Origin of the sequence: Micromonospora sp. R77 (assembly GCF_022747945.1) — a bacterium.
In the GTDB taxonomy this organism is placed as follows: domain Bacteria; phylum Actinomycetota; class Actinomycetes; order Mycobacteriales; family Micromonosporaceae; genus Micromonospora.
Map to the genome: position 1 here is coordinate 3,422,045 of NZ_JALDST010000001.1, position 111,596 is coordinate 3,533,640.

General features: G+C 72.1%; 112 protein-coding genes, 1 tRNA gene and 1 pseudogene (2 of these 114 running past the window's edge). 52 read left to right on the top strand and 62 right to left on the bottom strand.

Annotated features, from left to right (window positions below):
* The 10 genes from MRQ36_RS16040 to MRQ36_RS16085 all read left to right on the top strand — a co-directional run.
* Window positions 1-671, top strand: partial view of a hypothetical protein gene (locus tag MRQ36_RS16040; protein ID WP_242801150.1) — the 3' portion only. Its footprint begins 64 nt before the window's first position; only the last 671 of its 735 coding nucleotides appear in the window; its start codon lies off the left edge, out of view; the stop codon is at window positions 669-671.
* Complete coding sequence (locus tag MRQ36_RS16045) at window positions 668-1,978, top strand: CpaF family protein (RefSeq protein WP_242796411.1); 1,311 nt, start codon at window positions 668-670, stop codon at window positions 1,976-1,978. Before MRQ36_RS16040 ends, MRQ36_RS16045 begins: the two co-directional genes overlap by 4 nt.
* 2 nt (window positions 1,979-1,980) lie before the next feature.
* Window positions 1,981-2,829 (top strand): type II secretion system F family protein, encoded by an 849-nt coding sequence (locus MRQ36_RS16050; protein WP_013289172.1) that lies wholly within the window; start codon window positions 1,981-1,983, stop codon window positions 2,827-2,829.
* Window positions 2,829-3,701 carry a type II secretion system F family protein gene (locus tag MRQ36_RS16055; RefSeq protein WP_242796414.1) on the top strand — a complete coding sequence of 291 codons (873 nt, stop codon included), beginning with the start codon at window positions 2,829-2,831 and terminating at the stop codon, window positions 3,699-3,701. Before MRQ36_RS16050 ends, MRQ36_RS16055 begins: the two co-directional genes overlap by 1 nt.
* A 27-nt stretch (window positions 3,702-3,728) precedes the next feature.
* A complete protein-coding gene (locus tag MRQ36_RS16060; RefSeq protein ID WP_013289174.1) occupies window positions 3,729-3,935 on the top strand; it encodes a hypothetical protein in 207 nt (68 codons plus the stop codon).
* A gap of 2 nt (window positions 3,936-3,937) precedes the next feature.
* On the top strand, window positions 3,938-4,390 hold the full coding sequence (locus MRQ36_RS16065) for a TadE/TadG family type IV pilus assembly protein (protein WP_242796416.1): 453 nt from the start codon (window positions 3,938-3,940) through the stop codon (window positions 4,388-4,390).
* A gap of 80 nt (window positions 4,391-4,470) precedes the next feature.
* On the top strand, window positions 4,471-4,854 hold the full coding sequence (locus MRQ36_RS16070) for a TadE family protein (protein ID WP_374251137.1): 384 nt from the start codon (window positions 4,471-4,473) through the stop codon (window positions 4,852-4,854).
* Complete coding sequence (locus tag MRQ36_RS16075; protein ID WP_242796420.1) at window positions 4,851-5,297, top strand: pilus assembly protein TadG-related protein; 447 nt, start codon at window positions 4,851-4,853, stop codon at window positions 5,295-5,297. The genes MRQ36_RS16070 and MRQ36_RS16075 overlap by 4 nt, the downstream gene beginning before the upstream one ends.
* A 32-nt stretch (window positions 5,298-5,329) precedes the next feature.
* Window positions 5,330-8,710 (top strand): BTAD domain-containing putative transcriptional regulator, encoded by a 3,381-nt coding sequence (locus MRQ36_RS16080; protein ID WP_242796422.1) that lies wholly within the window; start codon window positions 5,330-5,332, stop codon window positions 8,708-8,710.
* Entirely contained in the window at window positions 8,707-9,900 is a 1,194-nt protein-coding gene (locus tag MRQ36_RS16085; protein WP_242796424.1) for a DUF2637 domain-containing protein, read from the top strand. The genes MRQ36_RS16080 and MRQ36_RS16085 overlap by 4 nt, the downstream gene beginning before the upstream one ends.
* 119 nt (window positions 9,901-10,019) lie before the next feature.
* Here MRQ36_RS16085 and MRQ36_RS16090 read toward each other — a convergent pair whose 3' ends face one another.
* The 28 genes from MRQ36_RS16090 to MRQ36_RS16225 all read right to left on the bottom strand — a co-directional run bounded on the left by MRQ36_RS16090 (window position 10,020) and on the right by MRQ36_RS16225 (window position 39,215).
* Window positions 10,020-10,757: a hypothetical protein gene (locus MRQ36_RS16090; protein WP_242796426.1), complete on the bottom strand. Its 738-nt coding sequence runs from the start codon at window positions 10,755-10,757 to the stop codon at window positions 10,020-10,022.
* 922 nt (window positions 10,758-11,679) lie between these two features.
* Window positions 11,680-12,141 (bottom strand): DUF4262 domain-containing protein, encoded by a 462-nt coding sequence (locus tag MRQ36_RS16095; RefSeq protein ID WP_242796428.1) that lies wholly within the window; start codon window positions 12,139-12,141, stop codon window positions 11,680-11,682.
* The gene (locus MRQ36_RS16100; RefSeq protein WP_242796430.1) at window positions 12,134-12,514 is read right to left on the bottom strand and encodes a hypothetical protein; all 381 of its coding nucleotides are present in this window, start codon (window positions 12,512-12,514) and stop codon (window positions 12,134-12,136) included. Before MRQ36_RS16100 ends, MRQ36_RS16095 begins: the two co-directional genes overlap by 8 nt.
* Window positions 12,515-12,611: 97 nt before the next feature.
* Window positions 12,612-13,154: a hypothetical protein gene (locus tag MRQ36_RS16105; RefSeq protein WP_242796432.1), complete on the bottom strand. Its 543-nt coding sequence runs from the start codon at window positions 13,152-13,154 to the stop codon at window positions 12,612-12,614.
* A complete protein-coding gene (locus tag MRQ36_RS16110; protein WP_242796434.1) occupies window positions 13,151-13,762 on the bottom strand; it encodes a hypothetical protein in 612 nt (203 codons plus the stop codon). Before MRQ36_RS16110 ends, MRQ36_RS16105 begins: the two co-directional genes overlap by 4 nt.
* 281 nt (window positions 13,763-14,043) lie before the next feature.
* The gene (locus MRQ36_RS16115) at window positions 14,044-15,681 is read right to left on the bottom strand and encodes a VWA domain-containing protein (protein WP_242796437.1); all 1,638 of its coding nucleotides are present in this window, start codon (window positions 15,679-15,681) and stop codon (window positions 14,044-14,046) included.
* Window positions 15,682-15,718: 37 nt separating this feature from the next.
* A complete protein-coding gene (locus tag MRQ36_RS16120) occupies window positions 15,719-16,882 on the bottom strand; it encodes an AAA family ATPase (RefSeq protein WP_242796439.1) in 1,164 nt (387 codons plus the stop codon).
* Between the two features lie 348 nt (window positions 16,883-17,230).
* Complete coding sequence (locus MRQ36_RS16125) at window positions 17,231-17,704, bottom strand: hypothetical protein (RefSeq protein ID WP_242796441.1); 474 nt, start codon at window positions 17,702-17,704, stop codon at window positions 17,231-17,233.
* Between the two features lie 111 nt (window positions 17,705-17,815).
* Window positions 17,816-18,907, bottom strand: coding sequence for a DUF4314 domain-containing protein (locus MRQ36_RS16130; RefSeq protein ID WP_242796442.1), 1,092 nt, complete (start codon window positions 18,905-18,907; stop codon window positions 17,816-17,818).
* A 74-nt stretch (window positions 18,908-18,981) separates the two neighbouring features.
* A complete protein-coding gene (locus MRQ36_RS16135; protein WP_242796444.1) occupies window positions 18,982-19,650 on the bottom strand; it encodes a hypothetical protein in 669 nt (222 codons plus the stop codon).
* 114 nt (window positions 19,651-19,764) lie between these two features.
* Complete coding sequence (locus MRQ36_RS16140) at window positions 19,765-20,841, bottom strand: M23 family metallopeptidase (RefSeq protein ID WP_242796446.1); 1,077 nt, start codon at window positions 20,839-20,841, stop codon at window positions 19,765-19,767.
* 106 nt (window positions 20,842-20,947) lie between these two features.
* Window positions 20,948-21,985, bottom strand: a complete 1,038-nt coding sequence (locus MRQ36_RS16145; protein WP_242796448.1) for a hypothetical protein — start codon at window positions 21,983-21,985, stop codon at window positions 20,948-20,950.
* 21 nt (window positions 21,986-22,006) lie between these two features.
* Entirely contained in the window at window positions 22,007-22,450 is a 444-nt protein-coding gene (locus tag MRQ36_RS16150; protein WP_242796450.1) for a hypothetical protein, read from the bottom strand.
* Between the two features lie 196 nt (window positions 22,451-22,646).
* A complete protein-coding gene (locus MRQ36_RS16155; protein WP_242796452.1) occupies window positions 22,647-23,129 on the bottom strand; it encodes a hypothetical protein in 483 nt (160 codons plus the stop codon).
* Window positions 23,130-23,268: 139 nt separating this feature from the next.
* Window positions 23,269-23,916, bottom strand: coding sequence for a GGDEF domain-containing protein (locus MRQ36_RS16160; RefSeq protein ID WP_242796454.1), 648 nt, complete (start codon window positions 23,914-23,916; stop codon window positions 23,269-23,271).
* 94 nt (window positions 23,917-24,010) lie between these two features.
* Window positions 24,011-24,997: a MarR family winged helix-turn-helix transcriptional regulator gene (locus MRQ36_RS16165; RefSeq protein WP_242796456.1), complete on the bottom strand. Its 987-nt coding sequence runs from the start codon at window positions 24,995-24,997 to the stop codon at window positions 24,011-24,013.
* A 177-nt stretch (window positions 24,998-25,174) separates the two neighbouring features.
* On the bottom strand, window positions 25,175-25,525 hold the full coding sequence (locus tag MRQ36_RS16170; RefSeq protein WP_242796458.1) for an Lsr2 family protein: 351 nt from the start codon (window positions 25,523-25,525) through the stop codon (window positions 25,175-25,177).
* 31 nt (window positions 25,526-25,556) lie between these two features.
* Window positions 25,557-26,693 (bottom strand): FAD-dependent monooxygenase, encoded by a 1,137-nt coding sequence (locus MRQ36_RS16175; RefSeq protein WP_242796460.1) that lies wholly within the window; start codon window positions 26,691-26,693, stop codon window positions 25,557-25,559.
* Window positions 26,694-26,950: 257 nt separating this feature from the next.
* Window positions 26,951-27,268, bottom strand: a complete 318-nt coding sequence (locus tag MRQ36_RS16180; protein WP_242796462.1) for a hypothetical protein — start codon at window positions 27,266-27,268, stop codon at window positions 26,951-26,953.
* Window positions 27,265-28,110 carry a hypothetical protein gene (locus tag MRQ36_RS16185; protein WP_242796463.1) on the bottom strand — a complete coding sequence of 282 codons (846 nt, stop codon included), beginning with the start codon at window positions 28,108-28,110 and terminating at the stop codon, window positions 27,265-27,267. Before MRQ36_RS16185 ends, MRQ36_RS16180 begins: the two co-directional genes overlap by 4 nt.
* Window positions 28,111-28,541: 431 nt before the next feature.
* Window positions 28,542-29,354, bottom strand: a complete 813-nt coding sequence (locus MRQ36_RS16190) for a hypothetical protein (protein ID WP_242796464.1) — start codon at window positions 29,352-29,354, stop codon at window positions 28,542-28,544.
* Window positions 29,355-29,832: 478 nt separating this feature from the next.
* Entirely contained in the window at window positions 29,833-30,699 is an 867-nt protein-coding gene (locus tag MRQ36_RS16195; protein ID WP_242796465.1) for a replication-relaxation family protein, read from the bottom strand.
* Between the two features lie 351 nt (window positions 30,700-31,050).
* Window positions 31,051-33,537 (bottom strand): helicase HerA domain-containing protein, encoded by a 2,487-nt coding sequence (locus MRQ36_RS16200; RefSeq protein WP_242801152.1) that lies wholly within the window; start codon window positions 33,535-33,537, stop codon window positions 31,051-31,053.
* A 23-nt stretch (window positions 33,538-33,560) separates the two neighbouring features.
* The gene (locus MRQ36_RS16205; protein ID WP_242796466.1) at window positions 33,561-35,393 is read right to left on the bottom strand and encodes a VirB4 family type IV secretion system protein; all 1,833 of its coding nucleotides are present in this window, start codon (window positions 35,391-35,393) and stop codon (window positions 33,561-33,563) included.
* Window positions 35,390-36,352, bottom strand: coding sequence for a PrgI family protein (locus tag MRQ36_RS16210; RefSeq protein ID WP_091434106.1), 963 nt, complete (start codon window positions 36,350-36,352; stop codon window positions 35,390-35,392). The genes MRQ36_RS16205 and MRQ36_RS16210 overlap by 4 nt, the downstream gene beginning before the upstream one ends.
* A complete protein-coding gene (locus tag MRQ36_RS16215) occupies window positions 36,349-37,263 on the bottom strand; it encodes a conjugal transfer protein TrbL family protein (RefSeq protein ID WP_242796467.1) in 915 nt (304 codons plus the stop codon). Before MRQ36_RS16215 ends, MRQ36_RS16210 begins: the two co-directional genes overlap by 4 nt.
* 2 nt (window positions 37,264-37,265) lie before the next feature.
* The gene (locus MRQ36_RS16220; protein WP_242796468.1) at window positions 37,266-37,682 is read right to left on the bottom strand and encodes a pilin; all 417 of its coding nucleotides are present in this window, start codon (window positions 37,680-37,682) and stop codon (window positions 37,266-37,268) included.
* Window positions 37,683-38,330: 648 nt separating this feature from the next.
* Window positions 38,331-39,215, bottom strand: a complete 885-nt coding sequence (locus tag MRQ36_RS16225) for a hypothetical protein (protein ID WP_242796469.1) — start codon at window positions 39,213-39,215, stop codon at window positions 38,331-38,333.
* 862 nt (window positions 39,216-40,077) lie between these two features.
* On the opposite strand from MRQ36_RS16225, the gene MRQ36_RS16230 reads away from it, so the two are divergent.
* From MRQ36_RS16230 to MRQ36_RS16250, 5 genes are all read left to right on the top strand, one after another.
* On the top strand, window positions 40,078-41,001 hold the full coding sequence (locus MRQ36_RS16230) for a hypothetical protein (protein ID WP_242796471.1): 924 nt from the start codon (window positions 40,078-40,080) through the stop codon (window positions 40,999-41,001).
* Window positions 40,985-41,989 carry a TRM11 family methyltransferase gene (locus tag MRQ36_RS16235; RefSeq protein WP_242796473.1) on the top strand — a complete coding sequence of 335 codons (1,005 nt, stop codon included), beginning with the start codon at window positions 40,985-40,987 and terminating at the stop codon, window positions 41,987-41,989. The genes MRQ36_RS16230 and MRQ36_RS16235 overlap by 17 nt, the downstream gene beginning before the upstream one ends.
* Window positions 41,990-42,097: 108 nt before the next feature.
* Window positions 42,098-42,646, top strand: coding sequence for a DNA cytosine methyltransferase (locus MRQ36_RS16240; RefSeq protein WP_242796475.1), 549 nt, complete (start codon window positions 42,098-42,100; stop codon window positions 42,644-42,646).
* Between the two features lie 352 nt (window positions 42,647-42,998).
* Complete coding sequence (locus MRQ36_RS16245) at window positions 42,999-43,355, top strand: hypothetical protein (protein ID WP_242796477.1); 357 nt, start codon at window positions 42,999-43,001, stop codon at window positions 43,353-43,355.
* Between the two features lie 237 nt (window positions 43,356-43,592).
* Window positions 43,593-43,961: a DNA-binding protein gene (locus MRQ36_RS16250; protein ID WP_242796479.1), complete on the top strand. Its 369-nt coding sequence runs from the start codon at window positions 43,593-43,595 to the stop codon at window positions 43,959-43,961.
* A 63-nt stretch (window positions 43,962-44,024) separates the two neighbouring features.
* Here MRQ36_RS16250 and MRQ36_RS16255 read toward each other — a convergent pair whose 3' ends face one another.
* Complete coding sequence (locus tag MRQ36_RS16255) at window positions 44,025-45,353, bottom strand: hypothetical protein (protein WP_242796481.1); 1,329 nt, start codon at window positions 45,351-45,353, stop codon at window positions 44,025-44,027.
* 274 nt (window positions 45,354-45,627) lie between these two features.
* Between MRQ36_RS16255 and MRQ36_RS16260 the strand changes: the two genes are divergently transcribed.
* Window positions 45,628-47,097, top strand: a complete 1,470-nt coding sequence (locus MRQ36_RS16260; protein WP_242796483.1) for a site-specific integrase — start codon at window positions 45,628-45,630, stop codon at window positions 47,095-47,097.
* A 416-nt stretch (window positions 47,098-47,513) separates the two neighbouring features.
* On the opposite strand, the gene MRQ36_RS16265 is transcribed toward MRQ36_RS16260, so the two are convergent.
* The 6 genes from MRQ36_RS16265 to MRQ36_RS16290 all read right to left on the bottom strand — a co-directional run bounded on the left by MRQ36_RS16265 (window position 47,514) and on the right by MRQ36_RS16290 (window position 53,703).
* Complete coding sequence (locus tag MRQ36_RS16265; RefSeq protein ID WP_242796485.1) at window positions 47,514-48,266, bottom strand: hypothetical protein; 753 nt, start codon at window positions 48,264-48,266, stop codon at window positions 47,514-47,516.
* A 212-nt stretch (window positions 48,267-48,478) separates the two neighbouring features.
* Complete coding sequence (locus MRQ36_RS16270; RefSeq protein WP_242796486.1) at window positions 48,479-49,594, bottom strand: tetratricopeptide repeat protein; 1,116 nt, start codon at window positions 49,592-49,594, stop codon at window positions 48,479-48,481.
* A 288-nt stretch (window positions 49,595-49,882) separates the two neighbouring features.
* Window positions 49,883-50,551, bottom strand: a complete 669-nt coding sequence (locus tag MRQ36_RS16275; RefSeq protein WP_242796487.1) for an N-acetyltransferase — start codon at window positions 50,549-50,551, stop codon at window positions 49,883-49,885.
* 37 nt (window positions 50,552-50,588) lie between these two features.
* The gene (locus MRQ36_RS16280; RefSeq protein WP_091434082.1) at window positions 50,589-51,272 is read right to left on the bottom strand and encodes a GPP34 family phosphoprotein; all 684 of its coding nucleotides are present in this window, start codon (window positions 51,270-51,272) and stop codon (window positions 50,589-50,591) included.
* A 14-nt stretch (window positions 51,273-51,286) separates the two neighbouring features.
* The gene (locus MRQ36_RS16285) at window positions 51,287-52,300 is read right to left on the bottom strand and encodes an acetamidase/formamidase family protein (protein WP_242796488.1); all 1,014 of its coding nucleotides are present in this window, start codon (window positions 52,298-52,300) and stop codon (window positions 51,287-51,289) included.
* Window positions 52,297-53,703 (bottom strand): APC family permease, encoded by a 1,407-nt coding sequence (locus MRQ36_RS16290; RefSeq protein WP_242796489.1) that lies wholly within the window; start codon window positions 53,701-53,703, stop codon window positions 52,297-52,299. The genes MRQ36_RS16285 and MRQ36_RS16290 overlap by 4 nt, the downstream gene beginning before the upstream one ends.
* Window positions 53,704-53,990: 287 nt before the next feature.
* On the opposite strand from MRQ36_RS16290, the gene MRQ36_RS16295 reads away from it, so the two are divergent.
* From MRQ36_RS16295 to MRQ36_RS16320, 6 genes are read left to right on the top strand one after another with little or no spacing between them, the layout of a single operon-like run.
* Window positions 53,991-54,908: a radical SAM protein gene (locus MRQ36_RS16295; protein WP_242796490.1), complete on the top strand. Its 918-nt coding sequence runs from the start codon at window positions 53,991-53,993 to the stop codon at window positions 54,906-54,908.
* A 17-nt stretch (window positions 54,909-54,925) separates the two neighbouring features.
* A complete protein-coding gene (locus MRQ36_RS16300; RefSeq protein WP_242796491.1) occupies window positions 54,926-56,152 on the top strand; it encodes a methionine adenosyltransferase in 1,227 nt (408 codons plus the stop codon).
* On the top strand, window positions 56,152-56,805 hold the full coding sequence (locus tag MRQ36_RS16305) for a class I SAM-dependent methyltransferase (protein WP_242801154.1): 654 nt from the start codon (window positions 56,152-56,154) through the stop codon (window positions 56,803-56,805). The genes MRQ36_RS16300 and MRQ36_RS16305 overlap by 1 nt, the downstream gene beginning before the upstream one ends.
* Entirely contained in the window at window positions 56,802-57,530 is a 729-nt protein-coding gene (locus tag MRQ36_RS16310; RefSeq protein ID WP_242796493.1) for a phytanoyl-CoA dioxygenase family protein, read from the top strand. The genes MRQ36_RS16305 and MRQ36_RS16310 overlap by 4 nt, the downstream gene beginning before the upstream one ends.
* Window positions 57,527-58,231, top strand: coding sequence for an FkbM family methyltransferase (locus tag MRQ36_RS16315; RefSeq protein WP_242796495.1), 705 nt, complete (start codon window positions 57,527-57,529; stop codon window positions 58,229-58,231). The genes MRQ36_RS16310 and MRQ36_RS16315 overlap by 4 nt, the downstream gene beginning before the upstream one ends.
* Window positions 58,221-59,603: a hypothetical protein gene (locus MRQ36_RS16320; protein WP_242796497.1), complete on the top strand. Its 1,383-nt coding sequence runs from the start codon at window positions 58,221-58,223 to the stop codon at window positions 59,601-59,603. Before MRQ36_RS16315 ends, MRQ36_RS16320 begins: the two co-directional genes overlap by 11 nt.
* Window positions 59,604-59,606: 3 nt before the next feature.
* On the opposite strand, the gene gltX is transcribed toward MRQ36_RS16320, so the two are convergent.
* The 3 genes from gltX to MRQ36_RS16335 all read right to left on the bottom strand — a co-directional run bounded on the left by gltX (window position 59,607) and on the right by MRQ36_RS16335 (window position 63,381).
* The gene (gene gltX / locus MRQ36_RS16325; protein WP_242796499.1) at window positions 59,607-61,016 is read right to left on the bottom strand and encodes a glutamate--tRNA ligase; all 1,410 of its coding nucleotides are present in this window, start codon (window positions 61,014-61,016) and stop codon (window positions 59,607-59,609) included.
* A gap of 99 nt (window positions 61,017-61,115) precedes the next feature.
* Window positions 61,116-62,003, bottom strand: coding sequence for a phosphotransferase (locus MRQ36_RS16330; RefSeq protein ID WP_242796501.1), 888 nt, complete (start codon window positions 62,001-62,003; stop codon window positions 61,116-61,118).
* Window positions 62,004-62,010: 7 nt separating this feature from the next.
* Window positions 62,011-63,381, bottom strand: coding sequence for a hypothetical protein (locus MRQ36_RS16335; protein WP_374251139.1), 1,371 nt, complete (start codon window positions 63,379-63,381; stop codon window positions 62,011-62,013).
* Window positions 63,382-63,781: 400 nt separating this feature from the next.
* Between MRQ36_RS16335 and MRQ36_RS16340 the strand changes: the two genes are divergently transcribed.
* A tRNA-Arg gene (locus tag MRQ36_RS16340) sits at window positions 63,782-63,857 on the top strand.
* Window positions 63,858-63,890: 33 nt separating this feature from the next.
* Here MRQ36_RS16340 and MRQ36_RS16345 read toward each other — a convergent pair.
* Window positions 63,891-64,202: an NIPSNAP family protein gene (locus MRQ36_RS16345; RefSeq protein WP_242796505.1), complete on the bottom strand. Its 312-nt coding sequence runs from the start codon at window positions 64,200-64,202 to the stop codon at window positions 63,891-63,893.
* A gap of 232 nt (window positions 64,203-64,434) precedes the next feature.
* Here MRQ36_RS16345 and MRQ36_RS16350 point away from each other — a divergent pair, with 232 nt between their 5' ends.
* Window positions 64,435-65,211, top strand: a complete 777-nt coding sequence (locus MRQ36_RS16350) for an HAD-IIB family hydrolase (protein WP_242796506.1) — start codon at window positions 64,435-64,437, stop codon at window positions 65,209-65,211.
* A 50-nt stretch (window positions 65,212-65,261) separates the two neighbouring features.
* Here the strand turns inward: MRQ36_RS16350 and MRQ36_RS16355 are convergent, their stop codons facing one another.
* Window positions 65,262-66,110, bottom strand: a complete 849-nt coding sequence (locus MRQ36_RS16355) for an SDR family oxidoreductase (protein WP_242796508.1) — start codon at window positions 66,108-66,110, stop codon at window positions 65,262-65,264.
* 123 nt (window positions 66,111-66,233) lie between these two features.
* Here MRQ36_RS16355 and MRQ36_RS16360 point away from each other — a divergent pair, with 123 nt between their 5' ends.
* Entirely contained in the window at window positions 66,234-66,587 is a 354-nt protein-coding gene (locus MRQ36_RS16360) for a helix-turn-helix domain-containing protein (RefSeq protein WP_242796510.1), read from the top strand.
* 124 nt (window positions 66,588-66,711) lie between these two features.
* Window positions 66,712-68,499 (top strand): adenylyl cyclase, encoded by a 1,788-nt coding sequence (locus MRQ36_RS16365; protein WP_242796512.1) that lies wholly within the window; start codon window positions 66,712-66,714, stop codon window positions 68,497-68,499.
* Window positions 68,500-68,775: 276 nt separating this feature from the next.
* Here the strand turns inward: MRQ36_RS16365 and MRQ36_RS16370 are convergent, their stop codons facing one another.
* Together MRQ36_RS16370 and MRQ36_RS16375 are read right to left on the bottom strand one after the other, a co-directional pair.
* A complete protein-coding gene (locus MRQ36_RS16370) occupies window positions 68,776-69,372 on the bottom strand; it encodes an ATP-dependent Clp protease proteolytic subunit (protein ID WP_242796514.1) in 597 nt (198 codons plus the stop codon).
* Window positions 69,373-69,505: 133 nt separating this feature from the next.
* Window positions 69,506-70,174: a helix-turn-helix domain-containing protein gene (locus MRQ36_RS16375; RefSeq protein WP_242796516.1), complete on the bottom strand. Its 669-nt coding sequence runs from the start codon at window positions 70,172-70,174 to the stop codon at window positions 69,506-69,508.
* Between the two features lie 155 nt (window positions 70,175-70,329).
* Here MRQ36_RS16375 and MRQ36_RS16380 point away from each other — a divergent pair, with 155 nt between their 5' ends.
* A complete protein-coding gene (locus MRQ36_RS16380; RefSeq protein ID WP_242796519.1) occupies window positions 70,330-71,346 on the top strand; it encodes a TrkA family potassium uptake protein in 1,017 nt (338 codons plus the stop codon).
* A gap of 231 nt (window positions 71,347-71,577) precedes the next feature.
* Here MRQ36_RS16380 and MRQ36_RS16385 read toward each other — a convergent pair whose 3' ends face one another.
* The 3 genes from MRQ36_RS16385 to MRQ36_RS16395 all read right to left on the bottom strand — a co-directional run bounded on the left by MRQ36_RS16385 (window position 71,578) and on the right by MRQ36_RS16395 (window position 75,913).
* Window positions 71,578-72,612 (bottom strand): 2-oxoacid:ferredoxin oxidoreductase subunit beta, encoded by a 1,035-nt coding sequence (locus MRQ36_RS16385; protein ID WP_242796521.1) that lies wholly within the window; start codon window positions 72,610-72,612, stop codon window positions 71,578-71,580.
* Window positions 72,605-74,449: a 2-oxoacid:acceptor oxidoreductase subunit alpha gene (locus tag MRQ36_RS16390; protein ID WP_242796523.1), complete on the bottom strand. Its 1,845-nt coding sequence runs from the start codon at window positions 74,447-74,449 to the stop codon at window positions 72,605-72,607. The genes MRQ36_RS16385 and MRQ36_RS16390 overlap by 8 nt, the downstream gene beginning before the upstream one ends.
* Before the next feature lie 402 nt (window positions 74,450-74,851).
* Window positions 74,852-75,913: a hypothetical protein gene (locus MRQ36_RS16395; protein WP_242796525.1), complete on the bottom strand. Its 1,062-nt coding sequence runs from the start codon at window positions 75,911-75,913 to the stop codon at window positions 74,852-74,854.
* Window positions 75,914-76,440: 527 nt separating this feature from the next.
* Here MRQ36_RS16395 and ndhC point away from each other — a divergent pair.
* A complete protein-coding gene (gene ndhC, locus MRQ36_RS16400) occupies window positions 76,441-76,818 on the top strand; it encodes an NADH-quinone oxidoreductase subunit A (RefSeq protein WP_242796527.1) in 378 nt (125 codons plus the stop codon).
* Window positions 76,819-76,884: 66 nt separating this feature from the next.
* On the opposite strand, the gene folP is transcribed toward ndhC, so the two are convergent.
* Window positions 76,885-77,754, bottom strand: a complete 870-nt coding sequence (folP, locus tag MRQ36_RS16405; RefSeq protein ID WP_242796529.1) for a dihydropteroate synthase — start codon at window positions 77,752-77,754, stop codon at window positions 76,885-76,887.
* Window positions 77,755-77,915: 161 nt separating this feature from the next.
* Between folP and MRQ36_RS16410 the strand changes: the two genes are divergently transcribed.
* The 5 genes from MRQ36_RS16410 (at window position 77,916) to MRQ36_RS16430 (ending at window position 81,352) form a co-directional block, all read left to right on the top strand.
* Window positions 77,916-78,671 (top strand): DivIVA domain-containing protein, encoded by a 756-nt coding sequence (locus MRQ36_RS16410; RefSeq protein ID WP_242796531.1) that lies wholly within the window; start codon window positions 77,916-77,918, stop codon window positions 78,669-78,671.
* The gene (locus MRQ36_RS16415) at window positions 78,668-79,165 is read left to right on the top strand and encodes an SRPBCC family protein (RefSeq protein ID WP_242796533.1); all 498 of its coding nucleotides are present in this window, start codon (window positions 78,668-78,670) and stop codon (window positions 79,163-79,165) included. The genes MRQ36_RS16410 and MRQ36_RS16415 overlap by 4 nt, the downstream gene beginning before the upstream one ends.
* Window positions 79,166-79,262: 97 nt before the next feature.
* On the top strand, window positions 79,263-79,847 hold the full coding sequence (locus MRQ36_RS16420) for a DNA-3-methyladenine glycosylase I (protein ID WP_308194874.1): 585 nt from the start codon (window positions 79,263-79,265) through the stop codon (window positions 79,845-79,847).
* A gap of 63 nt (window positions 79,848-79,910) precedes the next feature.
* Window positions 79,911-80,534, top strand: a complete 624-nt coding sequence (locus MRQ36_RS16425; RefSeq protein WP_242796535.1) for a hypothetical protein — start codon at window positions 79,911-79,913, stop codon at window positions 80,532-80,534.
* A 65-nt stretch (window positions 80,535-80,599) separates the two neighbouring features.
* Window positions 80,600-81,352, top strand: a complete 753-nt coding sequence (locus MRQ36_RS16430; protein ID WP_242796537.1) for an SDR family NAD(P)-dependent oxidoreductase — start codon at window positions 80,600-80,602, stop codon at window positions 81,350-81,352.
* 304 nt (window positions 81,353-81,656) lie between these two features.
* On the opposite strand, the gene MRQ36_RS16435 is transcribed toward MRQ36_RS16430, so the two are convergent.
* The gene (locus MRQ36_RS16435) at window positions 81,657-82,448 is read right to left on the bottom strand and encodes an enoyl-CoA hydratase-related protein (RefSeq protein ID WP_242796539.1); all 792 of its coding nucleotides are present in this window, start codon (window positions 82,446-82,448) and stop codon (window positions 81,657-81,659) included.
* A gap of 4 nt (window positions 82,449-82,452) precedes the next feature.
* Window positions 82,453-83,271 (bottom strand): PaaX family transcriptional regulator C-terminal domain-containing protein, encoded by an 819-nt coding sequence (locus tag MRQ36_RS16440; RefSeq protein ID WP_242796541.1) that lies wholly within the window; start codon window positions 83,269-83,271, stop codon window positions 82,453-82,455.
* Between the two features lie 190 nt (window positions 83,272-83,461).
* Between MRQ36_RS16440 and MRQ36_RS16445 the strand changes: the two genes are divergently transcribed.
* On the top strand, window positions 83,462-83,629 hold the full coding sequence (locus MRQ36_RS16445) for a DUF3117 domain-containing protein (RefSeq protein WP_007455245.1): 168 nt from the start codon (window positions 83,462-83,464) through the stop codon (window positions 83,627-83,629).
* Between the two features lie 142 nt (window positions 83,630-83,771).
* A complete protein-coding gene (locus MRQ36_RS16450) occupies window positions 83,772-85,232 on the top strand; it encodes a M17 family metallopeptidase (RefSeq protein ID WP_242796543.1) in 1,461 nt (486 codons plus the stop codon).
* Window positions 85,233-85,275: 43 nt separating this feature from the next.
* Here the strand turns inward: MRQ36_RS16450 and MRQ36_RS16455 are convergent, their stop codons facing one another.
* The gene (locus MRQ36_RS16455; RefSeq protein WP_242796545.1) at window positions 85,276-85,896 is read right to left on the bottom strand and encodes an O-methyltransferase; all 621 of its coding nucleotides are present in this window, start codon (window positions 85,894-85,896) and stop codon (window positions 85,276-85,278) included.
* 295 nt (window positions 85,897-86,191) lie between these two features.
* On the opposite strand from MRQ36_RS16455, the pseudogene MRQ36_RS16460 reads away from it, so the two are divergent.
* Window positions 86,192-87,500, top strand: a pseudogene (locus MRQ36_RS16460) (S1C family serine protease).
* 72 nt (window positions 87,501-87,572) lie between these two features.
* Window positions 87,573-87,998 (top strand): preprotein translocase subunit TatB, encoded by a 426-nt coding sequence (locus MRQ36_RS16465; RefSeq protein WP_242796547.1) that lies wholly within the window; start codon window positions 87,573-87,575, stop codon window positions 87,996-87,998.
* 166 nt (window positions 87,999-88,164) lie between these two features.
* On the opposite strand, the gene MRQ36_RS16470 is transcribed toward MRQ36_RS16465, so the two are convergent.
* The 3 genes from MRQ36_RS16470 to MRQ36_RS16480 form a co-directional block, all read right to left on the bottom strand.
* On the bottom strand, window positions 88,165-89,313 hold the full coding sequence (locus MRQ36_RS16470) for an Mrp/NBP35 family ATP-binding protein (protein WP_242796549.1): 1,149 nt from the start codon (window positions 89,311-89,313) through the stop codon (window positions 88,165-88,167).
* Between the two features lie 104 nt (window positions 89,314-89,417).
* Entirely contained in the window at window positions 89,418-90,020 is a 603-nt protein-coding gene (locus MRQ36_RS16475; protein WP_242796551.1) for a DUF1003 domain-containing protein, read from the bottom strand.
* A complete protein-coding gene (locus MRQ36_RS16480) occupies window positions 90,013-91,299 on the bottom strand; it encodes a magnesium transporter MgtE N-terminal domain-containing protein (RefSeq protein WP_242796554.1) in 1,287 nt (428 codons plus the stop codon). Before MRQ36_RS16480 ends, MRQ36_RS16475 begins: the two co-directional genes overlap by 8 nt.
* 33 nt (window positions 91,300-91,332) lie before the next feature.
* On the opposite strand from MRQ36_RS16480, the gene MRQ36_RS16485 reads away from it, so the two are divergent.
* Both MRQ36_RS16485 and MRQ36_RS16490 read left to right on the top strand, forming a co-directional pair.
* Window positions 91,333-92,202, top strand: a complete 870-nt coding sequence (locus tag MRQ36_RS16485) for a PhzF family phenazine biosynthesis protein (protein WP_242796556.1) — start codon at window positions 91,333-91,335, stop codon at window positions 92,200-92,202.
* Window positions 92,203-92,288: 86 nt separating this feature from the next.
* Window positions 92,289-92,822, top strand: coding sequence for a hypothetical protein (locus MRQ36_RS16490; RefSeq protein ID WP_242796558.1), 534 nt, complete (start codon window positions 92,289-92,291; stop codon window positions 92,820-92,822).
* A 14-nt stretch (window positions 92,823-92,836) separates the two neighbouring features.
* Here MRQ36_RS16490 and MRQ36_RS16495 read toward each other — a convergent pair whose 3' ends face one another.
* Window positions 92,837-93,571, bottom strand: a complete 735-nt coding sequence (locus MRQ36_RS16495) for an HAD family hydrolase (protein ID WP_242796559.1) — start codon at window positions 93,569-93,571, stop codon at window positions 92,837-92,839.
* Between the two features lie 100 nt (window positions 93,572-93,671).
* Between MRQ36_RS16495 and MRQ36_RS16500 the strand changes: the two genes are divergently transcribed.
* Window positions 93,672-94,610 carry a DMT family transporter gene (locus tag MRQ36_RS16500; protein ID WP_242796560.1) on the top strand — a complete coding sequence of 313 codons (939 nt, stop codon included), beginning with the start codon at window positions 93,672-93,674 and terminating at the stop codon, window positions 94,608-94,610.
* 109 nt (window positions 94,611-94,719) lie between these two features.
* Window positions 94,720-96,885 carry an APC family permease gene (locus MRQ36_RS16505; RefSeq protein WP_242796561.1) on the top strand — a complete coding sequence of 722 codons (2,166 nt, stop codon included), beginning with the start codon at window positions 94,720-94,722 and terminating at the stop codon, window positions 96,883-96,885.
* A 3-nt stretch (window positions 96,886-96,888) separates the two neighbouring features.
* Here MRQ36_RS16505 and MRQ36_RS16510 read toward each other — a convergent pair whose 3' ends face one another.
* The 4 genes from MRQ36_RS16510 to MRQ36_RS16525 all read right to left on the bottom strand — a co-directional run bounded on the left by MRQ36_RS16510 (window position 96,889) and on the right by MRQ36_RS16525 (window position 99,209).
* Complete coding sequence (locus tag MRQ36_RS16510) at window positions 96,889-97,293, bottom strand: hypothetical protein (RefSeq protein ID WP_242796562.1); 405 nt, start codon at window positions 97,291-97,293, stop codon at window positions 96,889-96,891.
* Complete coding sequence (locus MRQ36_RS16515) at window positions 97,233-97,532, bottom strand: hypothetical protein (protein ID WP_242796563.1); 300 nt, start codon at window positions 97,530-97,532, stop codon at window positions 97,233-97,235. Before MRQ36_RS16515 ends, MRQ36_RS16510 begins: the two co-directional genes overlap by 61 nt.
* An 80-nt stretch (window positions 97,533-97,612) precedes the next feature.
* The gene (locus tag MRQ36_RS16520) at window positions 97,613-98,335 is read right to left on the bottom strand and encodes a GNAT family N-acetyltransferase (protein ID WP_242796564.1); all 723 of its coding nucleotides are present in this window, start codon (window positions 98,333-98,335) and stop codon (window positions 97,613-97,615) included.
* Window positions 98,336-98,384: 49 nt separating this feature from the next.
* Window positions 98,385-99,209, bottom strand: a complete 825-nt coding sequence (locus MRQ36_RS16525; protein WP_242796565.1) for an SDR family NAD(P)-dependent oxidoreductase — start codon at window positions 99,207-99,209, stop codon at window positions 98,385-98,387.
* Window positions 99,210-99,336: 127 nt separating this feature from the next.
* Here MRQ36_RS16525 and MRQ36_RS16530 point away from each other — a divergent pair, with 127 nt between their 5' ends.
* On the top strand, window positions 99,337-100,293 hold the full coding sequence (locus MRQ36_RS16530) for a CoA ester lyase (protein WP_242796567.1): 957 nt from the start codon (window positions 99,337-99,339) through the stop codon (window positions 100,291-100,293).
* A gap of 58 nt (window positions 100,294-100,351) precedes the next feature.
* On the opposite strand, the gene MRQ36_RS16535 is transcribed toward MRQ36_RS16530, so the two are convergent.
* Window positions 100,352-100,867: a DUF4190 domain-containing protein gene (locus MRQ36_RS16535; RefSeq protein ID WP_242796569.1), complete on the bottom strand. Its 516-nt coding sequence runs from the start codon at window positions 100,865-100,867 to the stop codon at window positions 100,352-100,354.
* A 119-nt stretch (window positions 100,868-100,986) separates the two neighbouring features.
* On the opposite strand from MRQ36_RS16535, the gene MRQ36_RS16540 reads away from it, so the two are divergent.
* A complete protein-coding gene (locus MRQ36_RS16540) occupies window positions 100,987-101,877 on the top strand; it encodes an SDR family NAD(P)-dependent oxidoreductase (protein ID WP_242796571.1) in 891 nt (296 codons plus the stop codon).
* 3 nt (window positions 101,878-101,880) lie between these two features.
* On the opposite strand, the gene MRQ36_RS16545 is transcribed toward MRQ36_RS16540, so the two are convergent.
* Window positions 101,881-102,327, bottom strand: a complete 447-nt coding sequence (locus MRQ36_RS16545) for a DUF4190 domain-containing protein (protein ID WP_242796573.1) — start codon at window positions 102,325-102,327, stop codon at window positions 101,881-101,883.
* A gap of 180 nt (window positions 102,328-102,507) precedes the next feature.
* Here MRQ36_RS16545 and MRQ36_RS16550 point away from each other — a divergent pair, with 180 nt between their 5' ends.
* The gene (locus MRQ36_RS16550) at window positions 102,508-103,704 is read left to right on the top strand and encodes an acyl-CoA dehydrogenase family protein (protein WP_242796575.1); all 1,197 of its coding nucleotides are present in this window, start codon (window positions 102,508-102,510) and stop codon (window positions 103,702-103,704) included.
* Window positions 103,705-103,776: 72 nt separating this feature from the next.
* On the opposite strand, the gene MRQ36_RS16555 is transcribed toward MRQ36_RS16550, so the two are convergent.
* Window positions 103,777-104,193 (bottom strand): CoA-binding protein, encoded by a 417-nt coding sequence (locus tag MRQ36_RS16555; RefSeq protein ID WP_242796577.1) that lies wholly within the window; start codon window positions 104,191-104,193, stop codon window positions 103,777-103,779.
* Between the two features lie 140 nt (window positions 104,194-104,333).
* Window positions 104,334-105,380: an Rv2578c family radical SAM protein gene (locus tag MRQ36_RS16560; RefSeq protein ID WP_242796579.1), complete on the bottom strand. Its 1,047-nt coding sequence runs from the start codon at window positions 105,378-105,380 to the stop codon at window positions 104,334-104,336.
* A gap of 63 nt (window positions 105,381-105,443) precedes the next feature.
* On the opposite strand from MRQ36_RS16560, the gene MRQ36_RS16565 reads away from it, so the two are divergent.
* Window positions 105,444-105,902 (top strand): thiol-disulfide oxidoreductase DCC family protein, encoded by a 459-nt coding sequence (locus MRQ36_RS16565; RefSeq protein WP_242796581.1) that lies wholly within the window; start codon window positions 105,444-105,446, stop codon window positions 105,900-105,902.
* 72 nt (window positions 105,903-105,974) lie between these two features.
* Here MRQ36_RS16565 and trxA read toward each other — a convergent pair whose 3' ends face one another.
* Window positions 105,975-106,343 carry a thioredoxin gene (trxA, locus tag MRQ36_RS16570; protein WP_242796583.1) on the bottom strand — a complete coding sequence of 123 codons (369 nt, stop codon included), beginning with the start codon at window positions 106,341-106,343 and terminating at the stop codon, window positions 105,975-105,977.
* Between the two features lie 545 nt (window positions 106,344-106,888).
* Here trxA and MRQ36_RS16575 point away from each other — a divergent pair.
* The 7 genes from MRQ36_RS16575 to MRQ36_RS16605 all read left to right on the top strand — a co-directional run.
* Window positions 106,889-107,404, top strand: a complete 516-nt coding sequence (locus MRQ36_RS16575; protein ID WP_242796585.1) for a MaoC family dehydratase — start codon at window positions 106,889-106,891, stop codon at window positions 107,402-107,404.
* Between the two features lie 99 nt (window positions 107,405-107,503).
* Window positions 107,504-107,995 (top strand): hypothetical protein, encoded by a 492-nt coding sequence (locus MRQ36_RS16580; protein ID WP_242796588.1) that lies wholly within the window; start codon window positions 107,504-107,506, stop codon window positions 107,993-107,995.
* A gap of 52 nt (window positions 107,996-108,047) precedes the next feature.
* Window positions 108,048-108,671 (top strand): RNA methyltransferase, encoded by a 624-nt coding sequence (locus MRQ36_RS16585; RefSeq protein ID WP_242796589.1) that lies wholly within the window; start codon window positions 108,048-108,050, stop codon window positions 108,669-108,671.
* A gap of 205 nt (window positions 108,672-108,876) precedes the next feature.
* A complete protein-coding gene (locus tag MRQ36_RS16590; protein WP_308194875.1) occupies window positions 108,877-109,563 on the top strand; it encodes a DUF6758 family protein in 687 nt (228 codons plus the stop codon).
* A 118-nt stretch (window positions 109,564-109,681) separates the two neighbouring features.
* A complete protein-coding gene (locus MRQ36_RS16595; RefSeq protein WP_242796591.1) occupies window positions 109,682-109,840 on the top strand; it encodes a hypothetical protein in 159 nt (52 codons plus the stop codon).
* 6 nt (window positions 109,841-109,846) lie between these two features.
* A complete protein-coding gene (locus MRQ36_RS16600; protein WP_242796593.1) occupies window positions 109,847-110,716 on the top strand; it encodes a PH domain-containing protein in 870 nt (289 codons plus the stop codon).
* Window positions 110,717-110,819: 103 nt separating this feature from the next.
* Window positions 110,820-111,596, top strand: partial view of a SigE family RNA polymerase sigma factor gene (locus MRQ36_RS16605; RefSeq protein WP_242796595.1) — the 5' portion only. 321 nt of this gene lie beyond the right edge of the window; 777 of the gene's 1,098 nt are visible here — the first part of the coding sequence; its start codon is at window positions 110,820-110,822; its stop codon lies off the right edge, out of view.

Below are 111,596 nucleotides of genomic sequence, written 5' to 3' on the forward strand. Positions count from 1 at the left end.
CGGCGTTGTGGCCGGAGCGCCCGGCGTTGCTGGTGGAGGTCGATCCCGGTGGCGGGGTGGTCGCGGCGCGGTTCGGGCTGGCGCAGGAGCCGGGCCTGGCGTCCCTGGCGGCGGCGGCCCGGCACGGCGGGCACGCCGGTGGGGCGGCGCCCTACGTGCAGCAGGTGCCGCTGGGTTTGCACGTCCTCGTCGGGCCGGGTGCGGCCGAGACCGCCGCGGGGGCGGTGTCGGTCCTCGCCGGCCAGGCCGAGGCGGTCGCGCGGTTGGCGCCGGTAGTGGTCGCCGACGCGGGTCGCCTCTACGCCAACAGCCCGGCGTGGGGCCTGCTGCGCTCCGCCGACGCGGTCGTGCTGGTCACCTCGGGGTCGACGGAGTATCTGGACCACCTGGACACCCGCCTGCCGGCGCTGCATGCCGCGGCGCGGCCGGGTGTTGTCGGGCTGGCGGTCTGCGGCAGGTCCGCCTTCACCCCGGCGGAAATCAGCGGTCGCCTCGGTGTTCCGGTGTGGGCGCAGCTGCCCGCCGACCGGTGGGGCGCGGGCGTCCTCGCCGGGCGGATGACGGGGCGGGCGTGGACACGTACCCGCCTCGCCCAAGCTTTGCGCGCCCTCGCCGCGTCCGTCGCGGCCGGCGGGCAGCCCGCCGGTGCGGCGCTGGAGGTCGTGCGGTGACCGCCCCGACCCTGAACGGCGGCACGACGGTGGCGCCGCCGGAGGTGGTGGCGCGGCTGCGGGCCCGGGTCAGCGACCGCCTTTCCGCGCACGGCGCGCAGCTTCCCGACGCCGAGCGGCACGCGGTGATCGCGGGATACATCGCCGAGGAACTCGTCGTCCACGCCCGCGAGGACATCTCCGCCGGCCGTGTCCCGCTCACTCCGCAGGCCGAGGCGGCCTTGGCGCGGGCGTTGCGGGACAGCTTCACCGGCCTGGGCGGCTTGCAGAGGTTGATTGACGACCCGCGGGTGGAGGACATCTTCGCCAACGGCTGCGACAACGTGTGGATCCGCACCACCGACGGGCGGGTGCAGCGAATGCCGCCGGTCGCCGCCTCCGACGACGACCTGGTCGACCTGGTGCGGGTCGCGGCGGCGCGCAGCGGGCAGGAGGAGCGCCGCTTCGACCGCGGTTCCCCTGGCCTGTCGCTGCGGCTGCCCGGCGGGCAACGCCTGTTCGCCGTGATGGCGGTAGCGAAACGCCCCTCGCTGTCGATCCGCCGCAACACCCTGCACCGGGTGACCCTGGACGACCTGCTGCACCGCGGGGAGATCACGGTGGGGTTGCGGGAACTCATCCGGGCGCTGGTGCGGGCGCGCAAGAACATCGTGATCTGCGGAGGCGTCGGCGTCGGCAAGACCACCATGCTGCGCGCCGCCGCCGGCGCGATCAGCCCTCACGAGCGGATCGTCACCGTCGAGGACGCCTACGAACTCGGCCTCGACGAGGACACCGAGGCGCACCCGAACACCACCGCCCTTCAGCAGCGGGAACCGAACCTCGAAGGCGTCGGCGGCATCGACATGTCCACGATGGTGCGCTGGGGCCTGCGGATGCGCCCGGACCGGGTCATCGTCGGCGAGACCCGAGGCGCGGAGGCCGTACCCATGCTCCTGGCCATGTCACAGGGCAACGACGGCAGCATGTGCACCCTGCACGCCTCCTCCAGTAAGCAGGCGCTGACCCGGCTGGCCATGTACGTCATGCAGGCGCCGGAGAAGCTGACCTTCGACGCGGCGAACGTGCTCATCGGTCAGGCCGTCGACTTCGTCGTCCACCTGGACGTCGCCACCGACAGCACCCGCGTGGTGTCCTCCATCCGCCAGGTCCTGGAGGCCGACGGCACCCAGGTCCCCTCCAACGAGATCTTCCGCCCCGGCCCCGACCGGCGCGCCATCCCCGCCGCGCCGATCCGCGCCGACACCCTCGACGAGCTCACCGCCGCCGGCCTCAACCCGAACCTCCTCGTCCGGGACCGGTGGTGAGCATGGACCTGCTGCCGATCCTGCTCGGCCTGGGCTGCGCCGCCGGCCTGATCCTCGTCGCCGACGGGCTACGCCGCCGCCCACCCGGCACCCCGACCACCCGGACACGGCAACGCTGGACGTCGGCCGACCGCACCCGGCTCCTCGCGGCCATCGTCGCCGGATTCGCCGCCGCGGCGGCGACCCGTTGGCCGGTCGCGGCGCTGCTGACCGCCGCCGCGGTGTGGGCGCTGCCCCGCGTCCTCGGCCCAGACAGGGAACACACCCGCGCGATCGCCCGGATCGAGGCGATCGCCACCTGGGCCGAGCTGCTGCGCGACACCCTGTCCTCGGCCGCCGGCCTGGAGCAGGCCATCACCGCCACTGCCCCTGTCACCCCCCAGCCCATCCGCCCCCAGGTGCAGGCCCTCGCCGGGGCGGTGCGCGGCGGAGCACGGCTGCCCGACGCGCTGCGCGCGTTCGCCGCCGACCTCGCCGACCCCACCGCCGACCTCGTCGTGCGCGCCCTGACTCAGGCCGCCGGCTACCACGGCGGGCAACTGTCCCAGTGCCTGACCAGCCTCGCCGCCACCGCCCGCGAGCTCGCCGGCATCCGCATGCGGGTGGCCACCAAACGGGCCGCGACCCGAACCGCCGCCCGGGTCATCACCGGCACGTCGGTCGCGATGGTCGCCGGGCTGATCCTGCTCAACCGCGGGTTCCTCGCCCCCTACCGCAGCGTCACCGGACAGCTCGTGCTCCTCGTCGTCGGAGCGGTGTTCGCCGGCGGATTCTGGTGGCTGGCCCGCGCCTCCCGCGTCCCGCAACCACCACGGGTGCTCTCGGCCGACCAGCCCGGGCAGGTGGCGTGATGGCCGCCTTCGTGGTGGCGTGCGGCGTCGTCGCCGGCCTCGGCCTGGTCCTGGCCGGCACCGGCCTGCATCCCGCCCGCCCCAGCCTCGCCCAGGCCCTCGACGCCCTGCGCCGCACCCCGGCTGCCCCGGAAGAACCAGTGGGGGCCAGGATCCGGCTGCTCGCCGCGCCCCTGCGCGCCCTCGGCCTGCCCCGGCAGCGGATGCGCGCCGACCTCGCCGTACTCGGACGGCCGACCGCCACCCACCTGGCCGACCAGGCCCTCGCGGTCCTCGCCGGCCTGCTGCTGCCCCCGGTCGCGATGGCCGTCCTCGCCTCCGGCGGGGTCAGCTTCGCCGCCGGCATGCCGCTGTGGGCGTCGCTTGCTGGCGCGGCCGGCGGCTGGTGGCTGGCCGAGACCACCGTGCACGCCGAGGCGCAGCGGCGCCGCGACGAGCTGCGCTACGCCCTGTCCGCCGTGCTCGACCTCGTCGTCATCTCCCTCGCCGGCGGCGCCGGACTCGAACAAGCCCTCGACGACGCCTGCGCCGACACCCATGGCTGGGCCGCCGGACGCCTGAACCGTGCCGTGGCCACCGCCCGGCTGCTGCGCATCCCGCCCTGGCAGGCCCTCGGCCAACTCGGCGAGGACACCGGCGTCGTCGAACTGCAGGAACTCGCCGCGACGATGAGCCTCGCCGGCACCGAAGGTGCCCGCATCCGCGACTCCCTCACCATCCGCGCCGCCACCCTGCGCGCCCACCAGGCCGCCGCCCTGGAGGCCAGAGCCAACTCCGCCACCGAACGCATGTCCATGCCGGTCATGCTCCTCGCCGCCGCCTACATGCTGTTCCTCCTCTACCCGGCTGTCACCGCCGTGGACAGCTTCTGACCCCGACACACCAGAAGGAGAAACGCCATGCACCCCAGCAAGCTGATGGCCCTGCTGACCCTGGCACACCTCACCCTCACCGACCGGGCCCGCCGGCTGCGCGACTCCGGCGACCGGGGCAGCGAGACCACCGAGAAGGTCATGTGGATCGCCCTGCTCGTCACCCTCGTCCTGGCCGTCTACGCCATCTTCCAGGGCAAGATCATCACCAAGATCACCGGAATCAATCTCTAGCCATGCACCGCACGCGACGAGGCAGGCGACGCCGGCTCGGTGGTGACCGCGGATCAGTCACCACCGAGGTGGTCCTCTACGCGCCTCTGCTGTTCCTGCTCGTCCTCGTCGGCGTGCAGTTCGCCCTGTGGGCCCTGGCCCAACTCGGCGTCCAGCACGCCGCGAACCACGCCCTGCAAACCACCAGGGTGTCCGGCGGTACCGCCGCCGCCGGCCGCGCCGACGCCACCGAGGTGCTCCGCCAAGTCGCCGGGCAGGTCGTCGTCGAGCCGCGCGTGTCGGTCACCCGCACCGCCGACACCGCCACGGTGGCCGTGGCAGGGCGGGTTCCCGCCGTCGTGCCGTTCCTGCGCCTGCAGGTCAGCACCCAGGCCAGCGCCCCGGTCGAGCGTTTTCGCCCCTCGACCCTGTCGCTGGCCTCCTCGCCGCCTGGAGTGGAAGGAGACTCGACGTGACCCGCGAGCAGCGACGCAGCCGACATCCACGCCGCCGGGCGCCGCGGCTGCGGGGAGACCGGGGTTCGGTCAGCGTCGAGATGGCGCTGAGCTACGTACCCCTGATGGTCCTGGCCGCCCTCGCGGTGGTGGCGTGCCTGCGCCTAGCCTCGGCCGCCATCGACGTCAACTCCGCCGCTGCCGCCGCGGCCCGCCAGGCGTCCCTCGCCCGCACCCCCGGCGAGGCCCGCGCCGCAGGCGCCGATGGCGCCTCCGCCACCCTGGCCGGGCGGGACTTCACCTGCCAGCCGTCCACCGTCACCGTCGACCCCGGCGCGTTCGTCCCCGGCGGGCAGGTCAGCGCCACCGTGGCGTGCACCGTCCGCCTCGAAGACCTCTACGGCCTCGGCCTGCCCGGCACGATCACCATCCGCGGCACCTCAAACCAGCCCCTCGACACCTACCGCGGGACAACGGCGCCATGAACCGGCTGCGTACCCGCCTGCGGCAGGCCCGCCACGACGACCGCGGCCAGATCACCCCGTGGACGATCTTCGGCGTCGTCCTCGTCCTCGTTCTCGCCGGCCTGGTCCTCGACCTGGGCCTGGGCATGTCGGACAAGGTGCGGCTGCTCGACGTCGCGCAGGGCGCCGCCCGGGCCGGCGCCCGCGAGATCGACCTCGCCACCTATAGGGCCACCGGCACTGTCCAGCTCCAGCCGGCCCAGGCCGCCGCAGCCGCGCGGAGCTTCGCCCAACAGGCCGGTGTCGACGGGCAGGTCACCGCGTCCGCCACCCCCACCGCCGTCACCGTCACCATCAGCGGCACCCGACAGACGCAGCTGCTGCACCTCGTCGGGATCAGCGCCCTGCCGGTGTCCGCGACCGCGACCGCCAGCCCTCTGACCGGCGTTACCGCACCGAATTGACCAGGACCGCCACGCCACGACCGGGAGCCCCAGTGTTCGCATTCCTCGCCGCCACCGCCCGCCGGCTGGCCGGACTCGGGATCCTGGTGCTGCTCACCGCCGGCGTGCCGTATGCGCTCATCCGATACGTCGGCTGGCCGCTACCCCGCGAGGTCCCCACCTGGCAGGACGTCGGCACCGCCCTCACCTCACCGCTGACCGACGCCATGCTCGGCAACGCCGTCGTGTGCCTGCTCTGGGCGGTGTGGGCGGCGTTCATCTGGTCGCTGATCGCCGAGGTCGCCGAAACCGCCACGGGCATCCGCCTGCCGCAACCCCGAGCCATCGCGCCGGCCCGCGGGCTCGCCGCCATCCTGGTGGCCGCCATCAGCGGCGGCGTCCTCGCCACCGCCGCCCAGGCCGCACCGGCCCTCACCCAGCCAGCACAAGCGACAACCGCCCACACCAGCGCCACCGCGACGGCCCCGGCAACCACCGTGCCCAGCAGCACCGTGCGGCTGGTGAGCACGGATGGGCACCACACGCAGCCCTGGCAGACAGCCGCGTCGACGTCCGCCCTGGCGGACATGGGGGAACCGGTGCCGACCCGGCTGGTAGCGGGCCACGTGACGCTCGTGTCATCCGGGCAGACCTACACCTGCGAGGTGCGGCGCGGGGACACCCTGTCGAAGATCGCCCAGCAGTGGCTCGGCGACGCCAACCGGTGGCCGGAGATCTTTGCCCTCAACCGGGGCACCCACTTCCGCGACATCGGCGGCACCCTCACCAACCCGAACCTGATCTACCCCGGCTGGACCCTGGAACTGCCCGACGACGCCACACCACCCGCCGGCACACCCCGGACCCCACCACCCGCCGACCCCCCGGCGACAGGCCCCGAACAGCCGACACACGGCACCGCAACGCCCGCGCCGACACCACCGAGCCAAACCAATCCGCAGCCACCCGACGCGTCATCCGTGAGCCCGTCGCCAGGCTCCACCACCCGGGCACCGCACGACGGTGACGACGGCGTAGTCCACGTCCCCTCGCCGTCGGTCTTCACCGCGCCCGCTGACCCGCCGTCGGCCTCCGGAGCCTCGACGACGCCCCGCCCCTCGGTGGACGGGCAGCAGACACCCGGGCCGCGAACGGAGGCGTCACCCGGTGTCTCACTCGGCACCGGCAGCTGGCTCGACGCCGGGCTCGTCGCCGCGATCCTCGCGGCCGTCGCCCTCGTCTGGGCCCACCGCCGCCGCCGCTACATCCGCCGGCCCGTGTCGGCCGACCTGCGACTGGACGACCCCGACGTGGCGCCCATGCCGCCCGTGGTGAACCAGATCCGCCGCCGCCTGCGCCACGCCACCACGACCTCCACCGACCCGGCCAGCCACGAAGGTCCGGACGACGACCTCGGCCTGTTCACCGACCCGGACGACACCGAAGCGAACGACAAGACCGACGACGGCACCTCCGCACCGGACAGCCCTGCTGCCTCCGATCAGGACGCCGACCTGCTCGACGACGACCGTCCAGGGATCGCCGGGCGGTACGACGAGAACGACGCCCTCGACGATGCTGGTCTCGACGACGAGGACGATCCTGAGAAGCCGGCGCCTGCCGCGGACCCGAGCCTGGGCGATGACGCTGCGCTTCGCCCGGTGGTGCCGTCGCTGGCGCACCCGATCGCCGCGGTCTGGCCGCCCGCCGGCCTGGGGCTCACCGGTCCCGGCGCGGAGGCCGCCGCCCGCGGGTTCATGGCCGCCGCCCTGGCCGCCGGAGGCCTCGACGCACCAGAAGACCGCACCTGGCTGGTCATGCCATCAGCGACCGCGGCGACGCTGCTCGGCGCCGGTGCCGTCGCACTGCCCCGCACCCCGCGGCTGACCGTCACCGGTGGCCTGGACGAGGCACTCGACCTGCTCGAGGCGCAGACCCTGCACCGCAGCCGCATCGCCTACGCCCACGAGGTCGACACCGTTGCCGAGGCCCGCGCGGCGGACCCGACCGGGGAGCCGATGCCGCCGGTCCTGCTGCTGGCCGACGCCGACACCCGCCACCAGCGCACCCGCATCGCCGCGCTCCTCGCCCAAGGCCAGCGCCTGGACATCCACGGCGTGCTGCTGGGCGCCTGGCCCGACGGCGACACCATGGTGGTTGCCACGGACGGCGTCACCAGCCGCGCCGACGGCGAGGGCTCCCGCCACGGCGGTCACCCGGCCGACATCGGCCGGCTGGCCGTCCTCACCCCGTCCGAGACCAGCGACCTGCTCGTTACCCTCGCCGAGTCCCACACCGGCCAGCCGCAGGCTCCCGCCCCGGCCGAACCCGTCACCACCGCCCAGGCCACGACCGCCGCACCCGATGCGCAACCTTCTCCCGACACCGAGCCGGCGCCACCCGACGTCCCCTTCTGCGAGGGTGAACACCTGCCGGCATCCGGCCCGGAGCCCGTGCCCGCCGCCCCGGCAACAACACCAGACAGCGCCGACAGTCAGACCACCCCGGGCACCCAGGCAGCGGCGACAACTCCGCCCACCGGCGCCCATGCCCGCGGCACGGAGACTCCCCGCGACGGTGCGCCCCCGCCCGCCGTGGAGGAACCGGACACCGACGGCGCGGCCGAGAACAGCCAGGAGACCAGCCACGGGAGGGTACAGGTCACCGTCCTGGGCACCGCCGCGATCGTCGACGTGCCGCCCGGGCCGACGCTGCGCAAGAAATCCCTCGAAGTGCTCGTCTACCTGGCCGTGCACGACGGCGACGCCTCCGCCGAGGCGATCCTCGACGACCTGCTCCCCGACGCCCCCGCCAACAAGGCACCCGGCCGGCTCTACACCTACGTGTCCGACCTGCGCACCATCATGCGCCGCACCGCAGGACGTGGCACCTACCTCACCCACCCCCACCAGCGGTACGTCCTCAACCGCTACGCCGTCGACGTGGACCTGTGGCGCATGCGCGCCGCGATCCGCGACGCCAACCAGGCCACCGACCCGGCCGAGCGCCTCGCCGCTCTGCGCCGCGCGGTCGACACCTACCGAGGGCACCTGGCCGACGGCGCCGACTACGAATGGATCGAGCCCTACCGCGAAGCCGTCCGGCAGCAGGCACTCGACGCCTACCTCGCCCTCGCCGACGCCCTCGCCGACAGCCCCGCCGAGCAGCTCACCGTCCTCGACGCCGCGATCGGCCACAACCCGTACGCCGAAGAGCTGTACCAGCAAGCGATGCGGGCCCGCGCCGCGCTCGGGCACCTCGACGCGATCCGCAGCCTGCGCCGCGCCCTGATCCGCGCCCTCGGCGAGATCGACGCCGAACCCAGCGACGACACCATTGCCCTGGCCGACGAGTTGGTCGCCCAGGTGCAGCGCCCCGCTCGACGACCCGACCTGCGGCCTGCACCCCGGCCCGGTGACGGAGCCGCCGCATGACTGCCACGCCGCTACCCCGGCACACCTCCGCACGTACCCCGGAGGTGGCAGAGGCCGACCTCCGGCATCTGACCCGTCTGCGGTGGGCCGTGCGGGCGGTGCTCGCACTCGGCGTCGCCGCGTCCATCGCGGCGAACGTCCTACACGCCCGGCCGAACCTCATCAGCCAGGTCATCGCCGCGTGGCCACCCCTGGCGCTGCTGCTGACCGTCGAACTCATCTCCCGCGTACCCGCGAACCGCCGCGGCCTGGCCGCCGCGCGGCTGATCGCCGCCGCCGTCATCGCCGGCATCGCCGCCTGGGTGAGTTACTGGCACATGGTCGGCGTTGCCGCCCGATACGGCGAAACTGGCGCCGCCGCCTCCTACCTCCTGCCCATCTCCGTCGACGGGCTGGTCGTCGTAGCCAGCATTAGCCTGGTCGAGATCGCGGGGCGGATCCGCACCCCCTCCGTCACTCCGGTTGACCGCCTGCAGTCCGCCACCACGCCAACGGAGACGCCGTCCCCGACGGCCGAATCCCTGAGCCTGAGGGCACCGGCCCTCGTATCAGGGCCGCCCCGTGCAGCGCAGACGTTCCGAGGCTTCGACGTATCGCCGACGGAAAGGCCGGAGGCTGCGATCCGCGGCGACGAGGGCGAGCATTCGAATGCGGACGCCACCGCGCACGCGCCGACCGATGCGCGCGACACCGAGGAAGTTGCACCTGAGCCGCCGCAGGACGATACACGCGACCACGAGGACGCTCACCTCGTCCAGACCGGTAACGACGCCTCACCGTCCCCGCACACGCCGCCGATGCGGGGCGCGGACCCCTCTCACCACGCCACGGACCGATCTGGAATCAGCAGGTCCGGCACCACTGGCTCTCCAGGCACGCCGGTCGAGAATTCCGACGAGCAGGACAGGGCCAACCCTCCGGGCGCTGCCCAAGAGATTGAGTTGGACCCTGTCGAAGGCCAGGGTCATAACCCCCACCCGGACGACGGCACAAGCAGCGCAAAGGTGCCGCCCGACACCGCCGGGGCCGTGGCCTACTGGTACCGCCAGGACCCGTCCCTGCACCCAGCCGAGATCGCCACCAGAATCGGTCGGTCCGAGCGCACCGTCCGCCGGTACTGGCCACCCGTGCCGCAAACCGCGAACGGACACGACACCAGCCGTGTCGCCGAGCAAATTGGCGCCTCGTGACCACCCTCGTGCCTCGGGGCGGCGCCACGGCAACCTGTGGGCCCGCCAGCGCAAGCACCGACAGGGTGCGGCTCGAGGTGCGGAGCGGTGCTGCCAGATCCTTAGGATTCTTTCCGGTTTCACTCCTCGCCGTCGGTCAGACGAAGCGCGTCCTTGATCTTGTCGTTGCGCAGGGGCAGGTATTCGCCCTCGACGAAACGGCCGCCTTCGAAGATCTTCATGAGCGCGGCCGTGGTCTCGTCGCTGAGCAGGGAGGAGTTCGCCTCCAGCATCCGGTTGAGGGTGTCCGTGAGGTCTAGGGCGGAGAGTCTCTCCAGCGCGCTCTTCAGTTCCGGCGGAGCGTCGGCGTCTTCGACGCGAGCACGGGATAGGGTCCGGATCTGATCGGCGATGAACGCCGCGGCGATCATGATCATCGCGAGTCGCCGTTGCGCTTCTTCGCTGCTCATATCGGTCCGGAGGTCGTCCAGCGAGGCCTCTACCTGTTGCGAGAAGTTCGTCGCGGCGGTGCCGTCCAAGGCGGGTTGACTCTCGCCCTCGCTCATCTCGGAGTTCCCACTCGACTTCGACTTCAGATCGTTGAACCAGCCCTTGACGTATGGCGCCGACTTGACTGCTGCGATGATCCCGCCGGTGGCGACTGCGATGATTCCGCCAGTGGCGACAGCCCCGATGATCACGCCTTTCAGCTTGCTTTGTGCAAGCAGCTTCGCTATTTCGGCATCCGCCGATAGCAAGTCGACGCGGCCGAGGCTGCGAGCAGCATTGAATGTATTCGAGCTTAAAGCGCCGAGGTTCCTTGCTGACGCTGCAAGTTCGTGACCGGCATCGACGATGATCGTGTAGTATTCGGACATTTCTCACATTCGCTTACGGCGCTGTTGCGATTTGGTTTTTCAGCTCGGCGACCCCTCGCAGCCACGCGCCGAACTGTGCTGGCGGCGATTAGCGGTTCGGCGGCTCGATGCCCGCTTGCTGAAGGCGCCAGCGTGCGGCTGCTCGGTGCTGCTCGCTGAATAACGGATCCCACCTTGGGTTAAGGATCTCCCATTCGATAGTTAGCTCGGGGCGACCAGCTTGAACAAGCCGACCGAAGCCTGTCTGGATGTCCCCGCTAACGACCAAGCGTCGCGCAGCTTCCGCTGCACCCAGGGTGGAAATCATCCCTTTCCATGCCGTTGGCCGGTAGGGCGGAGAGAGGCGGAGGCATGTCTCGATCGCGATCTCGCATACCGCCCGAAATTCGGACTCAAGAGTCGCAAACGCCTGGAGATCGTCGTCGTGGTGATTAAGCACGATAGGCCTCCGCAGATGCTAGGTCTCGCCGCGCTCTGCGGTCGAACCGCAGTATCGCTGTGAACGGAGAGTAGAGCAAGAGGCCCCGAGCAGCGACGAACAGACTTGCTGCCGCTCGAGCGTGCGGGCGTTCAGTGCCCCCATCGCTACGGGTAGCCGGTTCTTGCCGCGTCGGCGAGGATCCGGGCGGCTGTGGGTGACAACGGCAGTGAGCTGGCCGAGACTACGCGGACTATCCGAACGCACGGCACGGCGGACGACGAAAGACCCCGCCTTTTCACTCCATGCCTGCCCAACCACCGGGAAGGGCCGGGCACTCGCTAATGCTCAGTGACTGGCTACCGGTGTTGACCCCAGTGACGGCGTTGACATCGATGGCGACACAGCCCGAGCCGACATAGGCGAGCGCATCCGGTCGTGGCCGGAATCCGAGCGCCGATAGGGGGCGCCCGGATCCCGGCGGGCCGCAGTTGGCGTGCTCTGTTACAGCTGGGCGATGAGCGGCTGTGCCTGCGGGGCGAAGTCGTACCCGTTGTCCCAGGGGAACCGGCCCTCCTGGTCAGGCCACACCAGCTGCTGGAGGCGGATCTGGTCGCGGCCGTAGCGGTTGATCGCCATCGCGGGTAGCAGTTCGTCGGTGGGTGGTCCGTCGATGATGATGGCGTCGTAGCCGGCGATGAGGTCGGTGATGCGCTGGCCCTGGGTGAACCGTTCGGCCTTGTCGTAGACCCGGCGGGCTAGGTCGTTGAGGAGGCTGTGCGCGACCTCGGGTGGCAGTCCGGCGGTGATCAGTTCGGGGTAGGCGTGGGCGGTGAGTCCGACGGTGTAGGCGAATGGGGCGGTGGTGTCGGGGCCGTCGTCAGTGGGCAGGACGTGGGTGACGGCCCAGCCGGTGGTGTCGATGATCTGATTCTGGCGTCGGAGAAAGTCGTCGATGTCACGCATGGTGGGTGTCTCCTGGGCATTCGGGGGTGCGGGCGGGGTTCGGGTCGGGTGGCTCGACGTCGACGAAGCCCCAGATTCGTTCCATGACCTGGAGTTGCCAGGTGCGGTAGCGGTCGGCGAAGCCACGGCAGAGCGCGGGCGGGACCGGACTGCCGGCGTAGGGCAGCGTCGAGTGGCAGATGATGTAGCCGGCGTCGCCGCGCGCTTCGGACACCATCTGCTTGAGCCGGCCGGGATCGAGGTGCATCGGGTTGCCGGGCTTGAAGATGCAGGTGTCGCACTCGCGGGCGAGCCGTCGGGTCTTGCTTAGTTCCGGGTCGCCGACGCTAAGTCGGGGTGACCGGTCGGCGTCCGGTTCGAACATGCTGTCCATAGTCAGCTCCATCTCGTTGCGGCGCGGGGCCCGCATGCGTGGATGCAGGCCCCGCGAATCCGGGTGAACGGAGTTCCTCGGTGCCGGTATGACCTGGTCAGAGCTGACCCAGCCAGGTCAGCACTGTGTCGACGTCGGCACGGCGCAGCCCGTGGTACGGGTCGACCGGGTGGAGCAGGGTGGGTGCGCCGCCGACGGTGCGCTGGTCGGCGGTGGTGGGGTCCTTGCCGCCGAACTCGTCGTCGAGGACGGCGAGTGGCCGCCGCGTGGCCCAGGCGTACAGCGGGCTGAGTTTGTTCTGGTGGCCGAAGCGGACCCCGCCAGCGTGGACGGGGACGTGGGGCCAGGCGGTCGGTAGGCCGAGCCGTGGCGCGATCCATGCGGCGGCCAGCTGGTTCCAGCTGGTGCACCACACCGGTTGGGCGCGCTCGGCCAGTTCCCGCAGCCACGGCCCGTGGTCGGGGTTCAGCCAGACGGTGCCGGTGACGCGCCGACCGTCCGGGCCGGGCCCGTCGTAGCGGTGTGGCCGGTAGCCGAGTGTTTCGGCGTGGGCTGGGTTGGCGGGGTTGAGGACGCCGTCGACGTCGATGGCCACGATCGGTGAGGAGCTGGGGTGTGCCAGCGGTGGGGTGGTGGTCACGGGTGGGCCTGCTCGATGGTGATCGGGTGTAGGGGCACGGTGAGCCGGTCGGCGGTGCGGCCGGGTCCGTCGGCGGGTTGCCACGTGTCGGCGGCGGCGCGGTTGGGGAACGGGCCGATGGCGGCGAGCCAGCCTTCGGTGCGGTCGAGCAGCACGAGGACGGCGGTGCGGGCGTCGTCGAGGGCCGGGCGCAGGACGTGGGCGAGGTCGGGTGGTAGGTCGACCCAACTGGTGGCGGGTAGATCCGTGACGGCGGGGTCGTGCAGCGGTACGGGCCTGGTCACGGCGAGGGTGGTGCTGTCCAGCGCGAGCGTGGCGGCGTGGGAGTGGGCTGCTTCGGCGCCGCTGGTGGGGCCGTGGGCGCCGAGTTCGCCGTTGGTGTGGACCGCGAGCAGCGCGTGCGGGTCGCGGATCTCCAGGGAGTCGAGGACGGCGAGGGTGACTGTGTCTCCGGTGCGCATGTCGCGCAGGGTGAGCAGGACCGGCCGTCCGTCCGGGTCCCGGTTCCAGGTGATGGCGTCGAAGTGTTCGCTGGTGACGTCGCTGAGGCGCCGCCAGGCGCGGTTGTCGGTGTCGAAGGGATGTTCGTCGTCTGTGCCGTAACGCATGAGGAACTCCTTGGTGGGCAGCGTCGTACCGCGTCCGGACCCGGGGTCGGTCAGGACGCGATGCATGCACGCTTCGATGGCGCGGGATGGTCAAGTCGCGGGGGCAGCAGCGAGGCCGCCCGACGTCGGCCCTCCGCGAGATGCGGGTGGGGCTGCCTGTGGCAGCCCCGCATTCCAGGCCGGGTTTGTCATGGATCGCGGCGCGCGGCGCTGCGCTGGCCGCAGCCGGCGCAGCGGCGCGGCGCCGAGTGGAAGCCGGATCTGACCTGCTCGGTCGGGATTCAGGCCTGGGTGAGTGCGATGACGGCGGCGTCGGCGATCGCCGCGATGGCCTCGGTCGGGTCGGTGACGGTCAGGGTGGTGGCGTGGGTGAAGGTGTGTCCCCAGATCTGGTCGGGGTCGGTCAGTTCGCCGTCGGTGGGCGGGTCGGCGGGGTGGAGCCACAGCACGGCGCAGCCGGCGCGGTGCAGGGTGGTGACGAGTTGTTGGCCGGCGGGGATGTCGTCGAGGTAGCCGTCGGAGACGACGGCGAGCATCCGCAGTGTGCGGCCGTGGCGCAGGTCGAGGAGTTGGTCGGCGACCTTGACCGCTTCCGGGAAGGTGGCGGTGGCGAGGCCGGTGCGCATGGTCAGCACCTGCGTGGGGCGGGTGCGTGGGGGTACCAGGACGGTGGTGCGGTCGCCGAACCCGATGGTGGTGGTCGTCGCGTCAGCGCGGCGGGCCGCGTTGGCGAAGATCCACGCGGCGGAGGACATCGCCTCGGTGTAGCGGTCCATCGACCCGGACAGGTCGACCAGGACAGCCAGGTGCAGACGGGGTTTCTCCGGTCGCAGCTGGGCACGTTGCTGCCACGGGGCGGCGGTCGGCATTTGCCCGGCGGCGATTTGCGCTTCGGCGGTGACGGCCTGCCGGGTGCGCAGCCGACCGGGTGGTATCGCCGAGGGGCGCCGGCCGGGTTCGGGGTGTTGGGTGCGGGCCTGCCGCAGCCGGTGGGCGAGGTCGCGGGCCGCGCGGTGTTCCTGCTCGGTCGGGTCCCGGCGGTCCCACTCCGACGGTGGGCTGTGCCGGTGGGCCAGCAGCGCCGCGGCGTACTCGGCCGGGGTGACGCCGGCGGCGACGGCGAGGTAGTCGACGAGGGCCGCGGCGAGGCGGCCGGCGAATTGCCCGGCGTCCGGTACGGGGGTGTCGTACTGCTGGTCGGCGTCGATGCCGAGGACTTGGCACCACCGGCGGGCCAGGCAGATCATGGTGTCGGCGTCGGTGTCGTCGCAGGTGTGGGCCTCGCGCCAGATGTCCCGCAGTTGCCGCAGGCGTTTGCGTCCGAGGACGCCGCTGACGGCGGCCCGGACGGGGCGGACGTCTTTGCTGGTGACGATGCGGGCGTCGACGCGGGCCAAGAGCAGGGCGGCGAGTTGCCCGGCGTGCCACGCGTCGTCAACGGCCGCGTCCTCGGGGTCGAGGAGGGTCGTCACGACGTGGCGCAGCCAACGGCGGTCGCCTCGACGGCGGGCGCGTTGGCGTCCTTCGGCCCGGGATTCCTCCAGCATGTCGGCGACAGCCGCGAGGATCGGCCGGGTGCCGGGCGGGGTGGTCCAGCGGCTGTGCGCGGCGTGCGCGGCGCCGTGCACGAGCAGCCCGTATCCGGTGGGCACGCGCCGCTTGTGGCGGGCCTTCGTCGGGTCGGTGACGTCGGGGCTGTCGGCGATGTAGGTGGCGTCGACCTCGATCCGGTTCAGGGCGGGGTAGAAGCACTCGGGTGCGTCCCCGGCGGCGCCGGGAGCGACGAGGACAGTGAGGTCGGTACGGCCGGTCAGCAGCGGCACGTGCTGGGTCCACGCCGCGGACCAGGCATGCCAGTCGCTGGCGCCGACCGGCGTCGGCGGTGCGCCCTGCTGGAGGTGGGTGCTGGGGTGTGACACGGATGGGCTCCTTCCAGAAACCTGAGGTGGGCGGCGGTTAGCGCTTGCCGAGGGCGAGCGCGGTGATGGGCGTGCCGGTGTGACGGGACAGGGCGGCGGTGACGTCGTCGCGGGCATCCTCGGGGGCGATACCGGCCAGGTTCGCCAGGGCGGCGGGCATACCCAGGTGGTCGCGGACCTTCACGAAGCCGAGCAGTTCGCGCAGCTGCGGCGCCCACACGGTTGTGCCGGCGGCGAGGTCGGCATTGAGGTCGATCGCTGCGGCCACGACCGGTTTGGGGACGCCGAGTTGGCGGGCGAGGTCCCAGTCGGTGGTGACGTGCAGGTGGACGGTGAACCGGGAGGCCAGGGCCTCGGTGAGCACCGCGCCGTGCACGCCCGGGTTGTGGCCGGCGACGATGTAGAACCCGTCGACGGCCTGCACGGTCTCGTTGCCGTTTGCGGGGATGGTGATCACTCCGCGGCCGTCCATGGCCGGGTACAGCACTGCCAGGACGCGGGGCGGGATGAGGGTGGCGTCGTCGACCAGCAGCACCCGCCCCTCCCGCATCGCGGTCACGAGGGGGCCGTGGACGAACTCGTAGCCGCCGCCGGGGACCGGGTTGTACGAGCCGAGGAAGTCGTCGACGACGGTGTCGCCGGTACCGGCGACGGTCAGCAGGTCGGGAAACGCCGCCTCGACCATGGCCGTCTTGCCGGTCCCGGGTGGCCCGTACAGCAGCACGGGCACCTGCTGGGTGCGCAGTCGCCGTAGTTCCTCGACGTCCCAGCCCCGGCCGAGCCGCCGCGGGTGGTACAGCGTCCCGTTCGGTCGCGGTACCGGCGCAGGCCGTCCCTGCCTGCCACCACCGCTGCTGCTGGAGCGGGTGCGGGGCGCGGCGGGTGGGAGGGTGCCGGCGGCGTCGATGCCAGCCGGGGTGATCTGGAAGCGGTGGTGCGGGTCGCGGTGGTGGGTGGCGTGCCCGGCGGTGGCCATCTTCTTCAACGCCTCGAACACCGCCCCGGACGACGGGGCGCCGATCGCCCGGGTGATCTCGCCAACCTTGAGAATCTGGTCGGGGTGATCGGCCAGGTGCAGGGCCACCTTCCGGTACAGGTAGCCGGACCGGCCAGAGGCGGCCTCAGCGGTGGGCGTGTCGGTCGCGGCCGGGTTGTTCTGCGGCGCGCCGGCCTGGGGAGCCGGTGGGGTTGGTGTGGTCATGGCGATGCCTCGATTCCAAGGTCGAGCCCGCGCACCCGTCTCCGGGTGCGCGGGCGGTGGATACCGCACAGCGGAGACGGGTGGGGCCAACCCCGTGCCGGCCTGGTCGGGCCGGGCGGGTGGGCGACCACACCCCGGTGGTGCTGAAGGGTTACGGCGACACGTGGGTCGCCGCCGGTGCGTGCTGGTCGGTGTCGACGCCGCGCGGGCGGTGTCTGCGCCGACGATGGAACGCCCCACCGCCCAATCGATCAAGTCGAATTGGTGCGGGGCGCGGGATCGCTGACGTGCCGGCTGTCTACTCGGGCACGTCGAGGGCCGGGAGCTGGGCCGGTGGCCAGGTTCTGGTCAGTCGGCGCAGCCCCGTTCGCAGCCCTGCGGGTCGCACTGCTGACCGTCAGCCATCCGGGCCAGGGCCAGCCCGTCGTCGCCGTCGAGGAACGGCCAGCCGAACCCGTCGGCGAACGCCCGAACCTTGGGCGCCCCGTACATCGGGTAGCCGGCGTGGTCCATCCCGGCCACGATGTCGTCGCGGCCGAGGAGCCAGGCGAGTTCGCTGAGCTTGTCCACCGACCGGCTCGCCGAGTTGCCCCGGTGGTCGAGGATCTTCCCGATGGCGAAATCGAGGTAGTCCCGGGCGTAGGTCTCGTGGTCGACCCGCTGGGTCCACTCAACCGGGTGGCGGGGGGTGATGACCTGGCGGGCGTGGTCGAGGTCGAGTGCCTCCACGAGCACGTCCTCCCGGAAGCCGAGGATGTCCTGTCGGTTGGCCCGCAGAGCCCAGACCCGGGTGACGATCTCCTCTTGAGTACGGATGGTCACGTGGTTTTCCTTCCTGTTGGTCCTACCTGTCGTGGTGGTGTGTCAGGTGCCGCTGCCGGAGACGGCTCGGTTCCGGGTGACGCGGCGCGACCTGGCCGGGGGTCGCCGGGCCTATGCCTGGTCGGGGTCGGGCAGGTCGCCGACCATCCGGTCGCAGGCGTACGGGTCGACGGCCTCCCAGCACCAGCTGCGGCCCATCACCACGTACCGGCCGTCACCGTCCGGGGCGACGCGTTCGATGGCTTCCGGATCGTCTGATAGGGCGCGCTGGTCGACCACGAGGACGTCTTCGTCGAAGGACAGGTCGGCCAGATCCGCGTCGACCCGGCGAGCCAGGTCGTCCTCCGGTACGCCCTGCTCGCGCAGGCTGCGGCGGTGCTGGTCGCGGAGCCGGTGCTGGTCGGCGACGATCGCCTCCGCCACCGGGCGGGTGCAGGAGAACACCGCCCACCCGTTCCAATGGTCGATGAGGACGCCGACGAACCCGATCTCGAAGCGGTCATCGCCGTCCGGGCCGACGGTCATCGCCCACTCGCCGGAGAACACGCCGACGTCGCCGAGATGTACCCGGTCGGGGTGCAGGTGGGACACGTCGCGGCCGGTGGGGCTGGCCGCGAGGTGACACAGGTCGGCGACACGCTCTTCGGCTGCGGTGGCGAAGGCGTCGCGGTAGACGGTCATCGCCTCGTCGCGCTGCTGGATGCGCAGCCCGAACCAGCCGGAGACATCGCCGGTGGCGTCGGCGAACAGCTCCCACCCGGCGGCATCGACCGAGTCTCCAGCCGAGGAGAAGTGGGGCAACGTGTCGAGGACGGCGGGATCACCGTCGTGGATGCCGGCCAGGATCCGGCGGGCGGCCAGGCGGGTGTCGCCGCTGACTCGGGCGCCGATGGTGTCCTGCGCCCACCATGCGGCGGCGGTGTGGCCGGCCTCGGTGCCGGCGGCCCGCATGCGCCGCAGCGCGGCGGCCCATTCGGTGGCCTCGCCGACCGGATCGCCGGTGGGCGGCGGGGTGGTGGCTGGTGCGATGCGGTCGCCGTCGTCGAGGCTCATCGACAGCGTGGAGCCGCTGTCCCAGGCGACCTCGACGATGTTCTGCCGCTGGTCGTGGTGGCGGACGGTGCCGGTGTCGCCGGCACGCAGCCGGGTATGTGGGTCGCTGGTGTGGACCAGCGCGACGCGCTGGCCAGGCTGGTAGCTCATGGTGGTCTCCGATCGGTGAGTGGACGGGCCATCGCTGCCGCTGGTGGGCGGCGACGGGGTGGGGTCGGGTGTGTTCATCGGGCGCTGCCCGTCGCGTCACCCGTCGTGGGGTTGTGCGGCGGCCAGGGCTTGCGGGTGACGTGGTCGCCGAACATCGGGTCGGTGGCGACCGAGGAGCCGCAGCGGGTGCAGCTGGTGGCGGTGTCGTAGCCGTAGCCGGCCATGGACGGCACCTCGACGTGGTCGATCTCGTCAACCGCGCCGCAGACGGGGCACACCGTCATCTCCGGGCCGCCGCCGTCGTCGTCGGCGGGTTCGGTGATGAACAGTTCGTCGGCGGGGTCGAGGTGGTGGGCGCTGTGCCGCAGCCAGCGGCCGTGGACCGTCGCCTCGTACACCACCAGCCGCCGCTGGTCGAGGTGCAGCAGGTACAGCCACTCGAGGGCCCCACCGACGTCCTCGCGCAGCGCCCCGCGCCGGATGGTGTCGTTGTCGGCGGGGTGGCCCAGGCCCGGTACGGGCGGCTGCTGGTCCCAGCGGCGGGGCTTGGGGTTGACGGCGAGGGACCACCAGTCGTGGGCCAGCAGCGCGGCGGCCATGGCGTCGGTGTCACGGCCGAATGTGTCGGTCCAGATCCGGCGCAGCAGCGGCACCAGAACCTGCGGATCCTCGCCGAACTGGATCAAGCGGGCGGTGTACCTGCCGCGGAACGCGGCGACACCGACGAGCGTGGGTGTGCTCACGGGCTTTTCCTCCTCAGGGTTGTGTGGATGGGGGTTGCGGTGGTCGTCCCGGGGTGGGCCGACCTCCGAGCTGGGGGTGGATCACGCAGCCGCCGCCGGCGTTCGCGATGGCGACTACTGGTTGAGGGGCGCGCCGACGGAGGCCATGAAGGCGACCGGGTCGACGGCCGTGCCGGAGGTGTGGTCACCGAGGTGCACCTCGAAGTGCAGGTGAGGTCCGGACGAGTGGCCGGAGCTGCCGGAGACGCCGATGACGTCACCCGCCGCGACCTGTTGGCCCTCGGTGACGGAGGGGTGGGCGAGCATGTGGCAGTAGCGGGTGATCACCCCACCGGGGTGGGTGATGTCGACGTACCAGCCGCAGCCGCGGGTGAGAGCGGGGTCGCCGTCGCGGTCGCAGTCCCAGCCCGCGCCGGTGCGCACGTCGACGGCGTTGCAGCGCACGACGGTGACGGTGCCGGCAGACGCGGCGTGGATCGGGGCGCCCTTGCCCACGATCAGGTCGACGCCGTCGTGCCCGGGACGGCCAGGGGTGCGGAAACCGGAGCCGACGTCTGCGTGCACCGGTTGGGTCCAGCCCTGCGCGCTGACGGTCACGCCGCAGGCGGCCAGGCCGGCGGTGACCCCGGTCAGGGCGGCGACGATGCGGGTGGCGTCGGGTTCCCACCTGGCGTAGGCGTCCGGGTAGGCCGACCGCTGCACCGCCTGGGCGGCCTCGGTTAGGGGCATCGCCTGCCAGCCGTCGACGGCCTGCAACTTCTGGTAGAACTTCGTCGCCGCGTACTGCGGGTCCCGTAGCTGCTCGGGGGTGCCCCAGCCCTGGGAGGGCCGCTGTTGGAACAGGCCGACCGAGTCGCGGTCCCCACCCGGGGTGTTGATCAGCGAGGATTCCTGCATCGCGGTGGCCACGGCGATGACCCAGCCGCGGGGCGGGACGCCGAGACGCATGCCGACGGCGGTGATGGTGGCGGCGTTGCCGACCTGCTCGGTGCTCCAGTCACCGATCGGACCGATCCCGCCCGGGGCGGGGCTGCGCGTCGCCGACGGTGCGGTGGGCGTGACGCTGGCGATCGCGGCACACGCGGCGGCGCCGGTGCCGCCGCTGAAGATCAGGGTGGTGGCCAGTCCGGAGCACAGCAGCAGGACGCCGACGACCGCGACGGTGATCCCGGACAGCACGCGGGTGGTCATGACTGGTCACTCCTTCAAAGCGGCGGCCGGGTGGTGGGCGGGGACGGCGAAGGCCGCGCGGGCCCGTGGAGGGGGCGTCGCGCGGCCTTCGGCGGGGTGCAGGGAATCAGCGGGCGAGAACGGCGACTTTCTCGCCGTGCAGCAGGGGTGCCCCGTCGGGGCCTTTGATGTGGGCGTTGATCCAGATGCGGTAGGGGTGGCCGTCGCGGTCGATGAGGCGTCGCCAGTGGCCGCGGACAACGAACCGCACCCGGTAGTGCCACTTGGGCTCGCCGTCGGTGGGTTCGGCGAGAGGGCTGGTGCGGCGCAGCATGACCACGCGGGTGTCGTGGCGGATGCTGGCGCGCACTGCGCGGCGGCGGGCGGCGCGGTCCAACGGGGCGGCGGCGACGGTGGCCAGAGGTTGGGCCTGAATTCGCCAGAAGGCGTAGGCGATAGCGGCGCAGGCCCACATCGGGGTGGTGGTCTCGTCGATGCAGAACCGACCGTCGGGTGCCGGTTCCCAGTCATGGTCGTCTCCGTCGAGGACGGGCAGGTCTGGGCGGGGGTCGACGGGTTGGCCGATGGGGATCTCGGTGAAGTCGGTCAGCACGTAGGGGCCGAACTGGCGGGCGAGGTCGGGCCGGTCGGTGAGCTGCTGCCGGCGGCGCACGGCCGCCGGGTCGTGCGCGTCGTGGTGGTCGGCCCAGCCGGCGATAGCCCAGAACGACCGGCCGCTGCCGGTGTTGGTGGTGCGGGCCCAGGTGATCGCACCGATGGAGGACACCTCGCCGCGGAGGTTGCGGTGGTAGATCGGTTCGGGGAAGAACAGCACCCCGCCGTCGTCGGGGGCGATGTCGGCGGGGAGCACCTCGCCGGTCAGGTCGAGGGCCGCCGCAGCGGCGGCGATGATCGCGGTCATCGCGGGGGCGATGACGTACGGCTCGCCGAGTCGCCACGGGTTGGCGGTGATGGCGCGGACCGCGTCGAGGACCTTCGCCATGCCCGCTGGGCTGGGACTGGGGTGGTTGGCGAGGCGGCTGTCGAAGAACGCCTGCAGGTACTGCGCCGCGAGCGGGCTGCGGTGGTAGTCGACCATGCGGGTGCGCAGGTCGACGGCGGTGCGGGCGTAGCCGGCGAGTGTGTCGTTCGGTAGGAAGTTCACGGTGCACCTCCAGGTGCGTGCTCAGGCGGCCAGCGCCGCCGCGGGTGGACGCCGGTAGACGCGGGATTCAGGCGGCACCGCGTCCGGTACGGGCGCGGACCGCGTCAGGGGTGCCGGCGGGCGGGCGGGGGTGAACCAGCCGGTGAAGCGGCGCGGCGGGGCGGGCACGGGGCGCGTCCCCGTACGACCCCGACCGGCGCGGCGACGGCGGCGGGGCGCCGGGGCGAGGGTGGTGGTGGCGCGGCGGGCGTGTTGTTCGGCGCGGCGGGCGGTGCGCAGCGCCCAGCAGGGGCCCTGCTGCCCGCGGCACTGCAGGTTCGTGCAGGCGCCGTCGGGTCCGAGTTGGTGGGCGGCGGCGACGTCGACCGCGAGGGCCCACAGGAGCCGGTCAGTGACGTCGTCCGGTACGGCGGTGCGCTCGCTGGGGCGCCGGCTGCGGCCCTTGGGATGTGCGGGGTGTGCCATGGCGGGTGGCCCTTCGGTCGGCGGATCGCGTGGTGTGCGCGGTCGCCGCCCGACTCGCGTCGGGGCCCTCGGGAATGCTGGTGTCCGGACGACGGACGACGACCAGCGGTGATCGACGCTCATCTCTCAATGAAGGTCAAGTCGTACGGGGCGAGCAGGACCTTGCCCGCCCCATACGACGGCGAGGGTCCGTGGTTCAGGTGGTCTGTTCGGGGTCGAGGCGTACGCGGGTGGGGTCGACGGTGGTGAGCAGGTGGCGGGAGACGCCGCGCCAGTAGCGGCCGTTGTTGCCGCCGAGCGGGACGAGGGAGACACGGCCGTTGCCGGTGTCGCGCAGCACCACGTACAGCTCGCCGGGAGGCTGCTTCCAGCCCGCTCCGGCGACGGTGACGAGGGTGCCCGGATGCAGCGGCGCCTCGTGGATCATGGTCCACTCGCCGCTGTGGGTGCCGCCGCCGGTGCTGCTGCTGTCGGTTGTGGTGGTGCTGTCCGCCGTGGGGGCGGGCCGCAGGTAGGTGGGGTTGACCTTCGCCGGTCGGCCGCCGTTGACGGGTTCGACGATGACGTTGACCGGCAGCAGCCGGGTGACGCGGTAGGTGACGCCCCGGGTGCTGGCGCGGGCCACGGTCGGGTCGATGGTCACCCGGTCGCCGACGGTGTACGTGTGGGGGCTGCTCATGGCGGACGCGCTCCTTAACGGGGTCTCGGCGACCGACGCCGAGGAGAGGGAAAGCAGGGCTGGGCAGATAAGAGCGGGCACGGTGAGGACCTCGCGCACGTCGACGGGCGCGAGGTCCTCTTGGTGTGACCGTGAGCGGTCAGCGGCGGCGCAGGTCCCGCAGGCGGGTACCCGGCGGCGGTGGGGTGTGGCCGGTGGTGGCGGTGGCGCCGTGGACCCCGGCCCCGGTTTGTTTGGCCTGGTACATGGCGATGTCGGCCTGGTGCAGCAGGGTGCGCGGGCTGACGCCGAGGGCGGCGCTGGTGTGCCCGACGCTGGCGCGCAAGGCCACCGCGTGCGTGCCGAGGTCGACGGGGTGGCGGCCGACCGCCCGCCAGGCGGCGCGGGCGGTGGCCGCCACGTCGTCGGGGCCGCCGGTGACCAGCAGGGCGAACTCGTCGCCCGACAGCCGCGCGGCGAGCCGCACCGGTCCTCGCAGGGCGGCCAGCCGCCGGCCCACCTCCGTGAGGACGTCGTTGCCGGCCTCGTGGCCGAGGGTGTCGTTGACGGCTTTGAAGCCGTCGAGGTCGAGCAGGACGAGCCCGAACGGGCCATCTGTGTGGGTGGCGCGGGTGAGGGCGGCGAGCAGGGCCCGCCGGTTGGGCAGGCCGGTGGTGTCGTCGTGGTCGGCGGCGTAGCGGGCGCGGGTCAGCGCCTGCTGCTGGCGCCAGAGCAGCGCCGCGGCGAGGGCGAGACCGGCGAGGATTCCACCGGCTGCGGTGACGATCGAGGTCAGGATGGGAGACACTTCGGGAGCTCCTTGTCTGTGAAGGAGCACCGGGGGCGGGCGTGGTTCCGGGAAGTTCGACGCCCGCCTCCGGGCTACCGGCTGGCGGGGTCGTTCAGGCGGTGGTGTCGGCGAGGGCGAAGGTGGCGGGTTTCTCGGCGGCCAGGACCGCCCGCCCGGTCCCGACGAGTTTCACGGCGGCGTTGTGGACCGCGCCCGCGCTGGCCTTCTTCGCGCCGGTTCCCTCGTTGGCCCGGTCGACCAGCTTGCACAGCTCGCTGACCTTGTACTGCTGGCCGGGGTTGGCTTCGAGGATGTCGAGGACCGCGCCGCGCAGGGAGCCCGATGCCCGCCGGGTAGAGGGCTGTGCCGAATCGCCCGCCGCCTCCGTGGCCGGCGTAGCGGCGGGTGCTTCCGGGGCGGGGTCGCCCGTGGTGCTGTCGGTGGCCCCGCCGGCAGGGCCACCATCCGGTGTGGCCGGTCTGACGTCCGTGTCGTTCGCTGCGGGCATCGTTCCGGTGGCCGGGTCGGTGTCGTCGGTCGCGCCCGGCACGTCGGGGTCGGCAGTCGAGCGGTCGTCATCGTCGCCGTGGTCGGTTTCGGTGTCCTCGGCTTCAGCGGCCTCGTCGGGTGCGGCCTCGACGTCACCAGCAGCCGGCGATGCTTGCTCCTGGGCGGCGTCCGGCTGCCCATCGGCGGGAATCTCGGCGGCTGGATGCTCGTCGTGGTCCTGCCCGGCGGCATCTCCGGCTACCTGCGTGTCGTCGCCGCGTGGCTCGAGATCTGCAGCGGTGGTGACTGTGTCCACGTCTGAAGTGGAGGATTCCGGTGCGGGCTCGTCGTGCTCGCCCTGCTCGACGTGCGCGCGGCCGGTGTCGGTCAGCCGCCACAGGCTGCGTCCGGTGTCGTTTCGGCTGGGCTCGGCCAGTCCCGCGGTTTCCAGGGTGCGCAGTTTCGGGGTGGTGGTGGAGTAGCCGAGGCCGGCTTCGGTGGCGATGGCGGCGGCGGTGGCTTCGCCGAGGCGGTGCAGCGCGGCGAGGACCTTCGCGACGCTGGGTACCAGTGGTGCTGGTGCGGCCGTGTTGGTGGGGGTGCTGATCATGGGCGCGGGCCCCTTTCTCCTGCCGTCGGCAGGGGTCGGTGAGTGAGGCGCGTGCACTGATGCACGCTTCGGATCGGGCATTGATCAAGTCGTTTGCCCGGAGTGCGGGACTCCGGCGACGCGCACAGGTGTGCCGCCCGGCGAACGCTCGCCGGGCGGCCTGCTGGTGACAGGGGGTCAGTGCGCGGCGTGGTAGGCGTCGCGGACCGCGGCGGGGATGACGCCCCCGGTTCGTGGCCGGGGCAGGTTCAGCTCCTGCCAGTTCGCGGTCCACCACCAGGTGCGGATCTCCTGGCTCTGGGTGCGGCCGGTCGCGGTGCCGTGCTGCCGCCGCGGTGCGCGGGTCTGTTTCGGCAGGCGGCGTCCGGCCGTGATGAACGGGCCGAACGCCGCGGCCATCCGGTCGAAGTTGCCGGCGGACAGGTCGATCTCGTAGGTGATGCCGTTGAAGGCGAACTGGTAGGTGCCGACGTCGTCGGTGGAGCCGTCGAGGTCGTCGACGACGATCGCGGTGGTCTTGGTGGCCACGAGGGCCACCTCCTTTCCTTCGAGGGGTGGGTTACTGGGCGGTTTGGTGGGTGCCGAGGCCGAGCTGGTGGCCGATGGCGGGCCCGCGGTGTACGGCGGCGACGGCGGCAGGCAGGTGTCGGCGTTGCCAGCCGTGCAGGGCGGCGGTGAGGTCGGCGCCGTACTTGCGGTGCTGGGTGAGAGCGGCAGCGAGGCCGGCGGCTTGTTCGATGCCGTTGTTGGCGCCGCGGGCGGTGTGCGGGCGGACGGGGGCGAGGGCGTCGCCGAGCAGGACGGCGTGGCCGCCGCCGACGGGCCAGACCATGCGGTCCGGTGGGGTGATGTCGAGGACTGGCACCGCCATGCGGGTGGTGGTGGCGTGGACGACGGCGGCGTGGTCGGCCGGGAGGAGCTGGTCGGCGTGGGTGTCGACGTGGGTGCGGGCGGCGGGGCTGACGTGTCGGGGTAGGGCGAAGACTCGGCGGGTGGGGTCGGCGCCGAACCGCTGCGCGTACTCGGTGCTGGTGCAGTTGAGGTAGAAGGTCCAGTCGCAGCCGCCGGGTACCGGGGCGAGGTTGAACTGCGCACCGGGGCAGGGCTGAAGCCGCAGAAAGTCCCGCAGGCCGGGCTGGGGGGTGATGTCGGCGATGCCACGGTGGGCGACGTAGCCGGCGTACCGCAGGGTCCGATCAGGGTCGAGGAGGCGGCGGCCGGTGGAGGACCGGCCGTCGGCGAACACGACCAGGTCGGCGGGTGCGGTGTGGCCGTCGCGGAACCGCAGCACCGGCTGGCCGGCCTGCTCGGCCAGGGCGGTGACCCTCATGCCGGAGTGCAGGACACCGGCAGGTAGGCGGCGTGTCAGTGCGTGGTGCAGCAGGGTCCAGGTGGTGTTCCGCCCCGGGTAGGTACGCCGGATCGTCTCGGCGGGGTGGCGTTCGCGGATGGTCATCTGGACGATGGCCTCGGAGTCATGGGCGACGAACTCGTGCTGGCCGATGTCGAGGCGGTCGAGCACGTCGAGGGCGGGGTGTTCCAGACCGATGAGGCCGCCGCCCAGGGGCGCGGACGCCGGTGCGGCTTCGTACACGGTTACATCGTCGAACCCGGCGTGCAGCAACAGCAGCGCGGTGACGGGGCCGGTGAGGCTGCCGCCGATGACCGCGATGCGGGGCCTGTTGGTGGATGTCATGGGGGGTTCCCTTCTGGAGGGTGGGAACCCGGGCACGGCCGTGCCCGGGTCTGCGCGAGTGCGCGGGTGGCCGGGCATCGGCCAGGTAGTGCAGTGAGAAAGCGCGTCAGCGGCGGTGGGCCGTGGACGCGCTGATCAGCCCGCCGTGATGCGGCGGGCGGATGAGGTTCGGAGGATCCGGCGCTGGGCTGGGTCCGCTGGTGCGTGAGGTGCGACCGGGCGGGCAGTGCGGCGCGGAAGGGCGTGGCCTTGGCGGGTTACCGGCCGGGCGTGGTGAACGGCGGCGGCACGGGAAGGATCCACCGCGCCCGCTGCAGCACCTCGTCGGCGACCGGGATCAGCGGCGTCGCGTCCGGTGAGGTGGTCGGGGTGGTGCGGTGCCAGCCGCTACCGGGGCTGCTGGCGATGATCGTCCAGGTGAGCAGAGGGGTGAGGACCTCGGCGACCGCTGTGCTCTGCTTTGCGTAGCTGTCGCGGTAGACCCGGACCCGCAGGACGTACCCGTCGGTGTGGTGCACGCGGGTCAGCTCGTAGCTGCCGGGGCCGCCCTGCTGGAACGCCTCGTCGACGATCACCGCGACCTGTCCGTCGGGTCGGCGGCGCGGGAGGTCGCCTCGGACGCGACGAGGGTCCATGGCCACTGGTAGGCGCCGATGGCGTAGCAGCGGTTGGCGTCCGGGGTGACCCGGTCGTCCTCGATCCAGCGACTGTCCAGGCCGTCGTCGTTCTCCCACTCGACGGCGACCTCGTCGCCGTCGAACCGCAGCCTAGGGTGCTCCCCAGGCATGTCACCGGGGTAGAGGGCGTCGAGGTGAGCGGCCATGCGCTGCACCGCGAACCGGGGGAAGCGGCACAGCAGCCCGGTGCGGGTGAGGGTGGTGTAGCCGGGGGCGGCCATGGCGCGGTAGGTGCCGCCGCCGACCACGTCGCAGGTGACGGCCGCCGGGGTCCAGGTGGACAGCGGTGGGGTGATGTCGCCGCGGTGGCGGGAGATGCGGTAGCGGTCGCCGGTGGCCTCGCTCGCCGGGTCGGGGTGTAGCCCGAACCAGTGCATCCCGTGGCGGCGGGCGTAGCGGAGCAGGTCGAGCAGGTCCCGCCGCCCGTCGAGGTGGTTGGCGTGCAGGGGCAGGAATCCGTGCCCGTCGTCGGCGGGGACCGGGTTGCCGGTGGCGCCAGTGGCGGTGTGGGTCCAGGTTTCGGCGAGGGCCCGGTGGTCGGCGCCGTCGGCGTCGTACCAGCGGGGGACGCCGTTGGAGGACAACCAGTCACCGTCGGCGTCGTGGGACCAGATGAGCGCGGCCTGGTCCGGGACACCGGCCCGGTACTGCTGTCGGGTCTTCAGGTGCGCGCGGGTGGCGGCGGCGTGTTCGGCGAGGGGTAGGACGTCGTCGACGCGGAACCACAGTCGGTCGGACATGGCGAAGGAACCTCCTGATGGGGGAAGAGGGAAAGGTCGGCCGTTCGCCGGCCGGGCTTGCGGGGCGCCCCAGCCCGGGGCGCCGGGCCGCGCGCGGGCGGCAGAGTGCTCACACCCGCTGCGGCGACGTACGGCGTCGGAGCGGAAATCCGGATCGAGCGTGAGTGCCAGGTGGAGCTGAGGTTCGGGTGGCGGTGTCGGCGAGTACCCCGACAGGCGGTGACCTGCCATGGCGGTCTCGCCGCGCTGGTCGGGTTAGGGGTGTGCGTCGCAGGCCGGCGGGGCTCATGGGTGCGGTTGGTAGAGCTCGCTGTCTGCTGCCAGGGCCGGCGCGGCGCGGTTGGGAAGGGGGTGGAGCCGGTCGGGCCGCCGCCGATCCCCAGGGAAGAGGGAGATGGGTGCGGTGCCCGACCGGTTCCGGTGCGGTGGTGTTACAGGGCGACGGCGAGCAGCCGCTGGTCGGTCTCGACGCTGTCGAGATACCGGGTCGCCTGCTCGAGGTAGGTCACCCGGTGGGTGAGGGCGTCGCTCGCGGGTGCGAGCTTGTGCCCGTCCGGCGTGAGCAGGACGTCGCCGCAGACGGCGGTGGTGGCGCTGTAGTGCTGGTAGGCCATCGGGCCCGCCTGGAACATCTCCAGCTCCCCCACGGCGAGGTGGGCGGCGCCGTAGCTGGCCGCGTTGTGCATCCGCATCGCGTTGACGCGGGCCTGGTTGTGGAAGTCCGCCTCGGCCCGCTCGCGCGGGTATTTGGCGGGGTCCGCCAGGTGGCGGGCCAGCAGGGTCGGCCATGGGGTGGCCGGCCGGGTGCCGTGCACGACCTGCTGCCACAGTTGGTGGCGGATGCCGGCGCCGACGCCGGCGGCGTGACGCATGGCGGCGAGGTCGAGCAGCTTGACCGGTCCGCCGGCGCAGTACACCGGACGTCCCTTGCGAGGCGCGACCAGGTCGCGCCGCTGCCACAGCCACATGTCCGGGATGGCCCAGAAACGGGGCTGCAGGGTGCCGGACACACCGAAGTGCCGGTCGAGCTGGGTGGCGGTCAGGGCCTGCGACGGCAGGCCGTCGGGCAGGCAGACGATCATGGTGTTGATCGTCGCGGTCGGCGTGACCACCGGGCTGGTGGGCGCCGTAGTGCTGGCGGTGGTGGCCGCGGGGGTGGGCTTGCGGCCCGGGCGGGGCGTCACCGTCGGCACGCGGGTGCCGTAGCGGCTCAGCGGGGTCGCGGCACCGTTGGTTGCGGTCATCTGGGGTTCCTCCTTCGGTAGGGCGCGTTGTTGGGCGCGCGGAAGCGGCCGGCCCACCGGGTACATGGGTCGACTCACGGGACGAACAGGGATGGGTGCAGCAGAGGGCTGCTGGTGGAGCGGGATGATGCGGGTTGGTGCTGGTGGTGCGGTACGACCTGGGGGTCGCCGCTTGGCGCGGGCGCCGACCGGCCGACAAGGGCGGGTGGGCGGAGCGCACCGTGAGGTGCGGCGGTGGTTCCCGAGGTGGGACCGGACCGGGTGGAGCGATATATGGGTGAAGGTGGTGCCGATGAAGGTAGCGGCCGGATCTGTCAGCGCCGGCCGCCGTCATGATCGTCAGTAGTGCCGGTGACCTGCACTGTCAGACGACCGCTCGATTCCGCGGGCGAGGGACGGCGGGACTGTGAGATCCGGTCGGTCTCACAGCCGCCCAAGGCAGTGGACGGCTCCCCTCCGCGTGTGTTGAAGGTGAATGTCAGGGCTCCGGGTCGGCGGGGCCGCTGGGGTCGGTGTCGGGGAAGCGGTGCGGGTTGGTGGCCGGGTTGTCCGGGCCGTGGTCGGCGGGCAGTTCGTGCAGCCAGCGGCGCGGCCCGGGGTCGGTGGTCAGCGTCCAGGCAGGCCCGGCGGGATGCTCGCCGTGGAGGCCGGTGGCCACGGGCATGGCGGTGGGCACCCCAGCGAGGGCGTCGAGGAGGTGCTGCTCGCGGCGGCGGCCGGGGACGCGCAGCAGCACCGGGTAGCGGGGCCCGTAGCGGGCAAGCTGCTCGTACCCGCGCAGCTTGCGCAGCACGATGCCGAGGGGTTCGGTGCCGTTGTCGTGTTCGAGGAAGAACCCGACTGTGCGCCCTCGGGCGTGCCAGATGCCGTGCCCGTCGGGCTGGACACCGGTGCCGCTGCCGGCGGCGTAGGAAGCGGCGGCGAAGGCTGCGGTGGTGTGCTGTTCGGACCACCACCGCGCCAGACGAGCGTGTTCGTCGGTGCGGGCGTAGCCGAGCAGGTCGACGAACAGCTGGTTGGTGCCGAGCAGGTGGGCCAGGCGGCGGCTGCCGATGATGCGTTCGGTGCGGTCGATGCTGGTGCGTGGAGCGCGGGCGTCGACGTGGTTCGGGTCGTTGAACTGGGTGGGGTGGACCACGGTGCCGAGCGGGCCGAGGGTGTAGAGGTACTGGCCGCTGCCGGTGGTGACGTCGACGAACCGGCTGACCGCCTCCATCTGGTGCAACTGGGCGAGTCGGAGCCGGGCCGAGCGACGCGATGGGAACAGCGCCGTGGTGATCTGTTCGGTGGACAGCACGTAGTGCTCGGCGAGCCACCGCAACAGCTGATGATCACGGGTGGTCAACCGACGAAGCCGGTCAAGACGAGCAAGACGAGATGACGAACGGGAACCAAGCGAAGAGGACGAGGAAGAGGCGGAAGCCGAGCGGGAGTCGGAGTTGTTGGTGGACACGGTGGATGCTCCAAGCGGAAGAGGAGTTCCCTCCGAGGGAGGGTGTCTGAGTTCGGTGAGGTGGTCACCGGAGGCTGGACACGGCCGGTGAGCGGCACTGACAGACCCGGACGGCCGGATCTGTCAGTGCGGTGTGGTGATCGGTGGTGAAGGGCTGGTGAAGCCCGCACGGAAGGGGCGACCGGGACTCGGTCGACCTCGGTCGACCGATCTGTCGATCTTGCTTCAACCGTCCTGCGGCGTTCAGGTGTTCGCCTTCGGAGCGCTCTTGCCTCGGGACCGGCGGTTGTCGTCGGGGCGGGCCGAGAACCGGTCGACGAGGTCGTCGATCGCGCTGGTGTCCTGCGCCGGAACCGCCTGCGCCGCGGCCTGACGGATCGCCGTCGCCTCGCCCACGGCCGGCTTCGGCGGCCGGGTCTTGAGGGTGAACGCCGGCGTCTGCCGCCCGCCGACGACCAGGCGCCCGACAGCGGTGTAGGCGTCCAGGTGCGTCAGGTCGTGCTCATCGAGCTCGGGCAGGGTGTGCCTCGCCAGGACGCGGGCGTCTTCCGGGGCGACGGAGAAGTACAGCTTGTTGCGGGCGTTCGCCGACGCCGCTGCCAGGAGGTCCTTCGGGAACTGGGCGAGGTCCTGGTGGGCGAGGACCATCGACAGTCGGTACTTCCGCGCCTCCGCCAACATTGAGTCCAGGCTGTTGGCGAGGGTCAGGAAGTTCTGACACTCGTCGATGATCAACGTAGCGTCGCGGCGTTTGTCCGCCGGCACGGCGGCGCGGGCGGTCGCGGCCTGCCACACCTGCGCCAGGACGAGGGAGCCGAGCAGCTTGCTGGTGTCCTCACCCAACTGCCCCTTTGGGATGCGTACCAGCAGCGCCCCACCGTCGAGGACTGTGCCCATGTCGAAGCTGGACCGGGGGTAGCGCATGGTGCGCTTGACGAAGTCCCGCAGGAGGAACGCCCGCAGGCGGGCCAGGACGGGGCCGATGACCTGGGAGCGCAGGGCCGGGTTGAGGTCGTCGTACCACTGCCAGAACCCGGACAGGCCGGCCGGGTCGTCCAGGCCGACGGTCATCGCCGACCGGAACTGTGCCGAGTTGAGCAGGGGCGGGATGTGTTGGAGGGTGACGTTGGCGTGTCGCAGCAGGGTCAGGCAGGCCACTCGCATGACGTCGTCCATCCGGGGCCCCCACGCTTTCGCGAAGATGTTCCCGAAGATCGACACGAGGTTGTCCACGACCAGGTCTGGGTCGCTGCCGGATAGCGGGTTGAGGGTGGGCGGGTTGGGCTGGTCGGGGTCGAACAGCACCACCCGCCCGGCGACGCTGGCGGGAAGCCGGTCGAGGATGTCCAGGACCATGTCGCCGTGCGGGTCGATGACCACGGTGCCCCGGCCGGCTTTGATGTCCTCGACGGCCATGTTGACCAGCAGGGTCGTCTTCCCGGAGCCCGTCGATCCGACCACATGCATGTGATACCTCGCGTCGGCGACGGACAGGGCCACCGCGTGGCCACCGACTTCGGCGTCGCCGAGGACCTTCATCCCGCGGCCGCCGGTCGGCACCGCCACCGGGGCGGGCATGGACTTCGCCCGCGCCCGATCCAACCCCGGCACGGCCAGATCCCGCGGCAGCGCCGCGAGGACGGCCAGCTCGGGGGTGGAGGCCAGGAACCCGGATCCGAGCCGCCGGGTGGCCAGCACGGCCACCGGTTGCGCCATCCGCGCCCGGTGGGCGAGGCGGTTGCGGCCGGCGTACACGGCGAACGACGAGGCGACCGCGTCCGCGACACCGCGCAGCCTGGCCTCCGGCCGGGACCCGCCGCGGTGGTTGTTCTTTGCGATGGCGTAGCGGATGCCGATCGTCCACAGCGGGTGGGTGGTCTTGTCGAGGATCGCCCGCACGTCCCTCTCCACGCCGGGGTCCCGGCGGCTGGCTGGCTGGCCGCCGCTGCGGGCGGTGGCGGTGCGGCCAGGTAGGAACGCCTCGATGAGCCACAGGAGTGGGGCGGCGGGATTGATGGCCGGTACGGCGGTCTTGCCGTCGCGGAGCCGGCCGGCGGCGCGGCGAGCTCGTGCGGCGCGGCGTGGGGTGGCGGGGCGGGTGAGGACCTGCACGCAGGCGTACTCGTCCGGTTTGAGCTGCGACCCGGCCGACATGAGTGCTCGGAGCGGGTCGTTGTCGTGGTCGGTTTCGAAAGGCAGCCACTCGGCGGCCGTCGGCAGCAGGTGCCCGCCGACGGCGGCGGGCACGTCGAGCGGGATCGGCGGTGACGCCTGGTCGTCGGTGGTGCAGGCGGCGCCGGGCCAGGCGGCCCGCACGGCGGCCTCGACCGCCCCGTGCGGCACGCTGCCGGGCACCCAGATGCTGATGAGTAGCTGGCGGCCGGTCCAGGTGTAGTGCCACACCACGTGCGGGGCGCCGTACAGCAGCCGGCGTCGGCGGGACGGAGTGAGGGTGCCGTGCAGGTTCGCCCACAGCGCGGCGGCGCTGTGCGGGTCGACCTCCGGCGGTGGGGCGACGGTGACGAGGCGGGCGCCGTCGGTGTGGCGGCGGTGCCGCCACCCGTCGAGGAGGTTGCGCCCGGCGACATAGGCGACGAGCAGGGAGGCGGCGACGCCGAGCAACCACGGCCGGCCGGCCGCCCACTCCGCGGCGTGCAGAACCCACCGCGCGGGCGCGCCCGGCGGAGAGATGAGACCGGCGCCCGGCCCGGACGGGCTGGGCGCCGGCATCGGCGAAAAGGCATGCAGGGGTGTCACAGGGCCTCCTCCCCGTCGTCGGAGTCGAGGTCGGCCAGGTCGGACGGCTTCGTGGTCGCGAGAAGGTGTTCGGTCTGCGAGGAGATCGACTCGAACGCGGTCCGGTTCGTACCGGAGATCAGCAGGCCGTGCCCGACCCGGGCAGACAACAGCATCCGCCGCTCCCCGACGGTCAGGCCGAACGCGTCGGCGACCTGGTCGATGGCCTGCGGTGCCTGCTTGAGCAACACCTGCGTGGCCGCGTTCGACACGACGGCGTGGCCGAGGTCGGTGCCGAGCACGTCTGCGACGTCCTGGGTGATGACCGACAGGCCGGCGTTGCGCTTCCGGCTGGCCTTGGACATCTTGAACAGGAACCGGGCGCCTTCCCCGTCGCGCATCAGCAGCCACGCCTCATCCACCACGACCAGCCGCCGGCCTTGCGGGCGGGATCCTTCGTGGGACCGCCGGTGTTGGGGTGGGAGGTCGACCTGCCGCCAGATCTCGTCCAGGGCGAGGAGGGTGCCGACGGCGCGCAGTTCGTCTGGCAGGTTTCGCAGGCTCCAGACGACGAGGTGCCCCTGCGGGCGGGTCGTGGTCGGTGAGTCGAACAGGTCGGAGAACGAGCCGGCCACCCACGGGGCGAGTCGGGCGGCCAGTTCGTGGGCGGCGGCGTTGTCGTCGGCCCGTAGGGTCGCGGCCAGATCGCGCAGCAGCGGCGCGGGCCGGTGGTGGGTGGACGGGTCGGCGGTGATGCCCGCCTGCCGGTACACCTGCAGGATCGCCCGGTCCAGGGCGGCGCGCTCGGCCGGCGGCGGCAGCTGCCCCAGCAGCACCGCGATAAGGGTGTGCAGGAACAGGCCGCGGCGGGTGAGCACGTCCGGGCGGGTGTCCCCGGCCGGCAGGTCGAGGGGGTTGATCTTCACGCCGGGGGCGCCGAGTCGCACGATGGTGCCGCCGACCGCGTCGGCCAACCGGAGGTATTCGTCCTCCGGGTCGACGACGGCGACCTGCACCGCCTGGTAGAGCTGGCGGAGGATGTCGAGTTTGACGAAGTAGGACTTCCCGGCGCCGGAGCGGGCCAAGATCACACTGTTGTGGTTCTCGCAGCTCCAGCGGTCCCACCAGACGATGCCCTGGGAGTCCGGGTTGACCCCGTAGAGCACGCCGCCGGTGGTGGCGGGGTCGCCGGGCAGCGGTGCCGGCAGGTCCGCGCTGGCGAGGGGGAACGCGGCGGCCAGGGCCTGGGTGTCCATGGTGCGGCGCATCTGCAGCGAATCGGTCGCCAAGGGGAGGGTGGTGGTCCAGCCGGGCAGGTGCCGCCACGTCGCGGGTTGCACCTCGATCAGCGTGGAGGCGGCGGCGGCCTTCACCTGCGCGCACGCGTCGAGGAGTTCGGCCTCGGTGCGGGCGTGCACGGTCAGGTACAGGCCGACGCGGAACAGCTTCGCCGCCCCGCGGGCGAGGCGTTCGGCGAGGTCGGCGGCGTCGTCGGCGGCGGCCTCCACGTACGGGTCGGCCAGCTTGCCCTTCTGCTCGTCCGCCCGCCGGGACGACTCGAACCGGGCCCGCTGGTTGCGCAGCCGCGACGCCGCCACCGGTGCGGGGATCGGGTCGATGTGCAGGGCCAGGTCGAGGCGGCCTGGCCAGGACAGCAGCGGCTCCAGCCACGCCGGCCCGACCTCGGCCGGATACCCAGTCACCACCAGGGTGGCCGCGTAGCCGTCCCCGACCCGCAGGAACCGCGGCGTCACCTCCACCGAGGCCGGGGCCACCGTCGCCGCGAGTCCTGCGGACGGCGGGCTGGTGCTGTCGTCGATCGGGGCATGTCGGCGCTTGACGAAGATCATGATGTCCTCCTGGTACGTGGCCTCCTCGCCGGAGGCGCGGTGATGGTGGTGTCGGGGGCGGCGAGGCCGCCGGGGCGGGGCGGCCGGTAGGGGTCCGCCGCAGCGGCCAGGGCGGCGGTCGTGGCGTGGCCGTCGAGGGCGCGGGTGGTGACGCCCAGCCCGGCTAGCGACCGGACCGTCTGATCGGCGCGGCGCCGGGCAGCGTGTTCACCGCGCTCACCGGAGTTGGTGCGGGTGACGATGAGGACCTGCCGGCGCAGCGGATCCCGCCGTTCGGCGAGGTCGTCGAGGAACCGGGCGTGATCGGCTGCCGCGTCGGCGAGAGCCGGGTGCGGCATCTCGTCCGCCGCCCGCGCTAGGGTGCGGGCGGCGGAGCGCAGGTCGACCGGCTGCGCCGACACCACGATCTGCGTCGGCGTGGACAGGCTGTTGAGCCACCGGCCGAAGGTGTCGACCAGGGCGGCCTGCTCGTCGGCGGTGCGCAGAGCGAGGTTGACGCTGGTTGCCGCGACCATCGCCGCCTTCACACCGTCGAGGCTGATCTCCCCGTGGTCGTCGATGGCGTCGGCGGGCAGTTTCAGCGGCGCCGGCAGCATCACCTTCGACGCCGGGGCCTGCACCCAGTCGGGTGTCTTCGCGGTGGTGTCGGTGGTGGACAAAGCGCGCGGCGCCCGGGAGTGGCGCACCGCGGAGGCCAGCCACACGTCCATGGGCAGGCCGTCGCGGCGGCCGACAGCGAGGCCGAACACCAGGCCGCCGAGAACAACCGCGGCGCCGAGTAGCACCGGTGCGGGCACGATCGCGTGCAGGGCGCGCCAAGCGCCGTAAAAGATGACGGCGGCGACGGCGAGGATCGCGAGTTGCCGGAACGTCAGCCCGTAGAGCACCTTGTCCGGCGCGTCCACGTCGGCGGGCATGCGGGCGGTGACGGCCTGTTCGTCGCGGCGGGCGCGGCTCATCGTCGCACCGCCCCAAGGCCGGGGATGCGCAGCCCGCGGGTGAGTTGCTGCACCACGACGACCCGCACGACCGCGCCGAGCACGTTGCCGCCACGCCCGCCTGCGCCGCTGGTGGCGTAGCGGCGCATCAGACCCGGCACCTTGAGCGTGGTCCACAGCAGGACCATCACGACGAACAGGTTGAGCACTCCACCCGGTTCGACCGGCAGGCCCAGCAGCGGCAGCATGGTGCTGGTATCCAGCAGCATCCACTGGCCGGCGAACAACACGAACGCCTGCACCACCGGGATCGCCAGCATGGCGACGTACGACCGCCACCACAGGCGGGCCACGCCGTCGGTCTGCGGCAGCGCGTGGCAGGCCAGCGCGATCGGCGCGACCGCGGTGAGCACCAGCGCGACCGCGAAGCGGACGATCACACTGCAGGCCGTGGCGGCGAGCAGGAACACGATGATCGCCAGGCAGACGACGAACAGCAGACCGGCGGTCTGGTCACGCGCGGCCATCAGGTGGGTCTTGACGGCGTCGAGGGCCCCGTCGCCGTTGAAGTCCTGCGCGGTCAGTGCGGTGGTGAACGCATTGGCGTACTCGATGAGCGCGCCGGCGATCAGTTGGGAGAAGTGGGCGGTGACGAACCCGACGACGCACCGCGGCAGGAGGTCCTTGGCGGTGTAGCGGGCGCGTTCGTCGCCGCCGGCGACCATGGTCAGGACACCGGCGGCGACGAACACCAGGACGAAGACGGTGTCGACGACCCAGATCGACCGTCCGGTGAGGGCCTGCACCTGCGGCAGGCTGGTGACGTCCGGGGTGATCAGCAGCGCGTGGGTGATCGCGGTGATGAGCCCGTTCAGACAGTCCAGCAGCAGGCCGGCGAACCAGTCGAGGATCTGGTTGAGCGCCCAGGCCATCGTCAGCCTCCGACGATTCCCTGGACGACCTCCAGCAGGATGGGCGCGAGCACGGCCAGGCCGTAGCCGATCAGGGCGTTCTTCAGTGCGCCCTTGGCCTTGTCGACCTGGGCCGGGTCGCCGCCGGCGGTGGCCCAGTACACGCCGGCCAGGACCAGGAACAGGGTGGCGACGGCTGCCAGGATGCCCATCACCCAGGTCTGCAGGTTGGCGATGACGGTGGGCAGGTCGTTGGCGGCCAGGACGACCGGGCCGCCGGGGTCGGCGTAAGCGACGGCCGGCACGGCCAGCGTCACCACAGCAGCCGCCGCGGCGGGCGCGGCGACCCGGGCGACGAGGCGAAGCGCGCGGGTCGTCATCGGTGTGTGGGAGAGGGCGGTGGTCAGGGCACGGGAACGTGCCAACAGCGGGCGGAACATGATGGCTGCACCTCCCGCCCCGGCTCGCGCCGGGGCGATTCGTCGAAACGGTGGGCGGAGAGCCGCCGCCGGGCTCGGGAAAGACACGTCGGCCGGGAACCGTGGTGAACCTCGGGAGGAGCTCGTCCTCCCGTTCGGGTTGGCGATGATCGATGAGGTGTCAGCGCATCAACGTGGCGCGGCACCCGAGGTCGCCCGGTCCCGTGCCGACCTGGCCTCCCGGCCCGGCGGCGGGCGGAATCAACCCCCTGCCTGACGCCGTGGTGGCGTCGGAGGAGTTCCGCACCCTCAAACCGGCGTTTGTGAGCTGTGGCGAACACCTGCCGATCCCACAGCGCTCCGACACGACCTCACAGACCTCTGACAGCCCTGGTCAGCGGCCTGTCCGACGATCGTGCCGCTGGTGGCGGACCTCGCCGTCGGCGTCGGCGCCGGAATCTCACAGCCGCCGGATCAACACCCCGCCGGGGCCGCTGTCAGATCCGTGGGAGATCCGTCAGACCCGCTTGGCAACGGCCACGGCGGGTTTCCCCGCACCGGGGTGAGGGCCGGTAGCAACGGTGGGAAGTGGCGGGTTCGTCGCACACGCTCGCGGGCCCGACCAGATGGTCGGGCCCGCGAGCAGAGAGCCTGCGGGATGGTCGGCGGTCAGGCGGCTGCCAGCGTCACCTGCGCCGCAGGGTGCCGAGCGCTGCCGCCGCGGGCGGCCCGGATGTGCTGCCGTCGCTCGGCCGCCACGGCGAGGTCTTCCCGCGCCCGGGATGAGGTCGCCTCGGTGAGCATCCCGGTGGCGAGCGCGTCGGCGATGCGGACATCGATGCGCTCCACACGTCGCCGCAGCGTGTCGACCTCTAGGCCGAGGCGGGCGGCGATGGGTTCGATGGCCCGGTGGCCCAGCCGCACGTCGATGTAGGGCTGCTCATCGCACTCGTCCACGATGCCCAACTCGACCGCCCGGCGTACGAGGAGGTCTGGATGCCCGTACGGCCGCTTCGGCGTGCGGGAGCCGGTGACGTGTTCGAGGTCGTCCACCGGAACAGCCTCGGCGCCGTCACGTTGCCGCAGTTCGTGGCCGGCCCGCCACGCGGCCATGCACAGCGCCGCGTACGGCGCTGGTTTGGCCAGGTCGACCCGGTCGCGCAGGGCGGTCAGGAAGCCGGTGAGGATCTCGGCGTCCAGGTCGTGGGCGTCGCCGGCCCAGCCGGTGTGCAGCCGGCCGGCGTAGCGGCGCAGCGCCGGCATCGCCAGGGCGACCGCGGCGATGACCCAGGCGGGTCCGTCGAGGCGGGCGCGGCGGACCAGCTCCCGCCACACCACGTCCCGCGCCGTGTAGGCGCGGGGATGTTCCAGCAGCCACTGCCGCAACGCCGGCAGGTCGATGACACCGCCAGGCAGACCGCTGTCAGCGCCGAGTTGGTCGGCCAGCGGGTCGAGGTCCAGTGACAACGGGTCGGGGTCGCAGGTCAGGTCGGCGAACGCGGTGTCCACGGCGTCCAGCGGCGAGTCGGGCCAGTCCTTGGCGGACGCGGTCATGTCACGAACTCCCATGTCGGAGACGAATGTCGATGACGGGCCGGAGCGGGGTGGCCGGCGCGTCTGACCGCCATTGCGCCACCGGGGTCTCACCGGCCCCTGACAGCGCAGGCCGGCAGGCATGAATTAGCCGGTTCGACGGCGTCGGCCGCCCCGGCCATCCGCTGACTGACGACCGGCGTCGGCGTGCTTCACCGTTCTGACAAACCGCGTTGACCTGCGCGTTGACACGACAGGAGGCGGCGGACACGGGACAAGGCCGCGAGGGACATGACACCGCCGAGCGGCCTGACAACGGGGGCACTGCCGGTCTCACAGCGTCTGACAGCGCCCCGCGGGCGGCACGGTGTCAGATCGCGACCGGCTGACACCGCCGCCGAATGTCATCGTCACCCCGCGCGCCGCGGCGGCCCGCGCCGTCTGACAGCGTTCGTTCGGCGTGGGGACGGTCTGACACGGCCGCCGCCTCCGATGACAATCCGGCACCGGTGTCCTCGGTGACGCTGCCGCCGTCCGGGACAGACGCCGCTGCCGTCCGGGACACCGGACGGCGATCTGACAAGACTGGCCAGCGCCCCCGTGTCATCGACGCAAGTTGCGGTCATGGTCGAGGTGGTCGTGACCGTGCATGTCTGACAGCCGGGGGTGGCCGAGCGCTGTGACGATCTCACGACGCCGACCCCGGCTCGATCGAGCCGGCGACCGCCGGATCATCCCGCGTCCCCGGGGCCAGCCGAGCGGACAGGAATCGGCTGTCAGACATTCGTGAGATCACCGTGAGGTCGGCAGGTGTTCGCCACAGCTGACAAACACCGGTTTGAGGGTGTCAGCGCACCACGGCGCGGCGCGGAGCCGACACCACATGAGCGAGCACACGCCGCAGCACCACAACCCGCAGCACGATCCCATCGTCGACACCGGCCCGCTGGCCGGGGTCGACCCGACGCCGACCGACCTGGTCGCCGGTGACCCGCCGGTACCGCTCACCGTCTGGCGCACCGCCCGCACCCCGGGCGACGCCGGACGCAGCATCGGCACCCGACTGGCCGGCCGTCTCATCGCCGCCTACAGCCGCCCCGGTGAGGCGGTCGTCGACCTCACTACCGATTACGCCCTCATCCAGGCCTGCGCGGCTGGGGCGCGCCGTCACCACCCGGCGTGGTTCACCGACGCGTCCAGCCTGATGATCGGCCCGGCCACTGCGGTCCCGCCCGCCGGCACCACCGGCGACGCGGACGCCGACGAGGACCTGCCGGAGATGGGGGCCTGGTTCGGGGACGACCTCACCGACCCGGACCTGCACCCACCGGCCGACACGGGCGCCGGCCTGCCGCTCGGTGGCTCCCTGCAGCAGGCGACCAGTCTCGTGGTCGCCTGCTGGCCCCTCGACCCCAACGCCGCCGCCAACCGGGTGCGGCTGGCGTGGCTGCTGACCGGCTGCGCCCAGCTGCTGGAGCCGGGTGGCTGCCTGATCCTCGTCGTCACCGTCCCGGCCGGCACCACCGCCGGCCCGGAGGACTTCTCCGGCGTGGTCGAGGCCGCCGCTGGCGTCGGACTGGGCTACCTGCAACACCTTGTCGCGGTCACCGCCGACACCGACGGGGACGCGTTCGTCTACCACGTCATCGACGAGGAACTGCTCACCCTCACCACCGCTGTCGACCAGCGGTGGCAGGTGGCGCACCTGCGGGTCCACGCGGACCTGATGGTCTTCAGTCAGGCCCAGGGCCAGGGCCACGCCCGGCGTCGACGGGGCGGGCGTGAGGGCGGTGGTCGCCGTGGCTAAGCACCGCGCAGACGCCGCCCCGGCCGAGCCCGACGAGCAGAGCACGCCGACTGCCGCCACGAGCGTCAGCCCGGTCGGACGTCATCGGGCTGCTCCTGGGCCGGAGGGCCTGTCGGTGTGGGCGACCGCCCAGTCCACCGGACCGGTCCAGCGCCGCGGTCGGTACGTCCGCGAGTCGGTGCAGCACCCGGCGCGGATGCTCCCGGCGATCGCCGCGCACGCCGTGACCGCCTACACCCAACCGGGGGACTTGGTGCTCGACCCGATGTGCGGGATCGGCACCACCCTGGTCGAGGCGATCCACGCCGGCCGCGACGCGATCGGGGTGGAGTACGAGTCCCGCTGGTCCGACATCGCCGACGCCAACATCACACACGCCCACACCCAGGGCGCGACCGGCCGGGCCGGCGTCATCCGCGGCGACGCCACCAGCATCCTGTCGCTCGTACCCGGAGCCCTGGCCGGGCAGGTCGCCCTCGTCGTGACCTCCCCGCCGTACGGGCCGACCGTGCACGGCCTGGTCCGGCCCGGCGCGGACGGGGTGGCGAAGTTCGACAACGCCTATAACGACGGCACCGACCGCGGGAACCTCGCCTACCGCGACCTCACCGGCCTCGCCGACGGGTTCGCCCAGATCCTCGCCGGTTGCCACACCCTCCTCAAGCCCGGTGGGGTCGTCGTGGTGACCGCCCGACCGTGGCGCAAGCACGGTGAACTGGTCGACCTGCCCAGCGCGGTCATCGGCGCCGGCATTAGGGCCGGCCTCACCCCCGTCGACCGGTGCGTGGCGCTGCTCGCCGCCGTGCGCGACGGCGGGCTCGTCGCCCGCCCGTCGTTCTTCCAACTCCAGGCCGTCCGTAAGGCCCGGGCCGCCGGCACCCCCATGCACCTGATCGCCCACGAGGACGTCCTCGTGTTCATCAAGAGCCAGACCGATTCGGATGTAGAAAGCCCAAAGGACACCCTCGGGGGAGGGGTGGTCGCGTGAGTGCGCCTGCCCACCGCCACCCGAGCCGCATTTCTCGAGCGCAGACCTGCCGCATTCTGCGGTTGGCGGCGCGCGGTGAGGATCCGACGCTCGACGCGGCGGAGGTGCGTGATTGACCACCGACCCGCACCGCGCATCGGATCGCTGTGCACCGGCTACGGCGGCCTTGACCTGGCCGTCGAGCTGGTGCTCGGCGGCCAGCTCACCTGGTACGCCGAAACTGACCGGCACGCCGCCACCGTCTGCGCCCACCACTGGCCCAACACACCCAACCTCGGTGACATCCGCACCGTCGACTGGACCCGCGTCGCACCCGTCGACGTCCTCACCGCCGGGTTCCCCTGTCAGGACATCTCGAATGCCGGCAAGCGCGCCGGCATCACCGGAGCGCACTCCAGCCTGTGGCGTGCCGTCGTCGACGCCGTTCGCGTCCTTCGACCGCCGCTCGTGTTCGTGGAGAACGTCGCCGCGCTCCTACGGCGAGGGTTCGACGTCGTCGAAGCCGACCTGGCCGCGATCGGGTACGACACGAGCTGGACGTGCCTACGCGCGTCCGACATCGGCGCCGCCCACCGCCGCGACCGGCTGTTCCTGCTGGCCGCACCCACCGGACGAGTGGGAGGAGGTGCGGACGCTGCCGACACCGTGCGCCCGTGACGGCAAAGGACCCGGCCTTCCGTACGGGCTGCCCGACCTCATCGAACCGTCAGGCTCGACCTACGGCCTCCTATCCACCTCCACCGCGGGGCGCAGCGCACGCGACGTTGAGCACCGGCATGCGCGGGCCGACGGCGGGCGTCTGCTGCCCACCCCCAGGGCGAGTGACACCGGGACGCCCGGACGACGTGCGGGGGCCGGGTTTCGGCCCCCGCTATCCCAGGTGCTCCTGCCCACCCCACGGGCCACCGACGGCGAGAAAGGTTGCCCTGGGCAGCGCGGCTCACACGGCGACCTGACTCTCCCTTCCGCGGCGGTGCGGGTCCCGACCCGGCTCCTGCCCACCCCGCGCGTGTCCGACGGGTGCGGTCCTGGGCGGCATGGCGACGGTGGCGCGGACCTGCGCACCACCGTTGCTGGGCTCGGGCAGCCCGACGAGCAGCGGTGGGGCGCCTACGCCGACGCGGTCGCCCGCTGGGAGCTGTTGCTCGGCCGGCCCGCACCGGCACCCACGCAGATCGGCCGGCACGGCAAGCCCGTCCTCGCGCCGCCGTTTGTGGAGTGGCTCATGGGCCTCAACCCAGGCCATGTCACCGGCCCCGACCTGGGGCTGCCGCGCACGCGCGCGCTGCGGGTCCTCGGCAACGGCGTCGTCCCCCAACAGGCCGTCGCCGCCCTGCAGCTGCTGCTGTGCCCACACAGGTGGTAACGGCAGAAGGTTCCTTGGCCTATTGACGTGGCCAGTGATGGCGCCGGTCGAGGCCAGGGTGCCAGTGAGATCCCGCTAACCAGCATCGGCGTGCTCCGTGCCTCCACGGCCTCGCTCCGCAGGCGGCACCGCCAGTCCGACGTGACGGCGGTGCCGCCTGCGGAGAGCCAGCCCTTGTCTGAAACCCAGGACCCCACCGCCCCTGCGGCTGGCGGTCCGAGATTAGGAGTCAAGCCCATGCGATCAGCACGACGAACCCGCAACCTCACCCCTGCCGCCAACCCCGACAGCGACGACGCAGCTTGTACCTGGACCACGGAGCGCATCCTGGCGCTCGGGGCGACCACGGATCTCGCCACCGCCGCCGCCATCCTCGGTATCTCCCGCTCGGCGGCCTACAAGCTGGCCGCCCGCGACGCCTTCCCGGTGCCACTGTTCCGAGCCGGCGCGTACTACCGTGTGCCGACCGCCCCGATCCTGCGGAAACTGCACCTCGATTCCCCGCCGGTACCGACATCTGGTGACACCGGCGGGGCGGGTGCCGACGAGGACGGCGGGTATTCGGGCGGGGACAGGGACACCACGGGCTGCAGCCCTCCGCCGTGACCCCGCCGCGGGTAGGACGCCCAATGCGCGGCTCCGTATGCCGTGCCGGTGCAGTCGCGCCGACTACTGCTCGACAACGCCGGAGAGGAGCCCGACCAGGGCGCGGCGCAACACCAGCTCGATGTCATCCACGACGGCTGACAGGTCCTCTGTCGGCTGACCGGTCAGCGTATGCAGTTCCCGCCTGCTCGGGTCGTCGCCGTGCATCTCGTCGTTGCGGAGCCGGTATCCCAGACGCAGGAGTGCCTCGAGTCGCTCGGGCGGCGCCTGCAGGACAGGGTCGTCCGCCAGGAGCGCATTCGCTCCGTCAACGATCTTGACTTGCTTGCGGGGATCCGCTGGTAGGCCCGGCAGTTTGATGAACAGCACTTCGGCGCAGACGATCAGGTCGATGAGCCGGTCGGTCGGTACCCGGTCGGCCCCGGCCAGGACCAGCCGGCGCAGCGCGGTTTGCAGACCCCGGTTCCCCCGTACTGCGGGACGCGCGAGGAGGTCGTACACCTCGAGCACCGCCTCAACCTGCTCTCGCCCAAGGATTGTCGGTCGCTCTTCGTCGAAGGTGGGTAGCGCCGACAGTGACGCCGTCGGCCCCAGTCCCTGGGGAAAGTCGTCGTCCGGTGGGCAGCGGATCGCCCGAGTCGCGGTGACGGACCCGCCGCACACCAGCCGAAGCGCGGTCACGAGACGGCTGGCTGGCTCGACCAGCGCGCCTGAATCCGGCGCCGTCGGTTGGGCGGGCACGTCCATGGCTGAGCACACCGGGTACGAGGTGCAGCGGGTGAGGGCCCACTGGTGGAACCGCGACACGGTCACCGAGGTCGGGCCGCCCGCGAAGGCGATCGGCACCGCGAGGTAGCCGATCGCGGCGCTCACCTGCCGGTCGCTCATCGCTTGCAGCACCAGGCCGTCCGGCAACGTGACCGCCTCGATGCCCGCGGTGGGGGTGAAGGCGTTCAGCGGGACCACCTCGACCAGCCGCGCCCGCGTGGCCAGCAGACCGTCCTCCAACCTGCTGTACGCGGCGTCGAATGCCTCCTGGTCGAACCGGTAACCCCCGACGGCGGCAACTATGGGTTCGAGGACGTGCTTAACCAGCGTCCACCCCAGTTGCCGGAGCGTGAGGGCGAACTCCACGCCGACGAGGCAATCCACCCGCGAGCGCAGCACCTCATCGGCGGCCACGACGGCCCGCACCGCCCCGATCTCGGCGAAGGTGTCCAAGAACCGGTAGTCGGTGACCCGAGCCGGCATCTGCCAGGCGCCGCGGCGGATCGCGACGAACGACTCCTGCCCGTGGCGGTGCCACTCGCCGAAGTCGGGAACGGTCGCGAATACCGGCACGCCGTCGCGGGCGGCCAAGTCGCCGAGCACCGCCGCCATCAACTGGCCCACTGCCGCGTGCAGCTGTGGGCGCCGCACTCGGCCCCTCGCCACGTCATCTGTCGCCACCATTGGCCGTCCTCCATGCCCGATCTCACGCGAACCGGACAGGATCCCAGACTCCGCAGCAGGGCGCATCTGACTTTCGCCGGTCACCGGCCCCAGCGGATGGACCACCCACCGGACCTGGAACCGCGGCGACTTGATCGTGGCCGCCGGTCACGCGTGGATGTCGATCGACCAAACCGATGCCCCATCACCCAGACGAACGGGAGCACCACCTCCGATGCCAGACGGAAGCATCTTCAAGCGCTGCGGTTGCCGCCACCCCGACACCGGCAAGCCACTGGGAAACGACTGCCCGAAACTACGCCGCGCGAACCGTGCCTGGAGCTCCGACCACGGCCACTGGGCCTACCAGCTCGAACTACCACCCACCACCGACGGCGGGCGCCGGCAGCTACGCCGCTCCAGCTTTCCCACCCGCCGTGCCGCCGCCGACGAACTCGACCACGCCCGCGACCTGCTCGCCCTCGCCGACGGTGACCGGCGCCGCCGCACCGAGATCGCCGACCTGCTGCAAACCGCCGTACGCGCCAAACGTCCCCTGCCCGAGGTCGACCGTATCCGCCAGCGGCTGCGCGGCGACGGCGCGCTCGCCGACATGCCCACCGTCGCCGAGTACCTCACCGGCTGGCTGACCCACCTGACGGTCGACGCGAACACGCACCGCGGCTACGAATCGATCGCGCGGGTCCACTTGATCCCACACCTGGGTGACATCCCGCTGGACAAGCTGCGCACCACCCACGTCCGCGCCATGTTCGCCGCCATCGAGCGCCGCAACGACGAGATCGCCGCCGCGAAGGCGAGCACCGACCCAGCCATCCGCGCGTCTGTCACCGGCGTGCGACCCACTGGTGCCAGCACACGCCAGCGCATCCGCGCCTGCCTGCGCAAAGCGATCAACGACGCCCTCGCCGACGAACTCATCGTCGGCGCCAACCCCGCCGCCCTGGTCAAGGTCCCCGCCGACAGGCCCCTGCCGATCGTGTGGGAGGACGAACGCGTGCAACGGTGGAAGGCCACCGGCGAGGTCCCCGGACCGGTGATGGTCTGGACCGACGCCCAGGTCGTGCAGTTCCTCGACTACGCCGCCGTACACGCCCCCGACCTGCACCCCATGTGGCACTACATGGCCTACCGCGGGCCCCGCCGCGGTGAGGCGTGCGGCCTGCGCGACAGTGAGGTGCGGTTGCACCGCCGCGAGACCACGATCAACAACCAGATCGCCACCCACGGCTACACCGCCGTGCAGAAACCGCCGAAGAGCAGGGCCGGAAACCGCGACGTCGCCCTCGACACCGACACGACCAAGGTCCTCACCGCCTACAAGGCCCGCCGCGCCGCCTGGCAACTCGCCTCCGGCGACGCATGGCCCGACACCGGCCTGTTCTTCGTCCGCCCCGACGGACAGCCGTGGCACCCCAACGCCGTCACCCAACGGTTCCGCAAGCTTGTCCGCAAGGCCGGGCTGCCTCCGATCCGGCTGCACGACCTGCGCCACAGCGCCGCCACCATCGCCCTCGACGCCGGTGTCGACATCAAGGTCGTCTCCGAGCAACTCGGCCACTCCACCACAACCCTGACCCGTGACACCTACCAGAGTGTCACCAAGCGGATGCACCAGGACGCCGCAGATGCCGTCGCCAAGAAGATCAACCGGAAGCGCCGCGGTCCCTGCCTCGCGGGGTGATGCCACTATCGTCGCCGAGCTGTAGCAGGCCGCCCTCCTACGAGGCCTCGGTCGTTCCGGACGACGCTCGCGCCGTGAGAGGTGACGGCCAGTGGATGAGGCAGCGGGCAGCTTCGACGATGATCCCGACAATTTCAGGCAGCTCGGCCGGGGTAGCTGCGTAGGGTATGAGGTGCTTGCCGAGTGCGGGCTGCGACCGGGTACGCGCGTCTCTGAGATTGGGGCCCAGAGCAGGGCAGGTGACTGGGTCCCCTCATGGCCGCTGGCGCGTCGGCGCTGGCCGTGGAGATCGGTGGTCGGCTGGCGGCCCGGCGGCGAGCGAACCTGGCGGGCCACGACGTGACCGTCGTCGAGGGCGACGTCACCACCGTGCGGAGTCGATGCGCCCGTGTACGCCCTCGAGCGGACGGGGCAGCTCAAGGCCGCCCGCCAAGCGTTGCGGTGTCGGTGCCGGTGTGGCCGTGTTCGAGGATCAGCACGTAGGAGAACAAGCCCGCCTTCGCGCCGTGCACTCGTTCTTGGGCAGAGAGGATCTCGCCTGTGCGGGGGTGGACGATGAGCTGCGTCTGGGAGTTGTCAGCACTCACGGTGAAGCCGAGGCCAGTTCGTCCGGCGAGGTCAGTCTGCTCGCCCTGGTAGGAGATGGCCGGCACGTCTGCGAGGACTCCCAGTGCGGCTGCGCGCTGTTCCTGATTGAGGTACTGGCTGGTGGCGACGCCGATGACGCCTTGGACGAGCATGCGCGGGTACGCGGGCTCACCGGCCAGTTCGCGTGGGGCCAGCGCACCAACAAGCTCGGCGATGTCGGTGGTCAGCGGTTCGGGAAGGTAGGGCTCGAGTTCGCCGCTGACGTATCGCGTCGTCTTCGTCCCGGCAGCGGCGAACTGGCGGCGCTCGTCAGGTGTCGGACGGTGGGCGAGGCCACGCACGTCGGGGAGCCGGCGCGTCACCTCACGGCCGGAGTCGTCGGCGTCGCGGCGCCAGCGCTGTAGGTCCGAGCGGGTGATGACATTGGTGGCACGAGTCCAGGATTGGGTGTGGAGGTAGGTGTAGGGCAGGTCGATGGTGCGATCGGCGGGGGCGGCCGTGATGGTGCCGGCGAGCAGACGCAGGCGCTGCGGTGGGGTGAGGCCGGGCGCGGTCGCTACGAGTGCCGGGGATGGGGGCATCGGAGGCGTCGTGGGGGCTGGTGTGGCCGGTGTCGGGCTGGCGGGTCCGGGTTGGCAGCCGGCGAGGAGGAGGCCAGCGATCAGTCCTGCCGACCATCGGCGCGTGGTGGGGGTGGTGCGGAGCAAGGTGTTTGGTGTCCTTTCGATGCGCATTTGTTTCGGGTGCGCCCAGGCCGGTTGTCCCGGTGGTGGGTGGTCAGGTGCGCGGCGGTCTAGCTGGCGCCGGGCGTGGCGGACGTTGCGATGTGCGGGGGATGCCCCGGCGGGCCGGTAGCTGTGGTGTGCATGCGGTACAGGGCGGCTGTCATGCGCGCGATGGCGGGGTGGTGGGGATGGACACGGCGGTGGTCGGCGATGGTGCGGGCGAGGAGTTGCTGCGCCGGTTCCTGGTGGCCGTGTTGGTACAGGACGACGGCGAGGGTGGCTTGGGTGGCGAGGGTGGGTAGTGCGTAGGGTCCGTCGGCTTGGGTGTGGTGGCGGATGAGGTCGCTGTAGCAGTCGGCGGCGGCGGTGAGGTTCCCGGCGGCGCGGTGGGTGGCGGCCAGGACGCGCAGGGCGGCGCGGACTTCCGGGTTGGTGGGGTCTCGGAGGAGGTGGCGCAGGCCGCGGTGTCCCCACTGGGCCCAGGGGAGCGCGGCGGCTGGGTCGCCGCTGGTGAGGGTGAGGGTGGCCAGGAGCATGGCGGCGCGGGCGGTCGCGGTGTCCAGGGCGAGCCTGCCGCTGGTGGGGTCGATGTGCAGGAGCCCGCTGTGCAGGACGTCGATGGCACGCTCGGGCTTGTTGTCGGCGGCGTGGCGCTGGGCTAGGTGTAGACGCTGGGCCATGACCATCATCGGGCCGGTGACCTGTAGGGAGATGGCTCTCCAGGTGATGTGCAGGTCTGTGCCGGTTGCGCCGACGGTGACGCGTTGGATAGGGCCGAGCGCGTAGGAGGCGGCCTGGGTCGTCTTTCCGGGTGGGACGAGGTGTGGGGTGCGGTGCAGGATCACCGCGGCGACGGCGTCGCGGATCTCCTCGGCCGGCACCGGTGTGCGCCCGCAGGACGGCGCGCACAGGTAGACCCTGCCGCTGCCGGGCAGCTGGATGAGGATCATGGATCGCGCGCAGGTGTGGCAGGCCAGGAGGCCGGGTGGCACGGGCGCGGCCTGCACGGCGCGGGCCCGCGAGACCCATTCCTCAACCGTCGCGGGCGACAGGTGGTGGCTGCGGGCAACGTCCCGGGGCGCTTGGTGCAGGCCGTGGACGGCGGCTTGTTCGATGGTCGCGGCGACGACGTCGGCGACGAAGGCGGGTGTCCACGCGGGGATGGCGGTCGTCCGCGTCGGCATCGGCGTTCCTTCCTGGGGGTTCATGGTTGCGTTCAGGCGGTGGGAGCAGCGCCGGATTTGTGAAGTTCGTAGGGACCCGCAGACGGCGCATGTGAGCGGAGGGTGTGGCCGGCGACGACAGTGGGGGGCTGTCGTCGCCGGCCACGTCGGTCGCCGCTGCCCTCCCTCAACGGGCGGGCGACCGGCTTGGACGCCCCGACGTGGGCCCGACGCAGAGGGTGGGCGATGACGCGGGGCGGCGACAGAGAGGGGCGGTGCTAGCCGGACCTGGCTACCGAAACCCAGGGCCTAGCGTTGGGCGTCGGACTGGGCGCGGGCCGGGGCGGTGACGGTTGCCGGCCTGGCTGTGTTCAGGGGCCAGGAGCCGCGGTTCGGGTGAGGGTTGCGGCCCATCGGGACGAGGACCGGCCCGTCGGGCAGGGTGAGCGTGGGTCTCGGGAGGTAGCCGTGCTTGCGGTACAGGTCCTGGCTGTCGGGCGCGATTTCGGTCCACGAGGGCATGTCGATGCGGTCGACGCGGCTTTCATGGTGGGTGAGCATCGCCTTGCCGATGCCGCGTCGTTGGGCGGCGGGAAGGACGGCGAGGACTGCCAGGTGGTGGTGAGGTTCGGTGGGTCGGACCGGGGTGAGTAGCTGGTCGAGGAGTTCGAACTGCCGCACGTGCGGGCCGGCGGCGTCGGCCAGTCGGCTGTGGTAGTTCGACGGTGGCGGGATGCTGCGGTAGCGGTGAAACCCCATGGCGGCGGCGCTCAGGTCGTCCATGATCTGGATGTCGCCGAAGAACATGGCGTGTTCCACCCAGATCACCGCCACGTCGGTGAGGATCCGCTGCCGGCAGGTCGGGTCGGGCACCAGCCACTGGGCGAGCGGGCCGGAGTGCAGGGCGTCGGCGATCAGCGCGGCGACCGGTTCCTTGTCCGCCCACCGGGCGGCACGGATACGCGGAATGACGTCCATGGGATGCCTCCAAGGGCAGCGGGTGGGTGGGGCGGGCTTACCGGTAGGTGGCGGTGGCGAGGTCACCGACGGCGGCGTCGACCGCGGCGGTGATGTCGCGTACCTGCCGGTGGTGCTGCGCGGCAATGGTGCGTAGCTGCGCGGTGAGGGTGGCGATGTCGTCGGCGAGGTACAGGTGGTTGGTCAGGCCGAGGGTCGCGACGAGGCCGCCGAGGGCGGCGGTGTGGTTGTCGGGCTGGTCACGGCCGGCGGCGATGTAGTGCAACCGGGCGCGGGCGACGACCGGCCACTTGAGGTCCGTGGGCAGGTAGCGGTCGGTGCGGGCGAGCCCTCCCAGGCGGCGACGCACGTCGTGGCGCAGGATCCCGCCGGCGTGCAGGCCGGCGCGGGTGCGGTCGTACAGGTCGTCGGCGAACCCGCGCAGCCACCTCCGCAGCGGCGGGGTCGGGTGGGCGTAGCGGATGGAGGCCAGGGCGGTGTCGGCGATCAAGTCCCCGACCGGGCGGTCCAGGTGCAGCCACAGCCGCTGCTCCTCGCCCGATTGGGTGTCGTCCGTGGTGTCGAGACCGATCCGCCCGGCGAGAAAGAGGTCGATGAGCACCGCACCCGCCAGGCCGAGTGCGAGGGCCTGGCGGTGGATGTGTGGCTGGCCGGTGTCGTCGTCGTGACCGAGCAGGAACAACTCGTCCCGCAACGGCAGCTGGGGGATGGAGGAGGCCATGTGGATCCCGCCCTCTACCTCGGCCCGTCGGTGTGCTGCCGGAAGCGGGCGTGCACCCCGTCGTAGGCGGCTTGCGGCTGCGGAAGCAGTACCTTGTCGACGGCGGCGAGGAGTGTGTAGTTCGGGTCGCAGACGTTGCCGATCGGCGCCCGTCCCGCCTGTGACACCAGCTGGTAGGCGTCGAGCTGCTCCAGGCCGGTGAGGTCTACCACCCAGCCGACCAGGTCGCGGTGCGCAATCCGGTACGCGTCTTCAAGGGGACGGGCGCAGCCGACCGACATGATCGACGTGTCGGTCTCCAGGCGGGGCCACACCGTCGGGACGCCTTTGATGACCTCGATGATCAGGGTGGTGGTTGTGGCGATCTCCACCCCGACGCCACAGGCCTCACCCTCGCCCTGGCAGGCGTGGCCGTCGCCGAGGGCGAGCATCGCCCCGTGCACGTTCACCCCCAGGTACAGGGTGGTACCGGCGCGCAGCTCCGGGGTGTCGAGGTTCCCGCCATGGCTGTCGGGCACGATTGTCGAACGCGACTCGAACCCGCCCGGCGCCACCCCGATGGTGCCGATCATCGGGTCCAGCGGCAGGTCGACCGTGTGGTCGCTGTCGGTGGCGTGGAAGCGGACCGTGCCGGCCTGCCGGTCGATGTCGTACACCCACACCCGCTCCTCGAGAGGCGGCTGCAGGGTCGCCGTATGCGAGGTGGAGGTCAGTGCCCCGAAGTGCGGGAACGTCGAGGAGACTCCCCAGTCGCGGGCCGGAACGATCGAGGCGAGGTGGACGGCGAGGGTGTCGCCTGGCACTGCGTCCTCGACGAAGAACGGCCCGGACACGGGGTTCAGGTACGGCATGCGGCACACCTGCGACGGCAGGTCCGCCGGGCCGCGGACGAGGCCGCCGAAGCAGTCCTCGGTGTGCACCTGCAGGGTGTCACCGGAGCGGATGTGGGCCACCGGCATCCGCCCGCCGAAGGTGTAGGCCAGCTCGTCGCGGGCGGGCCGGTAGGTGATCGTGTCCATGGTCGTCACACCCGCTCGACGTGGCGGGCCTGCGGCTGCGCGGGCGCCAGACCCGACAGGGCGGGCCGGCGGCCGGTCAGGTACAGGCCGGCGAGTACGACCATGCCGAGGGCGAGCCAGGCCAGACCGAGACGCTGCGCGGCGATGTTCGCGTTGATCACCACGTAGGCGAGGATCACGAAGCCGATACCGGGCATCACCAGGTGCGCCCACCAGTTGCCGCTGCGCTGGCGGATGAGGTGGTGCACAACCACGGAGACGTGCAGGACCAGGAACGCGACCATCGCCCCGAAATTGATCAGCGACGACAGCAGCGTGATCCCGTCCGCCCGGGTGGCCATGTACAGGCCCAGCGCGAGGGACACGACGCCGGTGAGCAGGGTCGCGTTGATCGGCACGTTGCGGCGGATCGACACCTTCGCCAGGAAGCCGGGCAGTTGCCGGTCCCGGGCCATCGCGTACAGCAGCCGGGACGTGGCGACCTGAGCGACCATCGAGTTCGGCAGGCCCCACGCGATCGCGGTCGCGACCGCGCACAACGTCGCCAGCCAGCCTCCGCCAGCCACCTGCGCGGCATCGTAGAAGGCGGTGCCGTTCGGATCCCCGTCACTGAGCAGCGAGGCCGGCTCGGGGACGAGCATCGCGGCCAGCCACGTCTGTGCGATGAACAGCACACCGGCCAGGACGAGGACGGCGGCCATCGCCCGGCCGATCTGCCGAGAGCCGCCCTTGGTTTCTTCGGCCAGCATGCTGATCCCGTCGAAGCCGAGGAAGGACAGCACCGCGATCGACACCGCTCCCGCTACCAGGGACCAGGTGAAGGTGTCGGCGTTGTAGAACGCCTCCCAGCTGAACCGGCCCCTGCCCGAGGCGAGGGCCCAGCCGGCGACGGCGAGGAAGATCGCCAAGACGATCAGCTCGCCGACGAGCATCACCCGGGTCACCATCGCGGTCATCCGGATCCCCACCGAGTTAACCATCGTGTTGACCGCGACGAACCCGAGCAACCACAGCCACACTGGCACGGCCGGCACGGTCGAGTGCATCGCTACCGACGCCACCAGGTACAGCAGGCCCGGTACGAGGACGTAGTCGAGCAGGATCACCCAGCCGGCCAGGAAACCGACCGGCGCGCTGATGCCCCGGCCGGCGTAGTTGTAGACGCTGCCCGACATGGGGAAAGCCTTCACCATCTGCGCGTACGAGAACGCGGTGAACACCAGCGCGACCACACCGACCGTGTACGCCAGAGCCACCATCCCGCCCGAGCCGGCGTAAACGCTGCCGAAGATCGCCATCGGCGCGATCGGCACCATGTACACCAGGCCGTAGGCCAAGAGGTCCCGGAACCGCAGCCTCCGAGCCAACTCCTGGCGATAGCCGTAACGAGCCAAGTCGTTCTGTTCAAACATTCGACGCCCTCCTCCTGCATCGGCACTTGGATGAGGACGTATGCGGAGGATTGCCTCTCGTAACTCACACGCCCTACGGGTTCCTGCACACCGGTGATCCGTTCTGCACCCCCGGGCAGTGCAGGACGAATGAACGATTTCGTGATCACGGCAGGCGGGACAGCCCACGGTGAGGGGCCACCGTGGGACCCCACCGTGAGGTGTCCCGGTCAACACTCTCAACGCCAGAGTTGACATCGGTATCCGTCGAAATGATGTCGGCGGCCGAGCGTGGGGAGGTGGGACCGGTGCGTGTGTCAGCGATGACGTCGGACCCGGCGCCGTGGGAGTGGGAGTTCGACTGGCACCTGACGAACCGCTGCAACTTCTTCTGCGAGTACTGCCATCCGCAGATTCGTTACGTCTTGAACAAGAAGCACCTGAACGAGCCTGACGCCGACCTGGTGGTTCAGCGTTTCGAGGACCTCGGCCGCACGAGTCTCGTGCACATGTCGGGCGGAGAGCCGTTCCTGTTTCCCGGTTTCGTGGAGCTCTGTGCCGGGCTGACCCGCCGCAACTGGATCAGCATCAACACCAACCTGGCGTCGCCCGAGCTGGTCACCCGTTTCGCCAACGAGGTGGACCCGACGCGGGTGGCGAAGATCGTGGCAGCCCTGCACGTACCGGAGCGTGACCGCCTCGGTCTGCCGATGACGGAGTACGCCGAGTCATTCCGGATCCTGCGTGGGGCCGGCTTCGACGTGGTGGCGTTGTACGTGCTCTTCCCGCCGCTGCTCCCGCGACTACGCGACGACTTGGCGTCGCTGGCGGCTCTCGGAGTGGATCCGCTGCGGGCCAAGGTGTTCAAGGGCGTCTACGAAGGTCGCCGGTACCCCGAGGCGTACACCGACGCGGAGCGTGCGCTGATCCTGGAGAACTCCGGCGAGTACACCTTCAACCGGCCGTACCTCGACGGAATGCTCGCCTTCCGCGGCCAGCCCTGCACGGCGGGGATGACCTCCTTCAAGGTGACCGTGACCGGTGAGGTTCGGCGGTGTGCTTCCGTGCCGACCAGCTACGGAAACCTCTACGACGGCACCTTCCGGCCCGCCTCCGCACCGGAGCCGTGCCCGGCGAAGCGTGTCCTGGTCCTGTCGCAGTGCATGGCGTACCTCGTCGATCCGCCGCTGCCCGCATCCGCCGTCCCGGCCCCGCCGCGCCGGTGAGGAGAGGAGAAAGCGCCATGCAGGTCATCACCAGCCTCGGGGCGATACACCCCGACCGGGCACCGTTCGATGTCGCGGAGCGCAAGGGCATCGGCCACCCTGACAGCCTCGCGGACCTGGTCGCCGACAGCTTCTCCCGCCGCTACTCCGCAACCTGCCAGGAGCGCTTCGGTGCTGTACCGAACCATTGGGTCGACAAGGTGACGCTGGTGGGCGCGGCCGCCGACGTCCGCTTCGGTGGGTACGACATCCGCAAGCCGGTCGACTGCTACCTCTTCGGCAAGGTCACGGAGCGGATCGACGGCAACGAGGTGTCCATCGCCAAACTATTCGACGACACGGTCCGCGCTGTTCTCACCAGCACGTTGGACGACCCGGCAATCCTTGGGCACCTGCGCATACACGTGAACAACACCGCCGGCACCGGGGTCGATCACGACAGGGAGTTCTACCAGCCTCGGACGGCTGCCGGGATCACGAAGGTGCTCGCCAGTGAATCCGTCGCCAACGACACCGTCGTGTGCGCCGGGACGAGCCTTCGTGGCATCGCGGCGCGGACGGCGGTCCGACTGGAGACGCTGCTGACCGGCGCCACCTTCCGCACCCGCTACCAGACCGGCACCGACGTCAAGGTCATGGTGGTCCGCGACCGTGGCCAACTGGACGTGACCGCGGCAGTGCCCTTCCATCCCGCCAACGTTCACGGCTGGTCGGAGTATCGGACGGCGCTTGACGCCATCCGCGACGAGATCGAGGGTGAGCTCAAGCGGGTGCTCGACGAGACACCGACGGCAACTGGGGCACGGCTGTCGCTGAACACCAAGGACGTGCCCGGTCGTGGCTACCTCGCACCCTTCGGCACCTCACTGGGCAAGGGAGACTGTGGCGCCGTCGGACGGGGCAACCGGTACAACGGGGCGATCGAGCCCCTTCGTCCGGCGAGCGGCGAGGCGCCCGCAGGCAAGAACCCGCTTCACCACGTCGGGAAGATCTACACGGCCGTAGCCGATGAACTGGCACGACGCATCATGGCCGAGCTCGGGACGTACGCCGAGGTGCTCATCGCGGCACGCAACGGCGGCCAGTTGGACGATCCGGCGTACGTGCTCATCCGATCCGAGGCGCCCATCGGGGTCGCCGGCGAGGCGCTGGCCCGGGCAACGATGCGGACGGCGCCGGGATACATCCAGCGGTTCCTGAAGATCGACCCGGTGAGCCGCTTCCGCGAGCAGGAGCCGTGCTGATGCCGGTGACGTTGGACGAGGTTCATCTCCGTCATCTCCGCGAGCTGTGCGCCCGCCCGGCCATGATCGACGACGAGGGCCTCCGCCTCGGAGGCACGTACGTGATGTTCTTCGCCGAGTCCGCCCTGATGGCTGAGCACGCCGCCGCGCTACTCGGAGATCAACACGGAGCGCACGTGCTGGAGATCGGTCTTGGCCTGGGCGTCTTCGCCCAGCAGATCGCACCGCTGCGACCCGCCAGTTACACCGCCGTCGAACCCCATCCGGCGGTCGTGGACCTGGTCGCGCTGAGAATCCGCGAGCACCTGCCCTGTCCCGTCATGGTTGTCGTCGAACCATGGCAGGTGCTCGATCTTGAGCCGGAGAGCATCGACGCGATCATGTACGACACCTGGCCGCCAGACGGGCACGCCGACGCCGATTTCACCAGCTTCGTGGAACGGATAGCGATCCCTGTCCTGCGGCCCGGAGGTCGCTTCAGCTTCTTCCACAGCGGCACAGAGTTGCCCGAAGCGCGCGTCGAAGTGCTGGACCACTTCTTCCCGGGCTGGAGCGCAACGAAGGTGACCATCCCTGCGAATCAACTGCCGAGCGGCTGGACGAAGCCGACGGGTGACTTCCTCGTGCCGTGCGCCCGGAAAGGGGTCCAATGATGCGAGCGACCGGCGAAGACCTCCGGCACCGCTACCGTCAGGACGGCTACCTCGCCATCGAGGGATTCCTGGAGCGCGAGACGTTGTCCCAGTTGCGCGTCGCCGCCGACCTGGCATTCGAGCAGATCATCGGCCAGACCGTGTCCCTGCGGACGGCGCATCCTCGCCTCACCTGGTGGCGCCTGCCGGATGGCCGACCGTACGTCTTCAAGATCAAACCTGTCGTCGATCTCGCACCGGCCTTCGCGGGCATGGCGGCGAGCGAGGATATCGGATTCCTCGCCTCGTCGATGCTCTCCGCCAAGGCGACACTGATGGAGGACAAGGTCACCTACAAGGCGGCACTCGCCGACCCCGCCGATTGGGCCGAACTGCCAGTTCTCGGCGAGGACGTCCGCAAACACTCCGACGCCTCGTACTTCGCGGCGCGCGGCTACGACCGAGTGATCACGGTGGCGCTGTGTCTCGACGACTGCCCCGCAGCCGCAGGGGCGCTGCAGGTCTGGCCCGGCAGTCACCGACGCCCTGTGCGACACGAGCCGACACCAAACCAGGGGCCGGTCGTCCCGGACGATGACGCGCCCGACGAGCAGGCGGTGACGCTGGAGGCATCAGCGGGATCACTGCTGGCCTGGGATGCCGCGCTCGTGCACGCCAGCGGGCCGAACAGCACCGACAGACCGCGGCGACTGCTGGTTCTCGGTTACTCGGCGAGCGGCTCATGACCGCCTCACCGAATCCGCCGAACCGAGCGACCATCAGCGCCTCTCAGCCTCCCAACAGCGGCTTCGACCCGCCGTACACCCAACCGCACCCGTACTTCGGTCAGTGGGGTGAGGACCGCTGGCTCGTCGAACACCTGGCCGCTCCGGCACAGGGCGTCTTCGTCGATGTCGGGGCAGGCGACGGGGTACGGGGTAGCAACACCCTCTACTTCGAGAGGCGGGGATGGACGGGGTTGTGCGTCGATCCTGATCCGCGGAACCGCGCGTCCCTGACGAGACGCCACTGCGTGGTACGCCACTGCGCCATCTCTAACACCGCCGGCGAGCAGACCTTCAGCCAGTACGACGCCAAGCCCTCTTGGTCCGGCCTGGGTGACCGGGGCCAGGGCTACACCGTGGGCACCGCTCCCTGCCTCCGGCTCGGAGACCTGCTCCACGACCTCGGAATCGAGCGGATAGACCTCCTGAACATCGATGTCGAAGGCACAGAGCTGGACGTCTGGTCGTCCTTCGACCCGGCCGAGCACCGCCCTGGGATCGTTATCATCGAGTACGACTCCCGAGACCCTGACCGCAGTGAGGAGCGGATCATCCGCGCTCTCGGGGCTGATCGCTTCGAGCTCATACATCGAACTCCGGCCAACCTCGTCCTGCGAGGGCTGGACCCGGTGAGCCAGCGACGGTGGCGCCATGCGAGATGATTCTCTCCTCGAAGCGCTCGCCACCGCGATCCAGCCAAAGGTGACCGGTGAGAGGGCGGTGGTCTTCTGCTCCCACAGCGCGGACGAGCCTCACTGGCGAAATCTGCTGGCGGCTGCGGGCGCGGCCGACGTCCTGGTCCTGGCCTTCGACGGCAACCTCCTCGCCTCCTTGCCGAGCCCGCCCGGCACCCGCAGCGCAGCCCAACTGCTCGCGGACCGGCACGCTCTCCTCGCCACCCTCGCGACGGACTCGCCGCTGAGCGCACTCGTGGATCGTTTCGATCCCGACAGGCGAGCAGCGCTTTTCGTCACCGACCCTCTGGAGCCGCTGGTGACAGGCAGCCGGCCGCTCATCGGCGCCAAGCACCCGAGCTGGAGCCTCTTCGAACACAAGAGCGTGGTGGATGTGCTGTGGGACTCCATCGGCCTGCCGCGTGCGGAATCAGTGGTGTACGACGAGCCAGCATCGCTGTGGCAGCCTGTCAGCCCGCCGGGGACCGAAATCGTCACCGCAAGGCAGACGTGCGGGGCCGAGCCCTCGGCCGGCGGTGGGGACATCCAATGGTCGAGCGCGGGCATGCCCAGTCGGCGGGCGGAGTCGACAGAGCGACGGCGGATCCGCGCCATGCCGATGCTCCCCGGCGTGCCCTGCCGCCTGCACGGATTGGTGCTCGTCGAGTCGACTGTCGCATTCACCCCACTGGAGCTTCTCGTACCGCGGCGGCCCGCCGACGGGACCTTCCTCTGCGCGGGCACCGCACCCATGCCCGTGGCCCGACAGCGAGCCCTGATCGAGCTGACCCGGTGGATGGGCGCGGCCCTGCGCCGCCGGCTGGGCTACCGCGGCGGATTCTCGGTCGACGGAATCCTCACCCAGAGCGGGTTCCGCCCCACCGACCTCAACACCAGGGTGACCTCGGCCTTCGAGGCCGCACCGCCACCTCTGCGGGTCGCCGTGCACGCGAGCGCGCTCCTCGCGCGGGAGGGCCTGCGCGGCGTCGACGCGGCCAGGCCCGGGCTTACGGAGAGCGTGCATCGCGCCCTGAACGACACCACCGACCTCCACCTGCTCGCGATGATCGGGCAACCGGTCCCGTTGGCGAGGCGACACGTTCGCTGGCGCGATCGCGGGCTTGAAGAGTGCCGGCCCGACAAGGCGCACGGCTCGGTCGAGGTCATCAACGGACCGCGGGGGACAGCTCTTCGGGCTCAACTCGCGCGGAAGCACCTGCCCGTGGGCGTCTCGCCGCAGGAGAGCGTCGTGGTAGCTCTCCGAATGGCTGACGAACTCCTCGGCACCGGGATCGGCGACCTTCAACCGCCATCTATAGGGAGCGGCGCCGCCCCCACTCAGAGAAGCGGCACCACCTAGACCCTACGGGAGCCGGTCGATCGCACTCCTGATCCTCGTGGCAGTGCGGCTCCGACCGAGCACCTCCAACGACTCGAACAGGGGTAGCCCGACGGTACGGCCGGTCACAGCAACCCGGACCGGCGCCTGAGCCTTACCCAGCTTCAGACCGCGAGCTGCCCCCAACTCCTCGACCGTGCGCTTGAGCGACTCGGCATCCCATTCCACCTTCTCGAACGCGGTAGCCACCTCGGTGAGTAGCGCCAGGGCCTCCCCGGTCATGGCCTTCGTCCAAGCAGCCTCGTCGATCGACGGGAACGGCAGGAACAGGAAGTCCACCATGGCGACGATCTCGCTGAGCACCGCGACCCGGGTCTGCGCCAGGGGCGCGACAGCGGCGAAGGCCACGTCGTCGTAGTCCTCAGCCCGCCACGGGGCGTACTCACCGCGCAGCCACGGCTGACACGCCGAGATGAACTCCTCCGTGCTCAACGCGCGGAGGTAGTCGCCGTTGAATGCCCGCAGCTTCTTGACGTCGAAGAACGCCGGCGACGGATTGACGTCGGCCATCCGGAACTCCGTCACGATGTCGTCCCAGGGGACGATCTCCCGGTCACCGGAGGGGGCCCAGCCGAGCAGCATCAGGTAGTTGCGCATCGCATCGGGCAGGTACCCCTCGGCACGGAAGTCCTCCAGCGCGACCCGATCCCGGCGCTTGGACAGTTTCTGCCGCTTCTCGTTGACCAGGATCGGCGCGTGGGCCCACACCGGCGGTTCGTGCCCGAGCGCCACCCACAACAGCTGCTGCTTAGGCGTGTTCGGCAGGTGCTCCTCGGCGCGGATGACATGGGTGATGCCCATGACCATGTCGTCGACGACATTCGCGAGCAAGAACACCGGGGAGCCGTCACCACGTGCGATGACGAAATCCTCAATCGTGGCGTTGTCGAACGTGGGCTCGCCGCGCACCAGATCCCGCACGACGGTCTGACCCTCGTCCGGTGTCCGGAACCGCACCGCGCTTCCGGGCGCCGCGGCCAGGCCGCGGTCGCGGCAGTAACCGTCGTACCCCTTGTGTTCGCTGCCGGTTCGCTCCACGACCTGCGTACGCACGCAGTCGCAGTAGTAGGCCTGACCTGCCGCGAGCAGCTTCGCGATGGCGTCGCGGTGGTGCTGGACATAGGCGGACTGGAACAGGGGGCCCTCGTACTCATCGGGGCCGGCGCCGAGCCAGGCCATGGCGTCGATGATGCCCTGCACCCACTCCGGCTTACTACGTTCGGCGTCCGTGTCCTCGATCCGCAGCACCATCGTGCCGCCGGACTGCTTGGCTAGCACCCAGTTGTAGAGCAGAGAGCGGGCGTTACCCACGTGGAACATGCCTGTCGGTGATGGGGCAAATCGAACGCGCACGGGGGAGTTTGGCGATGCCATGCACGCAGCGTACCGATATGAGGCGGTCGCCTAACCGCATATCCCGGGCCGAAGTTCCGCGTCCGAGCGCATCAGGTTGGAGCGCCGTCTGCCTTTCGGTCAGAGAATCTGCCAGCGACGCAGCTCGGCACCATTCTCGTTGCGAAGGCCGTCAAGCCGTCGATGCACCTCGGCGGCTGCCGACGTGCCGGGCCGGGACTTGCGCGCGTTGGTGGCGATCATCTGGAGTTCACGCAATCGGCAGAGCTCTTCGAAGCCCGACCAGGTGGTGGCGTCCCAGCCGTAGCTGGCGGTGAAGTCCGCGAAGGCCTGCCGGCCGCCGCCGAATCGCCGACAGTGAACCGCGACGGTGGCGATGTCCCACTCTCGTGGCCCGATCGCGATACCGTCCCAGTCGGCCAGGACCGGGGTACCGTCGAACCGTCGTAGAGCGTTGCGGGTCTGGGGGTCGGACTGGATCAGGCTGTCTCCCAGCGGGAACGCCATCGATGACCAGGCCGCTTTGAGAACCTCGAGCCGGCTCAGCAACAGGTCGCGGTCCAGATCGTCGATGAGGTGGGCGTTGTCCACGGATCTGCGGACGCTCTTGGCTGGTTGAAGCCTTGGCAGCTCCACCGGCGGCATCGGAAAGCCGTGCAGTTCCCGCAGGAGTTGCCCGAGCTCTGCGGTGGTGACGGGGTTGTCGTCCGCCGGGTCCAAACGCTGCCACACCGTGACGGCGTGCCCGTCGACCACGAGCGGTTGAGCCGGCACCTGGGAGCACAGACCCACGGTCGGGAAGCCCTTGGCCGACAGCCAGTCAACGACCGCCACCACCGTCCGTGAGCGGTCGAGTCCGAACTCCAGCGGAGCGATCTTGACTACTACGTCGCCCACGGCGTACACCGCGTTGGTGTGATGCCGAAGCAACTGCGCCTCGGCAGCAGAGCAGCCCAGCTTCCGACACACCTCGGCGAGCATCGGACGCGTTCGTGCCTCGACGAACATGTGGCCCCTAGGGTTCGAGCACAGCAGTTCCGGCTGCAAGGGTACGGCTCCGCTCGCGGCACGCCCGCACGTACTCCGCCAACTCGATCACCTCCCTGCCCTGTGCGGGTTGCGGAATCGCCGATACGACCTGAACCGCCTTGGACAGGACGATCTCCGTGCGTTGCAGCTCGGGCAGCCCGGCGACGGCGGCGCAGGCGGCTACTGCAGCCTCCGCGAACCGAAGGTCGCGTACGAGGCAGAGGGCACGGTCCAGGGCGATAAGAGCAGGATCAATCGGCACCCTCGGCCTGGGACCGTACAAGCTCAGCGCTTCGTCCTGGATCCGGTACGCCTCTTTCGTGTCGCCAAGCCATGTCCTTGCCCCGGACAGGTAGAACAGCAGCCGCTTCGCGGGAAAGCGGAACGCTGCATCGCTGTCGTCGTCCCCTGCCTCGTCGAACATGCGGTGCGCCTGCTCGATCCCCGCTCTCGCCTGGTCAGCCGCCCCGAGGCGGGCCAACGCCCTCGCGCGTCCGGCGGCTGCCAGCGCGCCGGACGGCGACGCCGAAGCCGTGATGGCGAGCGCCTGATCCGCCATCGCCACCGTCTGGTGCGGGTCACCGAAGTAGTAGGGCAGCATCGCCGCCTGAGCGCGCGCCAACACCTGGAGCCGCGGGTCCGCGCTGTCGTCCGCGGCGTGGATCGCCGTCCGGTACCACAGCCGCGCCTCACTGGCGTTGCCCAGTCGCATGAGCGCGTCGGCACACATCGTTGCCAGCAGAGCTGCGGCACCCGACAGGCGGGCCTGAACCGTCGCGGGTTGCCGCCGGCGCGAAAGAACCTGCACCTCGGCACACTCATCCGCAAGTCTCGACAGCATGACGGTCGGCGCCGCCGAGGGATAGACCCGCATGTGCTCGCTCGTCGACTCTTCAACCAACTCGAGGTGCCGAGGCGACACGCTGGAGGACGACAGTGCCTCGTCCAGTTCCGCGCGCAGGCGAGCGAGACCGCCCATGTCGGCGGATGGACGCCCACTCATCATCTGGGGTAAGTGCTGGACGCTCGTGGGTACCTGCCTGCGTACTGATTGAACCTCTCCGACGGCGGGCACGTCCTGCTCACGGCCGAGACCCATGGCAGCCCGCGGGATGTTCAGGCCGAGGGCGACCCGCTCCAGCACCTCGTAGGCCGTAACCTGCCGCGCCCCCTTGGCGATTTCGGCGGCGCGGTTGGCGGAGACATCGACCAGAGCGGCGATCGCCCCGTAGGACACGCCGCGAGCGTGCAGAAACCTGAAGATCACCGCGACATCGCGCTTTTCCAGGAACTGCCTGATCGGCCGCCCCTCCCAGGTGCCCGACGTCCACCAAGCCGGGTCGATCCGGGCGACCATAATCACCTCCAGCGTCTGATGCGCTGCCGACAAGCACCCTGCCGTGATGAGACGTCTGCACGGCTTGCGGTGCGACCAAGCTACCTGTTGTCTCGCTAAGACTCCATAGCGTTAACCTGCCCCTCTCCCTCTCGTAGCAGCGCCCTTGGAGCGCGCCGGGTGCGATCATCTGCACCCGTGACCTTCGATGGTGTGCGCGGTGTGCTCCCCAGCGGATGCCACCCCGGGTGAACCGGTGCCAACGCAGGTCACCGCGGCCGACCGCCGGTCGCAAATCGGGGTCCGTGTGCTCGGGGTGTGCTCCTGGGCTGCGAGAACGGCGGTGCGGGGAACGTGGGTGAACGTGGGCGACTCCCTGCCACCCCAGGTGAACCCCCAGGTCGCTAGACTGGGCCCTCGCGCCCTCGTAGCTCAGGGGATAGAGCATCGGTTTCCTAAACCGTGTGTCGCAGGTTCGAATCCTGCCGGGGGCACCAGCTCAGCTCTCCCACCACCAGCGGCGACGCCGCTCAGTCAGTGGGCAGAAGCGGGCGCATGAACGTCCGCTCGTAGCGCACGACGCACCCCGACTCGTCCCGGATGCGGTCGGCGGCGACGAACTCCGGATCGGTGCCGAACCGCGCGCGGTAGCGCTCGTACGCCGTCAGGCTCTCGAAGCTGAACAGCGCCTCGGCCTTGTCGCTGGCGCCCTCGGCGGGCAGGAAGTAGCCGTGGTGCACACCGCCGTGCTTGGCGACCAGCCGCATCCACGCCCGCGCGAACCGTTCGAACGCCTCGATCTGGGCCGGGTCGATGGTGTAGTGCACGACGCAGGTGATCACGATGTCACCCTAGGGCGCGCGGCGGGACAAACCCAGGGCGCGGGCGGAGACCCTGATGTCGCCGAACGGGCCGTGCCGGTCGCCGCGCGGCTGTTAGCCTGCGTCGGAGAGGGCTGCGGCGCGTGACGACCGGCCCTCGGTCGTACGCCGGCCCTGGGCCTCCCGGGGGTCAGCGGGTCATCGTCGGTACCCTGCTACTCCTGGCCTGCCCGCGACGACATGGTGGTACCTGATGAACGATCTTCGAGTGGTGGCGTTCGACCTGGACGACACGCTGGCGGTCTCCAAGTCCCAGATCGATCGTCGCATGGCTGACCTGCTGGGTCACCTGCTCACCGAGGTCGAGGTCCTGATCATCTCGGGTGGCCGGTTCGAGCAGTTTGAGGCGCAGGTCCTCGCGCACCTGGAGTTGACCGAGGAGCAGCGCCGCCGGCTGCACCTGATGCCCACCTGCGGCACCCGCTACTACCGCTGGCGGGACGGCGACTGGCGGCTGGTCTACGCGGAGGACCTGAGCGAGGCGGACAAGGCCCGGGTGGTCGCGGCGCTGACCGAGTCGGCGCAGGCGCTGGGTCTCTGGGAGTCGAAGACCTGGGGCGACATCATCGAGGACCGGGGCAGCCAGATCACCTTCTCCGCGCTGGGCCAGTCCGCCCCCCCGGCCGAGAAGTACGGCTGGGACCCGGACGGCGGCAAGAAGAAGCGGCTGCGGGACGCAGTGGCGGAGAAGCTGCCGGACCTGGAGGTGCGCGGCGGCGGCTCGACCTCGATCGACGTCACCCGCAAGGGCGTGGACAAGGCGTACGGCATGCGGAAGCTGCTGGAGTTCCTGGACCTGAGGACCGACAACGTGCTCTTCGTCGGTGACCGGCTCGACGTGGGCGGCAACGACTATCCGGTGAAGGCGATGGGCATCCACAGCGTGGCCGTCACCCGCTGGGAGGAGACCGCCGACTATGTCGAGGCGCTCGTCGACGACCTGGTGAAGCGCGGGGTCGACCGGGTCTGACCGCTGGCTGCCCCGGACCGCCGGGGTCCGGGGCAACCAGCCGGGTCGGCTCAGAGCGCGGCGCGGATCGCCTCGGCGAGGCCGGTCGGCGGGCGACCGAGCAGGCTGGTCAGGTCGTCGCCGGGAGCCTCCAGCTCGCCCAGGGCGAGTCCCCGGTCGGCGTCGGCGAGGGCGGCCGCGTACCCCTCGGGGAGACCGGCCGCGACCAGCAGTTCGGTGTACTTCTCCACCGGCAGGTCGGTGTAGCCGACGTCGGTGCCGCTCTGCCGGGACACCTCGGCGGCCAGGTCGGTCAGCATGAAGGGCGCGCCGCCCAGCTCGTACACCCGGTTGGTGTGTCCCTCGGTGGTGAGCACCGCGGCGGCGGCCTCGGCGTAGTCCGCGCGGGTGGCGGCGCTGACCCGCCCGTCGCCGGCCGCGCCGGCGACGCCGTGCCGGAGGTACGTCGGGAGCTGGCCGGTGTAGTTCTCCAGGTACCAGCTGTTGCGCAGCAGGACGTACGGCAGGCCGCTCTCGCGCAGTGCCGCCTCGGTGGCCCGGTGGTCGGCGGCGAGGAGCAGGCTGGAGGTGTCGGCCCGGACGATGCTGGTGTAGACGACCAGCCCGACGCCGGCGGCCTGCGCGGCGGCGATCACGTTGTGATGCTGGGCGAGCCGACGGCCGACGTCGCTGCCGGAGACGAACATCAGCTGCTCGGCGCCGGTGAAGGCGGCTCGCAGCGACTCGACGTCTTCGTAGTCGGCCCGTCGGGTGACCACTCCCTGCGCGGCCAGTTCGGCGAGGCGGTCGGTGTCCCGGCCGAGCGCGACGATCCGGTCGGCCGGTACGCCCCGGCGCAGCAGCGAGGTGACGATCAGGCGGCCGAGGTGGCCGGTGGCGCCGGTGACGACGATGGACATGGGAACTCCCGGGGTGCTCGCGGTGGGGCCTGTCACCGGTGAGCAACGGGAACACCGTCGGGCCACTTCCCGTTGGAGAGTAGGCACCTTGAAGTTCGGTACGCACCGAAAGAGAGTGAACTCGTGAAGCCAGATCCGTTCAACCGGAACTGCGGCAGCCGGAAGGTCCTCGACCGGATCGGCGACCGCTGGAGCGTCCTGGTGGTGCTGACCCTCGCCGACGGGGAGCGGCGCTACGGCGAGCTGGCCGAGCGGATCGACGGGATCAGCCAGAAGATGCTCACCCAGACGCTGCGCGGCCTGGAGCGCGACGGGCTCGTGACGCGCGCCGTGCACGCCAGCGTCCCGCCCCGGGTCGACTACGCGCTGACCGCGCTGGGCCGCAGCCTGCTCGACCTGGTCGCCGGCCTGGAGGCGTGGGCCACCGGTCATCTCGCCGAGGTCGAGGCGGCCCGCGCCCGGTACGACGCCCGCTGAAGTTCCGGAACCGGCGGACCCTGGCGCGACCGGCGAACAGGGGGTAGAAACAGGAGGTCCCGGCCGTGAGAGCGCTCTCAGCTGCACGGTCGACCCCTACCCCCACCCCCGAACAGGCAGGCCGATGAGACCACTCGACCCCTCCCGCCGCCGCTTCCTCACCCTCACCGCCGCGTCGGCGGCTTCGCTGACCGCCCTCGGGCTCCCCGCGCTGCCGGCCTCGGCCGCGCCCGCCGGTACCGGGGAGAGCAGCGACCCCGACTTCGGGCCGAACGTCTTCGTCTACGACCCGACCACCCCGGTCGAGGAGATCCAGTCCACCCTGGACCGGCTCTTCACCGCGCAGGAACACAACGAGATGGGCACCGACCGCTACGCCGTGCTCTTCAAGCCCGGCCGCTACGAGGTCAATGCGAAGCTCGGCTACTACACGACCGTGGCCGGCCTCGGCAGCCACCCCGACGACGTCGAGATCCACGGCGCGGTACGCGTCGTCGGCCAGGCCGACCCCAACTCGCCGGCCGGCATCTCCGCCCTGACCAACTTCTGGCGCTCCGCCGAGAACCTCGCGGTCACCCCCACCGACTGGTCGAACCAGTGGGCCGTCTCCCAGGCCTCCCCGATGCGCCGGGTGCACATCAAGGGCATCCTCTGGCTGGAACCGGGCAACGGCGGCTACTCCAGCGGTGGCTACCTCGCCGACTGCAAGGTGGACGGCATCACCATCAACGGCTCGCAGCAGCAGTGGCTCACCCGGGACAGCGAGCTGGGCGGCGACTGGACCAACGGGGTCTGGAACCAGGTCTTCTCCGGCGTGCTCGGCGCGCCCGCCCAGGGCTTCCCGAACCCGCCGTACACCACGCTGGCGACCAGCCCGGTGATCCGGGAGAAGCCGTACCTCTTCGTCGACCAGGCGGGGGCCTGGCGGGTGGCCGTGCCGGCGCTCCGCCACGACACGACCGGCACCACCTGGGCCACCGGTGACCGGCCGGTGCCGTCGCTGTCGCTGGCCGACTTCTTCATCGCCGAGCCGACCGACTCCGCCCAGAAGATCAACCAGGAGCTGTCCAAGGGTCGGCACCTGCTGCTCACCCCGGGCGTCTACCACCTGGACCGGGCGCTGCGGGTCAAGCGCCCGGACACCGTCGTGCTCGGCCTCGGCATGCCGAGCCTCAGCCCGACCGGCGGTGACGCCGCCCTGCGGATCGAGGACGTCGACGGCGTCCGGATCGCCGGGGTGCTGGTCGACGCCGGGCCGGTCGAGTCCGAGGTGCTGGTCGAGGTCGGCAGGCGCAACAGCCACCGCAACCACGCGGCCGACCCGATCTCGCTCCAGGACGTCTTCTTCCGGATCGGCGGCCCCGGCGTCGGCAGGGCCGGCACCAGCCTGGTGGTCAACGCCCGGCACACCATCCTGGACAACATCTGGGCCTGGCGCGGCGACCACGGCAACGGCATCGGCTGGACCGAGAACACCGGCGGCACCGGCGTGCTGGTCAACGGCGACGACGTGACCGCGTACGGGCTCTTCGTCGAGCACTACCAGCGGTGGCAGACCGTCTGGACCGGTGAGCGCGGGCGCACCGTCTTCTACCAGAGCGAACTGCCCTACGACCCGCCGAGCCAGGCCGCGTGGCGCAGCCCGACCGGGAACGGCTGGGCCTCCTACAAGGTGGCCGACGGCGTGCGCGAGCACGAGGCGTGGGGGCTCGGCGTCTACTCGTACTTCAACCAGGGCGTCGACATCCGCTGCGACCGGGCGATCGAGGTGCCCCGCCGGGCGGGGGTGCGGATCCACGACGCGGTCACCGTCTTCCTGGACGGCAGCGGTGGCATCGAACGGACCGTGAACGAGGCCGGCACCCCCGTCGTCGGCTCGTACGGGACCAGCCCGGTGGTCAGCTACCCCTGATCCACGGCACCCGATCGGCCGCTCCCTGTAACGAAAAGTCGTCCGAAAGCGCTGCGCCCGTCGACCCGTGCCGGATCGGGTAGCCGGTCATAGGCTCCGTCCTGTCTCGATGACCGGTTCCTCACGGCCGCCGGGCACCGGACACGAACGAGGGGGCGGGTCCGGCACCGGCCGTCGTCGATGTCCGGACAGCGCTGCGGGATCGATCCGACACCATATCGGCGGCCGGCGGGGAACCCGCCGGCCGCCCCCGTGCCGGCCGGCAGGCCCCGGGCGTCAGACCGGCAACTGCTCCGCGCGGCTGAGCACCCGGTCGATCAGGCCGTAGTCGCGGGCCTGCTCGGCGGTGAACCAGCGGTCCCGGTCCCAGTCACGCTGGATCTCGTCCAGCGTGCGCCCGCTGTGCTCGGCGATCAACTCCTGCATGGTGCGCTTCACGTGCAGCATGTTCTCCGCCTGGATGGTGATGTCCGCGGCGGTGCCACCCATCCCGCCGGACGGCTGGTGCATCATGATCCGCGAGTGGGGGAGCGCGAAGCGCTTGCCGGCCGCGCCCCCGGAGAGCAGGAACTGCCCCATCGAGCCGGCGAACCCCAGCGCCAGGGTGCCCACGTCGTTCTTCACGTAGCGCATGGTGTCGTAGACGGCCATGCCGGCGCTGACCGAGCCGCCCGGTGAGTTGATGTAGAGGTAGATGTCCCGGTCCGGGTCCTCGGCGGCCAGCAGCAGGATCTGCGCACAGATCTGGTTCGCCGAGGCGTCGGTGACCTCGGTGCCGAGGAAGATGATCCGCTCCCGGAGCAGCCGTTCGAAGACCTGGTCGCCGAAGGACGGCTGCCCGCCGTCCAGCATCCGGATGTCGTACCCGATCATCATGACCGCCTTCCACGCGGCCGGCGGGCGATCCACCGCCCGGGGAACCGGCGGTTTCCAGCCTGCGCCGGCCCGGCGGCCCGGCCCAGCGATTCTGCCCGCCGCAGATCGGCCGTGGGCAGAACCGCGCGGCCTACGCGGCGGTCGCGCGCCGTCGGCCCGCCCGGGCCCGTCGCCTTGCCAGCGCTCCCGAGGTACGCGGACGGCGGCGGACGGTCGGCACGGAGGCGATCAGCCGCACCCGCAGGCCCGCCCCGCCCACGGTCGTGCCGAGGAAGCCACCTGGGCCGCCCGCGAGCACGACGTGCCCGTCCAGCGGGGCCGTGCCGATGTGGTGCCCCGCCGTGCCGCTGCGGTGTCGCGCCGCGTCGCCCGGGCCCGCCAGGTGCCGCACCTCGCGGGCGAGGTCCAGCAGGTGTCCGGTGCCCCGGGCCGGTGCCACGTCGACGGGCGGCAGCGCGCCGTCGGGGTGGAAGCCGATCCGCAGGCGGGGGCCGGCGGTGTCGCCCCGGGCGACCGGCACCCGGTCCGCGCGGACGGTCGACACGGAGCCGGCGGGAACCCGCCGTTCGACCCGGCGCAGCTCGTCGCGGGCCTCCTCGAGCAGGTCGGAGAGATGGATGCCGAGCGCCCGGCAGATCGCCGCCAGGATTTCGGAGGAGGCCTCCTTGCGCCCGCGTTCGACCTCGGACAGGTAGGGCAGCGAGACCCCGGCCGCCGCGGCGACCTCGCGGAGCGTGCGGCCCTGCCGCAGTCGGACCCGGCGCAGCACTCCGCCGATCACCCGTCGCAGCAACGACATGCGGGCCTCCTCGCGGTCGGCGTCCCGGGACACCCCCATCATGCCCGCTGACCGTCCCGCCCACCGACCCGCTGCGCCACCCGGGCGTGCGGAATCTCCACCAACGGCTATGTTGTGCTCGTGCAGGCGACGGCGAGGTCGGGACAGGTCCCGCGGTGATCCACTTTCCGGCCCAGCGGCGTGGCCCGCTCAGCGCGTTGAGTCTGCGCCTGGCCGCCGCCCTCGGACTGGTCCTGCTCACCGTCCTGGTGGTCTACCTCGACCGGGACGGCTACCGGGACGTCGACGAGAACGGGCTGACCCTGCTCGACTGCGCCTACTACGCGGTGGTCACCCTCTCGACCACCGGATACGGCGACATCACCCCGTTCGCCCAGTCGGCCCGCCTGGTCAACGTCCTGTTCATCACCCCGGCCCGGGTGCTCTTCCTGATCATCCTGGTCGGCACCACCCTGGAAGTCCTGACCGAGCAGTACCGGACCGGCCGTCGCCTGTCGCGGTGGAGGAGAACCGTGAAGGACCACGTCATCATCTGCGGCTACGGCACGAAGGGCCGCAGCGCGGTCTCCGCCCTGCTGGAGAACGGCCTGGACAAGTCGCGGATCGTGGTGGTGGAGCGCAGCGGCACCGCCCTGCGCCAGGCCACCTCGGCCGGGCTGGTCGCCATCGAGGGCTCGGCGACCCGGTCGGCGGTGCTGGAGCAGGCCCACGTGCGGACCGCCAAGTCGGTGATCATCGCGACCGACAGCGACGACGCCTCGGTGCTGGTGGCGCTCACCGTCCGGCAGCTCACCGCCGGCCAGGTCCGGATCATCGCGGCGGTACGCGAGGCGGAGAACGCCCCCCTGCTCAAGCAGAGCGGCGCGCACCACGTCATCGTCTCCTCGGCCACCGCCGGCCGGCTGCTCGGCCTCTCCACCTCCGCCCCGCCGCTGATCGACGTGGTGGAGGATCTGCTCACCCCCGGGCAGGGCATGGCGCTGGCGATGCGTTCCGCCGAACGCGACGAGGTCGGTCGCTCCCCGCGCGAGCTGGAGTCGCTGGTCATCGCCCTGGTCCGCCGGGGCAAGGTGGTCGCCCTCAACGACCGCGCCGGCGCGGTCATCGAGACCGGCGACATGCTCGTCCACGTCCGCGACGACCGCCCCCAGTCAACGACGACCGCCCCCTGACCCGCCCGCCACCCCCGCGCCGCCCGCCGCCCGCACGGGTCCCGCGCCGCGCGCCGCCCGCACGGGTCCCGCGCCGCGCGCCGCCCGCACGGGGTCCACTTTCACGGAAAGAGTGGTCATTCCCCGGGGAATGACCACTCTTTCCGTGAAAGTGCGTGGATCTCGGCGCGTGCGGTCTGGTGTCAACGTGCGTTGATCTTGGCGGGTGGGTCGTCGGCGGTCAGGGGCGGGTCAGCTGATCCGCCAGGTGTCGCCGCTGGACAGGAGGGCGGCGAGCTGCTGCTCGGGGGTCTCGGTGACGCTGGCCCGGGCCGTGGCGACCTGCTCCTGCACCACGCTGTCGTACGACGGGCGGTCGACCGAGCGGAACACGCCGATCGGGGTGTTCCGCAGGTCGAGGCCGGGCAGCCGGGACAGTGCGAACGCGTACGCCGGGTCGGCGACCGTCGCGTCGTGCACGACGATCTCCTCGGGGCGTACCGAGGCGGTCTCCCGGACCTCCAGGCCGAAGCCGCCCGGCGGGTGGACGACGCAGAACTGCCCGTCCTTGCCGAACGTGATCGGCTGCCCGTGCTCCAGCCGGATCAGGAAGTCGTCCCGGGTGCCCGGCTCCTTGAGCTGCTCGAACGCGCCGTCGTTGAAGATGTTGCAGTTCTGGTAGATCTCCACGAACGCCGAACCCTGGTGCTCGGCGGCGGCCCGCAGCACCGACTGGAGGTGCTTGCGGTCCGAGTCGATGGTCCGGCCGACGAAGGTGGCCTCCGCGCCGAGCGCCAGCGACAGCGGGTTGAACGGGGCGTCCGCCGAACCGACCGGGGTCGACTTGGTGATCTTGCCGACCTCGGAGGTCGGGGAGTACTGACCCTTGGTCAGGCCGTAGATCCGGTTGTTGAAGAGCAGGATCTTCAGGTTGACGTTGCGGCGCAGCGCGTGGATCAGGTGGTTGCCGCCGATGGAGAGCGCGTCACCGTCACCGGTGACCACCCAGACCGACAGGTCCGGCCGGGACACCGACAGGCCGGTGGCGATCGCCGGGGCGCGACCGTGGATCGAGTGCATCCCGTACGTGTTCATGTAGTACGGGAAGCGCGACGAGCAGCCGATCCCGGAGACGAAGACGATGTTCTCGCGCGGGATGTTCAGCTCCGGCATGAACTGCTGCACGGCGGCGAGGATCGCGTAGTCGCCGCAGCCGGGGCACCAGCGCACCTCCTGGTCGGACTTGAAGTCCTTGGCGGTGAGCTTGAGGGTGACGGGCTCAGACATTCTTCAGGACCTCTTCCAGCATCGTCTCCAGCTCGACGGCCGTGAACGGCAGACCGCGGACCTGGTTGTAGCCGATCGCGTCCACCAGGTACTTCGCCCGGATCACCTGGGCGAGCTGGCCGAGGTTCATCTCCGGGACGACCACCCGGTCGTACGCCCGCAGCACCTCGCCGAGGTTGGCCGGCATCGGCGAGAGGTGGCGCAGGTGCGCCTGGGCGACGGCGAGCCCGCGCTGGCGCAGCCCCCGGCAGGCCGCACCGATCGGCCCGTACGTGGAGCCCCAGCCGAGCACCAGCACCCGGGCGGTGCCGTCCGGGTCCTCCACCTCGACGTCCGGCACCGGGATCGTCTCGATCCGGGCCGCCCGGGTCCGCACCATGAAGTCGTGGTTCGCCGGGTCGTACGAGATGTCACCGGTCTTGTCGGCCTTCTCCAGGCCACCGATGCGGTGCTCCAGCCCGGGGGTGCCCGGGACGGCCCACGGTCGGGCCAGGGTCTGCGGGTCCCGCAGGTAGGGCAGGAAGGTGCCGTCCTCGCCGTTGGGCTCGGTGGCGAACTCCACCCGCAGGTCGGGCAGGCTCTCCACGTCGGGCAGCAGCCACGGCTCGGAACCGTTGGCGACGTAGTTGTCCGACAGCAGGATGACCGGGGTGCGGTAGGTCAGCGCGATCCGCGCCGCCTCCAGGGCCGCGTGGAAGCAGTCCGACGGCGACTTCGGCGCGATCACCGCGACCGGGGCCTCGCCGTGCCGGCCGTGCAGCGCCATGTTCAGGTCGGCCTGCTCGGTCTTGGTCGGCATGCCCGTCGAGGGCCCGGCCCGCTGCACGTCCACCACGACCAGCGGCAGCTCCAGGGCCACCGCCAGCGAGATGGTCTCGCTCTTGAGCGCCACGCCGGGACCGCTGGTGGTGGTGACGCCGAGTGCGCCGCCGTAGGAGGCGCCCAGCGCCGCGCCGACCGCAGCGATCTCGTCCTCGGCCTGCATGGTGACGACACCGAACCGCTTGTGCTTGCTCAGCTCGTGCAGGATGTCCGACGCCGGGGTGATCGGATAGGCCCCGAGGAACACCGGCAGGCCGGAGCGGACCCCGGCGGCCACCAGACCCAGCGACAGCGCCGCGTTGCCGGTGATGTTCCGGTAGGTGCCCGGCAGCATCTTGGCCGGTTTCACCTCGTACCGGACGGAGAAGTTCTCGGTGGTCTCGCCGAAGTTCCAGCCGGCCCGGAAGGCGGCCACGTTCGCCGCGACCAGCTCCGGCCGGGCGGCGAACTTGCGCTCCAGGAACCGCAGCGTGGACTCGTACGGCCGGGAGTACATCCAGGACAGCAGGCCGAGGGCGAACATGTTCTTGGCCCGTTCGGCGTCCTTCTTGGACACGTCCTGCTCGGCCAGCGCGCCGACCGTCATCGAGGTCAGCGCCACCGGGTGCACCACGTAACCGGCGAGCGAGTCGTCGTCCAGCGGACTGGTCGCGTAACCCACCTTGGCCAGGTTGCGCCGGGTGAACTCGTCGGTGTTGACGATGATGTCGGCCCCGCGCGGCAGGTCGGCCAGGTTGGCCTTCAGCGCCGCCGGGTTCATCGCCACCAGCACGTTCGGCGCGTCGCCGGGGGTCAGGATGTCGTAGTCGGCGAAGTGCACCTGGAAGCTCGACACACCCGGCAGGGTGCCGGCGGGTGCCCGGATCTCCGCCGGGAAGTTCGGCAACGTGGAGATGTCGTTGCCCAGCTGCGCCGTCTCCGACGTGAACCGGTCCCCGGTCAGCTGCATGCCGTCCCCGGAGTCGCCGGCGAACCGGATGACCACCCGGTCCAGTTGGCGGATCTGCTTGGTCACTGTGCCACCTTCGTTCGCGCCTGCGGGGCTCGCAGAACCGGCTCACTCCTCGCGCTCACCGAACTGACTGGAGTTCGCGACTGCGGGGCTCGCAGAACCGGCTCACTCCTCGCGCTCACGCCTGCACCTCGCTTCGTTCCGCGCCGACGCAGGGGCGGCTGAACATGATGGCGACCCAGCCTTGCCCGGCCACGTGACCTCCTTGACGCGACGCCGTGCCGGTCCGCCCACAGGTGGCCCGGCTTGCTCCGTTCCTCACGTCAGAGCCTACGTCGCGCCGTTAGGGCCGCCTTAGTGGAGGTCCGACGTGTGGGACCCGATCGGGCGGGTGTATGCCCGGCTTTCGGGCGTTTAGTACCACCAGCCGTAACCCAGATCACCGCACGTTGGGAGATCGACGCGTCACTCGGTGCCGGTGGGTGTCGGGGTCGGGTCGGGGGTCGACCCGCTCATCCGGCGGCGCAGCGAGGTGGTGGCCAGCGCCAGGGCGAGCACGACCAGCAACCCGGAGACCGCGATCAGGGTGATCGCCGTCCGCTGCACCGAGGTGAGTCCGTCGGAGTCATCCCCACCCTGCCCGGCGGCGACCAGCACACCCTGCGACCCGGTCGGGACCGGCGTGGCCACCGGGGTCGCCCCGGCCGCCGCCGCAGTGATCTTGAAGCTCATCTGCATCTGGCGGGCCCGGCCGCTGCGCGGGTCCAACCGACCGACCACCGCGCCGGAGAGCGGAGCCATCCGCTGTGCCTCGGGGGTCGCGGAGACGGGCAGTCGCAGGTCGGCGGTCCGGCCGGCCGGCACCTGGCCGACGTCGCACCGGGTCCGGGTCGCCGTCACGCCGACGCAGCCGGCCGGCAGGCCCGGGACGGTCACCCCGTTCGGCAGGACCACTTCGACCCGGCCGGCGGCGTCCACCGCGCCGGTGTTGGTCAGGCGTACGGCCAGGGTGCTCGGGCCGCCGCCGATGTCGAAGGCCACCTCGTCGGCGCGGAGCGAGATGCCCGGCACCGGGGGGCCGGGCGGGAAGAGCACCGCGAAGCCCTCGTTGTCGGCGGTCGAGCCGCTGACCCCGGGGGCGGTGGCGGTCACCTCGACCGAGCCGCTGAGCGGCATGGCCCGCCACGCGGTGCCGCTCACGCGTACCTGGACGGTGCTGCTGAACCGGGCACCCGGCGCGGTCGCCCACTCGCCGCACCGGTAGGCGCCGCCGCCCGCCGCGGCGCAGCCCGGCGTGCCGGCGTCGGTCAGCCCGGCCGGCAGCGTGTAGCCGAGCCGGACCAGCTCCGGCGCGGTGCCGGTGTTCGTGACGGTCACCCGCAGGGTGGTGACCGTGCTGTCGGCGTTCCAGTAGGCCGGGGTGAGCGCGACGTCCTCGGTGGTCACCTGCACGCCGAGGTGGCCGACGGGCTGGCCGGGCGCGGCCGGCGGGACCGTCGGCGGGGCCGGGGCGGGCGGCGGCGGCACCGGCGCGGGCGGAGGTGCCGGTGCGGTGGTGGTCGGCGCCGGGTTGGCGGGCGCGGTGGTGGTCGGGACCGGCGCCGGTCCCGTCGTCGGCGGGGGCGGCGGGGGCGGGGGCGCCGTGGTCTCCGGGGGGTGCGCTCTCGGTGGGCGGCGCGGAGGTCGGCGCCGGGGCCGTCGTGGTCGGGTCCCCGGTGGGGGTGGGGTCGGCCGGATCGGCGTCGGGATCGACGGGCGGGTCGTTCACCGCGGCCACCGCCCCGGTCACCGTGGGTGACGCGGTCGCCCACCCCGGTGCCACCGCGACCGCCGCCGCCAGTCCGACCGACAGCGCTGCGGCGAGCAGTACGGAGGTGCGAGGGGCGGAAACCCGCCGGGCCGGGCGTACGCGGGGGCGGGCCATCTATCCTCCGTGACACTGAGTGAGACTTCATTATTCGGTAACAGTTGCCCGAAGGCACTAGTCCGGGGAGGAAACAAATCCGTAACGTGTTCGACCCGGCGCGACGAGCGGCCCGGTAGGCTGACCCACCGTGACCGGTTACCTCGGCTCGTACGCCACGCTCGGTCTCCTTCTGGTTGCCAGCGTGCTCTTCTTCGTTACGGCGTTCTCGGCCAACCGGATGTTACGTCCCGGCCGTCCGGCTGATCCCTGGGGCAAGCGGGCCAGCTATGAGTGCGGTCTCGACCCCGTCGGCGGCGACTGGGCGCAGATGCAGATCCGCTACTACGTCTACGCCTACCTGTACGTGCTCTTCGCGGTCGAGGCGGTCTTCCTCTTCCCCTGGGCGCTGGTCTTCGACCGGCCCGGGTTCGGGGTGACGACCGTGGTGGAGATGGGCGTCTTCGTCGCCGTGGTGGCGCTCGGCATCCTCTACGCCTGGCGGAAGAACATCCTCCGCTGGACCTGAGCGGCCCGGCTCAGCGGGCCGGACCCGGGAGCCCCGGCTCCGGCGGTCCGACTCGCCAGGCCCGGCTCAGGCCAGGCCCCGGCGGGTGGCGGCGGGTGGCCGGTCGCCGCGGATCGAGGCGACCATGTCCAGCACCCGTCGGGTCGGCAGCACCTGGTGGGCGCGGAACACCCGGGCACCCAGCCACGCCGACACCGCGGTCGCCGCGAGGGTGCCCTCCAGCCGTTCCGGCACCGGCAGGTCGAGCGTCTCACCGATGAAGTCCTTGTTCGACAGGGCCACCAGCAGCGGCCACCCGGTGCCGGCGAGCTCCGCCAACCGGCGGGTGATCTCCAGCGAGTGGCGGGTGTTCTTGCCGAAGTCGTGCGCCGGGTCGATCAGGATGCCGTCGGCCCGTACGCCGAGGGAGACCGCGCGTTCGGCGAGCCCGGTCACCGTCGTCACCACGTCGGCCACCACGTCGTCGAAGGCGGCCCGGTGCGGCCGGGTACGCGGGCTGAGCCCACCGGCGTGCGAGCAGACCAACCCCGCCCCGGTCCGCGCGGCCACCCGGGCCAGCGCGGGATCCGCCCCGGACCAGGTGTCGTTGAGCAGGTCCGCGCCCGCCGCGACCGCCTCCACCGCCACCTCGGCCCGCCAGGTGTCGATCGAGATGACCACCTCCGGGAAGGCCGCCCGGACCGCCGCGATGGTGTCCACCGTCCGGCGGATCTCCTCGGCCACGTCGACCTCGTCGCCCGGGCCGGCCTTCACCCCACCGATGTCGATGATCTCCGCGCCCTCGGTCACCGCGCGCTCCACCGCCCGCAGCGCGCTGTCCGCCGCGTAGGTGGCGCCCCGGTCGAAGAACGAGTCCGGCGTCCGGTTGACGATCGCCATCACCACCAGGTCACCGGGGGCGAAGGTCCGCCCGCCGAGCCGCAGCGCCCCGGTCATGTCCGCCTCCTGGTCTCCGCCGGCCGCCGCCCGTACCGTCGGCCGCCCCCGACGCTAGCCGGTCCGCCGCCGGCCGGCCGGGTCGGTCCGCCGGGTTGCGATTGATGATCGGAGGGCGCGGAGGGGTCGCCCGGGGCCCGCCCGCGTGCCACGATCTCCCCATGGGTGAGGTTCTTCTCCTCTTGGCCGTCGCGCTCACCGTCGCAGCGGTGGTGTTCGGCGTGACCGTGCTGGTCTCCGGGCGGGATCCCGGCCTGGCGCCGGCCGAGCGGGACGGCCGGGCCGTCCCGCTGCCCGGCAGCCGGCCGTTGCGCGAGGCCGACGTCGCCGAGGTCCGCTTCGACACCGCCGTGCGCGGCTACCGAATGGCGCAGGTCGACCAGGCGATGCGCCGGACGGCCTACGACATCGGCTACAAGTCCGAACTGATCGGCGTGCTGGAGGCGGAGGTCGCCGCGCTCCGCGAGGGCCGTACGGCGGAGGCCGACGCGTTGCGCCGGGCCCGGGAGGAGTCCGCCGGCACCGGGACCGGCATGGCCGTCCCGCCCGTCGCGGACGAACCCCCTACGGCGGACGAATCCCCTGCGGTTGACGACTCCGCAGCGGTGCAGCACTCCGCCGCCGAGGACACTTCTGCCGTCGACGGTTCGGCTGCCCCGGAGTCCGTCCCGGCCACCGCGCCGGCAACCGGGCTGAGCCGCGACGGGGAGGTCGTGGCGCTGCGCCCGCCGACCGACCCCACCGCCCCCACCGAGCCCGACGACGCTCTGACCCCGCCCACCGCCGCCGCGCCCGGCCCGGACGTGACCGGTCCGGAGCGGGTGGACGCCGGTGCGGACGCCCCCGGTGCGGACGCCCCCGGTGCGGACGACGGCGAGCGGGACCGCGGCCCGGTGGTGCGATCGGAGTCGGCGTGACCCGGCCGCGGGACACCGACGGCTTCGCCGAGGCGGCCCAGCCCGGGGCCGGCGAGATCACCGCGACCGTGATCGTGAACGCGCCCGCCGAGCGGGTCTTCGCCGCGCTGACCGCCTGGGAGCGCCAGTCCGACTGGATCCCGTTCACCACGGTCCGGGTGGTCGAGGGCGACGGCGGCGAGGGCAGCCTGGTCGAGGCGGTCACCGCGCTCGGCCCGGCGGTGCTCCGCGACGAGATGCGGGTGGTCCGGGTCGACGCCCCGTACGAGGTCGGTGTGGTGCACTGCGGCAAGCTGCTGCGCGGCCCGGGGGTACTGCGCTGCACCCCGATGGAACGGGACCGGACCCAGGTGGTCTGGCACGAGTGGTTCCACCTGCCCGGCGGGTCCGCCGGTCGGGTCGCCTGGCCGGTGCTCTGGCCCGGCTCCAAGTTCAGCCTGACCCAGGCGCTGAAGAAGTTCGCCCGCCTGGTGGAGCAGGGCCGGCTGCCCTGACGGGCGGACCGCCGGTCCGGCGGGTCGGCGGCCCCGGACCGCCCGGGCCGCGGGCCGCCGCAGGTCGCTGTCGGTGGGCCCGCCTACCGTGTACGCCGTGAGTGACCTGGTTACCGGCCCGGACGGGCTGCCCCGCTGCGCCTGGGGATCGAGCACCCCGGACTACGCCGTCTATCACGACCGGGAGTGGGGCCGGCCGCTGCACGGCGACGACGCGCTCTACGAGCGACTCACCCTGGAGGCGTTCCAGTCCGGGCTGTCGTGGCTGACCATCCTGCGCAAACGGCCCGCGTTCCGGCTCGCCTTCGACGAGTTCCGCATCGAGCAGGTCGCCGGCTACGGCGAGGCGGAGGTGGCCCGGCTGCTGGCCGACGCGGGGATCGTCCGCAACCGCGCCAAGATCGAGGCGGCCGTGGCCAACGCCCGCGCCGCACTGGAACTGCCCGATGGCCTCTCCGCGCTGCTGTGGTCGTACGCGCCGGCGCCCCGGGCCGCCCGACCGGAGTCGTTCGCGCAGGTGCCGGCGCTGACGCCCGAGTCCACCGCGATGGCCAAGGCGCTCAAGAAGCGCGGCTTCCGCTTCGTCGGCCCCACCACCGCGTACGCCCTGATGCAGGCAACCGGGATGGTCGACGACCACCTCGCCGGCTGCCACGTGGCCCGGGAGGCACCCGGCGCGTGACACGGGCCGACCGACGGCCGACGTGGCCGGACCGGCACCCGGGCGGCGTGATGGGATTGGGACATGACCGACACCGAGCAGCGGGCCACCGGGACGACCGACGGCGGCAGCGGGACCGGCGCGTGGGCGGTGCTGCTGCCCGCCGAGCGGTACGACGCCGAGCGGCTGGTGCACCACGACACCCTGGAGCTGACCGGCCTCGACGGTGCCGCCCGTCCCCGTACCGGGGAGCCGGTCGCGGTGCTGGTCGACGCCCCGCCCCGGCTGGTGGCGCTGGGCCGGGTCGCGGCAGCCACCGGGGAGACCCGGGAGGACCCCGACGACCCGCAGTCCGAGGCGGGGCCGGGGACGCTGGTGGTGACGTACACCCGGCGGGCCTTCGACCGGCCGGTGCCGGTCGACTCGCCGGCCCTACGCGGGCCGGTGACCGCGCTCGACGTGGCCGCCTGGCGGGAGCTGGCCGACCGGCTCGGCCCGCCGCCGGCCCGCCGCACCTGGCTGGTCAGCCTGGACCTGCCGATCGAGGCGGCCTCGCCGGCCGAGGCGGTCGGGATCTTCTGGTCGTACGTGCAGGAGCTGGGCCCGCGCGAACTCCCGGCGTTCGTCTCGCCGTCCGGCGACGAACTGGCCATGCAGGCGTTCGTGCTGGGCGCGGAGGCCAACCAGGATCCCGAAGAGGACGACTGACGCCCCACCGGCCGGGTTACGGTGCCGGGGAGGGCCGGCGCGGGCCGGCCGCGCGAGGGGGTCCGATGCGGTTCCAGGACAAGGTCGCGTTCGTCACCGGCGGGGCGTCCGGGCTCGGCGCGGCGGCCGCCCGGCGGTTCGCCTCCGAGGGCGCGAGGGTGGTGATCGCGGACATCAACACCGAGGGCGCGGAGCAGGTGGCCGCCGGGCTGCCCGACGCGTACGCGGTGACCGTGGACACCGGCGAGGCCGTCTCCGTCGAGCAGGGCATCGCCGACGCCATGCAGCGGTACGGCCGGCTCGACGTGATCTTCAACAACGCCGGCATCGACGGGCAGCAGCAGCCGCTGCACGAGATGGACGTGGAGAACTGGGAGCGGGTCCGCCGGATCAACGGCGACGGCGTCTTCTTCGTCCTCAAGTACGGCATCGAGGCGCTGCTGCACGGCGGCGGCGGGTCGGTCGTCAACACCTCGTCCACCACCGCGCTGGCCGCCCAGGAGAACATCTCCCCGTACACCTTCACCAAGGCCGGCATCGTCGGCCTGACCCGGTCGGCGGCGATCGAGTACGCGGCCCGCAACGTCCGGGTCAACGCGGTCGCCCCCACGGTGGTGATGACCCCGCTGGTCGAGCACTTCATCGACACCGCGCCCGACCCCGCGCAGATGCGGCGGCAGATGGAGTCGTTCAACCCCAAGCCCGGCATCCCCACCCCGGACGACGTGGCCGGCGTGGTCGCCTTCCTCGCCTCGGACGACGCCGCCTGGATCACCGGCCACACCATCCCCATCGACGGCGGCTACGTCGCCCGCTGACGCCTCACCCACGCGCCCGCGCCGCGCCCGCCCCACGCCACGCCGTGCCGCCTCGCCCGCGCTGTGCGCCCCGTCCTGTGCTGTGGGGCCCCGCCTCGTGCCGTGCCGCGTAACGCCGTGCCGCCTCGCCGCGTGCCGTGCCGCCCCGCGCCGCCCCGCCTCGCCGTGCTGCGCCGCCCGCGCCCGCCGCCCGCACCGCGGCGGCCACTCTTTCCGAGAAAGTGTGGCCATCCGGCGTGGAACAACCACACTTTCCCGGAAAGAGTGCGGATCTTGGCAGGCGCCAGGCGCCGGGCGGTGGGGGTCAGCGGCCTTCGAAGGTGGGCTTCTGCTTGTTGACGAAGGCCGCCGTGGCGGCGCGGTGGTCGGCGGTCGCGCCGCAGATCGCCTGGGCCTGCGCCTCGGCGGCCAGGGCGTCGGCGAGCGTGCCGGCGTCGGCGATGGAGAGCTGCCGCTTGATCGCCCCGTACGCGACGGTCGGGCCGGCAGCCAGCCGGGCGGCCAGCTCCTGCGCGGTCGGCAGCACCTGCTCGTCGTCGTCCACCAGCCTGGTCAGCAGGCCCAGCCGGCACGCCTCGTCGGCGGCCACCGGCTCGGCGAGCATCAGCAGCTCGACGGCCTTGGCGTGGCCGACCAGCCGGGGCAGCGTCCAGGAGGCGCCGGTGTCGGCGGCGAGCCCTACCCCGGCGAAGGCCATCAGGAAGCGGGTCTTCGGCCCACCGATTCGGAAGTCGGCCAGGAAGGCCAGCGAGGCGCCCGCCCCAGCGGCCATGCCCTGGACCGCGGCGACGACCGGCTTGGGCAGGTTGGCCAGCCGGGCGGCGATCGGGTTGTAGTGGGCCCGGACCGTGTCCAGCGGGGGCCCGCCGGCGGACTCCAGGGTCCGTACGTGCTCGCGCAGGTCCTGCCCGGCGCTGAACGAGCCGCCCGCGCCGGCCAGCACCACGGCCCGGCAGGACCGGTCGGTCTCCAGCTCGGCCAGGACGTCGCGGAGCGCCTCCTTGAGCGCCACGTCGAACGAGTTCATCGCCGTCGGGCGGTTCAGCGTCAGGGTGACGACGGCGTCGGTGCGGTCGACGAGCAGCGGCTCGGTCACGTGTCTAACGACCCTTCTGTCGGGCGAGGCGGTGGCTGGCGTCGAGGCACTGCTCGACGTACCGGTCGGCGGCCGGCCGGAGCCGGGCGGCGTGCCGGTCGAAGAAACTGGCCGCGCTGGTGCCCGGCCAGCGCTCCGGGAGCAGCGCCGGCGGCAACTGCGGGTCCCGGAACAGGAAGGTACGCCACGCGTGCACCAGCCGGAACCGGGCCGCGTACGCCTCCTCGTCGTCGCTGCGCACGGTCACCCCGGCCAGCAGCGGCTTCTGCTCGGCGACGAAGCGCTCGTACGCCCGGCCGATCTCGGCGAGGTCCCAGGCCCGGCGGACCACCCCCATCGCGCCCGGCGTGCCGGCGGCGTGCGCGGCGGTGAAGCGTTCATAGCGCACCCCGGCCTCGGCGAGCAGGACGTCGACGTCCTCACCGGGCCGGGTGGCGACCCAGGTGCAGTCGTCGAGGGTGCCGTAGCCGAGGAAGGTCAGGTTGGCGGCGAGCCGCTGGCGGTCCCGGCGGGACGTGGGCGCCTCCAGCACCAGGAGGTCGAAGCGGCCGTCCCAGCTGATCCGGCCCGTGCGATAGATCCGGGCGGCCGCCTCGTCGAGTCGCCGCGCCGCTTTCGGTGTGATCGAATATCCCGGTCCGGAGGCCAACCGGAGCGGGTCCAGCCAGCCCTGGCGGACCATCCGGGAGACCGCGGTGCGTACGGCCGGTGGTGCGATCCCGAGCGGTGCCAGCAGCTTGACCAGGGCGGCGACCGGTGCGCGGCCACCTCTCGCCCGGAGGTGGTCGCCGTACAGGTCGAAGAGTGCCGACCGTGCCTGCATGACCGCACATTGTGACAGGCCTATCCAAGATAAGCTAGGTGCTGTTACATCAATGCTGCTTCGGTTTGGGTCCGGCGGTGTTCATCAGGGAAAATCGTTGGTCGACACTCCCGCGATGGCTGCGGGTGGTCATGGCGAAGTGGCTGTGGGGCAACCCACCGACCCTGGTGTAGGTCTGAGGGGAGACAACATGGCGGCGATGAAGCCGCGGACGGGCGACGGTCCGCTGGAAGTCACCAAGGAGGGCCGGGGCATCGTGATGCGGGTCCCGCTGGAGGGTGGTGGCCGGCTCGTCGTCGAGATGACTCCCGACGAGGCCAATGCCCTGGGTGACGCGTTGAAGGCAGCCGCCGGCTGATCGAGGAGCGGTCCGCGCGGCGCGCCGCGCGGCAGTTCGTCCTGCCCTGAGCCACCGGCCCCGCCGGTGGCTCAGGGTCTTCACCGGCGTCGGGAGCACAGACCTGCGCCGCTTCGAGACCTTTCTGGAGGTACGGTCCCGCGTGCTGGCCATCCGTCTGCTGAGCGAGCCCGACCGGCTCGACACCCTCGTCCTGCCCATCCGTCCCGCCGAGGACGGGGACGTCCCGGCCGAACTGCTGCCGACCGTGCCGGCCGCCGCGGACGAGGTGCGGGCCGAGGCGACCGCCCTGCTCCCGGCGACCCGGCTCACCGGCCGGGCCGGTGACGTACGCGAGCACCTGCGACCCGGTGGCAGTCCGCTGCGGTTGCTGCTGCTCGGTGCCGGGGCGGCCGACGAGCCGAACTGGCGGGCGGCGGGTGCCGCGCTGGCGCGAGCCGCCAAGGATGAGACACATGTCACCCTGATGCTGCCGGCCGCGCCGGCGGCGGCGCTGCGCGGTCTGGTCGAGGGGCTGCTGCTGGCCTCCTACCGGTTCCGGCTGACCGACGCGGGCGACCCGCCGGCGCTGGCCGAGGTGGACGTCGTGGTGGACGACCCGGACGCGCTCGCTCCCGTCCTGGCCGCGGCCCGGACCACCGCCGAGATGACCCGGCTGGCCCGCGACCTCACCAACATGCCCTCCTCGGTGAAGAACCCGCAGTGGTTCGCCGAGCAGGTGGCGACCGCCGTCGCCGACCGGCCCGACCTGCACCTGCGGGTACGCGAGCCCGACGAGCTCGTGGCCGAGGGTTTCGGCGGCATCGTGGCGGTCGGCCGTGGCTCGGCCAGCGGCCCCCGCCTCGTGGAGCTGGACTGGCGTCCCGCCGACGCGCGTACCCACGTGGTGCTCGTCGGCAAGGGGATCACCTTCGACACCGGCGGCATCTCGATCAAGCCGTTGGCGGCGATGAAGCTGATGCGCAAGGACATGGCCGGCGCCGCCGCCGTGGTCGCCGCGACCCTGGGCGCCGCCGCGCTGCGGCTGCCGGTGCGGATCACCACGCTGGCCCCGCTGGCGGAGAACATGCTCAGCGGGTCGGCGTTCCGCCCCGGCGACGTCATCCGCCACTACGGCGGTCTGACCAGCGAGACCACCAACTCCGACGCGGAGGGACGGCTGGTGCTCGCCGACGCCATGGCGTACGCGGTGCAGCAGCTCCGGCCCGACGTACTGATCGACCTGGCCACCCTGACCGGCGCGAACGCGGTCGCGCTGGGCAAGCGGCACGGCGCGCTCTACAGCGAGAACGACCAGCTCGCCACCGACCTGCTCGACGCCGTCGAGGCGGCCGGCGAGCACGCCTGGCGGATGCCGCTGCCGGCGGACTACGTCGAACACCTCGGCAGCGAGCTGGCCGACCTGCACAGCAGCCCCGCTGCGGGTGCGGGCTCGGTGACCGCCGCGCTCTATCTGCGGGAGTTCACCGGCGACCTGCGGGACCGCTGGGTGCACGTCGACATGTCCGCCCCGTCGTGGGCCGACGGTGACGACGCCGAGCTGACCCGGGGTGCCACCGGCTGGGGCGTACGCGGACTGCTGCGCTGGCTGACCACGCTGTGACGGTCCGGTCCGACCGCGCGCCCGGCGGCGCGGGTCGGACCGGTCAGCACTTCACTGCGGCGAGCAGGCCGTGCCCCACCGGGAGGAGCGCGGGGATCCAGTGCTCCGACTCGCGGATCGCCTTGATCGCCTCCCGGACGGTGACCGTCTCGACGTCCCGGGCGGCCGGGTCGCCGATCCGCCCGGCCGCCAGCGCGCCGTTGAGCGCCAGCACCCCGCCCGGCCGCAGCAGCCGCAGCGCGGCGTCCACGCAGGCGGTGAAACCGGTCGCCTCGGCGTCGACGAAGACCAGGTCGTAGGCGCCGTCCGCGAGCCGCGGCAGCACGTCGAGGGCCCGGCCGGTGATGATCCGGGTACGCCCCGACGCGAAGCCCGCCTCGACGAAGATCCGCCGGGCGATCCGCTGGTGCTCCACCTCCACGTCGATCGTGGTGAGCACCCCGTCGGCGCGCATCCCGCGCAGCAGCCAGACGCCGCTGACGCCGGTGCCGGTGCCGATCTCCACCACCGCACGGGCGTTCCCGGCGGCGGCGAGCAGGCGCAGGGCCGCGCCGGCCCCCGGCGTCACCGCGTCGACACCCACCTCCCGGGCCAGGCTGCGGGCGGTCCTCAGCACGAGGTCCTCGGTGACGTACGACTCGGCGAACTGCAGGGCCTGGGCCATCGGGTTGCCGGAACTGGCGACCGTGGCGATGGGACACCTCCGGGCGGCGTCAGTGCCGACCGCTCGCGGCGCGGCGTCGGACGCGCCGGGCTGGAGTGGTCGAAGCGAGGGGCGGGTTGGCGCTATGAGCGTAGAGCCGAGCCCCGACGCGCGCAGCCGCGAGGCCGACCCGTCGTGGATCACGGCCCGCAACCGCTGACCCCCTCCCGGGTATCCGTGCAATCCTGGACGGTATCCCGGTGACGCGGTGGCCGATCGCGGCGCGGGATGCGGGATGCGACTGGGAGGCACCGACGTGACCGACGGCTGGGACTGGCGCCGGCCCGGCGGGACCCCGGGACCGGCGGGCGGGCCGGCGCCCGGAACGCCGCCGACGGGCTCGCCGCAGGGCGCCAACCAGGACGACCGCCTCGCCCTGGTGGTCCGACGCGCTCGCCGACCCGTGGCGGGACCCCGACGCGCCCGCCGCCGTGGTGGTGCCGGTGGCCCCCGGTGGCGGTGCCGAACCCGAGCCGGTCAGCGACCCGGACGCGGCCGGCCGCCCCTCACTGCGGCAGGTGGTGCTGGTCTCGCTGATCACCGCGCTGCTCGCCGGATCGCTCGGCAGCGCCCTGACGTACGCCTTCCTGCGCGGCGGTGGCGGCACCACCGTGCTCGGCGCCCGTCCCGCCGAGGCCCCCGCGCTCGCCCAGCGAAAGCCGGAGTCCCTGGCCGGGGTCGCCGAGCGGGTCCTGCCCAGCGTGGTCACCGTCCGGGTGGCGAGCCTCGGCGGCACCAGCGAGGGTTCCGGCTTCATCGTCAGCGGCGACGGGCACGTCATCACCAACGACCACGTGGTGGCCGGCGGCACCGGCAAGGCCACCGTGGTCTTCAACGACGGCAGCACCGCCCCGGCCAACGTGGTCGGGCAGGACCCGGAGTCCGACATCGCGGTGATCAAGGTGTCCCGCGCCGGGCTCAAGCCGGTGGAGTTCGGCGACTCGGACGCGCTCGCCGTGGGCGACCCGGTGCTCGCCATGGGCTCGCCGCTCTCGCTGGCCAACACGGTCACCGCCGGCATCGTCAGCGCCCTGGACCGGACCATGCAGGCCGGCGAGCCGGGCGGCCCGACCCGCTACTACGCGGCCATCCAGACCGACGCCGCGGTCAACCACGGCAACTCCGGCGGCCCGCTGGTCGACGCGGCCGGTCGGGTCGTCGGGGTGAACTCGACGATCAAGTCGCTGGTCGCCGACGGGCAGGAGGCCGGCAACATCGGGCTCGCCTTCGCCATCCCGATCAACCAGGCCAAGCGGGTGACCCAGGACATCATCGGCACCGGCAAGGCCCGCCGTACGGTGTTCGGCGCCCAGGTGGGCGGCCTCGGCACCACGGCCGGCACCGGCGTACGACTCAACGCCGTGGAGCCGTCCGGCCCGGCGGCGGCGGCCGGGTTGAAGACCGGCGACGTGGTGCTGCGTCTCGACGGGCACCCGCTGACCGAGCCCACCGACCTGGTCGCCCTGGTCCGCAAGTACGCGCCCGGCTCGGTGGTGACCGTGGAGTACCGGCGGGGATCGAGCCGGCAGAACGCCTCGGTGACCCTCGCCGCGGACGCGAAGTGAGCACCGGTCACCCCCTCCCGGTGCCCCCTCCCACGTGCGTAGTCTTGCTCTGACAGCCACGAGGAGGCCGGAGTGCTGGACAACCTGAACTGGTGGGAGATCGGGGCGCTGCTGCTCCTGGCGCTGCTGATCTTCGGGGACCGGCTGCCCACCGTGATCAACGACGGTCTCCGGATGGTCCGCAACCTTCGCAACATGGCCCGCAACGCGACCGGCGACCTGAGCCGTGAACTGGGTACGGACATCCAACTGGAGGACCTGCACCCGAAGGCGTTCATCCGGAAGCACCTGCTCAGCGAGGAGGACGAGCAGGCCATCCGGAAGCCGCTGCAGGGCATGTACGACAACCTCCGGGCGGACGTCACCGGCGTGCACAACGAGCTGAAGGACGTCGCCAACGCGGCCGACCTGCGTACCAACGGGTCCCGCCCCGCGACGGCCACCGGCGGCACCGCCCCGGCCCCCGCCCCCCGCCCCAGCTACGACGACGCCACCTGACCCACCCCCACCCGCGCGGCGTGGGCCCCGCCCCGCGCGGCGTGGAAAGCACTGAAACACGGAAAGAGTGGCCTCCCGGCGCGGGGAGGCCACTCTTTCCGTGAAACTGTGCGGATCTTGACCGCGGAGCGCGGGGCGCGGGGTGCGGGCCCGGCCGGGGGAGGGGTCAGCGGCCGGCGGGCTTGAGGCCGAGGGGCTTGCCCAGGAGGGACTCGCGGCGTACGGCGAGGCGGTCGGCGACCTGGTAGAGGGCCTTCGCGGCGGGGGCGTCCGGGTCGGAGAGCACGACCGGGGTGCCGGCGTCGCCGCCCTCGCGCACCCGGGTGTCGAGCGGGATCTGCCCCAGCACCGGCACCTGCGCGCCGATCGTCCGGCTCAGCGACTCGGAGACGGCCGCGCCGCCACCCGCGCCGAAGACCTCCATCCGGGAGCCGTCCGGCAGCTCCAGCCAGGACATGTTCTCGATGACGCCGACCACCCGCTGGTGGGTCTGCAGGGCGATCGCGCCAGCTCGCTCGGCCACCTCGGCGGCGGCGGCCTGCGGGGTGGTGACCACCAGGATCTCCGCGTTGGGCAGCAGCTGGGCCACCGAGATGGCGATGTCGCCGGTGCCCGGCGGCAGGTCGAGCAGGAGCACGTCCAGGTCGCCCCAGTAGACGTCGGCGAGGAACTGCTGCAACGCCCGGTGCAGCATCGGGCCGCGCCACACCACGGCGGCGTTGCCCGGGGTGAACATGCCGATCGAGATCACCTTCACGCCGTGCGCCTGCGGCGGCATGATCATGTCCTCGACCCGGGTGGGGGCGCCGTCCGCGCCGAGCATCCGGGGCACCGAGTGACCGTAGATGTCCGCGTCGACCACACCGACGGAGAGGCCGCGGGCGGCCAGCGCGGCGGCCAGGTTGACCGTGACGCTGGACTTGCCGACGCCGCCCTTGCCGCTGGCGACCGCGTAGACCCGGGTGCGGGAGCCGGGCTGGGCGAACGGGATCACCGGCTCCTGGGAGGCGCCGCCGCCGCGCAGCTTCGACTGGAGTTCCTGGCGCTGCTCGGGGCTCATCACGCCGAACTCGATCTCGACGCCGGTCACCCCGGGCACCGCGGCCACCGCGGCGGTGATGTCGCTGCGCAGCTTGTCCTTCAGCGGGCAGCCGGCCACGGTGAGCAGCAGCTCCACCCGGACCACGCCGTCGTCGCCGAACTCGGCGGAGCGGACCATGCCCAGCTCGGTGATGGGCCGACGGATCTCCGGGTCGTTGACGGTGGCCAGCGCGGCCTGGATCGCGTCGGAGACGGTGCTGACAGGTGCGGACATGCGGGCAATGCTACGTCGGCGGTGATCGGCGAACGCCGCTGACCGGCCCGGTGTGAGCGAATCGATGGGCCGGGCGAGGGGTGCGGACGCCGCCGCCGCTCCGGTCAGCTCTCGACGCGGTCGTCGCGGACGAAGTCGCCGTCCAGCTCGTCGCGGGGCTCGTCGAGCGGCTCCGCGCCGCCACGGGCGGCCCGCTCCTGCTGCCGGCGCTCCAACCGCTGCCGGCGCTGCGCCGCCTCGTCCAGCTCCTCCGCGAGCCGGGCCAGCTCCGAGCGGAGGAAGTCCCGGGTGGCCACCTCGCCCATCGCGATCCGCAGCGCGGCGATCTCCCGGGCGAGGTATTCCGTGTCGGCCTTCTGCATGGTCGCCCGCCGCCGGTCCTCCTCCAGCGACACCCGGTCCCGGTCCGCCTGCCGGTTCTGCGCGAGCAGGATCAGCGGGGCCGCGTAGGACGCCTGCAGGGAGAGGACCAGGGTCAGGAACGTGAAGGTGTACGGGTCGAAGCGCAGGTCCGGCGGGGCCAGGGTGTTCCAGAGGAACCAGGCGCTGATCACCACCGTCATGTAGACGATGAAGTTCGCCGTACCCATGCCCCGGGCGATCCCCTCGGACCAGCGCCCGAACGCCTCCGGATCGAACCGGGGCAGCTTGACGCCCCGGGGCTCGCGCGGCTGGTCCAGCCGCTCGGCCCGTCGCTGGTCAGCCATCCGCGCCGTCCATGGTCTCGTCGGCGGCGGACGGGCCGGCCAGGGCGTCCCGGTCCCGCCAGTCGCGCGGCAGCGAATGGTCCAGCACGTCGTCCACGGTCACCGCGCCGACCAGCCGGTTGCTGCGGTCCACCACCGGCATGGCGACCAGGTCGTACGTGGCCATCCGGCGGGTGATCTCCGGCAGCGGGGTGGCCGGTCGGAGCGGGTCGATGTCGTTGACCACGACCCCGCCGAGCAGGTCGGCCGGCGGCTCGCGGAGCAGTCGCTGGAAGTGCACCATGCCCAGGTAGCGGCCGGTCGGGGTGGTCATCGGGGCGCGGGTGACGAAGACCTGGGCGGCCACCGCGGGGGAGAGCTGCTCCTCGCGGATCCGGGCCAGCGCCTCCGCCACCGTGGCGTCCGGGGGCATGATGACCGGCTCGGAGGTCATCACGCTGCCCGCGGTGCCGGAGGCGTAGCGCAGCAGCTGCCGGACCGGGTCGGCCTCGTTCGGCTCCATGAGGTCGAGCAGCACGTCCTGCTCCGGCGGGGGCAGCTCGTTGAGCAGGTCGGCGGCGTCGTCCGGGTCCATCTCCTCCAGGATGTCGGCGGCGCGTTCCCGGTCCAGCGCGGCCAGGATCTCCACCTGGTCGTGCTCGGGCAGCTCGCTCAGCACGTCGGCGAGGCGCTCGTCGTCCAGGGCCGCGGCGACCTCGTTGCGCCGGGCGTCGGGCAGGTCCTGGAGGGCGTTCGCCAGGTCGGCGGGGCGCATGTCCTCCAGTACGGCCAGCAGGTTCGCCGTACCCCGGTTGTCGGCGATGCCGCTGAGCCCGCGCACCCGGTCCCACTCGACCTGGTGCAGGTGGCCGCGGCGGGTCAGCCGGCCGGTCTGCTCGCGGACCGCGACCCGGCTCAGCGACCACTCGCCGCCCCGGCTGCACTCCATCGCCACGTCGACCACCGCGCCGGGCTGCCCACCCGGGTCGAGCTGCACCCGCCGGTCCAGCAGTTCCTGGAGCACCAGCAGCTCGTTGGGGCGCTTCTCGAACCGGCGCAGATTGAGGGTTCCGCTGCCGAGCACGACCGCGTCCGGTTCGATGGAGGTGATCCGGTTGATGGAGAGGAAGATCCGCCGTCGCATCGGCATCTCGGCGACCAACCCCACCACCTCCGGTGGGCGTTGGGTGGGCCGCAGCCGCGCCACCGCGTCACGGACCCGACCCACCTGGTCACCGTTCGGGTCGAAGACGGCGACTCCGGCGAGCCTGGCTATGTAGACCCGGTTCGGCGTACTCACGCCGACCAGCCTAAGCGCCTACTGTTTATCAACATGTCGACCTTGGCCTACGAGATCGTGGACGTCTTCACCGACCGCCCGTTCGCCGGCAACCCGCTGGCCGTGGTGTTCGGCGCGGAAGGGCTCGCCACCGAGCAGATGCAGGCGCTCGCGCGGGAGTTCAACCTCTCCGAGACGGTGTTCGTGCTGCCACCCACCCAGGTCGGCGCGACATACCGGGCACGGATCTTCACGCCGGCCGAGGAGGTGCCGTTCGCCGGGCACCCGAGCGTGGGGGCGGCGGTCACCGCCGGCCGGCGCGGGCTGTTCGATGTGGGGAACGTCACTCAGGAGTGCGGTGCCGGGGTGCTGCCGATCGAGGTCACCGCCACCGGGGCCACCCTGACCGGCGGCCCGCCCACCCTCGGCCCCGAACTCGACCCGGAGCCGCTGCTGGAGCTGGCCGGTCTCACCGCCGCCGACCACGCCGGCCCGGCACCCCGGGTGGCCGGCTGCGGACTGGAGTTCCCCTACCTGCCCGTGCACCCGGACGCGGTGGCCCGCGCCAAGGTGAACCCGGCGGCCGGGGAGCGGTACGGCGTGCAGCACGTCAGCGTCTTCTCCTGGGAACCCGCCACGCAAACCGCGTACGCCCGGGTCTTCGTGCCGGGGCTCGGGGTGCCCGAGGACCCGGCCACCGGTTCCGCCGCCCTCGGGCTCGGTGTGTGGCTGGTCGCCAGCGGGCTGCTGCCCGGCGAGGGGCACTCCGCGTACACGGTCCACCAGGGCGTCGAGATCCACCGCCCGTCGTTGCTGGCCTGCACGGTGACCGCCGCCGACGGCGCGGTCGTCGGCGCGACCGTGTCCGGCCACGTCATGCCGGTGGCCCGCGGCGAGATCACCGTCCCGCCCTTCATCGGCTGAGGTGTAAGGAGGGGCCCCCTGTTAACGCCTCCAGTAGAGCAGGGGCCCCCTTTTAACAGCCCGTCGGCTCGCCCGCGCGGTCGGGAATGCGGGAGGATGCCGGGGTGACCGACGAGGTGGACGAGCGGGTCAGCGCACCGCTGGTGGACGAGGCGGTGAAGAAGGCCGCCGTCGCGTGGGTGGCGGTGGCCGGCGGGCCGGCGTACGCGCTGTGGTGCCTGCCGTCGGACGGCACGCTGCTGGTGGTGACCGGGCCGGGCGAACAGGCCGCCCCCGGCCTCGCCGATGCCACCGAGGCGCAGGTGACCCTCCGCGGTGACCACGGTGGGCGGATCGTCAGCTGGCCCGCCCGGGTGACCCGGCTGAGCCCCGGCACCGAGGAGTGGGACGCTGCCGCCCCGCTGGTCGCGGCGAAGCGGCTCAACGCCCCCGGGCCCAGCGCCGAGCTGGTGCAGCGGTGGGCGGCCGACGGCTGCGCGCTGAACCGGCTGGCGCCGGCGGGCACCCCGGTCTCCGGTGCCGACCTGCCGGCCGACTCGCAGGCCGAGGAGCCCCGGGACGCTTCCGTCGTCCGCACCACCCGCAAGCCGTTCCGGCTGCACAAGGTTCGCCGCCGCTGACCCGTCCCGAGGTGTTAACAGGGGGCCCCTGCTCTACCGGAGGCGTTAACAGGGGGCCCCTCCTTCTCGCCGGAGGCGAGGGCGAGGAGGTCGGTGAGGGAGTGCAGGGTCGGGCCGGTCCACGAGCGGTCCGCGTTGAAGACCATGTGTTCGGTCAGGTCGGGGGCGACCAGGCGGACGGCCGTCAGGCCGGCCCGCTCCGCGCCGGTCAGTTCCTGGCTGCCGCCGTCACCGACGTAGAGGCAGTCCGCCGGGTCCAGCCCCAACAGCCGGCACGCCGTCAGATAGAGCGCGCGGTCGGGTTTGCAGCGGCCCACCTGGACCGAGAAGACCCGTACGTCGAGCAGCGGGGCGACCGCCAGCTGCGGCAGGAACGCCGGCAGCTCGTGGGTGCAGTCGCTGATCAGTCCGGTGCGTACGCCCCGCTGGCGCAGCGCGGCCAGCACCGGCACCGCCTCGGCCCGCAGCCGGGTGTCCGCGCGGACGGCCCGGTGCCGGGAGGCGACGGCGGCACGTACCGCCCCGTCGGTCGGGTGCACGCCGGCCTGGGCGCAGACCCAGCGCAGGGTCGCCTCGGCGTTGCCGAGCGCACCGGTGGCCCGCTGGTAGTAGGTGCGGTCGAGCACCTCGGTGAAGGTGTCGGCGGGGCAGCCGAGCAGTTCGGCGGTGGACCGGTGGGCCGGGCCGCGCTGGACGGAACGCGTCAACGTGCCGAAGAAGTCGAAGAGCACGGCCTGGAACCTGGGCATGGGGGAGCGCCTCCGGACGTCGAGGGGAGGGATCGCCGGCGCGGACGGCGATGATCGTAACGGAACGCTGACGTACCGTGGCGTGTGAGGATTGCTCTCCGTGTCCTCCGCCCCGCACCGTCCGCCCCTGGACCCGCTGACCGCCGGCGTCGTGGTGCTCGCCGTCGTGGCCGTCTCGTCGTCCGCCCCGCTGATCGCCTTCGCCGCCGCGCCCGCCCTCGCCATCGCCTGCTGGCGGAACCTGCTCTCGGTCGCCGTGCTCGGCCCCTTCTCGCTGGCCCGGCGGCGGGCCGAGTTCCGCGCGCTGACCGTGGGCGCCGGCCGCCGGGAGGGCCTCTACTGCGTACTCTCCGGGGTCGCGCTGGCCGCGCACTTCGCCACCTGGATGCCGAGCGCGCAGCTCACCTCGGTCGCGGCGGCCACCGCGCTGGGCGCCACCCAGCCGGTGTGGCAGGGGTTGATCGCCGGCTGGCAGGGTCGGCGGCTGCCGGTGGCGGTCTGGGCCGGCATCGCCGTGGCGGTCCTCGGCGCGGTGCTGGCCACCGGTGCGGACTTCGGCGCCTCCGGCCGGGCCTTCGCCGGTGACCTGCTGGCCGTGACCGGCGGGATGTTCGCGGCGGTCTACACCGCCTTCGGGGAGCGCGCCCGCGCCACCATCAGCACCACCACCTACACCACCATCTGCTACGGGGTCTGCGCGGCGATCCTGCTGGTGGTCTGCCTGGCCGGCGGCGTACGCCTGCACGGCTACGACCGGAACACCTGGCTGGCGATCCTCGGGCTGGTGGTCGGCGCCCAGCTGCTCGGTCACTCGATGTTCAACTACGCGCTGCGTCGGATCTCCGCCACCACGGTCAGCGTGCTCATCCTGCTGGAGGCCCCCGGCGCCGCCCTGATCGCCTGGGCCTGGCTCGGTCAACTGCCCCGCACCCTGGCCGTGCCCGGCCTGGCGCTCCTGCTGGCCGGCGTCGCCGTCGTCGTCCTGGCCGGCGCCCGCACCACCCGCCGCCCCACCCCCGTCCCCATCCCCGCCGACTGACCGTTGCCGCCCCCGCGACCGCAGGAACGCGCCCTCTTTCCCGGAAAGAGTCGCCATTCCGCCGCCGGAGCCGCCGCTTTCCGTGAAAGTGCGAGGGGAGGGGGTGGGCATGGCGCGGGAGGAGGGGGGTGGCGGGGAGGCGCAGGGCGGGACGGTCGTGACGCCGTCGGCGGAGTTCCCGCCGCTGGCCGAGGCGGAGTTGGCCACGCTGCGCGGGATCGGTGCGCGGTGGCGGCCGGGGGGCCGGCCGGGCGAGCTGCCGGTCGATCCGACCCTGGGGCGGTACCGGCGACGGCCGCCGAGCCGCTTCGGCCGCCTCGCCCCGATCGAGCTGTTCAAGGTCGAGGAGCCCGACGAACTGGTCGCCACCGAGCCGGCCAACCTGCCCGGCTCCCGGTGGGGTCGCGCGGTGACCCGGCTGAGGCGGGCGCTGTTCGGCCCGCCGCTGTCCAGCGCCGCGGTGCTCTACGAGCGGATGCGCAAGCTGGTGGCCCTGCCGATCCTCTCCTCCGACCTGCTCAGCTCGGTCGCGTACGGGCCGGAGGCGATGCTCAGCGTGCTGGTGCTGGCCGGCAGCGGTTCGCTGGGGCTGTCGCTGCCGCTGGCCGCCGCACTGGTGGTGCTGATGATCGCGGTGGGGTTGTCGTACCGGCAGACCATCCCGGCGTACCCGCACGGGGCGGGGTCGTACATCGTGGCGGGGGACAACCTGGGTGTCACCCCGGGACTGGCGGCGGCGGCCGGGCTGATGCTCGACTATGTGCTGACCGTGTCGGTGTCGGTGGCCGCCGGGGTGCACGCGGTCACCTCGGCACTTCCGGGGTTGACGTGGGCCACCGTGCCGCTCGGGGTGCTGGTGATCGCCGTGCTGCTCGCCGGGAACCTGCGCGGGGTCCGTACCGCCGGCAACATCTTCGTGCTCCCCACGTACGCCTTCGTCGTCGCGGTCCTCGCGGTGCTCGCGGTCGGATACCTGCGGGCGGCGGGTCGGGGTTTCGCGCCGGTGCCGCCGCCGACGGTGCCGGCCGCCGAGGGCGTCGGGCTGCTGCTGGTGCTGCGGGCGTTCGCGTCGGGTGCGGTGTCGATGACCGGTATCGAGGCGGTGTCCAACGCGGTGCCGGCGTTCCGGCCGACCGAGTGGCGCAACGCCCGCACCACGCTCGGCTGGATGGTCACCATGCTGGTGGTGCTCTTCGCCGGGCTGACCGTGCTGATCCACCTGGCCGGACTGGTGCCCCGACCGGACGAGACCGTCCTGTCCCAACTCGGTCGGCTCACCTTCCCGACCGGCCCCTGGTACGCCCTGCTCCAGGTCACCACCGCGCTGATCCTGCTGCTGGCCGCGAACACGGCGTTCAACGACTTTCCCCGGCTGCTCTTCTTCATGGCCCGCGACGGGCATGCGCCCCGCCGGTTCCTGCACATGGGGGACCGGCTGGCGTTCAGCAACGGGCTGGTGGCCCTCGCGGTCGCGGCGACGGTCGTCTTCGTCGCCTTCGGCGGGCACACCGAGGCACTGATCCCGCTCTACGCGGTCGGGGTGTTCCTCGCGTTCACCCTCTCGCAGGCCGGCATGGTGGTGCACTGGCGGCGCCGCCGCGGGCGGGGCTGGCGGCACCGGCTGGTCCTCAACGCGCTCGGCGCCACCCTCTCCGGCCTGGTGCTGCTGACGGCCGCGGTCGCCAAGTTCACCGAGGGAGCCTGGGTGGTGGTGGTCGCGGTGCCGCTGCTGGTGCTGCTCTTCCACCGGATCCACCGGCACTACGCCACCCTGCACCGGGCGCTGGCGCTGCACCGCCCGCCGGCCGCCGGGGCCGGGCCGGCGCCGACGGGTGCCGGGCCCGCCGAGGGTGAGGAGCTGCCCCAACAGGTACGCCACCTGGTGGTGGTGCCGGTCGCCCGGCTGAACCGGGCGTCGCTGCGCGCCCTGGCGTACGCGGCGTCGCTGGGGCAGCCGACGTTGGCCGTGCACATCGCTCCGGAGGAGGCCGAGGCGGACCGGTTCCGGGAGCAGTGGCGGGCCTGGGGTGACCAGGTGCGGTTGGAGACGATCGTGTCGCCGTACCGGGCGGTGATCGGGCCGCTGGCGCACTATCTGGAGGCGCTGCACGCCTCCCGGCCGGAGCTGACGCTGACCGTGATCGTGCCGGAGGTGGTGCTGCGCCGCCGCCGGCACCGGCCGCTGCACAGCCGGGCCGAGCAGCGGCTGCGGACGGCGCTGCGACCCCTGCCCGGGGTGGTGGTCACCAGCGTGCCGGTGCACATCGCCGAGTGAGGGTCACAGGTACGCCGCGAAGTGCTCCGTCACCAGCTCCGCGACCGTCTCGGCGTCCTGCTCCCCGTCCACCTCGATGACCCGGATGCCGAGGTCGTGGGCGCGGGCCACGGCGTCGGCGGCGACCAGTTCGTCGCGGGCGAGGCGGTTGCGCAGCGCCCGGTCGGGGTCGGTCACCCCCGGGTGCCGGGCGGTCGCGCGGGGCAGCCGCCCCAGCTGGTACGCCCGGAACTCCGGCGTCGGCACCAGCACCACCATCTGCTTGGTCGACTCCACCACCGGGGCGACCAGTTCGGGTCGCAGCCCCCAGCCTTCGGCGACCACCCGCCGGCCGGCGACCAGCGCGCTCAGGTCGTCCAGCACCCAGGCGAAGCGGCGCGGGAAGCCGGCGAGGGTCTCGGCGGCCATCCGGCGCGGGTCGGTGTGCACCCAGACCGTGTCCGGTCGGGACCGGCGGGCGGGTCCCCGAGCCGGACCCGGTCGGCGACCCGCCGGTCCTCGTGGCCCCGGGCGTCGTGCCGGTCGTAGAGGTAGGCGGTCAGCCCGTGCCGCAGGGCCAGGGTGACGGCGAGGGTGGTCTTGCCGGCCCACTGCGCGCCGCCGATCCACAGGGCGCGGCGGGCGGTGGCCAGGGGATCGAAGTCCATGCGTCGAGCCTGGGGCCTCCCGCTCACAAGATCAAGTCTTGTTTCCCCTGCCCAGCCGTGATGAAGTAACGGTGAGAGGGTCAGCCGTCGGTGACCTCCAGGACCCGGGTGACCGGGGCGTCGTCGCCGAGCGCGGCGCGCAGCGCGGCCCGCTCCGGGTCGACCAGGAACGACTCGTAGCCGGCCCGGCTGGCGAACCGGATCACGTGCACCTCGCCGCTTCCGTCGCCGGTACGCAGCCGCCGCTCCAGCCGTCCGCCGTGCCGCCCGAGCAGGGCCAGCACCGCGTCCTCGTACCGCCGGCCGGCCTCGACCGCGCGGAACTCGACCAGCGCGACCAGTCGGACCACGGCGGCCGGGTCGTCGACCAGCGACTTCCAGAAGTGGTGGTCGACGTGGCCGCCGGGGATGCCGTCCCGGATGCCGGTGTCGCCGTAGCCGTGCCGCCGGTAGAAGTCCGGCGCCTGGAAGGAGAACGACGACACGGAGATCTCGGTGCAGCCGCGCGCCCGGGCCTCCTCCTCGGCGGCCCGCAGCAGCCGGCCGCCCCAGCCCTCGTGGCGCCGGTCGGCGCGCACCCAGATCATGTTGATCCCGGCCCGGGCGCCCCAGGTCCAGCCGGTCAGCCCGCCGACCAGCTCCCCGTCGGCGTCGGCCACCCGCACCGACAGGTCGGCCTCGTCGTCCGCGCCGGTCGCCGCGTTGTTGAACGCGGTCAGTTCGCGCTCCAGGCGGGCGGAGAGTTCCGCGTCCTCGCCGCCGACCCGCAGGGCGGGTGCCGTGTCGTCGTTCCCCGTCGTCATGCGGGGGAGTATCGCAGCGCCCCGGACGCCCGGGGCACCGCAATACCGGTCAGCCGTCGATGCCGACGGCCTTGGCGCTGGCCGTCCAGAGCCGGGCGGCGAGCCGGGGGTCGCTCGCCTTCGGCCGCGGCCGGGTCAGCCGCCGATCGGCGTAGTAGCCGCCGTCCACCAGCCGGGCCGGGTCCTGGCGGGCGAGCCAGACCAGCGTCTCCGCGCCCTTCTCCGGGCTGCGGAACGGCAGCAGCCGCATGCCGAGGGCGACCAGCCGGCTGTCGTTGCCGAACCGGGTCCGCACCACGCCGGGATGGAAGGAGTACGCCGGTACGTCCGGCCAGCGCCGGGCCGCCTCGGCGGTGAAGAGGATGTTCGCCTGCTTGCTGGTCCCGTACGCGCGCATCGGGCGGTAGCGGCGCAGCGACGCGTTGAGGTCGTCCGGGTCGAGCACGCCGCTGCGGTGCGCGCCGGAGGCGGTGACCACCAGCCGCCCGATCCGGTCGGCGAGCAGGTTGCTCAGCAGGAACGGGGCCAGGTGGTTGGCCTGCATGCTGAGTTCGAACCCGTCGACCGTGGTGACCGGTTGGAGCACGATCGCGCCGGCGTTGTTGGCCAGCACGTCGATCCGGTCGTACGTCGAACGCAGCTGCTCGGCGAGCCGCCGGACGTCGTCGAGGACCGCGAAGTCGGACCGGAACAGCTCCGGCCGCTCGCCGCAGGACTCGCGGACCCGGTCCCCGGCCGACTGCAGGCGCGCCGGGTCCCGGCCGACCAGCACCACCCGGTCACCCCGGCGGGCGAGGTCGACGGCGGCGGCCAGGCCGATGCCGGAGCTGGCCCCGGTCACCACCACGGTCCGACGCCCAGTGAGATCTTCCACAGGTCCATTCACCCCGGTCACGGCACGAGGTTACCGTGTGGTCACTACGACCTTTGGGATCGTTAAGTCCCGTCTTTCATTCCAGGCGGCGTCGGCGTGCCCGCCGGACGCTGGAAGGAGCGCATCCATGGCCGCTGTCGGTCGCCCCCGCCGGTCCTGCCTCGCGGTACCCGGTTCCAGCGTCAAGATGCTCGGCAAGGCCCAGGGCCTCCCCGCCGACCAGGTCTTCCTCGACCTGGAGGACGCGGTGGCCCCGCTGGCGAAGCCGGACGCCCGCAAGAACATCGTCGCCACGCTGAACGAGGGCGACTGGGCCGGCAAGACCCGGGTGGTCCGGGTCAACGACCTGACCACGCCGTGGACCTACCGGGACGTGATCGAGGTGGTCGAGGGCGCCGGCGCCAACCTGGACTGCATCATGCTGCCCAAGGTGCAGAACGCCGAGCAGGTGCACTGGCTGGACCTGCTGCTCACCCAGATCGAGAAGACCCTCGGCCTGGAGGTCGGCCGGATCGGCATCGAGGCGCAGATCGAGAACGCCGCCGGCCTGGTCAACGTCGACGCGATCGCCGGCGCCTCGCCGCGGGTGGAGACCATCATCTTCGGCCCGGCCGACTTCATGGCCTCGATCAACATGAAGTCGCTGGTGGTCGGCGCGTTGATCCCCGACTACCCGGGCGACCCCTACCACTACATCCTGATGCGGATCCTGATGGCCGCCCGGATGCACGACAAGCAGGCCATCGACGGCCCGTTCCTGCAGATCCGGGACGTCGACGCGTTCCGCGAGGTGGCGAAGCGTTCCGCGGCGCTGGGCTTCGACGGCAAGTGGGTGCTGCACCCGGGCCAGATCGACGCGGCGAACGAGGTCTACTCGCCGGCCCAGGCCGACTACGACCACGCCGAGCTGATCCTCGACGCGTACGACTTCTACACCTCGGAGGCGGGCGGCAGGCTCGGCGCGGTGATGCTCGGCGACGAGATGATCGACGAGGCGTCCCGAAAGATGGCCCTGGTCATCGCCGCGAAGGGTCGGGCGGCGGGGATGACCCGTACGTCCACCTTCACGCCGCCGGCCGAGTAGCCGGCACCACCCCGGTGCGCCGCCGGGCCGTCCCGTCCATCGGGACGGCCCGTTCGCGTCAGTAACCGGTGCTGTCGTAGCTGGACGTGTCCTGGTTGGCGATCCAGACGAAGAAGATCACGATCGCGATGGTCGCCAGCACCGCGATCACGGTGGTGATCCAGCCGACGATGATGCCCGCCGTGGCGAAGCCCTCGCCGCTCTCGCCGCGCTCCCGGATCTGCTTGCGCGACACGTGACCGAGGATCGCGCCGACGAGACCGATGTAGCCGCCGAGGCCGTAGCCGCAGAGCCCGAGCGCGCCGACGATCGAGACGATCATCGCGGCGATGGCGAGGCCGTTCTGCGGCGGGGCCACCTGATAGCCCGGCGGGTACGCCGCGGGCGGGTAACCGCCGGCACCGTACGGGTCGACGGTGGGCTGCGGTGACTCGAACTTGTAGCCGGCGTACGGGTCGGCCGAGGTCGGCTGGCTCGGGATCGGGGCGGCCAGGGTCGGGTCGGCCGGCGGGCCCGACTGCGGGCCGGGTGCGTACGGGTCCTGCCAACCACCGGACGGCGGGGGATAACTCATCGGGTTCATCTCCGTTGGGTGCGGGTGCGCCGTCAGGGTAGCCAGGCAGGGGCAAATCCGAGCACCCCCTTTCCGGGTGCCGCGTTGCCCGGCGGGTCCCCAACGGGCAGGATCTCGGCATGGCACTTGACGCGCGCGGCGGCCGATCGAGACGGGACGTGAGCCGTCCGGGGCTGGTCCGGCGCAGCCGGGGCACCGCCTCCCCGGGCCCCGCCGACACCGACCAGCCGGCACCGCTGGCCGAGCCGGTCACCATGCGGCTCGACGGCCGGGTGGCGTTGGTCACCGGAGCCGGCAGCGCGGACGGCATCGGATACGCGACCGCCCGCCGGCTGGCCGACCTGGGTGCCCGGGTGGCCATCGTCTCCACCACCCGCCGGATCCACGAGCGGGCCGGTGAGCTGGGGGTGACCGGTTTCGTCGCCGACCTGACGGACGAGTCCGAGGTGGGCGCGCTGGCCGACGCGGTGACCGATCAGCTCGGCGACGTCGAGGTGCTGGTCAACAACGCCGGCCTGGCCAGCCGGGCCAGCCCGGAGGTGCTGCGGCCGGTGGCCCAGCTCAGCTACGACGAGTGGCGCGGTGAGATCGACCGGAACCTGACCACCGCGTTCCTGTGCAGCCGGGCGTTCATCAGCGGGATGGCGGAGCGGGGCTGGGGTCGGATCGTCAACCTGTCGGCCACCGCCGGCCCGGTCAACGCGCTGCCGACCGAGGCCGCGTACGCGGCGGCGAAGGCGGGCGTGGTCGGGCTGACCCGGGCGCTGGCGATGGAGATGATCGCGGACGGGGTGACCGTCAACGCGGTCGCGCCCGGCACCATCTACACGGCGGCCTCGACGATGGCCGAGCTCAAGCAGGGCCTCGGTACGCCGGTGGGTCGGCCGGGCACCCCCGACGAGGTGGCCGCCGCCATCGCCTTCCTCTGCTCGCCGGCCGCCTCCTACATCACCGGCCAGATGCTCGTGGTGGACGGCGGCAACAGCGTGCGGGAGGCCGAGTTCCGCTGAGGCTCAGTTGTAGGAGCCGCCCCCGTCGGAGTTCGCCCAGAACGCGAAGGCGATCCAGCCGCAGCAGGCGAGCAGGCCGAGCGCGGTGAAGACGTAGCTGAGGATCAGGCCCCAGGTGGCGAGCTGGGCGCCCTCCTCGCCGGTCTGTCGGATCTGCCGTTTCGCCAGGTGGCCGCAGACGATGCCGGCCGGGGCGAACACGAACGCGAGCACCAGCGACAGGATGGCGAGCACGTTCGGTCCGCCGCGCGGTCGGGGCCCCTCGCCGGGCGGCCCGTACTGCCCGTACGGCGGCTGCGGGGCGTACGACGGCTGCTGTCCCCACTGCGGCTGCTGCTGGCCGTACTGCTGCTGTTCGCCGTACGACGGCGGCTCGTAGGACGGCCCGTAGGGCGGCGGCTCGTACGGCGACGGTGGCTGCTCCGGCTCGCCGCCAGGTGGTTGGCTCACCTCTGTCCGCCCCCTTCCGCCCAGCTCAACGGCCCTCTCTCTTGCGGACGCTACCCGCAGCGGTGAACCTTTTCACAGCGGTTGTGTGGACTGGTCACCTTGGCGCGGCAGGCCCGGGGACAGATACTGACCGAGCGTTCAGTTACCCACGAGTAATGCGCCGATCCCCCGGAGGCTGAGATGGCCCGACTCGCCCAGACGCCCGGCCTGACCGACGTGCAGCGGTCGATCCTGGAAACCGTCCGGGAGTTCGCGGACAAGGAGATCATCCCGCACGCCCAGCGGCTGGAGCACGCCGACGAGTACCCGACCGACATCCTCGACGGGATGCGCGAGATGGGGCTCTTCGGTCTGACCATCGACGAGGAGTACGGCGGCCTCGGCGAGTCCCTGCTGACGTACGCCCTGGTGGTCGAGGAGCTCTCCCGGGGCTGGATGTCGATCTCCGGCATCGTCAACACCCACTTCATCGTGGCGTACCTGATCTCCCAGCACGGCTCGGCGGAGCAGAAGTCCCGGCTGCTGCCGAGGATGGCCACCGGCGAGGTGCGCGGCGCCTTCTCCATGTCGGAGCCGGAGTGCGGCTCGGACGTCTCGGCGATCAAGTCGAAGGCGGTCCGCGACGGCGACAACTACGTGCTCAACGGGCAGAAGATGTGGCTGACCAACGGGGCGTACTCGTCGGTGGTGGCGACCCTGGTCAAGACCGAGACCGGCGCCGACTCGGTCTACGGCAACATGAGCACGTTCCTGCTGGAGAAGGAGCCCGGCTTCGGCGAGACCGCCCCCGGCCTGACCATCCCCGGCAAGATCGACAAGATGGGCTACAAGGGCGTCGAGACCACCGAGATGGTCCTCGACGGGGTCACCGTCCCCGACTCGGCCGTCCTCGGCGGCGCGGACAAGGTGGGGCGCGGCTTCTACCAGATGATGGACGGGATCGAGGTCGGCCGGGTCAACGTGGCCGCCCGCGCCTGCGGCATCTCCATCCGCGCCTTCGAGCTGGCCGTCGCGTACGCCCAGCAGCGCCGCACCTTCGGCCAGCCCCTCGCCAAGCACCAGGCCATCGCCTTCAAGCTGGCCGAGATGGGCACCAAGATCGAGGCCGCGCACTCGCTCATGGTCAACGCCGCCCGGCTCAAGGACGCCGGCCAGCGCAACGACGTCGAGGCCGGCATGGCCAAGCTGCTCGCCTCGGAGTACTGCGCCGAGGTGGTCCAGGAGGCGTTCCGCATCCACGGCGGCTACGGCTACTCCAAGGAGTACGAGATCGAGCGGCTGATGCGGGAGGCCCCGTTCCTGCTGATCGGCGAGGGCACCTCGGAGATCCAGAAGACCATCATCTCCCGCGGCCTCCTCAAGCAGTACAAGCTCTGACCCCCCGCGCTTCCGGGGTTGATCAAGAAGTTTGCGTCGGATCCGAGCGCCCGGCTGACGCAAACTTCTTGATCAACGGGCCGTGTGGGGGCCGGTGAGGCCGGCGGCGGCGCGTTCCACCACGAGGCAGCGGTCCTCGACGTAGTCGATGCCGGCGTCCTCGGCGATCCGGCGGGCCTCCGCCGAGAAGATGCCGAGCTGCAACCACACCGCCGGCGCACCGATCGCCACCGCCTGCCGGACCACCTCCACCGCGTCCCGCGCGGGGCGGAACACGTCGACCAGGTCCACCGGGTGCGGGATGTCGGCCAGCGACGGGTACGCCCGCTCGCCGAACAACTCGTCCACCGTCGGGTTGACCGGGATGATCCGCCAGCCGTGGCGCTGCATCTCCAGGGGCACCTGGTGTGCGGCCTTGCCCGGGTCGCGGGACGCACCCACGACGGCGATCACGGTGGAGTCGGCGAGGATCTGCTGGGCGGAACGCATCAACCGAGCCTAACCCCGCAGCTCAGCCGGCACCCGGCAGCGCGGCGCACAGCCGCTCGTGCCCGTCGCGGGTGCCGATGGTGGTCCGCTCACCCGGCCGCGCCAGGTAGCACCGGATCGTGTCGGCCCGCCGGGATCGGCTAGAGCAGCGACAGTTGCTCGGCGGCGGGCGGCGGCGCCTCGTCCGGCAGTCGCCGGTTGTCGCCGACCTCGCCCCGGTGCAGCCCGTGCCGGCGGGCCGCCATCCGCACCCGCGCGGTCACCTCCCGCTGGTACGCCTGCGGCGCGTACGCGCCCGCCTGGTAGAGCCGGCGGTAGCGGGGGACCAGCTGCGGGAACTCCCGGGCCAGCCAGTGCGCGTACCACTCGCGGGCGCCGGGGCGCAGGTGCAGCGCCAGCGGGGTCACGCTGGTCGCCCCGGCGGCGGCGATCGCCGACACGGTGGCGTCGATCGACGCGTCGTCGTCGCTGAGCCCGGGCAGGATCGGTGCCATCAGCACCCCCACCTCGAAGCCGGCGTCGGTGAGCTGCCGCACCGCGTCGAGCCGGCGGCGCGGGCTGGGCGTGCCCGGCTCGACCGCCCGCCACAGCTCCTCGTCGACGAAGCCGACGGAGTAGGAGATGCCGACCCGGGTGACCTCGGCGGCCTGTCGCAGCAGGGGCAGGTCGCGCAGGATCAGGGTGCCCTTGGTGAGGATCGAGAACGGGTTGGCGAAGTCGCGCAGCGCCTCGATGATCGGCGGCATCAGCCGGTAGCGCCCCTCGGCCCGCTGGTAGCAGTCCACGTTGGTGCCCATCGCGACGTGGGCGCCGCGCCAGCGGGGGGCGGCCAGCTCGCGCCGCACCAGCTCACCGGCGTTGACCTTGACGATCACCTTCCGGTCGAAGTCCTCGCCGGCGTCCAGGTCGAGGAAGGTGTGAGTCTTCCTCGCGAAGCAATATTTACATGCGTGACTGCATCCCCGGTACGGGTTGATCGTCCACGCGAACGGGACGCGGGACTCGCCGGGCACCCGATTGATGATCGACTTTGCCTGCACCTCGTAGAAGGTCATGCCGGCGAAGCCGGGGGTGTCGAAGGTGCGGGCGACGGCGCCGGGGAGCGCCAGCGGCAGGGGTGGAGTCGCTGGCGCTGCCCCGTCGGGACGCTCCTCGTCCGGGGGAGCGGAGAGGTTGTCCCAGCGCATGACCATCATTCGAACACGTGTACGACAGAAGCGCAAGCGACCCGCGGGTGGACGATGGAGGGTATGGACACCGCCACCTTCGTCTACGACGGCGACTGCGCCTTCTGCAGCCGCTGTGCCGAGTTCATCGAGCGTCGGATCCCGACCGGGGCCCGCGTGGTGCCGTGGCAGCACGCCGACCTGACCGAACTCGGCCTGACGGAGGCGGAGTGCGAGGAGGCGGTGCAGTGGGTCGGCGTCGACGGCGCGCGTGCCTCGGGCCCGGACGCCGTCGCGAAGCTGCTCGGGGGCAGCGCGCCGCTGTGGCGGGTCGCCGGCACCGGGCTGGGCCTGCCGCCGGTGCGCGCACTGGCCTGGCCGGCGTACCGCTGGGTGGCCCGAAACCGGCATCGGCTCCCGGGTGGAACGGCCGCCTGCGCCCTTCCGCAGGAGGCCCGGGGACACAGCCATGGGCCGCTCGACGCCCCTGAACGGGGTGCTGCCGGTCGGGAGTCGTCACCGCCGGCAGTGGATGGGCGGTAGGGGGAGTCGGCCCGGAGACGACGCCGGCCGGTCCCCGTGCGGGGACCGGCCGGCGTCGAAGCGGTGCCGGGGTCAGTGCTTGTGCTCGTGGTCGGCCAGCTGCTGCCGGACCTGCTCCATGTCGAGCTTCTCGACCTGCTCGATCAGGTTCTCCAGCGCGGACTCGGGCAGGGCGCCCGGCTGGGCGTAGACGATCACGCCGTCCTTGATCGCCATCACGGTCGGGATCGAGCGGATGTTGAACTTGGCGCCCAGTTCCTGCTGCGCCTCGGTGTCGACCTTGCCGAAGACGATCTCCGGGTGCTTCTCCGAGGAGCGCTCGTAGACAGGGGCGAACCGCTTGCACGGGCCGCACCACTCTGCCCAGAAGTCGAGCAGCACGATGCCGTCGCGCTCGGTCACCTCGTCGAAGTTGGCCGTGGTCAGCTCAACCGTTGCCATTGCACTCTCCGATCAGCGCGGATTTCCTACGTCCACTGGAACCAGGGCGGGTGTCGTTGAATTCCCGCCCGGTGCCGACCGAAACGCCGCGCGACGCTGCGGTGACGCTCGGAGCCATCGAGAAGAATCTGTCTCTTCCGACGTGCGGAACGCAAGTGCAGGCCGCATTTGCGTGACCGGACGTGATGGGAGCGTTTCCATGGCGGTCACCCTCCGGGCCTGCGGCAACTTAGCAATTTGCCTATTGACAAGCACGTATCGGGCCTGCGGAGATCGCTCGGAAGGTGGATCTCCGTCACGCTCCGCATTGTTACAAAAAGATAAATGTGACGCTGGTCTCTGTCCGCCCGATGGCCCCGTGCGGCAGAATCTGTCGCATCAGAGCGTGGGCGGCGGGTGCCGGGGAGGGCCCCGCCGCTCATTGCGTCTCCCCCCGGTTGTGGCCGGTGTGACATTTCCTCACCACCAGCGCCCCCGTCGTCGCCTTAACCAGCGGTAAGGCATGCTGTGCCGAACTCCATCGCCGCCCGTCGAAGGGGACAAGGATGCAGTTCGGCCGCTACTACGAGGAGTTCGAGGTCGGCGCGGTCTACCGGCACTGGCCCGGCAAGACGGTCACCGAGTACGACGACCACCTCTTCTGCCTGCTCACCATGAACCACCACCCGCTGCACATGGACGCCCACTACGCCGAGACGGCGAGCCAGTTCAAGCGCAACGTGGTGGTCGGCAACTACATCTACTCACTGCTGCTCGGCATGTCGGTGCCGGACGTCAGCGGCAAGGCGATCGCCAACCTGGAGATCGAGTCGCTGCGGCACGTGGCGCCGACCTTCCACGGCGACACCATCTACGGCGAGACCACCGTGCTGGACAAGCGGGAGTCGGCCTCCAAGCCCGACCGGGGCGTGGTCGCCGTCGAGACGCGCGGCTACAACCAGGACGGCACGCTGGTCTGCGTGTTCCGCCGCAAGGTCATGGTCCCCAAGAAGGAGTACGCGGCCGCCGCCGTGCCCGACGGCGTCGACCCGGAGCGCCCGAGCTTCCCCGAACCCCGCTGACCTCCCGTACGAACCAGGGGCCCCTTGCCCACCGGATCCGGTGGGGAAGGGGCCTCTTTGTGCTGCCCGGGGCTTATGCTGACGCCGGAGGTAGGTCCCATGAGCCACCCCGTCGCCGGCGAGCCGTCCCCTGTCGGGCGTCGTGCCGCACCGCTGACCACCGCCGTCTACTCCGCGGTCGAGTGGGACCTGCTGACCGACCTGCCGGGCCGGGTCCTCGTCGCCGCCGCCTCGCCCGGTCCCGGGCGACCGCCCCGGGGAGTCGCCGCCGGGCTCGCCGGCCTGGACGCGGTGGCCGCCGGCCGGGGCTTCGACAGCGACCTGGTCCGCGCCGTGGTCGCCGCGATCTATGCCCGGCACGACGGGACCACCCCCCGCGACGAGCACCTCACCGACCTGGTCGACCTGCTGGCCGCCTGTCGGGCGGCGGTACGCGTGCTGCACCGCCGGGCCGACCCGGCCGACTCGGCGGCGTACCGGCAGTGGGTGGAGTCGGTCGCCGCCCGGGTCTGCCGGCCCGCCTCCGGCGAGCCCGCCCCCGCCGACCGGCGCTTCCTGGACCGGCTCGGTGGCGCGCTGGGGCTGCGGTGACGGTCGGGGTCCCGGCGACGGGGGTGGCACCGGGCCGTACCCTCTGGAAACCGTGACCGGTGACCAGCTCGACGTGGGTGTGGGGCCGTGGCCCGGCGACCCGCCGGACGACCCGCACTACGACCCGGAGCTGCTCGCCGAGGGGGACCGGCGCAACGTCGTCGACCGCTACCGGTACTGGCGGCAGGAGGCGGTGGTGGCCGACCTGGACCGGCGTCGGCACGACTTCCACGTCGCGATCGAGAACTGGCAGCACGACTTCAACATCGGCACGGTGGTGCGGAACGCGAACGCCTTCCTCGCCGCCGAGGTGCACATCGTCGGCCGACGGCGGTGGAACCGGCGGGGTGCCATGGTGACCGACCGCTACCAGCACGTCCGGCACCACCCGACGATCGAGGAGTTCGTCGACTGGGCGGCGGCGCAGCGGCTGCCGGTGGTCGGCATCGACAACCTGCCCGGCTCGAAGCCGCTGGAGACCACCACCCTGCCGCAGCGTTGCGTGCTGCTCTTCGGTCAGGAGGGTCCGGGGCTGTCCGACCCCGCCCGCGCCGCCTGCGACCAACTCTTCTCCATCGCCCAGTACGGCTCCACCCGGTCGATCAACGCCGGCGTGGCCAGCGGCATCGCCATGCACGCCTGGATCCGGTCCCACGCCGGCCCGCCACCGGACTGACCGGCGCGCCCGCACTCCGTGGCAGGCCGGGCCGGTCGGCGGTGCCGGGTGCGCCGACCCGCCCGGCCGGGGCTTCCCCGGCGTCGCCCGCCGACGCAAGACCCGGATGTCAGTTCCGCCGGCCGGCGGAAATCCCACGGCCGGTCGGCCCGCTCCGCTTGACGGGCCGGCGGTCCGGGGTGACGGTGGGAAGGTGAGTGTCGTGGTGAGTTGTCCCAGATGCGCGGGGCCGGTACGGGAGCCGGACCTCATGCACAAGGAGTCCCGTTGCCTGCGGTGCGGTCCGGTGTCGCCGCTGCACGTGCCGGAGCACATCGGTGGCGACATCGTGGCGAGTGTGGTCGACCGGGTCGCCGCCGCCGCCGCGCCCCCGGACCGGCCCGGCATCCCCCTCTGGTGCCCCTGGCCGCTGCCGGCCGGGTGGACCCTGACCGGAGTGGCCTGGGCCGGCGACGACCGGACCGGCGTACGGGCCACCGCCGTCGCCTGTGCCGGTCCCGCCCCGCTCGACGGCGGCCCGGCCGATCTGCTCTTCGTGGCCGAGGAGCCGGGCGTCGGCCTCGGTTCCCGCTTCGCGGGACTGCCCGGTCCCGACCCCGGGCCCGAGGTCGAGGAGGCGTTGAGCGACCCCGGCCCTGGTCACGCCGAGCGTGTCCCGCACGCCAAGATCCGCGTGGCGGGTCATCCGACTCCACTGTGGCTGGTGAATTCTCCGACGGATCGAAGCGCGTACGCCGGCGAGGCTCGGGGAATGTGGCTCCATGCGATAGCCTGGCCGGCGAGTGCGGGTCACCTCCTCGCGGAAGACGTCGTCTTGCACGACCTCACCGAGTGGACTCCGCCCGAGCTCGTGTACGGCGCACCGTCCCCGTATCTGCACGGCCAGGCCTGACCGGTCTGACCTGCGGTGTCGGGGAACGGACGCAGATATTCACTGTACGACACCATGCTGATACTCTGGGTGCCGCTGCGGTAAACGGACCCGGCGCCGCGCGAGAGGATGGCCCGCTATGGTCAAGAAGGTCCTCACCTGGGCCGGCATCGCGTTCTTGGTCTTTTTCGTTGCCTACCGGCCCAACTCCGCCGCGGACGTCTTCAAGTCCCTCGGCGGCGGCATCATGGACATCGCTCAGGGCTTCGGCGACTTCTTCACGAACCTCGTCGCCTAACCGCCCATGGGAAGCCCCTCCGGTCCACCGTTCGATCCCGACGACCCCGACTGGGACCGCCGGGACACCGAGCCCATCCCCCGGGTCGGGCCCGACGACGGCCCCGGTTACGGTGCCGGCCCGGGCCTGGGGGACGGGCCCTCCCTTTCGGACGACGCCGGCTACGGCGACGGGCCCGGCTACGCCGGCGAGGGCCGGTCGGGCCGGGCCTGGATCCGCGACCCGGAGGGCGGCTACCAGCAACCCCCGATCTCCGAGGACGAGCTGGTCGGGCTGCGGGTCGACGCCCAGGGCATGGCACCCCGCCGGGTGCTGCCGCTGGAGGACGAGCCGAGTTCCCTGGTGGCCCGCTATCTCTTCCCCACCGAGCGCTACCGGGGCGAGTGGAAGCGGCACTGGATCCATCTCACCACCCCGATCATCGCCGGCATCGCGGCGACCTTCGTGCTCGGCTACCTCTCCGGCTTCCTCGCCGGACGGGACGTCGGCGCGCTGACCACCGTCGCGGTCCTGCTCTGGTTCGCGGTGATGGGCTGGGTGGCCTGGCGGGTCGCCGACTGGTGGTACGACCGCTTCATCCTCACCAACAAGCGGGTGATGGTGGTCAACGGCATCATCACCCGGCGGGTGGCGATGATGCCGCTGGTCCGGGTCACCGACATGAAATACGAGCAGACGCCGACCGGCCGGGCGCTCAACTACGGCACCTTCGTGCTGGAGTCGGCCGGCCAGGAGCAGGCGCTCCGCGAGATCAAGAACCTGCCCAACCCGAACGAGCTCTACCTGCGCGTCGTCGAGGAGATGTACGAGCCGCAGGCCGTCGAGGCGCGGTTGGGCAAGGAGGCGGACGAGGCCAAGGCCGACGACGGGGCGTGAAAGTTTTCGTCCGAACATCGGATGAACAGCGCACCATTTGCCGTCGACCCGAACCGCCCCACCGTGGCAGCCTGCCATGCAGGACGGGGTGCGGAGGTGAGCGGTGGCGGCCAGGGACCCGCTGGAAGAGGAGTTCCGCGAATTCGTCGCGGCCCGCTCCGGTGCCCTGCTGCGCACCGCCTACCTGCTCGCCGGCGACTGGGCGACCGCCGAGGACCTGCTCCAGACCGCGTTGACCAAGACGTACCTGGCCTGGAAGCGGCTCGGCGGGATCGAGGCCATCGAGCCGTACGCCCGCCGGGTCCTGGTGAACACCTCGACGAGTTGGTGGCGCCGCCGTTGGCACGGTGAACGTCCCACCGAGGTGCTGCCCGAGCGGGCCGGGGTGGACGAGATCGAGCAGCAGCTCGACCGGGACCTGCTCTGGCGGCACCTGAGCGCGCTGCCCGCCCGACAGCGGGCCGTGCTGGTGCTCCGCTTCTATGAGGACCTGTCCGAGGCGCAGACCGCCGCCCTGCTGGAGATCTCCCCGGGCACCGTGAAGAGTCAGACCTTCCGTGCCCTCGGCACGTTGCGCCGTCGACTGGGCTCCGCGGCGGCCCTCGGGTTGCCGGCCGAGCCCGAACCGACCCCGGCGTCCGGTACGCCGACCCGGCGCCGGCCGGCCCGGACGACGACCGCGCCCGCCGCCCCTGCCACCGGCACGCCCGCCGCCGGGGCGACCAGAGCCGGCGCCTCGGCCGGCGGCACTCCGGCCACCGGGGCGATCAGGCCCGGCACCCCGGCCGGCGGCACGCCGGTCACCGGGGCGACCACGGCCGGCACACCGGCGACCGGCATGCCGGCCGTACCGGTGGCGACGGGGGCTCCCACCACCGCG

Excerpts from the sequence above, each read along its gene's own strand:
- MRQ36_RS16330 (WP_242796501.1), bottom strand. The coding sequence starts at position 62,003 with ATGTTCGTCGAGGCACGAACGCGTCCGATGCTCGCCGAGGTGTGTCGG.
- MRQ36_RS16355 (WP_242796508.1), bottom strand. The coding sequence starts at position 66,110 with ATGTCCATCGTCGTCACCGGCGCCACCGGCCACCTCGGCCGCCTGATC.
- MRQ36_RS16150 (WP_242796450.1), bottom strand. The coding sequence starts at position 22,450 with ATGGCACACCCCGCACATCCCAAGGGCCGCAGCCGGCGCCCCAGCGAG.
- MRQ36_RS16165 (WP_242796456.1), bottom strand. The coding sequence starts at position 24,997 with ATGATCAGCACCCCCACCAACACGGCCGCACCAGCACCACTGGTACCC.
- MRQ36_RS16560 (WP_242796579.1), bottom strand. The coding sequence starts at position 105,380 with ATGCGCTGGGACAACCTCTCCGCTCCCCCGGACGAGGAGCGTCCCGAC.
- MRQ36_RS16470 (WP_242796549.1), bottom strand. The coding sequence starts at position 89,313 with ATGTCCGCACCTGTCAGCACCGTCTCCGACGCGATCCAGGCCGCGCTG.
- MRQ36_RS16455 (WP_242796545.1), bottom strand. The coding sequence starts at position 85,896 with ATGGCCCAGGCCCTGCAGTTCGCCGAGTCGTACGTCACCGAGGACCTC.
- MRQ36_RS16600 (WP_242796593.1), top strand. The coding sequence starts at position 109,847 with ATGGGAAGCCCCTCCGGTCCACCGTTCGATCCCGACGACCCCGACTGG.
- MRQ36_RS16050 (WP_013289172.1), top strand. The coding sequence starts at position 1,981 with ATGGACCTGCTGCCGATCCTGCTCGGCCTGGGCTGCGCCGCCGGCCTG.
- MRQ36_RS16250 (WP_242796479.1), top strand. The coding sequence starts at position 43,593 with ATGCGATCAGCACGACGAACCCGCAACCTCACCCCTGCCGCCAACCCC.
- MRQ36_RS16510 (WP_242796562.1), bottom strand. The coding sequence starts at position 97,293 with ATGGCCGCCGAGACCCTCGCCGGCTTCCCGCGCCGCTTCGCCTGGGTG.
- MRQ36_RS16490 (WP_242796558.1), top strand. The coding sequence starts at position 92,289 with ATGCGGGAGGATGCCGGGGTGACCGACGAGGTGGACGAGCGGGTCAGC.
- MRQ36_RS16385 (WP_242796521.1), bottom strand. The coding sequence starts at position 72,612 with ATGTCTGAGCCCGTCACCCTCAAGCTCACCGCCAAGGACTTCAAGTCC.
- MRQ36_RS16190 (WP_242796464.1), bottom strand. The coding sequence starts at position 29,354 with ATGACCGCAACCAACGGTGCCGCGACCCCGCTGAGCCGCTACGGCACC.
- MRQ36_RS16280 (WP_091434082.1), bottom strand. The coding sequence starts at position 51,272 with ATGGCCTCCTCCATCCCCCAGCTGCCGTTGCGGGACGAGTTGTTCCTG.
- MRQ36_RS16270 (WP_242796486.1), bottom strand. The coding sequence starts at position 49,594 with ATGCCGACGCGGACGACCGCCATCCCCGCGTGGACACCCGCCTTCGTC.
- MRQ36_RS16225 (WP_242796469.1), bottom strand. The coding sequence starts at position 39,215 with ATGACCGCGTCCGCCAAGGACTGGCCCGACTCGCCGCTGGACGCCGTG.
- MRQ36_RS16315 (WP_242796495.1), top strand. The coding sequence starts at position 57,527 with ATGACCGCCTCACCGAATCCGCCGAACCGAGCGACCATCAGCGCCTCT.
- MRQ36_RS16520 (WP_242796564.1), bottom strand. The coding sequence starts at position 98,335 with ATGACGACGGGGAACGACGACACGGCACCCGCCCTGCGGGTCGGCGGC.
- folP (WP_242796529.1), bottom strand. The coding sequence starts at position 77,754 with ATGACCGGGGCGCTGCGGCTCGGCGGGCGGACCTTCGCCCCCGGTGAC.
- MRQ36_RS16060 (WP_013289174.1), top strand. The coding sequence starts at position 3,729 with ATGCACCCCAGCAAGCTGATGGCCCTGCTGACCCTGGCACACCTCACC.
- gltX (WP_242796499.1), bottom strand. The coding sequence starts at position 61,016 with ATGGCATCGCCAAACTCCCCCGTGCGCGTTCGATTTGCCCCATCACCG.
- MRQ36_RS16130 (WP_242796442.1), bottom strand. The coding sequence starts at position 18,907 with ATGAGCTACCAGCCTGGCCAGCGCGTCGCGCTGGTCCACACCAGCGAC.
- MRQ36_RS16370 (WP_242796514.1), bottom strand. The coding sequence starts at position 69,372 with ATGATCGGGTACGACATCCGGATGCTGGACGGCGGGCAGCCGTCCTTC.
- MRQ36_RS16100 (WP_242796430.1), bottom strand. The coding sequence starts at position 12,514 with ATGGACAGCATGTTCGAACCGGACGCCGACCGGTCACCCCGACTTAGC.
- MRQ36_RS16430 (WP_242796537.1), top strand. The coding sequence starts at position 80,600 with ATGCGGTTCCAGGACAAGGTCGCGTTCGTCACCGGCGGGGCGTCCGGG.
- MRQ36_RS16515 (WP_242796563.1), bottom strand. The coding sequence starts at position 97,532 with ATGGACTTCGATCCCCTGGCCACCGCCCGCCGCGCCCTGTGGATCGGC.
- MRQ36_RS16300 (WP_242796491.1), top strand. The coding sequence starts at position 54,926 with ATGCAGGTCATCACCAGCCTCGGGGCGATACACCCCGACCGGGCACCG.
- MRQ36_RS16530 (WP_242796567.1), top strand. The coding sequence starts at position 99,337 with ATGGCCGCTGTCGGTCGCCCCCGCCGGTCCTGCCTCGCGGTACCCGGT.
- MRQ36_RS16540 (WP_242796571.1), top strand. The coding sequence starts at position 100,987 with ATGGCACTTGACGCGCGCGGCGGCCGATCGAGACGGGACGTGAGCCGT.
- MRQ36_RS16210 (WP_091434106.1), bottom strand. The coding sequence starts at position 36,352 with ATGAGCCGCGCCCGCCGCGACGAACAGGCCGTCACCGCCCGCATGCCC.
- MRQ36_RS16110 (WP_242796434.1), bottom strand. The coding sequence starts at position 13,762 with ATGCGTTACGGCACAGACGACGAACATCCCTTCGACACCGACAACCGC.
- MRQ36_RS16095 (WP_242796428.1), bottom strand. The coding sequence starts at position 12,141 with ATGCGTGACATCGACGACTTTCTCCGACGCCAGAATCAGATCATCGAC.
- MRQ36_RS16365 (WP_242796512.1), top strand. The coding sequence starts at position 66,712 with ATGAGACCACTCGACCCCTCCCGCCGCCGCTTCCTCACCCTCACCGCC.
- MRQ36_RS16485 (WP_242796556.1), top strand. The coding sequence starts at position 91,333 with ATGTCGACCTTGGCCTACGAGATCGTGGACGTCTTCACCGACCGCCCG.
- MRQ36_RS16090 (WP_242796426.1), bottom strand. The coding sequence starts at position 10,757 with ATGTCCGAATACTACACGATCATCGTCGATGCCGGTCACGAACTTGCA.
- MRQ36_RS16140 (WP_242796446.1), bottom strand. The coding sequence starts at position 20,841 with ATGACCACCCGCGTGCTGTCCGGGATCACCGTCGCGGTCGTCGGCGTC.
- MRQ36_RS16310 (WP_242796493.1), top strand. The coding sequence starts at position 56,802 with ATGATGCGAGCGACCGGCGAAGACCTCCGGCACCGCTACCGTCAGGAC.
- MRQ36_RS16350 (WP_242796506.1), top strand. The coding sequence starts at position 64,435 with ATGAACGATCTTCGAGTGGTGGCGTTCGACCTGGACGACACGCTGGCG.
- MRQ36_RS16070 (WP_374251137.1), top strand. The coding sequence starts at position 4,471 with ATGGCGCTGAGCTACGTACCCCTGATGGTCCTGGCCGCCCTCGCGGTG.
- MRQ36_RS16495 (WP_242796559.1), bottom strand. The coding sequence starts at position 93,571 with ATGCCCAGGTTCCAGGCCGTGCTCTTCGACTTCTTCGGCACGTTGACG.
- MRQ36_RS16175 (WP_242796460.1), bottom strand. The coding sequence starts at position 26,693 with ATGACATCCACCAACAGGCCCCGCATCGCGGTCATCGGCGGCAGCCTC.
- MRQ36_RS16320 (WP_242796497.1), top strand. The coding sequence starts at position 58,221 with ATGCGAGATGATTCTCTCCTCGAAGCGCTCGCCACCGCGATCCAGCCA.
- MRQ36_RS16375 (WP_242796516.1), bottom strand. The coding sequence starts at position 70,174 with ATGTCGTTGCTGCGACGGGTGATCGGCGGAGTGCTGCGCCGGGTCCGA.
- MRQ36_RS16505 (WP_242796561.1), top strand. The coding sequence starts at position 94,720 with ATGGCGCGGGAGGAGGGGGGTGGCGGGGAGGCGCAGGGCGGGACGGTC.
- MRQ36_RS16445 (WP_007455245.1), top strand. The coding sequence starts at position 83,462 with ATGGCGGCGATGAAGCCGCGGACGGGCGACGGTCCGCTGGAAGTCACC.
- MRQ36_RS16595 (WP_242796591.1), top strand. The coding sequence starts at position 109,682 with ATGGTCAAGAAGGTCCTCACCTGGGCCGGCATCGCGTTCTTGGTCTTT.
- MRQ36_RS16575 (WP_242796585.1), top strand. The coding sequence starts at position 106,889 with ATGCAGTTCGGCCGCTACTACGAGGAGTTCGAGGTCGGCGCGGTCTAC.
- MRQ36_RS16155 (WP_242796452.1), bottom strand. The coding sequence starts at position 23,129 with ATGAGCAGCCCCCACACGTACACCGTCGGCGACCGGGTGACCATCGAC.
- MRQ36_RS16565 (WP_242796581.1), top strand. The coding sequence starts at position 105,444 with ATGGACACCGCCACCTTCGTCTACGACGGCGACTGCGCCTTCTGCAGC.
- MRQ36_RS16555 (WP_242796577.1), bottom strand. The coding sequence starts at position 104,193 with ATGCGTTCCGCCCAGCAGATCCTCGCCGACTCCACCGTGATCGCCGTC.
- MRQ36_RS16440 (WP_242796541.1), bottom strand. The coding sequence starts at position 83,271 with ATGCAGGCACGGTCGGCACTCTTCGACCTGTACGGCGACCACCTCCGG.
- MRQ36_RS16065 (WP_242796416.1), top strand. The coding sequence starts at position 3,938 with ATGCACCGCACGCGACGAGGCAGGCGACGCCGGCTCGGTGGTGACCGC.
- MRQ36_RS16055 (WP_242796414.1), top strand. The coding sequence starts at position 2,829 with ATGGCCGCCTTCGTGGTGGCGTGCGGCGTCGTCGCCGGCCTCGGCCTG.
- MRQ36_RS16275 (WP_242796487.1), bottom strand. The coding sequence starts at position 50,551 with ATGGACGTCATTCCGCGTATCCGTGCCGCCCGGTGGGCGGACAAGGAA.
- MRQ36_RS16580 (WP_242796588.1), top strand. The coding sequence starts at position 107,504 with ATGAGCCACCCCGTCGCCGGCGAGCCGTCCCCTGTCGGGCGTCGTGCC.
- MRQ36_RS16200 (WP_242801152.1), bottom strand. The coding sequence starts at position 33,537 with ATGCCGGCGCCCAGCCCGTCCGGGCCGGGCGCCGGTCTCATCTCTCCG.
- MRQ36_RS16305 (WP_242801154.1), top strand. The coding sequence starts at position 56,152 with ATGCCGGTGACGTTGGACGAGGTTCATCTCCGTCATCTCCGCGAGCTG.
- MRQ36_RS16075 (WP_242796420.1), top strand. The coding sequence starts at position 4,851 with ATGAACCGGCTGCGTACCCGCCTGCGGCAGGCCCGCCACGACGACCGC.
- MRQ36_RS16425 (WP_242796535.1), top strand. The coding sequence starts at position 79,911 with ATGACCGACACCGAGCAGCGGGCCACCGGGACGACCGACGGCGGCAGC.
- MRQ36_RS16120 (WP_242796439.1), bottom strand. The coding sequence starts at position 16,882 with ATGACCACACCAACCCCACCGGCTCCCCAGGCCGGCGCGCCGCAGAAC.
- MRQ36_RS16220 (WP_242796468.1), bottom strand. The coding sequence starts at position 37,682 with ATGTTCCGCCCGCTGTTGGCACGTTCCCGTGCCCTGACCACCGCCCTC.
- MRQ36_RS16290 (WP_242796489.1), bottom strand. The coding sequence starts at position 53,703 with ATGTTTGAACAGAACGACTTGGCTCGTTACGGCTATCGCCAGGAGTTG.
- MRQ36_RS16475 (WP_242796551.1), bottom strand. The coding sequence starts at position 90,020 with ATGGCTGACCAGCGACGGGCCGAGCGGCTGGACCAGCCGCGCGAGCCC.
- MRQ36_RS16535 (WP_242796569.1), bottom strand. The coding sequence starts at position 100,867 with ATGAGTTATCCCCCGCCGTCCGGTGGTTGGCAGGACCCGTACGCACCC.
- MRQ36_RS16410 (WP_242796531.1), top strand. The coding sequence starts at position 77,916 with ATGGGTGAGGTTCTTCTCCTCTTGGCCGTCGCGCTCACCGTCGCAGCG.
- trxA (WP_242796583.1), bottom strand. The coding sequence starts at position 106,343 with ATGGCAACGGTTGAGCTGACCACGGCCAACTTCGACGAGGTGACCGAG.
- MRQ36_RS16205 (WP_242796466.1), bottom strand. The coding sequence starts at position 35,393 with ATGATCTTCGTCAAGCGCCGACATGCCCCGATCGACGACAGCACCAGC.
- MRQ36_RS16260 (WP_242796483.1), top strand. The coding sequence starts at position 45,628 with ATGCCAGACGGAAGCATCTTCAAGCGCTGCGGTTGCCGCCACCCCGAC.
- MRQ36_RS16335 (WP_374251139.1), bottom strand. The coding sequence starts at position 63,381 with ATGGTCGCCCGGATCGACCCGGCTTGGTGGACGTCGGGCACCTGGGAG.
- MRQ36_RS16230 (WP_242796471.1), top strand. The coding sequence starts at position 40,078 with ATGAGCGAGCACACGCCGCAGCACCACAACCCGCAGCACGATCCCATC.
- MRQ36_RS16085 (WP_242796424.1), top strand. The coding sequence starts at position 8,707 with ATGACTGCCACGCCGCTACCCCGGCACACCTCCGCACGTACCCCGGAG.
- MRQ36_RS16265 (WP_242796485.1), bottom strand. The coding sequence starts at position 48,266 with ATGCCCCCATCCCCGGCACTCGTAGCGACCGCGCCCGGCCTCACCCCA.
- MRQ36_RS16550 (WP_242796575.1), top strand. The coding sequence starts at position 102,508 with ATGGCCCGACTCGCCCAGACGCCCGGCCTGACCGACGTGCAGCGGTCG.
- MRQ36_RS16215 (WP_242796467.1), bottom strand. The coding sequence starts at position 37,263 with ATGGCCTGGGCGCTCAACCAGATCCTCGACTGGTTCGCCGGCCTGCTG.
- MRQ36_RS16185 (WP_242796463.1), bottom strand. The coding sequence starts at position 28,110 with ATGTCCGACCGACTGTGGTTCCGCGTCGACGACGTCCTACCCCTCGCC.